The sequence below is a fragment of the Crossiella sp. SN42 genome, from assembly GCF_023897065.1.
Classification (GTDB): domain Bacteria; phylum Actinomycetota; class Actinomycetes; order Mycobacteriales; family Pseudonocardiaceae; genus Crossiella.
Genome location: NZ_JAMHIV010000010.1, coordinates 55,625 through 170,967 on the forward strand (window position 1 = coordinate 55,625; position 115,343 = coordinate 170,967).

The 115,343-nt window shown below is 71.3% G+C and carries 96 protein-coding genes (2 of these 96 running past the window's edge); 52 read left to right on the plus strand and 44 right to left on the minus strand.

Annotated features, from left to right (window positions below):
• Positions 1-610: the 5' end (the start) of an amidohydrolase family protein gene (locus tag M8C13_RS13710; RefSeq protein ID WP_252480939.1), read on the minus strand. It extends 677 nt beyond the left edge of the window; only the first 610 of its 1,287 coding nucleotides appear in the window; its start codon is at positions 608-610; its stop codon lies off the left edge, out of view.
• A gap of 73 nt (positions 611-683) precedes the next feature.
• Between M8C13_RS13710 and M8C13_RS13715 the strand changes: the two genes are divergently transcribed.
• Complete coding sequence (locus tag M8C13_RS13715) at positions 684-1,274, plus strand: TetR/AcrR family transcriptional regulator (RefSeq protein WP_252480940.1); 591 nt, start codon at positions 684-686, stop codon at positions 1,272-1,274.
• On the opposite strand, the gene M8C13_RS13720 is transcribed toward M8C13_RS13715, so the two are convergent.
• Positions 1,271-2,218 carry a DUF5937 family protein gene (locus M8C13_RS13720; RefSeq protein WP_252480941.1) on the minus strand — a complete coding sequence of 316 codons (948 nt, stop codon included), beginning with the start codon at positions 2,216-2,218 and terminating at the stop codon, positions 1,271-1,273. The genes M8C13_RS13715 and M8C13_RS13720 overlap by 4 nt on opposite strands.
• A gap of 68 nt (positions 2,219-2,286) precedes the next feature.
• On the opposite strand from M8C13_RS13720, the gene M8C13_RS13725 reads away from it, so the two are divergent.
• Positions 2,287-3,078 carry an isocitrate lyase/phosphoenolpyruvate mutase family protein gene (locus M8C13_RS13725; protein WP_252480942.1) on the plus strand — a complete coding sequence of 264 codons (792 nt, stop codon included), beginning with the start codon at positions 2,287-2,289 and terminating at the stop codon, positions 3,076-3,078.
• Here the strand turns inward: M8C13_RS13725 and M8C13_RS13730 are convergent.
• Positions 3,065-3,667, minus strand: coding sequence for a TetR/AcrR family transcriptional regulator (locus M8C13_RS13730; protein ID WP_252480943.1), 603 nt, complete (start codon positions 3,665-3,667; stop codon positions 3,065-3,067). The genes M8C13_RS13725 and M8C13_RS13730 overlap by 14 nt on opposite strands.
• A gap of 87 nt (positions 3,668-3,754) precedes the next feature.
• Between M8C13_RS13730 and M8C13_RS13735 the strand changes: the two genes are divergently transcribed.
• The 8 genes from M8C13_RS13735 (at position 3,755) to M8C13_RS13775 (ending at position 15,203) form a co-directional block, all read left to right on the plus strand.
• Positions 3,755-5,488 carry an ABC transporter ATP-binding protein gene (locus M8C13_RS13735; protein WP_252480944.1) on the plus strand — a complete coding sequence of 578 codons (1,734 nt, stop codon included), beginning with the start codon at positions 3,755-3,757 and terminating at the stop codon, positions 5,486-5,488.
• On the plus strand, positions 5,485-7,347 hold the full coding sequence (locus tag M8C13_RS13740; protein WP_374213069.1) for an ABC transporter ATP-binding protein: 1,863 nt from the start codon (positions 5,485-5,487) through the stop codon (positions 7,345-7,347). Before M8C13_RS13735 ends, M8C13_RS13740 begins: the two co-directional genes overlap by 4 nt.
• Positions 7,348-7,469: 122 nt before the next feature.
• A complete protein-coding gene (locus tag M8C13_RS44500; RefSeq protein WP_256509018.1) occupies positions 7,470-9,149 on the plus strand; it encodes a substrate-binding domain-containing protein in 1,680 nt (559 codons plus the stop codon).
• A gap of 97 nt (positions 9,150-9,246) precedes the next feature.
• A complete protein-coding gene (locus tag M8C13_RS13755; protein ID WP_252480945.1) occupies positions 9,247-10,572 on the plus strand; it encodes an ABC transporter substrate-binding protein in 1,326 nt (441 codons plus the stop codon).
• Positions 10,569-11,462, plus strand: coding sequence for a carbohydrate ABC transporter permease (locus M8C13_RS13760; protein WP_252480946.1), 894 nt, complete (start codon positions 10,569-10,571; stop codon positions 11,460-11,462). Before M8C13_RS13755 ends, M8C13_RS13760 begins: the two co-directional genes overlap by 4 nt.
• Positions 11,459-12,325 (plus strand): carbohydrate ABC transporter permease, encoded by an 867-nt coding sequence (locus M8C13_RS13765; RefSeq protein WP_252480947.1) that lies wholly within the window; start codon positions 11,459-11,461, stop codon positions 12,323-12,325. Before M8C13_RS13760 ends, M8C13_RS13765 begins: the two co-directional genes overlap by 4 nt.
• Positions 12,322-13,317, plus strand: coding sequence for a hydroxyacid dehydrogenase (locus tag M8C13_RS13770; protein WP_252480948.1), 996 nt, complete (start codon positions 12,322-12,324; stop codon positions 13,315-13,317). The genes M8C13_RS13765 and M8C13_RS13770 overlap by 4 nt, the downstream gene beginning before the upstream one ends.
• Complete coding sequence (locus M8C13_RS13775; protein ID WP_252480949.1) at positions 13,314-15,203, plus strand: DUF2264 domain-containing protein; 1,890 nt, start codon at positions 13,314-13,316, stop codon at positions 15,201-15,203. The genes M8C13_RS13770 and M8C13_RS13775 overlap by 4 nt, the downstream gene beginning before the upstream one ends.
• Positions 15,204-15,209: 6 nt before the next feature.
• Here the strand turns inward: M8C13_RS13775 and M8C13_RS13780 are convergent, their stop codons facing one another.
• The 3 genes from M8C13_RS13780 to M8C13_RS13790 all read right to left on the minus strand — a co-directional run bounded on the left by M8C13_RS13780 (position 15,210) and on the right by M8C13_RS13790 (position 18,549).
• On the minus strand, positions 15,210-15,977 hold the full coding sequence (locus M8C13_RS13780; RefSeq protein WP_252480950.1) for an amino acid ABC transporter ATP-binding protein: 768 nt from the start codon (positions 15,975-15,977) through the stop codon (positions 15,210-15,212).
• The gene (locus M8C13_RS13785) at positions 15,974-17,440 is read right to left on the minus strand and encodes an ABC transporter substrate-binding protein/permease (RefSeq protein WP_252480951.1); all 1,467 of its coding nucleotides are present in this window, start codon (positions 17,438-17,440) and stop codon (positions 15,974-15,976) included. The genes M8C13_RS13780 and M8C13_RS13785 overlap by 4 nt, the downstream gene beginning before the upstream one ends.
• Before the next feature lie 107 nt (positions 17,441-17,547).
• Positions 17,548-18,549, minus strand: a complete 1,002-nt coding sequence (locus M8C13_RS13790) for a LacI family DNA-binding transcriptional regulator (protein ID WP_252480952.1) — start codon at positions 18,547-18,549, stop codon at positions 17,548-17,550.
• 209 nt (positions 18,550-18,758) lie between these two features.
• On the opposite strand from M8C13_RS13790, the gene M8C13_RS13795 reads away from it, so the two are divergent.
• Together M8C13_RS13795 and M8C13_RS13800 are read left to right on the plus strand one after the other, a co-directional pair.
• On the plus strand, positions 18,759-20,945 hold the full coding sequence (locus tag M8C13_RS13795; protein ID WP_252480953.1) for a glycoside hydrolase family 9 protein: 2,187 nt from the start codon (positions 18,759-18,761) through the stop codon (positions 20,943-20,945).
• A 326-nt stretch (positions 20,946-21,271) separates the two neighbouring features.
• Entirely contained in the window at positions 21,272-25,114 is a 3,843-nt protein-coding gene (locus tag M8C13_RS13800) for a hypothetical protein (protein ID WP_252480954.1), read from the plus strand.
• Between the two features lie 10 nt (positions 25,115-25,124).
• On the opposite strand, the gene M8C13_RS13805 is transcribed toward M8C13_RS13800, so the two are convergent.
• Together M8C13_RS13805 and M8C13_RS13810 are read right to left on the minus strand one after the other, a co-directional pair.
• Positions 25,125-26,636 (minus strand): FAD-dependent monooxygenase, encoded by a 1,512-nt coding sequence (locus M8C13_RS13805; RefSeq protein ID WP_252480955.1) that lies wholly within the window; start codon positions 26,634-26,636, stop codon positions 25,125-25,127.
• Entirely contained in the window at positions 26,636-27,262 is a 627-nt protein-coding gene (locus M8C13_RS13810) for a TetR/AcrR family transcriptional regulator (RefSeq protein WP_252480956.1), read from the minus strand. The genes M8C13_RS13805 and M8C13_RS13810 overlap by 1 nt, the downstream gene beginning before the upstream one ends.
• Before the next feature lie 152 nt (positions 27,263-27,414).
• On the opposite strand from M8C13_RS13810, the gene M8C13_RS13815 reads away from it, so the two are divergent.
• Positions 27,415-27,930: a GNAT family N-acetyltransferase gene (locus M8C13_RS13815; RefSeq protein WP_252480957.1), complete on the plus strand. Its 516-nt coding sequence runs from the start codon at positions 27,415-27,417 to the stop codon at positions 27,928-27,930.
• Here the strand turns inward: M8C13_RS13815 and M8C13_RS13820 are convergent.
• Complete coding sequence (locus tag M8C13_RS13820) at positions 27,915-28,454, minus strand: MarR family winged helix-turn-helix transcriptional regulator (RefSeq protein WP_252480958.1); 540 nt, start codon at positions 28,452-28,454, stop codon at positions 27,915-27,917. The genes M8C13_RS13815 and M8C13_RS13820 overlap by 16 nt on opposite strands.
• Positions 28,455-28,520: 66 nt before the next feature.
• On the opposite strand from M8C13_RS13820, the gene M8C13_RS13825 reads away from it, so the two are divergent.
• Positions 28,521-29,246 (plus strand): SDR family NAD(P)-dependent oxidoreductase, encoded by a 726-nt coding sequence (locus tag M8C13_RS13825; protein WP_252480959.1) that lies wholly within the window; start codon positions 28,521-28,523, stop codon positions 29,244-29,246.
• A 74-nt stretch (positions 29,247-29,320) separates the two neighbouring features.
• Here M8C13_RS13825 and M8C13_RS13830 read toward each other — a convergent pair whose 3' ends face one another.
• Both M8C13_RS13830 and M8C13_RS13835 read right to left on the minus strand, forming a co-directional pair.
• Complete coding sequence (locus M8C13_RS13830) at positions 29,321-30,529, minus strand: S8 family peptidase (RefSeq protein ID WP_252480960.1); 1,209 nt, start codon at positions 30,527-30,529, stop codon at positions 29,321-29,323.
• Between the two features lie 173 nt (positions 30,530-30,702).
• The gene (locus tag M8C13_RS13835; RefSeq protein WP_374213070.1) at positions 30,703-31,200 is read right to left on the minus strand and encodes an Lrp/AsnC family transcriptional regulator; all 498 of its coding nucleotides are present in this window, start codon (positions 31,198-31,200) and stop codon (positions 30,703-30,705) included.
• Between the two features lie 129 nt (positions 31,201-31,329).
• Between M8C13_RS13835 and pdhA the strand changes: the two genes are divergently transcribed.
• From pdhA to paaN, 4 genes are read left to right on the plus strand one after another with little or no spacing between them, the layout of a single operon-like run.
• A complete protein-coding gene (pdhA, locus tag M8C13_RS13840; protein WP_252480961.1) occupies positions 31,330-32,430 on the plus strand; it encodes a pyruvate dehydrogenase (acetyl-transferring) E1 component subunit alpha in 1,101 nt (366 codons plus the stop codon).
• 1 nt (position 32,431) lies between these two features.
• The gene (locus M8C13_RS13845; RefSeq protein ID WP_252480962.1) at positions 32,432-33,442 is read left to right on the plus strand and encodes an alpha-ketoacid dehydrogenase subunit beta; all 1,011 of its coding nucleotides are present in this window, start codon (positions 32,432-32,434) and stop codon (positions 33,440-33,442) included.
• The gene (locus M8C13_RS13850; protein ID WP_252480963.1) at positions 33,439-34,734 is read left to right on the plus strand and encodes a dihydrolipoamide acetyltransferase family protein; all 1,296 of its coding nucleotides are present in this window, start codon (positions 33,439-33,441) and stop codon (positions 34,732-34,734) included. Before M8C13_RS13845 ends, M8C13_RS13850 begins: the two co-directional genes overlap by 4 nt.
• Positions 34,735-34,757: 23 nt before the next feature.
• Positions 34,758-36,431 (plus strand): phenylacetic acid degradation protein PaaN, encoded by a 1,674-nt coding sequence (gene paaN / locus M8C13_RS13855; protein WP_252480964.1) that lies wholly within the window; start codon positions 34,758-34,760, stop codon positions 36,429-36,431.
• Here paaN and M8C13_RS13860 read toward each other — a convergent pair.
• Together M8C13_RS13860 and M8C13_RS13865 are read right to left on the minus strand one after the other, a co-directional pair.
• Positions 36,382-37,602, minus strand: a complete 1,221-nt coding sequence (locus tag M8C13_RS13860) for an MFS transporter (RefSeq protein WP_252481083.1) — start codon at positions 37,600-37,602, stop codon at positions 36,382-36,384. The two genes, paaN and M8C13_RS13860, sit on opposite strands and share 50 nt — an antisense overlap.
• 115 nt (positions 37,603-37,717) lie before the next feature.
• Positions 37,718-37,879, minus strand: a complete 162-nt coding sequence (locus M8C13_RS13865; protein WP_252480965.1) for a hypothetical protein — start codon at positions 37,877-37,879, stop codon at positions 37,718-37,720.
• Positions 37,880-38,049: 170 nt separating this feature from the next.
• On the opposite strand from M8C13_RS13865, the gene M8C13_RS13870 reads away from it, so the two are divergent.
• The 3 genes from M8C13_RS13870 (at position 38,050) to M8C13_RS13880 (ending at position 40,293) form a co-directional block, all read left to right on the plus strand.
• Complete coding sequence (locus M8C13_RS13870) at positions 38,050-38,406, plus strand: hypothetical protein (RefSeq protein WP_252480966.1); 357 nt, start codon at positions 38,050-38,052, stop codon at positions 38,404-38,406.
• Between the two features lie 52 nt (positions 38,407-38,458).
• Positions 38,459-39,097: a GPP34 family phosphoprotein gene (locus M8C13_RS13875; protein WP_252480967.1), complete on the plus strand. Its 639-nt coding sequence runs from the start codon at positions 38,459-38,461 to the stop codon at positions 39,095-39,097.
• A 74-nt stretch (positions 39,098-39,171) separates the two neighbouring features.
• Positions 39,172-40,293 (plus strand): oxygenase MpaB family protein, encoded by a 1,122-nt coding sequence (locus M8C13_RS13880; RefSeq protein ID WP_252480968.1) that lies wholly within the window; start codon positions 39,172-39,174, stop codon positions 40,291-40,293.
• On the opposite strand, the gene M8C13_RS13885 is transcribed toward M8C13_RS13880, so the two are convergent.
• Positions 40,285-40,731 (minus strand): MarR family winged helix-turn-helix transcriptional regulator, encoded by a 447-nt coding sequence (locus M8C13_RS13885; protein WP_252480969.1) that lies wholly within the window; start codon positions 40,729-40,731, stop codon positions 40,285-40,287. The genes M8C13_RS13880 and M8C13_RS13885 overlap by 9 nt on opposite strands.
• Before the next feature lie 74 nt (positions 40,732-40,805).
• Here M8C13_RS13885 and M8C13_RS13890 point away from each other — a divergent pair, with 74 nt between their 5' ends.
• A complete protein-coding gene (locus M8C13_RS13890) occupies positions 40,806-41,174 on the plus strand; it encodes a VOC family protein (protein ID WP_252480970.1) in 369 nt (122 codons plus the stop codon).
• On the opposite strand, the gene M8C13_RS13895 is transcribed toward M8C13_RS13890, so the two are convergent.
• Both M8C13_RS13895 and M8C13_RS13900 read right to left on the minus strand, forming a co-directional pair.
• Positions 41,147-41,872 (minus strand): hypothetical protein, encoded by a 726-nt coding sequence (locus tag M8C13_RS13895; protein ID WP_252480971.1) that lies wholly within the window; start codon positions 41,870-41,872, stop codon positions 41,147-41,149. The two genes, M8C13_RS13890 and M8C13_RS13895, sit on opposite strands and share 28 nt — an antisense overlap.
• 58 nt (positions 41,873-41,930) lie before the next feature.
• Positions 41,931-42,635, minus strand: coding sequence for a FadR/GntR family transcriptional regulator (locus tag M8C13_RS13900; protein WP_252480972.1), 705 nt, complete (start codon positions 42,633-42,635; stop codon positions 41,931-41,933).
• Positions 42,636-42,808: 173 nt separating this feature from the next.
• On the opposite strand from M8C13_RS13900, the gene M8C13_RS13905 reads away from it, so the two are divergent.
• The 3 genes from M8C13_RS13905 to M8C13_RS13915 are packed head-to-tail and all read left to right on the plus strand — an operon-like array spanning position 42,809 to position 45,613.
• Positions 42,809-43,528 (plus strand): SDR family NAD(P)-dependent oxidoreductase, encoded by a 720-nt coding sequence (locus tag M8C13_RS13905; RefSeq protein WP_252480973.1) that lies wholly within the window; start codon positions 42,809-42,811, stop codon positions 43,526-43,528.
• Positions 43,529-43,538: 10 nt separating this feature from the next.
• Positions 43,539-44,687, plus strand: coding sequence for a galactonate dehydratase (gene dgoD, locus M8C13_RS13910; protein ID WP_252480974.1), 1,149 nt, complete (start codon positions 43,539-43,541; stop codon positions 44,685-44,687).
• Entirely contained in the window at positions 44,681-45,613 is a 933-nt protein-coding gene (locus tag M8C13_RS13915) for a DUF4380 domain-containing protein (protein WP_252480975.1), read from the plus strand. The genes dgoD and M8C13_RS13915 overlap by 7 nt, the downstream gene beginning before the upstream one ends.
• On the opposite strand, the gene M8C13_RS13920 is transcribed toward M8C13_RS13915, so the two are convergent.
• Positions 45,546-46,001 (minus strand): GNAT family N-acetyltransferase, encoded by a 456-nt coding sequence (locus M8C13_RS13920; RefSeq protein ID WP_252480976.1) that lies wholly within the window; start codon positions 45,999-46,001, stop codon positions 45,546-45,548. The two genes, M8C13_RS13915 and M8C13_RS13920, sit on opposite strands and share 68 nt — an antisense overlap.
• Before the next feature lie 128 nt (positions 46,002-46,129).
• On the opposite strand from M8C13_RS13920, the gene M8C13_RS13925 reads away from it, so the two are divergent.
• A complete protein-coding gene (locus tag M8C13_RS13925; protein ID WP_252480977.1) occupies positions 46,130-46,879 on the plus strand; it encodes an alpha/beta fold hydrolase in 750 nt (249 codons plus the stop codon).
• Here M8C13_RS13925 and M8C13_RS13930 read toward each other — a convergent pair.
• The 5 genes from M8C13_RS13930 to M8C13_RS13950 all read right to left on the minus strand — a co-directional run bounded on the left by M8C13_RS13930 (position 46,827) and on the right by M8C13_RS13950 (position 51,450).
• On the minus strand, positions 46,827-47,300 hold the full coding sequence (locus M8C13_RS13930; RefSeq protein WP_252480978.1) for a hypothetical protein: 474 nt from the start codon (positions 47,298-47,300) through the stop codon (positions 46,827-46,829). The genes M8C13_RS13925 and M8C13_RS13930 overlap by 53 nt on opposite strands.
• A gap of 16 nt (positions 47,301-47,316) precedes the next feature.
• On the minus strand, positions 47,317-48,162 hold the full coding sequence (locus M8C13_RS13935) for a fumarylacetoacetate hydrolase family protein (RefSeq protein WP_252480979.1): 846 nt from the start codon (positions 48,160-48,162) through the stop codon (positions 47,317-47,319).
• 2 nt (positions 48,163-48,164) lie between these two features.
• Positions 48,165-49,052: a catechol 1,2-dioxygenase gene (locus tag M8C13_RS13940; RefSeq protein ID WP_252480980.1), complete on the minus strand. Its 888-nt coding sequence runs from the start codon at positions 49,050-49,052 to the stop codon at positions 48,165-48,167.
• Complete coding sequence (locus M8C13_RS13945; protein WP_252480981.1) at positions 49,052-50,509, minus strand: aldehyde dehydrogenase; 1,458 nt, start codon at positions 50,507-50,509, stop codon at positions 49,052-49,054. Before M8C13_RS13945 ends, M8C13_RS13940 begins: the two co-directional genes overlap by 1 nt.
• A 146-nt stretch (positions 50,510-50,655) precedes the next feature.
• On the minus strand, positions 50,656-51,450 hold the full coding sequence (locus M8C13_RS13950; protein ID WP_252480982.1) for an acetoacetate decarboxylase family protein: 795 nt from the start codon (positions 51,448-51,450) through the stop codon (positions 50,656-50,658).
• A gap of 54 nt (positions 51,451-51,504) precedes the next feature.
• Between M8C13_RS13950 and M8C13_RS13955 the strand changes: the two genes are divergently transcribed.
• Together M8C13_RS13955 and M8C13_RS13960 are read left to right on the plus strand one after the other, a co-directional pair.
• Positions 51,505-51,942 (plus strand): carboxylesterase family protein, encoded by a 438-nt coding sequence (locus M8C13_RS13955; protein WP_252480983.1) that lies wholly within the window; start codon positions 51,505-51,507, stop codon positions 51,940-51,942.
• Positions 51,936-52,112 (plus strand): hypothetical protein, encoded by a 177-nt coding sequence (locus M8C13_RS13960; RefSeq protein ID WP_252480984.1) that lies wholly within the window; start codon positions 51,936-51,938, stop codon positions 52,110-52,112. The genes M8C13_RS13955 and M8C13_RS13960 overlap by 7 nt, the downstream gene beginning before the upstream one ends.
• On the opposite strand, the gene M8C13_RS13965 is transcribed toward M8C13_RS13960, so the two are convergent.
• A complete protein-coding gene (locus M8C13_RS13965; RefSeq protein ID WP_252480985.1) occupies positions 52,081-53,460 on the minus strand; it encodes an NAD(P)/FAD-dependent oxidoreductase in 1,380 nt (459 codons plus the stop codon). The two genes, M8C13_RS13960 and M8C13_RS13965, sit on opposite strands and share 32 nt — an antisense overlap.
• A gap of 151 nt (positions 53,461-53,611) precedes the next feature.
• On the opposite strand from M8C13_RS13965, the gene M8C13_RS13970 reads away from it, so the two are divergent.
• On the plus strand, positions 53,612-54,100 hold the full coding sequence (locus tag M8C13_RS13970; protein ID WP_252480986.1) for a GNAT family N-acetyltransferase: 489 nt from the start codon (positions 53,612-53,614) through the stop codon (positions 54,098-54,100).
• Here M8C13_RS13970 and M8C13_RS13975 read toward each other — a convergent pair.
• The 5 genes from M8C13_RS13975 to M8C13_RS13995 are packed head-to-tail and all read right to left on the minus strand — an operon-like array spanning position 54,092 to position 59,651.
• Positions 54,092-55,087, minus strand: coding sequence for a TerC family protein (locus tag M8C13_RS13975; protein WP_252480987.1), 996 nt, complete (start codon positions 55,085-55,087; stop codon positions 54,092-54,094). The two genes, M8C13_RS13970 and M8C13_RS13975, sit on opposite strands and share 9 nt — an antisense overlap.
• A 17-nt stretch (positions 55,088-55,104) precedes the next feature.
• Complete coding sequence (gene yjfF, locus M8C13_RS13980; RefSeq protein WP_374213071.1) at positions 55,105-56,112, minus strand: galactofuranose ABC transporter, permease protein YjfF; 1,008 nt, start codon at positions 56,110-56,112, stop codon at positions 55,105-55,107.
• The gene (locus M8C13_RS13985; protein WP_252480988.1) at positions 56,109-57,122 is read right to left on the minus strand and encodes an ABC transporter permease; all 1,014 of its coding nucleotides are present in this window, start codon (positions 57,120-57,122) and stop codon (positions 56,109-56,111) included. The genes yjfF and M8C13_RS13985 overlap by 4 nt, the downstream gene beginning before the upstream one ends.
• On the minus strand, positions 57,119-58,663 hold the full coding sequence (locus M8C13_RS13990; RefSeq protein ID WP_252480989.1) for a sugar ABC transporter ATP-binding protein: 1,545 nt from the start codon (positions 58,661-58,663) through the stop codon (positions 57,119-57,121). Before M8C13_RS13990 ends, M8C13_RS13985 begins: the two co-directional genes overlap by 4 nt.
• Before the next feature lie 28 nt (positions 58,664-58,691).
• On the minus strand, positions 58,692-59,651 hold the full coding sequence (locus M8C13_RS13995) for an ABC transporter substrate-binding protein (RefSeq protein WP_252480990.1): 960 nt from the start codon (positions 59,649-59,651) through the stop codon (positions 58,692-58,694).
• Between the two features lie 172 nt (positions 59,652-59,823).
• Here M8C13_RS13995 and M8C13_RS14000 point away from each other — a divergent pair, with 172 nt between their 5' ends.
• From M8C13_RS14000 to M8C13_RS14050, 11 genes are all read left to right on the plus strand, one after another.
• Complete coding sequence (locus tag M8C13_RS14000) at positions 59,824-61,236, plus strand: glycoside hydrolase family 43 protein (RefSeq protein WP_252480991.1); 1,413 nt, start codon at positions 59,824-59,826, stop codon at positions 61,234-61,236.
• Positions 61,237-61,252: 16 nt separating this feature from the next.
• Positions 61,253-63,736 (plus strand): alpha-L-arabinofuranosidase C-terminal domain-containing protein, encoded by a 2,484-nt coding sequence (locus tag M8C13_RS14005; protein WP_252480992.1) that lies wholly within the window; start codon positions 61,253-61,255, stop codon positions 63,734-63,736.
• Positions 63,733-64,755 carry a family 43 glycosylhydrolase gene (locus M8C13_RS14010; RefSeq protein WP_252480993.1) on the plus strand — a complete coding sequence of 341 codons (1,023 nt, stop codon included), beginning with the start codon at positions 63,733-63,735 and terminating at the stop codon, positions 64,753-64,755. The genes M8C13_RS14005 and M8C13_RS14010 overlap by 4 nt, the downstream gene beginning before the upstream one ends.
• Positions 64,756-64,869: 114 nt before the next feature.
• Positions 64,870-65,853 carry a LacI family DNA-binding transcriptional regulator gene (locus tag M8C13_RS14015; RefSeq protein WP_256509052.1) on the plus strand — a complete coding sequence of 328 codons (984 nt, stop codon included), beginning with the start codon at positions 64,870-64,872 and terminating at the stop codon, positions 65,851-65,853.
• A 522-nt stretch (positions 65,854-66,375) separates the two neighbouring features.
• The gene (araB, locus tag M8C13_RS14020) at positions 66,376-68,058 is read left to right on the plus strand and encodes a ribulokinase (RefSeq protein ID WP_252480995.1); all 1,683 of its coding nucleotides are present in this window, start codon (positions 66,376-66,378) and stop codon (positions 68,056-68,058) included.
• Entirely contained in the window at positions 68,059-68,712 is a 654-nt protein-coding gene (locus M8C13_RS14025) for an L-ribulose-5-phosphate 4-epimerase (RefSeq protein WP_252480996.1), read from the plus strand.
• A gap of 17 nt (positions 68,713-68,729) precedes the next feature.
• Positions 68,730-70,238 (plus strand): L-arabinose isomerase, encoded by a 1,509-nt coding sequence (araA, locus tag M8C13_RS14030; RefSeq protein WP_252480997.1) that lies wholly within the window; start codon positions 68,730-68,732, stop codon positions 70,236-70,238.
• Between the two features lie 16 nt (positions 70,239-70,254).
• The gene (chvE, locus tag M8C13_RS14035; RefSeq protein WP_252480998.1) at positions 70,255-71,340 is read left to right on the plus strand and encodes a multiple monosaccharide ABC transporter substrate-binding protein; all 1,086 of its coding nucleotides are present in this window, start codon (positions 70,255-70,257) and stop codon (positions 71,338-71,340) included.
• Between the two features lie 2 nt (positions 71,341-71,342).
• A complete protein-coding gene (gene mmsA / locus M8C13_RS14040; RefSeq protein WP_252480999.1) occupies positions 71,343-72,881 on the plus strand; it encodes a multiple monosaccharide ABC transporter ATP-binding protein in 1,539 nt (512 codons plus the stop codon).
• Positions 72,878-74,080 (plus strand): multiple monosaccharide ABC transporter permease, encoded by a 1,203-nt coding sequence (gene mmsB / locus M8C13_RS14045; protein WP_252481000.1) that lies wholly within the window; start codon positions 72,878-72,880, stop codon positions 74,078-74,080. Before mmsA ends, mmsB begins: the two co-directional genes overlap by 4 nt.
• Before the next feature lie 144 nt (positions 74,081-74,224).
• Positions 74,225-74,665, plus strand: coding sequence for a hypothetical protein (locus M8C13_RS14050; protein ID WP_252481001.1), 441 nt, complete (start codon positions 74,225-74,227; stop codon positions 74,663-74,665).
• Between the two features lie 6 nt (positions 74,666-74,671).
• On the opposite strand, the gene M8C13_RS14055 is transcribed toward M8C13_RS14050, so the two are convergent.
• The 5 genes from M8C13_RS14055 to M8C13_RS14075 form a co-directional block, all read right to left on the minus strand.
• Positions 74,672-75,202, minus strand: a complete 531-nt coding sequence (locus tag M8C13_RS14055) for a DUF1360 domain-containing protein (RefSeq protein ID WP_252481002.1) — start codon at positions 75,200-75,202, stop codon at positions 74,672-74,674.
• A 242-nt stretch (positions 75,203-75,444) separates the two neighbouring features.
• Positions 75,445-76,629 (minus strand): MFS transporter, encoded by a 1,185-nt coding sequence (locus M8C13_RS14060; protein WP_252481003.1) that lies wholly within the window; start codon positions 76,627-76,629, stop codon positions 75,445-75,447.
• 103 nt (positions 76,630-76,732) lie between these two features.
• Complete coding sequence (locus tag M8C13_RS14065; RefSeq protein ID WP_252481004.1) at positions 76,733-77,731, minus strand: ABC transporter substrate-binding protein; 999 nt, start codon at positions 77,729-77,731, stop codon at positions 76,733-76,735.
• The gene (locus M8C13_RS14070; protein ID WP_252481005.1) at positions 77,728-78,495 is read right to left on the minus strand and encodes an ABC transporter permease; all 768 of its coding nucleotides are present in this window, start codon (positions 78,493-78,495) and stop codon (positions 77,728-77,730) included. The genes M8C13_RS14065 and M8C13_RS14070 overlap by 4 nt, the downstream gene beginning before the upstream one ends.
• A complete protein-coding gene (locus M8C13_RS14075) occupies positions 78,488-79,282 on the minus strand; it encodes an ABC transporter ATP-binding protein (RefSeq protein ID WP_252481006.1) in 795 nt (264 codons plus the stop codon). Before M8C13_RS14075 ends, M8C13_RS14070 begins: the two co-directional genes overlap by 8 nt.
• A 416-nt stretch (positions 79,283-79,698) precedes the next feature.
• Between M8C13_RS14075 and M8C13_RS14080 the strand changes: the two genes are divergently transcribed.
• A complete protein-coding gene (locus M8C13_RS14080) occupies positions 79,699-79,983 on the plus strand; it encodes a Rieske (2Fe-2S) protein (RefSeq protein WP_252481007.1) in 285 nt (94 codons plus the stop codon).
• Between the two features lie 248 nt (positions 79,984-80,231).
• Here M8C13_RS14080 and M8C13_RS14085 read toward each other — a convergent pair whose 3' ends face one another.
• Positions 80,232-83,729, minus strand: a complete 3,498-nt coding sequence (locus M8C13_RS14085; protein ID WP_252481008.1) for a tetratricopeptide repeat protein — start codon at positions 83,727-83,729, stop codon at positions 80,232-80,234.
• A 135-nt stretch (positions 83,730-83,864) separates the two neighbouring features.
• Between M8C13_RS14085 and M8C13_RS14090 the strand changes: the two genes are divergently transcribed.
• The 4 genes from M8C13_RS14090 to M8C13_RS14105 are packed head-to-tail and all read left to right on the plus strand — an operon-like array spanning position 83,865 to position 92,783.
• Entirely contained in the window at positions 83,865-84,713 is an 849-nt protein-coding gene (locus M8C13_RS14090) for a hypothetical protein (RefSeq protein WP_252481009.1), read from the plus strand.
• A 41-nt stretch (positions 84,714-84,754) separates the two neighbouring features.
• Positions 84,755-85,165, plus strand: coding sequence for a hypothetical protein (locus M8C13_RS14095; protein ID WP_252481010.1), 411 nt, complete (start codon positions 84,755-84,757; stop codon positions 85,163-85,165).
• 35 nt (positions 85,166-85,200) lie between these two features.
• Positions 85,201-89,382: a hypothetical protein gene (locus tag M8C13_RS14100; RefSeq protein WP_252481011.1), complete on the plus strand. Its 4,182-nt coding sequence runs from the start codon at positions 85,201-85,203 to the stop codon at positions 89,380-89,382.
• Positions 89,383-89,420: 38 nt separating this feature from the next.
• Complete coding sequence (locus M8C13_RS14105; RefSeq protein WP_252481012.1) at positions 89,421-92,783, plus strand: RICIN domain-containing protein; 3,363 nt, start codon at positions 89,421-89,423, stop codon at positions 92,781-92,783.
• A 7-nt stretch (positions 92,784-92,790) separates the two neighbouring features.
• On the opposite strand, the gene M8C13_RS14110 is transcribed toward M8C13_RS14105, so the two are convergent.
• Both M8C13_RS14110 and M8C13_RS14115 read right to left on the minus strand, forming a co-directional pair.
• Positions 92,791-94,128, minus strand: coding sequence for a HAMP domain-containing sensor histidine kinase (locus tag M8C13_RS14110; protein WP_252481013.1), 1,338 nt, complete (start codon positions 94,126-94,128; stop codon positions 92,791-92,793).
• Entirely contained in the window at positions 94,125-94,790 is a 666-nt protein-coding gene (locus tag M8C13_RS14115; RefSeq protein ID WP_252481014.1) for a response regulator transcription factor, read from the minus strand. The genes M8C13_RS14110 and M8C13_RS14115 overlap by 4 nt, the downstream gene beginning before the upstream one ends.
• Positions 94,791-94,951: 161 nt before the next feature.
• On the opposite strand from M8C13_RS14115, the gene M8C13_RS14120 reads away from it, so the two are divergent.
• Positions 94,952-97,744 (plus strand): beta-L-arabinofuranosidase domain-containing protein, encoded by a 2,793-nt coding sequence (locus M8C13_RS14120; RefSeq protein WP_252481015.1) that lies wholly within the window; start codon positions 94,952-94,954, stop codon positions 97,742-97,744.
• A gap of 63 nt (positions 97,745-97,807) precedes the next feature.
• On the opposite strand, the gene M8C13_RS14125 is transcribed toward M8C13_RS14120, so the two are convergent.
• On the minus strand, positions 97,808-99,187 hold the full coding sequence (locus tag M8C13_RS14125; RefSeq protein ID WP_252481016.1) for a glycoside hydrolase family 6 protein: 1,380 nt from the start codon (positions 99,185-99,187) through the stop codon (positions 97,808-97,810).
• Between the two features lie 145 nt (positions 99,188-99,332).
• Here M8C13_RS14125 and M8C13_RS14130 point away from each other — a divergent pair, with 145 nt between their 5' ends.
• From M8C13_RS14130 to M8C13_RS14140, 3 genes are all read left to right on the plus strand, one after another.
• Positions 99,333-100,325, plus strand: coding sequence for a glycoside hydrolase family 5 protein (locus M8C13_RS14130; protein WP_252481017.1), 993 nt, complete (start codon positions 99,333-99,335; stop codon positions 100,323-100,325).
• A 123-nt stretch (positions 100,326-100,448) separates the two neighbouring features.
• Positions 100,449-102,179: a glycoside hydrolase family 6 protein gene (locus M8C13_RS14135; protein WP_252481018.1), complete on the plus strand. Its 1,731-nt coding sequence runs from the start codon at positions 100,449-100,451 to the stop codon at positions 102,177-102,179.
• Positions 102,180-102,334: 155 nt separating this feature from the next.
• Positions 102,335-102,688: a hypothetical protein gene (locus tag M8C13_RS14140; RefSeq protein WP_252481019.1), complete on the plus strand. Its 354-nt coding sequence runs from the start codon at positions 102,335-102,337 to the stop codon at positions 102,686-102,688.
• A 97-nt stretch (positions 102,689-102,785) separates the two neighbouring features.
• On the opposite strand, the gene M8C13_RS14145 is transcribed toward M8C13_RS14140, so the two are convergent.
• The 5 genes from M8C13_RS14145 to M8C13_RS14165 all read right to left on the minus strand — a co-directional run bounded on the left by M8C13_RS14145 (position 102,786) and on the right by M8C13_RS14165 (position 110,361).
• Positions 102,786-104,186: a GH1 family beta-glucosidase gene (locus M8C13_RS14145; RefSeq protein WP_252481020.1), complete on the minus strand. Its 1,401-nt coding sequence runs from the start codon at positions 104,184-104,186 to the stop codon at positions 102,786-102,788.
• Positions 104,187-104,189: 3 nt separating this feature from the next.
• Positions 104,190-105,011 (minus strand): carbohydrate ABC transporter permease, encoded by an 822-nt coding sequence (locus tag M8C13_RS14150; RefSeq protein WP_252481021.1) that lies wholly within the window; start codon positions 105,009-105,011, stop codon positions 104,190-104,192.
• Positions 105,008-105,916: a carbohydrate ABC transporter permease gene (locus M8C13_RS14155; protein WP_252481085.1), complete on the minus strand. Its 909-nt coding sequence runs from the start codon at positions 105,914-105,916 to the stop codon at positions 105,008-105,010. The genes M8C13_RS14150 and M8C13_RS14155 overlap by 4 nt, the downstream gene beginning before the upstream one ends.
• A 68-nt stretch (positions 105,917-105,984) precedes the next feature.
• The gene (locus M8C13_RS14160; protein WP_252481022.1) at positions 105,985-107,202 is read right to left on the minus strand and encodes an ABC transporter substrate-binding protein; all 1,218 of its coding nucleotides are present in this window, start codon (positions 107,200-107,202) and stop codon (positions 105,985-105,987) included.
• A 225-nt stretch (positions 107,203-107,427) separates the two neighbouring features.
• On the minus strand, positions 107,428-110,361 hold the full coding sequence (locus tag M8C13_RS14165; protein ID WP_252481023.1) for a glycoside hydrolase family 48 protein: 2,934 nt from the start codon (positions 110,359-110,361) through the stop codon (positions 107,428-107,430).
• Positions 110,362-110,555: 194 nt separating this feature from the next.
• Between M8C13_RS14165 and M8C13_RS14170 the strand changes: the two genes are divergently transcribed.
• Complete coding sequence (locus M8C13_RS14170) at positions 110,556-111,581, plus strand: LacI family DNA-binding transcriptional regulator (RefSeq protein WP_252481024.1); 1,026 nt, start codon at positions 110,556-110,558, stop codon at positions 111,579-111,581.
• A gap of 18 nt (positions 111,582-111,599) precedes the next feature.
• On the opposite strand, the gene M8C13_RS14175 is transcribed toward M8C13_RS14170, so the two are convergent.
• A complete protein-coding gene (locus M8C13_RS14175; RefSeq protein WP_252481025.1) occupies positions 111,600-112,151 on the minus strand; it encodes a hypothetical protein in 552 nt (183 codons plus the stop codon).
• A gap of 119 nt (positions 112,152-112,270) precedes the next feature.
• On the opposite strand from M8C13_RS14175, the gene M8C13_RS14180 reads away from it, so the two are divergent.
• Entirely contained in the window at positions 112,271-113,344 is a 1,074-nt protein-coding gene (locus tag M8C13_RS14180; protein ID WP_252481026.1) for a lytic polysaccharide monooxygenase, read from the plus strand.
• A gap of 58 nt (positions 113,345-113,402) precedes the next feature.
• Here the strand turns inward: M8C13_RS14180 and M8C13_RS14185 are convergent, their stop codons facing one another.
• Positions 113,403-114,413, minus strand: a complete 1,011-nt coding sequence (locus M8C13_RS14185) for a LacI family DNA-binding transcriptional regulator (protein WP_252481027.1) — start codon at positions 114,411-114,413, stop codon at positions 113,403-113,405.
• Between the two features lie 120 nt (positions 114,414-114,533).
• On the opposite strand from M8C13_RS14185, the gene M8C13_RS14190 reads away from it, so the two are divergent.
• Positions 114,534-115,343, plus strand: the 5' portion of a protein-coding gene (locus M8C13_RS14190; protein ID WP_252481028.1) for an endo-1,4-beta-xylanase. The gene runs 195 nt beyond the window's last position; the window shows 810 of its 1,005 coding nt (coding positions 1-810); the start codon lies at positions 114,534-114,536; its stop codon lies beyond the right edge, outside the window.

Sequence of the window (115,343 nt, forward strand, 5' to 3'; positions counted from 1 at the left end):
GCGTGATGGTCGGCCAGGGATCGGCGGACTCCATCGGGTCAACCACGAACTTGATGTAGTCGGAGCCCTCGGCCAGCCGGTCGTCGACGTGCTGCTCCGGCGACATGCCCGGTCGCAGCCAGGGAAAGTCCTTCGGCAGGTTCATCTGCGAGCCGTGGCCGCCGGGCACGGTGATCATGGTGCCCGCGGTCCACAGGTCCGCTGCCCTGGTGGGAGCGAAGGACTGCCGGGCCGCCTTGTAGTCACCCAGGTCGGCGCGCAGGGCGATGATGTTGAACATGTCCAGCTCGGTGGTGACACCGAACCGCGGCGAGTCCGAACGCGGGATGCCCTGGTCGTGGATGTGCGCGTCGATCAGCCCCGGCAGCAGTGTCCGGCCCCGCCCCTCCACCACCTCCAGGTCGCCAGGAGGCAGCTTTCCCCTGGTCACGGCGGTGATCCGGCCACCGGTGCAGACCACGGTCACGCCGTCGAGCACCCGCTGCCCGTCGAAGACCCTGGCCCCCCGGATCGCGAAGTCCCGCCACCCCGGGCTCGCCGCCGCCGGTGCCGCCAATGCGGCCGCGCCCACCCCCGCGACCGCGGCCTTGAGCAAGGTCCGTCTGCCCACCGTGCACATAACCCCTCCGATACAGTTGACTCGCTAACGATTCGAACGTATCAGACTCGGCTATAGTGGTGGCGTGCAGAACCTGACCGTGCCCGACGCCCGCCGGCACGCCATCGGCAACGCCCTGCTCCGGATCGTGGCCAGGGACGGGCTTGACGGCGTCAGCCTGCGCGCGGTGGCCACCGAGGCCGGGACCTCGCTGGGCATGGTGCAGCGGCAGTTCGCGGGCAAGGACGAGCTGATGCTCTTCGCGCTCAAGCAGACCGGAGCGGCCACCGCCGAGCGGATCCGGCGGATCCCGTTCCGCGCCCCGGTGCTGGGCACGCTGCGCCGCATCGCCGACGAGCTGCTGCCCCTGGACGAGCAGCGGGTCATCGAGGCCCGCGTGTACTTCGCCTTCGCCGCCAAGGCGATGACCAACCCGGGCTTCGCCGAGCTGGTCGCCGCTCAGGACCAGGAGTTCCAGGCCACCCTGCTGGCCAGCTTCCAGGCCGCCGAGGAGGCCGGGGAGATCCCGCCCGGCCGCGACCACGCCGCGCTGGCCCGGATGTTCAGCTCGGTGCTCGACGGCGTCAGCCTCGCCCTGCTCGCCAGACCCGCGGGCACCCCGCCTGATGCCGTCGTCGCGGGCCTGGACACCGCCCTCGCCCTGATCAGCGCCTAACGACCGGCCAGCAGCGCCTCGGCCAGCGCGGTGCGCGCGCTCAGCACACCCTTGCCCGCCCGGTGGCTGGCCACCAAACCCGCCCCGCGCAAGGCGTTCAGGTGCTGGGACACCGCGCCCGCGGACATCCCGGTGCGCCGGGCCAGCTCGGTGGTCGAGGTCGGCGCGGACATCTCGGTCAGCAACCGGGCCCTGGACCGGCCGAGCACCGCGCCCAGCGTCTCCGCGGTGTCAGCGGGCGTCTCCCACAGCGCGGCCACCCCGCGCGCCGGATAGGCCAGCTGCGGGGCCTCGCCCGCGGAGATGCTCAGCACCGAGGGCCAGACAAAGGCCGAGGGCACCAGCACCAGGCCGGGGCCGTCGGAGACGTTCGGGGCGCGGCAGTGGCTGTTGGCCACGGTCAGCGCCGAGCCGTCCCAGCGCACCGACTCGTGCAGGTCGTTGAGCAGCGCGCCGATGCCCTGTTCGGCCAGCAGCCGCGCGCCGCGGAAGACCTCCCGGTCCAGCAGTGCCCGGATCCGCGGCCAGTCCGCCGCCAGCGCGTGCGCCCAGTAGGCGGTGACCTCCTCGGCCAGCCTGGCCAGTCCAGCGGCCGGATCCCGGTGCAGCGCCTGGATTTCCGGGCTGGCCGGGATGCCGGAGAGGTCCAGGTGCTCGCGCACCACGGCGACCGGGGTGGCCCGCAGCGCGGCCAGTTCGGCGGCCAGGTCCGGGGTCTGCGGCGGCGGGGTGAGGAAGTCCGGGATGTAGTGCGGCGCGGCCGGAACCAGCTGCCACAGCAGCGAGTCCGGCGGCGGGGGAGCGGTCCTGGCGAGCCAGGGGGCGTGCAGCACCCGGCCCTCGCCGCCGCGCAGCACCCGCAGGCTGGCCACGACCTCCCACAGGCAGGACACGGACAGTCGCACCCTGGCCACACCCTGTGCGGCGAAACCGATCGCGACCACGACCCACCCTCGTTTTAGCTGGAGCGAAAACGATAGGCGGATGCCGGTGTGGCCGACAAGCTGGTGTGGTGAGCCGAACCCACCACGCCGCCGAGTTCCGGCGGCTGCACGAACGCCGCCCGCTGCTGCTGCCCAACGCCTGGGACCCGGCCAGCGCGCGGGTCATCGAGGCCGCGGGCGCCGCGGCCATCGCCACCACCAGCGCCGGGGTGTCCTGGGCGCACGGCCGCCCGGACGGCCAGAGCCTGGACCGGGCCGGCATGATCGAGGCCATCCGCCGCATCCTGGCCGTGGTCGCCGTGCCGGTCACCGCCGACGCCGAGGGCGGCTACGACGACCTCGCCGGCACCGTGGCCGAGCTGGCCGAGCTGGGCGTGGCCGGGGTCAACATCGAGGACTCCGCCGACGGCGCGCTGCTCGACCAGGAGGCCGCCGCCGAGCGGATCCGGTTGGCGCGCAAGGCCAACAGCGACCTGGTCGTCAACGCCCGCACCGACGTCTACCTGCTCGGCGGCAGCGGCCCGGACGCCCTCGCCGAGGCGATCGCCAGGGGTAACGCCGCCTTCGCCGCGGGCGCGGACTGCGCGTTCGTGCCCGGCGTGATCGACGAGCCGACCATCGCCGCGCTGGTGGAGGGCCTGCACGGGCCGCTGAACATCATGGCCATGCCCGGCGCGCCCGAGGTGGCCCGGCTCGGCGAACTCGGCGTGGCCAGGGTCAGCGTCGGCTCGGCGATCACCCAGGCCGCACTGGCCGCCACCGAGCGCGCGGCCAGGGAGCTGCTGGAGTCCGGCAGCTACGGCGCGCTCGCCGACGGACTGCCCTTCGGCGCGGCCAACGGCCTGTTCAGCCCGCGCTGACCGCCAGCCCGCGCAGCAGCGGCAGGTAGATCTCATCCACCATCGAGGCGATCGTCTCCGCCGGGACGGTCCCGCCGCAGACCAGCATGTCGGCCCGGAACAGGTCGATGGGCAGCCGCAGCACCCTCGGCGTCAGCTCCACCGGAGCCAGCTCGCCGCGCTCGGCCGCGTTGCGCACGATCGTGGTCATCGTCTCCGCCAGCGGCGAGCTGTTCAGCCGCTGGCGGAGTAGCTCGGTGACCTCGGGATGCCGGAAGGTCTCGCCCATCACCCCGGCGATCATCTCGCTCATCACCTCAGCCCGGCGCGCGATCAGCGTGAAGAGCTCCAGCAGGTCGGTGCGCAGCGCGCCGGTGTCGGGGGCCTCGTGCGGGGTGCGGACCGGGTTCTGCCGGTGCGAGGCGGCCAGCACCAGCTCCGCCCGGCTCGACCAGCGGCGGTAGATCACCGGTTTGCTGGTCTGCGCCCTGGCGGCGACCGCCTCGATGGTCAGCCTGCTGTAGCCGACCTCGTTCAGCTCGGCCCATGCCGCGTCCAGGATCGCCTGTTCCAGCTGCTCACCGCGGCGTCGTGACTTCGGCCCACTCACGCTGCCCCTTAAGTACGTTGCGTTTCTTAGCCGGGAAGTCTACGTTGACTTGGTAAGATACGGAACGTTTCTTCTGTGGGGTATTCGGTGCTGAACCGACTGTTACGTACCTATCTTCGGCCGTACAAGCGAGAGCTGGCGGCGGTGCTCGTGCTGCAACTCATCGGCACGATCGCCTCGCTGTACCTGCCCAGCCTGAACGCCGACATCATCGACCACGGCATCGCCACCGGCGACACCGGCTACATCCTGACCAGCGGCGGCTGGATGCTGACCGTCACCGTCGTGCAGATCCTCTGCTCGATCGGCGCGGTCTACTTCGGCGCCCGCTGCGCCATGTCCCTCGGCCGCGACCTGCGCGCGGCCGTCTTCCACCAGGTGGGCAAGTTCTCCGCACGGGAGGTCAACACTTTCGGCGCGCCGTCCCTGATCACCCGCAGCACCAACGACGTGCAGCAGGTGCAGCTGATCGTGGTGCTGGTCTGCACCATGCTGGTGGCCGCGCCGATCATGTGCGTCGGCGGCATCGTGATGGCCCTGCGCGAGGACCTCGGCCTGTCCTGGCTGCTGCTGGTGTGCGTGCCGGTGCTGGCCATCGCGATCGGCCTGATCGTGGTGCGCACGGTGCCGCTGTTCCGGGTCATGCAGGAGCGCATCGACCAGGTCAACCGGGTGCTGCGGGAACAGCTCACCGGCGTCCGGGTGGTGCGCGCCTTCGTGCGGGAACCCAGTGAGACCAAGCGGTTCGCGGTGGCCAACGCCGACCTGACCGACACCGTGCTGCGGGTGGGCCGGTTGCAGGCGCTGCTGTTCCCGGTGCTGATGCTGATCCTCAACGTCTCCAGCGTGGCGGTGCTGTGGTTCGGCGCGGCCAGGGTGGACGCGGCGCAGATGCAGATCGGCGCGCTGACCGCGTTCCTGAACTACCTCTTGCAGATCCTGATGTCGGTGATGATGGCCAGCTTCATCGCCACCATGATCCCGCGCGCCGCGGTCTGCGCCGAGCGGATCAAGGAGGTGCTGGACACCGAGCCCTCGGTGCGGCCACCGCTGACCCCGGTCCGCGACCCCGGCCGGCGCGGCGAACTGGAGTTCCGCGCGGTCGAGTTCCGCTACCCCGGAGCCGCGGAACCCGTGCTGCACAACGTCTCCTTCCACGCTCGCGCCGGGCAGACCACCGCGATCATCGGCAGCACCGGCGCCGGCAAGACCACCCTGCTCACCCTGATCCCGCGCCTGGTGGACGTGACCGAGGGCAGCGTGCTGGTGGACGGGACCGATGTGCGCGAGCTCGAACCGGACACCCTGTGGAACCGGATCGGCCTTGTCCCGCAACGGCCCTACCTGTTCACCGGCACGGTGGCCAGCAACCTGCGCTACGGCAACCCCGAGGCCACCGACGAGGAACTGTGGCAGGCCCTGGAAGTGGCCCAGGCCAAGGACTTCGTCGCCGACATGCCCGGCGGTCTGGAGGCCCCGATCGCCCAGGGGGGCACCAACGTCTCCGGCGGCCAGCGCCAGCGCCTGTCCATCGCCCGTGCCCTGGTGCGCAAACCGGAGATCTACCTCTTCGACGACTCCTTCTCCGCGCTGGACCTGACCACCGACGCCCGGCTGCGCGCCGCGCTGCGCCCGCACACCAGACAGGCCGCGGTGCTGGTGGTGGCCCAGCGGGTGTCCACCATCCTGGACGCCGACCAGATCATCGTGCTGGACAACGGATCCATCGTCGGCAGGGGCACCCACACCGAACTGCTGGCCGGCTGCCCGACCTACCGGGAGATCGTCCAGTCCCAGCTGACCCCGGAGCAGGCCGCATGAGCACCACGACCACCTCAGCCCGGCCGCCCGCGCAGGGACCGATGGGACGGCCGATGCCCGGCATGGGCCCGCCGATGGGCAAGGCCAAGACCTTCAAGCCCTCGGCCAAACGACTCTTCGGGCGGATGCGGCCGGAGCGGTTCCGGCTGTGGCTGGTGCTCGCCCTCGGCGTGATCAGCGTCGCCTTCTCCGTGGCCGGGCCGAAGATCCTGGGCCAGGCCACCGACATCATCTTCAACGGCGTGCTGGCCCGGCTGCGCGGGGATGTCAACGCGCACATCGACTTCGGCGCGCTGGCCGTGGTGCTGGCCTGGGTGCTCGGGCTGTACCTGGTGGCCTCGCTGTTCGGCTACCTGATGGGCCTGCTGCTCAACCGGGTGGTGCAGCGGGTGGTGTACCGGCTGCGCGAGGACGTCGAGGCCAAGCTGCACCGGTTGCCGTTGCGCTACTTCGACAACCAGCCGCGCGGCGAGCTGCTCTCCAGGGTCACCAACGACATCGACAACATCTCCACCACCCTGCAGCAGACGCTGAACCAGTCGCTGATCTCGCTGCTGACCGTGGTCGGCGTGCTGGTGATGATGCTGACCATCTCCCCGCTGCTGGCGGTGATCGCGCTGCTGGTCATCCCGATCTCGATGCTGATCACCACCCGGATCGGCAAGCGCTCGCAGAAGCTGTTCGTCGCGCAGTGGAAGGAAACGGGCGCGCTGAACGCGCACATCGAGGAGGCGTTCACCGGGCACCAGCTGGTGAAGGTCTTCGGCCGCCAGCGCGAGTCCGAGGCGGAGTTCGCCCGGCGCAACGAGAAGCTGTTCGGCTCGGCGCTGGGCGCGCAGTTCGTCTCCGGGCTGATCATGCCCGCGATGATGTTCCTGTCCAACCTCAGCTACGTGCTCATCGCCGTGGTCGGCGGCCTGCGCATCACCAGCGGCGCGATGACCCTCGGCGAGGTGCAGGCGTTCCTGCAGTACTCCCGCCAGTTCACCCAGCCGCTGACCCAGGTCGCCTCCATGGCCAACCTGATGCAGTCCGGCGTCGCCTCGGCCGAACGCGTCTTCGAGCTGCTCGACGCCGAGGAGCAGAGCCCCGACCCCGCCGACGCCCCGCGGCCGGCCCACCGTCAGGGCCGGGTCGTCTTCGAACGCGTCAGCTTCGCCTACCAAGTGGACCGCCCACTGATCGAGGACCTGTCCCTGGTCGCCCAGCCGGGGCAGACGGTCGCCATCGTCGGCCCCACCGGCGCGGGCAAGACCACCCTGGTCAACCTGATCATGCGCTTCTACGAGCTGGACGCCGGCCGGATCACCCTGGACGGCGTGGACATCGCCAGCCTGCGCCGGGAGGACCTGCGCGGCCAGATCGGCATGGTGCTGCAAGACACCTGGCTCTTCGGCGGCACCATCCGGGAGAACATCGCCTACGGCAGGCCGGAGGCCACCGAGGCGGAGATCCAGGCCGCGGCCAGGGCGGCGTTCGTGGACCACTTCGTGCGCACCCTGCCCGAGGGCTACGACACGGTGATCGACGAGGAGGGCGGCAACGTCAGCGCCGGCGAGAAGCAGCTGCTCACCATCGCACGGGCGTTCCTGGCAGATCCCTCGCTGCTCATCCTGGACGAGGCCACCAGCTCGGTCGACACCCGCACGGAGTCGTTGGTGCAGCACGCGATGGCCAACCTGCGGGGCGGCCGGACCAGCTTCGTGATCGCGCACCGGTTGTCCACCATCCGGGACGCGGACCTGATCCTGGTGATGGAGGCGGGCCGGATCGTGGAACAGGGCAGCCACGAGCAGCTCCTGGCCGCCCAAGGCGCGTACCACCGCCTGTACTCCGCCCAGTTCACCCCGGCCGGCTGACCGAGTGGGGCGGCCACCACCGCCCCACTCACCACCCTTGATCGACGACCGCTTGACCGACTCACCCCACCCCTGGCTATGATTCGATCAAACGATCAAACGAACATGGGCGGTAAGCCGGTATGCGAGAGCCGGGCGAGGCCAGACGCCAGCGAATCCTGGCCGCCGTGCAGGCCCGCGGCGCGGTCCGAGTCAGCGACCTGGCCGCCGAACTGGACGTCTCGGTGGTCACCGCCCGCCGCGACGTGGAAGAGCTGGCCAGACTCGGTGCCCTCCGCCGCGGCCACGGCGTCGCCCGCTCCCTGACCACCCGCGAACCAGCCCCGGCACCCGCCCTCCCCGAAGGCGGCGCGATCGCCCTGGTCGTCCCCGAGCGCCACGCCTACCTGCACGAAACCATGCACGGCGCCCGCACGGCCTTGGAGGCCGCGGGCCAACGAGTGGTCCTGCACATCGCCCCCCAGCCCCCCGGCGCGGAACACCCCATCGTGGAACGCCTGCTCACCCAGGACATCCGAGGACTGCTCATCGCCCCCCGCTGGCGCACCACCCAAGCGGAACTCACCGACGCCTGGCTCGCCGAGGTCAAGGTCCCCCTGGTGCTGATGGAGCGCAGGCCGTGGCCGGGCAGCAGGCTGCACGCACTGGACTCGGTGTGCACTGATCATTGGTACGGGATGCACCTGGCGGTGGAACACCTGGTGTCGCTGGGGCATCGGCGGATCGTGCTGGCGGCCCGGGACGACAGCCCGACGGCGCGGGCGCTGCGGGCGGCGTTCGCGGAGATCGCGTCTTATCGGGCGGAGATCGAGGACTGGACGGTGCTGCTCAGTGCGGCGGACGCCGGGCCGGGGCCGGAGGGCGGGGCTGGGGGCGCGGTGCCGGGCGGCGGGGGAGGGGCGCCGGGCGGCTGGGGAGTGGCGGGTGTTGCCGGGCCGGATGGGGTGGCTGTTTCGCAGACGTCTGTCGCGGCGGGCACGGCGGCTTGGCCGGAGACCGCCATCGATCCGGGCGCGGCAGCCGCGCCGCAGACCGTCACCGGGTCGGCCCCTCCGCATGTCGTCACCGGGCCGGGCGCGGTGGCCGCGCCGCACACCACCGCCGTGCGGGGCGCGGCGGCTTGGCCGCAGACCGGCATCGAGCCAGGCGCAGCTGCCGCGCCGCTCGCCGCCACTGATCCGGGTGCGGTTGCCGCGCCGCTCGCCGCCACTGATCCGGCTGCGGTTGCCGCGCCGCACGCCACCGCCGCGCCAGGCGCGGCTGTCCCGCCGCACGCCGCCGAGCCGAGCCCCGCCGCCCCGCCCACGACCGCCGCGCCCACGACCGCCCCGCCCGCGACCGCCCCGCCCACGACAGCCCCGTCCGTCACCACCGCGCCCCGCGCAACCGACCGCCCCTTCGCGAACCGCAGGCCAACCGCCCCCACCCGCCCGGGAGCCGTCAACACCCCCATCCCCGCCGACTCCCGCCCCACTCCACCCAGCGAGCTCGCCGCGATCCTCCGCGCCCGTGGCACCACCGCCGTCATCCTGCACGGCGACGTCGACGCCCTCATCCTCGTCCAGCAGCTCGCCGACGCCGGCCTTCGTGTCCCCCAGGACTGCTCCGTGGTCGCCTACGACGACGTCGTCGCCGCCCTGGGCAGTCCGCCGCTGACCGCCGTCGCCCCGCCCAAGGCCGAGGTGGGCCGGGTGGCCGCCGAGCTGTTGCTCACCCGGCTGGCCAGTCCCGAGCCCTGGCGGACGCGGCGGGTTGAGCTGTTGCCGGACCTCATGGTGCGGGGATCCACCCGACGTATCTGATCGTTTGAGCGTTTGTGGGAATTTTGATCGTTCTCTTGACCTGAATCGCTCAGCCGATCAGGATTCGGTGTCTCGACCACTGTCAGTGGAGGCGCCGATGCCTGCTCGCCTGAGCCGTCGTTCGTTACTTGCCGCGGCTGCCGCGCTTCCGGTGCTCGGCGCTTGCGGGCCGGACACCACTCGGAGCAGACCGGGGCCGGGCGGGCCGACCCGGATCACCTTCTGGTCCCCGCTGCGCGGCAGCCGCCAGGTGGTGGAGGCGTTCAACAAGTCGCAGAATCGGATCTTCGTGGACTTCCAGCAGGTGCCCTCCGGCGGGCAGGGCGGGTACGCCAAGCTGAGCAACGCCGCCCGTGCGGGCAACCCGCCCGATGTGGCCACCATCGAGTACCCGCAGCTGCCCGGGTTCGCCATCGACGGGGTGCTGCGCGACATCACCGACCTGGTCAGCGATCGCCTGCGCGCCAAGCTGTTGCCGCAGGCGCTCGGGCTGACCACCTTCGAGAACCGGGTGTTCTCGGTGCCGCTGGACGTCGAACCCATGGTGCTGCACTACCGCACCGACCTGTTCGCCCAGCACAACCTGACCGTGCCGCGCACCTGGGCCGAGTTCGCCGAGCTGGCCAAGGTGGCCCGCGGCCTGCCCGGTGACCGGCGGCTGGCGCTGTTCCCCACCGACGGCGGCACGCAGTTCGCCGCGTTCTCCTGGCAGGCGGGCGCCCAGTGGTTCAGCACCACCGGTGGCAGCTGGCAGGTCTCGCTCACCGACGCCCCCACCCGCCGGGTCGCCGAGTACTGGCAGCGGCTCATCGACGACCAGCTCGTCTACACCAACGCCGCGGACAGCAAGCACGCCGACGCGCAGATCGGCCAGGGCCGGTTGCTCACCCGGCTCAGCGGGGCCTGGGAGGCCGGGGCGCAGAAGAACGCGCGACCTGGACAGAAGGGTCAGTGGCGGATCGCGCCGATGCCGCAGTGGGACGACGCGGCCAAGGAGTCGGTGTCCACGCACGGCGGGTCCACCTTCGCGATCACCCAGGCAAGCGCTTTCCCGGAAGCCGCGATGGAGTTCATCGAGTGGCAGGTCTCGCACCCGGACTCCTTTCGCGCCAGGCTTTCCAGCGGCACCAGCAGCATGTACCCGGCCGCGCCCGCGCTGGTGCCGGTCGGCAGCGCCGCCTTCGACCTGCCCTACTACGGCGGCCAGGACATCTACCGCCTCTTCGACCAGGAGGCCCGCAAGATCCGCGACGGCTGGATCTGGGGACCGCGGATGACCGCCACGCTCAAGGTCATGCAGGACGGCTTCGCCCGCGCGGGCGGCGGCCAGGGCACCGTGCTGGACGCGGTGCGGGACGCGCAGAACGGCACCATGCCGGACCTGCTCGCGCTCGGCCTCTCCGCCGCCGAGGTGAGCCGGTGAAAGCGCACCGCCTGGCCTGCGTACTGCTGATGGCCCCGTTCTTCGTGCTGTTCACCGTGGTGTTCCTGATCCCGGTCGGCACCGCGGTCTGGCTGAGCTTCTTCAGCGATGACCAGCCCGGCCTCGGCTTCGGCCCGGAGTCCACCGTGTTCATCGGCCTGCGCGCCTACGCGGCCGTGCTCACCGACCCGACCTTCCTGAACAGCCTGCTCACCGTCGCGCTCTACTGCCTGATCTACATCCCGGTGCTGGTGGTCGGCGCGCTCGGCCTGGCCCTGCTGCTGGACTCCGGCGCGGCCCGGCTGCGCGCCTCGGCGCAGCTCGCGCTGTACCTGCCGCACGCGGTGCCCGGCATCATCGCCGCGATCATCTGGCTCTACCTCTACACCCCAGGCCTGAGCCCGGTGATCGATCTGCTCGGCCAGGCCGACATCACCATCGACTTCCTCGGCGTGCACACCGTGCTGCCGTCCATGGTGAACATCGCGCTGTGGAGCAACCTCGGCTACAACATGGTGATCTTCTACGCCGCGCTGCAAGCCGTGCCGCGCGAGGTGGTGGAGGCCGCCGTGGTCGACGGCGCCGGGCCGATCCGCACCGCGCTGCGGGTGAAGACCCCGCTGGTGCGCTCCTCGATCGTGATGGTCTCGATGTTCACCCTGATCTGGGCGTTGCAGCTGTTCACCGAACCGGTGCTGCTCAGCCAGTCCACGCCGATGATCAACTCGCGGTTCTCGCCGAGCATGTACATCTACGACGCGGCCTTCACCCGCAACAACTACAGCCTGGCCGCGGCGGCCTCGGTGATCCTGCTGCTGGCCACCGTCGCGCTCTCCTACGGCATCACCCGCTGGAGCAACCGCACCGCCAAGACCGGGGAGGCCGCATGAGCGCCAACGACCTGCCTGTCGCGCTGCGACCCGGGCTGCTGGGCCGGTTCGCGGTCAACACCCTGGTCGGGGTGTCCGTGCTCTACGCGCTGCTGCCGGTGCTGTGGCTGCTGCTGGCCGCCACCAAGGACCGGGACGCGCTGTTCAACAGCGATGTGCTGTCCCTGACCAACTTCTCCTTCTGGCAGAACCTGACCGAGATCTTCGCCGAGGACAACGGGCTGTTCGGCCGCTGGTACCTCAACAGCCTGCTCTACGCCGGCATCGGGGCCGCGATCAGCGCGATGGTGAGCATCGCCTGCGGCTACGCCTTCGACAAATATGTGTTCCGGCACAAGGAGAAGCTCTTCGGCCTGGTGCTGGCCGCGGTGATGGTGCCGCAGACCGTGCTGGCCCTGCCGCTGTACCTGATGGCCTCGGCCACCGGACTGGTCAACACCTTCTGGGCGGTGTTCATCCCGGTGCTGTTCAACCCCTTCGGCGTCTACCTCGGCCGGATCTTCAGCCAGGGCTACGTGCCCGGCGAGGTGCTGGAGGCCGCGCGGATCGACGGCGCCGGCGAGCTGACCATGTTCTTCCGGGTGGCCCTGCGCATGCTCGGGCCCGGGCTGGTCACCGTGTTCCTGTTCCAGCTCACCGCGATCTGGAACAACTTCTTCCTGCCCATGGTGATGCTCTCGGACCAGAAGCTCTACCCGGTCAGCCTCGGCCTCTACGCCTGGAACAGCGCGGCCACGGTTTCTCCGGAATACTACCCGCTCGTGATCATGGGTTCTCTGCTCGCGGTGCTGCCGCTCATCGTCGCGTTCATGCTGCTGCAACGCTTCTGGCGATCCGGCCTGACGGCGGGAGCGGTCAAGTGAACCGTCCGCGCGCCGCCTTCGCCATGTCGAAGGAGGCCGCCGAGGCGGTGCTGCGGCCGGAAGCGCTGGCCGCCTTCGCTCAGGTCTGCGATCCGGTTCCCGGTGTGCTGCACGAGTTCACCGGCGAGTCGCTGGCCGAGGTGGAGGTGCTGGTCACCGGCTGGGGCTGCCCGGAGCTGACCGAACAGGTGCTGGCCACCGCGCCCCGGCTGCGCGCGGTGGTGCACACCGCGGGCTCCGTGCGCGGGCACGTCACGCAGGCGGTGTGGGACAAGGGGATCGAGGTGTCCTCGGCCGCGGCGGCCAACGCGTTGCCGGTGGCCGAGTACACCGTGGCGATGATCCTGTTGAGCGGCAAGAGGGTGCTGGAGCGCGCCCGCGAGTACCGGGCCGGCATCGAGCAGCCCGGCCGGTGGCTGGACACCCCGCACTCAGTGGGCAACTACCGACGTACGGTGGGCATCCTGTCCGCCTCGCTGATCGGCCGCCGGGTGCTGGAACTGTTGCGGCCCTATGACTTCCGGCTGCTGCTGCACGATCCGTACGTCACCGACGCCGAGGCCGTGAAGCTCGGGGCCGAACCGGTCGGACTGGCCGAGCTGTTCACCCGCGCGGACGTGGTCAGCGTGCACACCCCGTTGCTGCCGGCCACCGTGGGCCTGGTCAGCCGGGAGCTGATCAACTTGATGGCGCAGGACGCCACGCTGATCAACACCGCCCGTGGCGCGGTGGTGGACCAGGACGCGCTGGCCGAGGCGGCACTGGCCGGGCGGGTCAGGGCGGTGCTGGACGTCACCGACCCGGAGCCGTTGCCCGGCACGCATCCGTTGTGGCGCAGTGAGAACGTCTTGATCAGCCCGCACCTGGCCGGATCCCAGGGCAACGAGTGGGGACGGCTGGCCGAGCACGCCGTGGCCGAGATCGCCCGCTGGAGCTCGGGCGCGGGTTTCGCCCATCCGGTACGACGCGAAAGGCTGGACCGTCTGGCATGAGACTGCCCGAGGAGGACCGGAACCTCAGTCCGCACACCGGTTTCACCCGTGACCACTGGGTGGCCGCGGCCGACGGGCTGCTCAGCGCGGCCTGGCGCTGGGCCACTCCGCGCGGGGCGCTGCTGGACCTGCCCGGCAGGCCCTCGGGCAGCGGCGTGCGCTCCGACGGCCTGGAAGGCTACGCCCGGACGTTCCTGGCCGCGGCGTTCCGGGTGGCCGGACAGGATGGCGCGGATCCGCACGGCTGGATCGGCCGCTACGCCGAGGGTCTGGCCGCCGGCACCGCCACCCCCGGCCGGGCGGATGCCGAGTCCTGGCCGGTGATCCGCGACCACGACGTGCAGGGCCAGCCCATGGTCGAGTCCGCCTCGGTGGCCCTGAGCCTGCGGCTGACCCGCCGATGGCTGTGGGACAACCTGGATCCGGCGGTGCAGGACCGGGCGGCGGACTGGCTGCACGACTCGCTGACCCACGTGCCGGCGCCCTGCAACTGGTACTTCTTCCCTTACGCCGTAGCGGGTTTCCTGGAGTCGGTGGGTCGCGCGGACGAGCACACCCGGCGGGCCCGCGAGCGGGCGCTGGAGCTGCTGGAGACCTGGTACCGCGGCCAGGGCTGGTACGCCGACGGCGACGGCCGCGCCTTCGACCACTACAACGGCTGGGCCCTGCACCTGTACCCGGTCCTGGACCAGCACCTGGCGGGGGAGGGCGAGACCGTGCACGGCGCGCGGCTGCGCGAGCACCTGGACGGCTTCTCCCTGCTGTTCGCCGGCAACGGCGCGCCGATCCACTTCGGACGGTCGCTGTCCTACCGCTTCGCTGCCGTGACCGCGGTCGGGCTCGGCGCGCTCACCGGCCACACCCCGTTGCGCCCAGGGGTGTCCCGGCGGTTGATGAGCGGTTCGCTGCGCTACTTCCTGGACCGCGGCGCGCTCACCGAGGACGGCCTGCTCAGCCTGGGCTGGCACGGCCCGCACGAGCCCACCCTCCAGCACTACTCCGGCCCGGCATCCCCTTACTGGGCCTCGAAATCCTTCCTCTGCCTGCTCGCGCCGCCGGAGCATCCACTGTGGACGGAGGTGGAGCAGCCCGCGCCCAGCGAGGGACCGGACCGGGTGGTCGCGCTACCGGGTCCCGGGCTGCTGGTGCAGAGCACGCGGGCCGATGGCCTGGTGCGGCTGCACAACCACGGCAGCGACCACGTCCGGCCGCACGAGCCCGAGTCGGCGGCGCAGGACGATCCGCACTACGGCAGGCTCGCCTACTCCACGCACACCGGCCCGACCGCGAAGACCAACGTGGCGGACAACCACTTCAGCGTGCTGGTCGGCGGGGTGCGCAGTGTCCGGCGGCGCATCCGCCCGCTGGGCGCCGGGGGAGGGGGCGACTGGGGCTGGGCGGCCTCTTGGCACCGGCCGGTGTTCCCGGCCGGGCCGCCGATGGTGCCCGGCTTGCGGGTGGAGAGCCTCACCGTGGTCCAGGGGCAGCTTGAGCTGCGGGTGCACCGGGTGGTCGGCGCGCCGCACGGGGCCGAGGTGCAGCTGACCGGGTGGGCCACCGGGGCGGGCTCCGAGGTGCGTGCCAGCCTGCGTGGACTGCATGGCTGGTCCGAGACCGAGGCGGTGCGGGCCCCGCTGGGCACGGCCTACACCCGGTTCGCCGAGGTGCCGCGGTTGGTCGGCGCGGCCGGTGGCACCACGCTGCACGTGGCGCTGGCGACGCTGAGCGGCACGCCGGAGGAGCCGCCGGTCGTCGAGGTCACGGTGGCGGGGGACCGGATCGAGCTGGTGTGGGGCGAGCAGGGTTCCCGGATCGGGATCGAGCTGGGTACGCCGGTGCTCAGCGGCGAGCCCGCGCAACCGCGATTGGCCCTTGCTGACCGGTGAGGCCGGTCAGCCGGGATCGAGGATCCGCTGGAGGAAGCGCCGGGTGCGCTCCTCCCGCGGGTCGCCGATCACCTGGGCGCTGGGACCGCGCTCCACGATCACGCCGCCGTCGAGGAAGAGGACCTGGTCGGCCACCTGCTCGGCGAAGCGGATCTCGTGCGTGACGACCACCATCGTCCAGCCGTCCGCGGCCAGGTCCTTGATCACCGCCAGCACCTCGCCGACCAGCTCCGGGTCCAGCGCCGAGGTCGGCTCGTCGAAGAGCACCACCTTCGGCTTGAGCGCCAGCGCCCGCGCGATGCCGACCCGCTGCTGCTGCCCGCCGGAGAGCTGGAACGGGTAGGCCTCCGCGCGGTCACCCAGACCCACCTGGTCCAGCAACACCTTCGCCTCGGCCTCGGCTTCCTCGCGCGGACGCCGTTGCGCGACCACCGGACCCTCGATCACGTTCTGCAGGACCGTGCGGTGCGGGAACAGGTTGTGCGCCTGGAACACCATCCCGCTCTGCGCGCGCAGCCTGCTGCCCTCCTTGCGCCCGGCCTTGCCCTTGGGCAGCTTCGCGAAGTCGACCTCCACCTCGTCGATGCGCACCACACCGCGTTCGGGGATCTCCAGGGCGTTGAGCGAGCGCAGCAGGGTGGTCTTGCCCGAGCCGGACGGTCCCAACAGGACGGTCGAGGTGCCGCGCGCGGACTCGAAGTCGATGTCGCGCAGGACCTCGTTGTCCCCGAAGGACTTCGCCAGCCCGCGCACCTGGATGCGGATGTCAGTCATGCGGCCACGTACCTGTTCAGTCGGATCTCCAGTCGTTTCTGCGCGGCGGAGAGCCCGACGCAGATCAGCCAGTAGTACAGCCCGGCGAAGGAGTACAGGGCGAGGAACTCGTTGCTCTCGGCCGCGGCGAGCTGGGACTGGCGGAACAGCTCGGTGAGCAGCACCACCGAGCCCAGCGAGGTGTCCTTGACCAGGGAGAGCAGGGTGTTGGACAGCGGCGGCACCGCGGTCCTGGCCGCCTGCGGCAGCACGATCCGGCGCAGGGTCAGGGAATAGCCGAGCCCGATGGTGGCCGCGGCCTCGAACTGTCCCTTGGGCACCGACAGGATCGCCGAGCGGATGACCTCCGCGGCGTAGCCGGCCACGTTGAGGCTGAAGGCGATCACCGCCGCGGTGAACGGCGGGAACTTCAGCCCCAGCTGCGGCAGCCCGTAGAAGACGATGAACAGCTGCAACAACAGCGGGGTGCCCCGGATGATCGAGATGAACGCCCTGGCCAGCCCGGCCAGCACCCGGTACGGCGAGATCCGGGCCAGCGCGACCAGCAGCGCGAGCACCAGCCCGATGGCGAAGCTCAACGCGGTCAACGGAATCGTCACCTTGACCAGCCCGACGAACATCGGCCACGCGGTGCTCGCCACCACGTCCCAGGTGCTGCGGTGCCCGCGTCCCTGGGAGAGGTCGGCACTGCCGCCGTCGGGCACCGAGACGTCGGCCTTGAAGTACTTCCGCGAGATGCCGCCGAGGGTGCCGTCGGCCTTGAGCGCGGCGATCGCCTGGTCCGCCTGGGCAAGCAGCGACTGCTCGTCCTTGCGGAAGGTCAGCACCTGCTCGCTGGTCTTGTCCCCGGCCTTCCCGGCGATCTCCACCGCGGTGGAGCCGGTGCTGGCCAGGTAGTCCAGCACGGCGATGTTGTCGTTGACGATCGCGTCCACCCGGCCCTGCGCCAGCAACGCCGCCGCCTGCGCGAACCCTTCCACCGCCTCGACCTTCGCGCCGGCCTCGCGGGCCACCTTGGCCCAGTTGCTGGTGCTGGACTGCGCGGTGGTGCGGCCCTTGAGGTCGGCCAGCGTGGTGATGCTGGTGTCGCCGGTGCGGCGGACGATCACCCCGTGGGAGAAGGCGTAGGTGGCCGAGAGCCCGTACTTGGCCTTGCGCTCCTCGTTGGCCGAGACCTGGTTGGCGATCAGGTCGATCCGCCGCGCGTCCAGCGCCGGGAAGATCGCGTCCCACTGGGTCTCCACGAACTCCAGCCGCCAGCCCGCCCGGTCCGCGATGGCCTTGACCACCTCGATGTCGTAGCCGGTGAGCTGCTGCGAGCGCGGATCGTGGAAGGAGAACGGCGGATAGGTCCCCTCGGTGCCCACCCGGACCACCGGCTGCGCGGTCGCCGCACTGGCCGGCACCGCCGTGACGACCAGCAACAACAGGAACAGCACCGTGCCCCTGAGCACGTGTCGCATCAGCGACTCCCTCGACTTCGGCAGGCGCCGGGAAACCTGGCACCGTGGCGGGAGACTAATGCGATCCGCGGTGCGGTGCTTGGTGATCCACTATGCGGGATGACGAGCTAGGCGGAGGCGCGGCGGACCAGCTCGGTCGGCAGGATCAGCGAGGTCGGTTCCTCGCCGTTCATCAGCCTGATCAGCATCCTGGTCATCTCCCGGCCCAGCGCCTCGATCGGCTGGCGCACCGTGGTCAGCGCCGGTTGGGTGTGCTGGGCGGTGACGACGTCGTTGAACCCCACCACCGCCACGTCCTCGGGCACCTGGCGGCCGTGCTCGCGCAACACGGTCAGCGCGCCCGCGGCCATCTCGTCCGAGGCGACGAACACCGCGTCCAGGTCCGGGTGCTCGGCCAGCAGCGCGGCCATCGCGACGGCGCCACCGGCCTCGCTGAAGTCGCCGTGCGCCAACCGGTCGGCCGGGAGCCCGGCCAGCGCGAGGGCCTCGCGGAAGCCGAGGTGGCGGGCCTGGGCGGCCTGCTGGTCGGTGCCGGCGGTGATGGTGGCGATCCTGGTGCGGCCAAGGGAGATCAGGTGTTCGGTGGCCAGCCGGGCGCCGCCGCGGTTGTCCGCGTCCACGTAGAACCGGGGGGTGTGGCCCAGCGGCTGGCCGCCGAAGACCACCGGCAGGCCGCTGTCGGTGGCCAGCCTGGCCAGCGGGTCCCGCTCGCGCAGGGCCAGCAGCAGCACGCCGTCGGCGGCGCGGGAGGCCAGCACGCGGCCGAAGCGGTCCTGGCCGCGCTGGGAGGCGGCCAGGACCAGCAGCAGTTGCAGGTCGGTCTCCTCGATCACCGCGTTGACGCCGGTGATCACCTCGGCGAAGAACTGGTTCGCGAACAGGGCGGGGTCCTCGCTGGAGATGGCCAGCACCACCGCGCCCCGCCGCCGCGCCGCCAGCGAGCGGGCCGCGGTGTTGGGCACGTAGCCGAGCTCCTCGACCGCCCGTTCGACCGCCTGCCGCGCCCGCTGGCTGACGTGCTGGGCGTTGTTCAGCACCCGGGACACCGTGCCGGTGGACACGCCCGCGCGCTGGGCCACCTCGTCAAGGGTGGGTGGCCGACCGATCATGGTCCTGAGCCTATCAAGCTGATGAGAACGGAAGCGATGACAGCAGGGTTGCACACCTTCCAACTGCGGTGACGCCGTGGCTGGACCCGGTGGGCAGGGATGGAATTGGAAGCGCTTACAGACAATGTAGCCGTTGACAGCCCGCCTCGCCAGGGCTCACCATTCGGCACTGACGCCGTGGCGTGCCCGTACCCCGAGAGGTCCCCGGCATGCCCATCACCCGCAGGCTCGCCACCGTGCTGCTGCTACCCGTGCTGCTCACCGGCCTGGCCCCGCCCGCACACGCCCAGCCCTACCAGCGTGTGCTCAACGGCGGCTTCGACCAGGGCAAGACCCCGTGGTGGAGCAGCGCGAACACACCGACCCGGATCGAGGCCGGCCGGCTCTGCGCCGACATCCCGGCGGGCACCACCAACCCGTGGGACGCCATGATCGGCCAGAACGACGTCCCGCTGGAGGCCGGGCAGCCCTACACCCTCCGCTTCACCGCCAGCGGCAAGGCGGCCATCCGGGCCAGCCTGCAACTGGCCACGCCACCGGGCACCAGCACGCTCAACGAACAGCTCACCCTGACCGAGACGCCGCGGACCTTCGAGTTCACCGGAGTGTCCACAGTGGCCAGCCGGCACGCCCAGGTCTCCTTCCAGGCCGGTGGCGCCACCGCGCCCTACACGCTGTGCCTGGACGACATCTCGCTCACCGGCGGGGTGATCCCGCCCGGCGGCGGCTGGACCTACGGCTCCGCGGTCCGGGTCAACCAGCACGGCTACCCGGCCGACGGCCGCAAACAAGCGTCCATTGTGGACAAGGCGACGCAGCCCAAGCCCTGGCAGGTCCGCGATGCCGCAGGCGCGGTGGTGGCCAGCGGCCAGACCAGGGTGCACGGCCAGGACGCGGCCTCCCGCGACCACGTGCACCTGGCCGACTTCTCCGCGCTGCGCACCCTGGGCACCGGCTACACCCTGGCGGTCGGCGACCAGGTCAGTCTGCCCTTCGACCTGCTGGCCCGGCCGTATGAGAACCTGCGCCGGGACGCGCTGCACTACTTCTTCCACAACCGCAGCGGCATCCCGATCGAGGCCGCCTACGTGGGCGCGGCGCACGCCCGGCCGGCCGGTCACCTCGACATCGCGCCGAACCGGGGCGACACCGCGGTGCCCTGCCTGCCCGGCACCTGCGACTACTCCCTGGACGTGCGCGGCGGCTGGTACGACGCGGGCGACCACGGCAAGTACGTGGTCAACGGCGCGCTGGCCGCCTGGCAGCTGCTGGACCTCTACGAACGCTCCCGATCCCGCTGGGACGCCACCGGTCTGCGGGACGGCCTGCTGCGCATTCCGGAGCAGCGCAACGGCGTGCCGGACGTGCTCGACGAGGCCCGCTGGCAACTGGAGTTCCTGCTGCGCATGCAGGTGCCGGCGGGCAAACCCCTCGCGGGCATGGCGCACCACAAGATCCACGACCTGGCCTGGACCGGGCACCCGATGCTGCCGCACCTGGACCCGCAGCCGCGCTACCTGCACCCGCCGTCCACCGCGGCCACCCTAAACCTGGCCGCGGCCGCCGCCCGCTGCGCCCGGATCTGGACCACCTGGGACAAGGCCTTCGCCCAGCGCTGCCGCACGGCTGCGGACACCGCCTGGCGGGCTGCCCGCGCCCACCCGGACCGGTTCGCGCCCAAGGAGAGCGTCGGCGGCGGTCCCTACGACGACACCGAGGTCGCCGACGAGTTCTCCTGGGCCGCGGCCGAACTGCACGCCACCACCGGCGATCCCGGCTACCTGCGGCACCTCGGCAGCGCGCTCACCCCGGCCGGGTTCTCCTGGCGGGACACCGCGGCCCTGACCGACCTGACGATCCTCCGCCACCCGCAGCGCTTCCCCGTCGACCGGGTGGCCGCCGCGCGCCAACGCGTCCGGTCGGTGGCCGATGGTTTGGTGCGGGCCCAGGGCGCGCAGGGCTACCCCAACACCGGCGAGTACGTGTGGGGCTCCACCAGCTCCACCGCCAACAACGCGGTGATCATCGCCACCGCCTTCGACCTGACCGGCGAGGCCCGCTACCGGGACGCGGTGCTGGGAGCCCTGGACTACCTGCTGGGCCGCAACGCGCTCAACCAGTCCTTCGTCACCGGCTACGGCGAGCGGGACAGCCGCAACCAGCACCACCGGCACTGGGCCAACCAGGCCGACCCCACGCTGCCCAACCCGCCGTCCGGCTCGCTGGCCGGTGGCCCCAACCCCAGCCTGGAGGACCCGGTGGCGCAACAGAACCTGCCCGGCTGCGCCCCGGCCAAGTGCTACATCGACGACATCGGCTCCTACTCCACCAACGAGGTGGCGATCAACTGGAACTCCGCCCTCGCCTGGGTGACGGCCTTCGCCGACACTCGCTGACGCCGCGGGGTTACCCAGTCAAGTTCGTGATCAACACCAGCCGGCACCTGGCCGGGCACGCCGCGCCGAAGAACCCCCAGTCATTCGGCGCGGCGCGGGCCCCCTTCCCCTTCCCCACACACGCGCCGGCCGGCCCTGCTCGGCTGCCTGGCCCGCCCGGAACTGACAGCCTCCTGCCCCTCCGGCCGGCGCGTGTTCTGTGAGTTGTCGCGACCCGGCACCGGGAGCGACAGGCTGATGTCTAATGCCTTCAGGTTGTCCGGTGTCGCGCCGACGGGGGTCGTACAACATGATCCGGACAACCCCGCTGCACGCTGGGGACTGGGATGCCACGCACCGAACAACCGCTGGGGCCGGGCGATGACGCCCTGACCAGCTTCGCCCGTGATCTTCGAGCACTGCGCGCGGCCGCGGGCGGCCCGACCTACCGGGAGCTGGCCAGACGCTCGCACTACTCGGCGACCACCCTCGCCGATGCCGCCGGTGGCAAGCGGCTGCCGAGCCTGGCCGCCACCCTCGCCTTTGTCCGGGCCTGCTCCGGTGACACCGGTGAATGGGAGACCCGCTGGCACTTCGTGGCCGCCGAGCTCGCCCAGCCGGCCAGCCCGCCGGACAAGCCCGCGGTCCAGGAGTCCGACGCGCCCTACGTCGGGCTGGCCGCCTTCCAGGCCGATGACGCGGACCGGTTCTTCGGCCGCGCCGACACCGTGCGGGAGCTGATCGCCCGCCTGGCCCAGCGGCGGTTCCTGGCCGTGTTCGGCGCCTCGGGGGCGGGCAAGTCCTCGCTGCTGCGGGCCGGGCTGATCGCCACCGTGAGCAAGGCGGAGCACCCGCCGCCGGTGCTGCTGATGACCCCCGGCAGGCAGCCGGTGGAGGAGTGCGCGGTGCAGCTGGCCGCGCTCACCGGCGAGTCCGCCGCGGTGCTGGGCGCGGAGCTCGCCGAAGGCCCCGAGCACCTGCACCTGCGGGTCCGCCAGGCCCTCGCCGACCGGCCGGAGGCCGAGCTGCTGCTGGTGGTGGACCAGTTCGAGGAGGTCTTCACCCTCTGCGCCGACCCGGCCGAACGCGAACGCTTCCTGGCCATGCTGCTCTACGCCACCGCCGCGCCGACCAGCCGGATCCGGGTGGTGCTCGGCGTGCGTACCGACTTCTACACCCACTGCGCCGCACACGCCGACCTGGTCGCCGCCATGCAGGACGGGCAGGTGCTGCTCGGGCCGATGACCACCGAGCAGCTGCGCGAGGCGATCACCCGGCCCGCCCTGGACCGCGGCTACCGGCTGGAGAACGCGCTGGTGGCCACCGTGATGGCGGAGACGGCCGGCGAGCCGGGCGTGCTGCCGCTGGTCTCGCACGCCCTGCTGGAGACCTGGCGGCGGCGCAAGGGCACCACGCTGACCTCCACCGGCTACCAGGCCGCCGGCGGGATCGCGCACGCCATCGCGCGCACCGCCGAGGGCATCTACGCCGAGTTCGACGCCGCCCAGCAGACCGTGGCCCGGCACCTGTTCCTGCGGCTGACCGCGCTCGGCGAGGGCACCGAGGACACCAAGCGCCGGGTCTACCGCCGGGAGCTGGACGAGCGCCCGGACACCGCGCACGTGGTCGACCGCCTGGTCAAAGCCAGGCTGGTCACCGCGGACCAGGACGGGCTGGAGATCAGCCACGAGGCGCTGATCCGCTGCTGGCCCCGGCTGCACGAGTGGCTGGCCGCCGACCGCGAGGGCCTGCGCGTGCACCGGCTGCTCACCGAGGCCACCGACACCTGGGAGTCACTGGACCGCGACCCGGCCGCGCTCTACCGAGGGGTCCGGCTGGCCGAGGCCAGCGCGTGGGCGGTGCACAACGAGGAGTCGATGTCCGCGCGGGAACGGGAGTTCCTGCGCACCGCCGAACAGGCGCGCGAGGACGAGGCGGCCGGGCAGCGGCGGCGGACCAGGCGGCTGCGGCAGCTGGTGGCCGCGGTGGTGGTGTTCGCGCTGCTGGCCTCGGCCACCGCGCTGCTGGCGCTGCACCAGCAGGCCATCGCCGAGCAGCAGCGCGACGACGCGACCTTCCGGCAGGTGCTGGCCGAGGCCGACCGGCTGGCCGAGAGCGATCCGACGCTCTCCGCCCAGCTCACCCTGGCCGCGCACCGGATGCGGCCGGCCGATGAGACCGTGCACACCAGGTTGCTCAGCACCAAGGGCGCGCCACTGGCCGACCTGCTGCCCGGCCACACCAACGAGGTCTACCAGACCGACTTCTCCGCCAACCAGAAGCTGCTGGCCACCACCGGCGACGACGGCAGCGTCCGGCTGTGGGACGTGCGCGATCCGGCCAACGCCAAGCCCCTCGGCGAACCACTGCGCCCCGGTGGCGGCTGGCTGAGCACGGTCACCTTCGGCCGCTCGGACACGCTGCTGGTCGCGGCGGGCAAGCAGGGCAAGATCTTCCTGTGGGACATCACCGATCCCGCCAAGCCCCAGCTGTTGCCGACCGAGCTGACCAGCGAGGACAACCAGATCAACCTGATCGCCTTCCAGCCGGGCACCCTGCGGCTGGCGGTGGCGCACGCCAACCGGGCGCTGCGGCTGTGGGACCTCGGCGACCTGGCCAGGCCGGTGGCGGTGGGCCGCGACCTGGCAGGCACCACCGGCGAGGTGTGGGCGCTGGCGTTCAGCCCGGACGGCAAGACCCTGGCCACCTCCGGTGATGACGGCCTGGTGCGGGTCTGGCAGGTCACCGGCAGCGGGTTCCGGCCGCTGCGCGACCTCAGCGGCGCCACCGAGAGCGTCTACGCGGTGGTGTTCAGCCCCGATGGCAAGACCATCGCCGCGAGCAGCCGGGACGCCACCGTGCGGATGTGGCGGACCGAGGACGGCAGCCCGCTGGGCCGCCAGCTCACCGGGCACGTCGGCCCGGTGTGGAAGCTGACCTTCAACCACAACGGCTCGATCCTGGCCACGGTCGGCGCGGACGGCGTGGCGCAGCTGTGGAACACGGTCAACGGGTCCGCGGTGACCAAGCTGGGCCCGCCGCTGTCCGGCAGCGGCAGCGGGCTGTACGGGGTCGGGTTCAGCCCGGACGGCCGCACGCTGGCCACCGGTTCGGCCGACGGCGTGGTGCGGCTGTGGAACCTGCCCTCGGCGCTGCTGCTGGGCCACCACGACCGGATCGACTCGGTCACTGTCAGCGCGGACGGCCGGCTCACCGTCACCGGCGGCAAGGACCAGAAGATCATCCTGTGGTCCGCGGTGGACGGCGCTCCGGCCCGGCTGCTGCACGAGCTGCCCGTGATCAACGAGCCGAGGGTGTGCACCGAGTGCTCGACGCAGACCCGGCTCAGCGCGGACGGCACCCTGCTCGCGGTGCTCAGCAACACCTCCCTGGTCCGGCTGTTCGACGTGCGCGACCCGGAGAAACCGGTGCTGCTGAGCAAGTTCAGCGTGGACACCCGGTTCACCGTCCCGCTCGCGCTGAGCCCGGACGGCCGCACCCTCGCGGTCAACGACAACGAGCTGGCCAGCAGGCTGTGGGACATCAGCAACCCGCGCGAGCCCCGGCGAATGGGCGAGCTGACCGGCCACACCGCCGAGGTCAGTTCGCTGACCTACCGGCCGGATGGCCGGCTGCTGGCCACCGCCAGCTACGACAAGACCGTCCGCCTGTGGGACGTCACCGACCCGGAGAACCCGGTGCTGCGCGGCATGTTCACCGCTCCCGGTCAGGTCGACCGGCTGGCCTTCAGCCCCGACGGCCGCACCCTGGCCGTGCCGCACCGGGCCGAGACCATCAGCCTCTGGCAGGTCGCCGACCCGGCCAACCCGCAGCCCCTGGGCACCCTGGCCGGTCACACCAAACCGGTCACCGGCCTGGCCTTCTCCGCCGACGGCGCGACCCTGGCCTCGGCCAGCAGCGACCGCTCGATCCGCCTGTGGCGGGTACGGGACCCGGCCCGCCCCAGCCCCATCGGCGGCCCGATCGGCACCGTGCACAACGTGGGCGTCGGCCTGCACTTCCGGCCGGACGGCCGCAGCCTGATCGTCAGCGACGGCACGAACACCGCCAGGGTGCTGAACCTGGACATCGGGCAGGCGGTGGAGCGGATCTGTTCGGCGACCGGGCAGTTGACGGAGGAGCAGTGGCAGCGGCACCTGCCCGGGGTGCCGCGGCAGAACACCTGTTGACGCGGTGTGGTCACCGGCGGGCCTCGCCGACCCAGCGGGTGAGGGCGGTGCGGAGTGCCTGGCGGGCAACGGGATCCAGCTCGTCGGCGGCCCAGGCGACGTAGCCGTCCGGGCGGATCAGCAGCGCGGCCGGCGCGTTCGGGCAGCGGGCGGTGATCACGTCCACCCGGTCTGTCCACTGTGGAATGAGCGCCGGGTCCTCCTCGCCGGTGAGGTTGAGCAGCAGGGGCCGTCCGGTCCTGGCCAGCTCGGCCAGGCGCGGGCCGCCGAGGTCCAGCTCGGGGGCGAAGTGGCCGGCGAGCGGGTGGGCGTCGCCGGTGTCGTAACGGAGGTCCGAGCCCGCGATCAGCTCGGCCAGGTGGCGCACGGTGCTCTGGTGGCCGAGCAGCTCGCCGAACAGCTCGCGCAGGGCGGTGACCTCCGCGCCGGGGGCCAGCAGCGCGGACTGGGCCTGGGACAGCAGGCTCATCCGCACCGCTGCCGGGCGGCGTTCGGACTCGTAGCTGTCCAGCAGTCCGGGCGGGGCCTGGCCGCGCAGTGCGGCGGCGAGCTTCCAGCCCAGGTTCACCGCGTCGGTCAGGCCGATGTTGAGGCCCTGCCCGCCCGCGGCGAAGACGTGCGCGGCGTCGCCGACCAGGAACACCCGGCCCTGCCGGTACCGGTCGGCGACCCGGGTGTGGCTGCCGGGGAGCCTGCGCAGCAGGGTGCCGCCGGGGGCGGGGCGCAGCGGCAGGTCCGCGCCGAGCACGCGGCGGGCGCTGGCCTCGAGCTCGGCCAGGGTCATCGGCTCTTCGGCAGGCGGCTGGTCCCATTCGGCGGTGCTCACGATCGCGGGCTGGCCGGGCAGCGGGGCGTAGGAGAAGCCGCCGTGTTCGGTGCGCACCGGCAGGAACGGCCGCACCGCGCCAAATCCGGGCACGTGCAGGACGCCGGTGGCCGCATCGACCCAGTCCGCGGGCACCTCGGCGTGGGCCGTCCGGCTGGTGGCGCGGTCCTGCGCGAGGCCGGGGAAGCCGATGCCGAGCAGCTTGCGGGTGACGCTGTGCGCGCCGTCGGCCCCCACCAGGTAGCGGGCGGTGAGCCGGTAGCCGCCCTCCGGTCCGTCCACCTCAACGGTGACGCCGTCCTCGTTTTGAGTGAGCCCGGTGATCCGGTGTCCCCAGCGGATCTCCGCGCCCAGCTCTGCCGCCCGGCCGGTCAGCGCGCCGACGATCTGCTGCTGCGGCGCGGGCAGGTTGTGGACCGGGCTGGGGGACAGGCCGCTGAGGTCGAGGGGCAGGGCGGCGAACATGAAGTAGCCGTTGTTGGGGCGCGGCGGTTCCGGGCTGCCGGTGAGCGGCTCGTGCAGCCCCCGGTGGTCCACCAGCCGGACCACCTGACCGAGCAGTCCGTTGGCCTTGGGCTCCTGGCTGGGTTCGGGCAGGCTCTCCAGCACCACCGACCGGATCCCGGCCAGGCCCAGCTCGGCGGCCAGCATCAGCCCGTTCGGGCCGCCCCCGGCGATCACCACGTCCACCGTCATCACGCATCCCCCTTGGCGGGCACGGGCAACCCGGCCCGGATGTGCTCGAACACCTCGTCCAGCACCGGGACCACCGAGCCGAGCGGGTCGGTGCGCAGCCACTGGGCCACCGCCACCGAGCTGCCCGCGCCGACCACGGCCGCGACCAGCCGCGGGTACACCTCCGCCGCCCCGAGTCCGGCCCGTTCGGCGATCGCCGCGGCCAGTTCCTCCTGGGCCAGCAGGTTCGCCCGCTGCACCTCGGCCTGCACCGCGGGCACCGCCAGCACCGCGCGCAACCCGCTCAGCCAGCGCTCATCCCGTTCCGGCTCCGGCCCGGCCACCGGCGGGGTGGCGTACTGCGCGCGCACCACCGCGGTCAGCGCGGTCCACAGCGGTTCCGCCGCCGGTCGTTCGCGCAGCTCGGCCGCGATCCGCAGGCCGCGGTCCAGCTGGCTGGCCGCGACCGCCTCGGCCTTGCCGCCGAAGTAGTTGCGGAAGGTGCGCACCGAGACATCCGCCTCCGCGGCGATGTCCTCGATGGTCACCGACTCCCAGCCGCGTGCCACGGTCAGCCGGATCGCGGCCTGGCTCAGCGCGAGCCGGGTCTGCCGCTTCTTCCGCTCGCGCAACCCCAGGTCATCCATGGCGGCCACGCTAGCAAATCTTGCCGAAAAGGCAAACTTACCTTCTCGGCAAGATCCCTACGGGAGCCGGAACTCGCTCGCGGGCCGTTCCCGCTCTCCCGTAGCGTCGGCACCGCGGCCACCCCGACCCCGCGATCTGTGAAGGAGCGCCCGTGGACCAGCTCGCCTCGCCCCTGCGGCTGACCGGCCACGGCCTGGTCCTGCGCGAGTGGGAAGACACCGACCACCAGGCCATGATCGAGGTGCTGGACAGCCCCGAGGTCGCGCGGAACACCCCGGTGCCGTTCCCCTTCGACCCGGTGGAGTACCTGGCGATGATCCGCCGCACCCGCGCCGAGGACAACCGCCTGCACCTGGCCATCACCACCGACGGCGAGACCCCGCTCGGCCTGGCCTTCCTGGCCCCGGCCCGTGCCGAGGCCGGGTACGTCATCGGCCGCGCGCACCGCGGTCAGGGCCTGGCCGTGCGCACCACCCGGCTGCTCACCGAGTTCGGCCACCACACCCTCGGCCTGCCGGAGCTGCGCCTGCGCATCCGCACCGACAACGCGCCCAGCCAAGGCGTCGCCCGCGCGGCCGGGTACCAGCTGGTGGAGGGCGAACCCGAACGCCTGGAACGCGGTGGCGAGGTGGCGTTCCTGGAGGTCTGGCGTCACCGCTCGGACTGATCCGCCAGCGTCTGCTCCAGCCGGGCCAGGATGCCGGTCAGCGTCGCGCGCTCGGCGCCGGTGAGCGAGCCGATCAGCTCCGCCTCGTGCTCAAGTAGTTGGCGCACCGTGGTTTCCACCAGCTCGTGCCCGGCCTTGGTGAGCCGGACCGCGACCGCGCGGTGTGAGGCGGAGGACGGTGACCTGGCCACCAGCCCGGCCTGCTCGGCGCGGGCCACCCGCTGGGAGACCGCGCCCGCGGTGATCAGCGTCCGGCGGGTGATCTCCTTGGTGGTCAGCTCATACGGCGGGCCCGCGCGCCGGATCACGCTGAGCAGGTCCAAAGTGGACGGATCGATGCCGAGCGCGGCCAGGGTCCGCCGCCGGTCGTCGGCCAGGATCTTGGCGATCCGCCAGACCGGCGTGATGATCTCGATGGACTCGGTGCGCACCCCCGGCAGTTCACGCTGCCAGGCCGCGGCGATGTCGGCCGCGGGCCACCGGGAGTTCGAGCCCAGCGGGTAACCCTCGGTCTCGTTGGACACGTGCACCGTCCCTTGCTACGTTCAGCGCTAAACGTTTAGAGCTAAATATAGCAGAGGGGACGTGACATGACCCGAATCGTGCTGGTCACCGGCGGTAGCACTGGACTTGGCAAGGCGGTGGCCGCCCGGTTCCGCGCCGACGGCGACACCGTGGTCATCACCGGCAGGGACGCCGACCGGCTGGCCGGGACGGCCGCCGAGCTCGACGTGCGGCCGATCGTCTGCGACGCGACGGATCCGGCTCAGGTGGCCCGGCTGGCTGAGGAGCTGGGGCCGGAGCTGGACGTGCTGGTCAACATGGCCGGTGGCAACACCGACTTCGACGAGTCCGATCCGGCGCTGTCCCCGCTGGAGCGGGTCGCGGCGGGCTGGCGGGCGAACCTGGAGGCCAACCTGCTCAGCGCGGTGCTCACCACCACCGCCGTGCTGGACAAGCTCCGCCTCGGCGGGACCATCGTCAACATCGGTTCCATCGCCGCGGAGTACGCCGGATTCTCCTACGGCGCGGCGAAAGCGGCCCTGCACGCGTGGAACGCCGGGCTCTCCGCCGAGGTCGGCCCCAAGGGGCTGACCGCCAACCTGGTCGCGCCCGGCTACATCGCCGAGACCCAGTTCTTCAAGGGCAACCTCAGCGAGCAGCGGATCGCCGAGCTGGTCAAGGCGACCCACAACGGGCGCGCCGGCCACCCCAGCGACATCGCCGAGACGACGTACTTCCTCGCCTCGGCCGGGGCGCGGCACATCACCGGGCAGACGCTGCACGTCAACGGCGGCGCGTTCACCACCCGCTGAGCCAGGCGGAGCACGACGAAGGCCGGGCGCACCGCGACTCGCGGCGCGCCCGGCCTTCAGCCGGTGCTGTTGCCCTACTTGATGAAGCTGACGTTGAGCAGCTTGTTCGGCGAACCGGTCTTGAGGTCGGTCAGCTTGTCGCTCACCGCGTTGTTCACCAGGGCGTCCCGCACCTGCTGCGGGGTCGCCTGCTGGTTGCCGGAGAGGTACAGCGCGACCGCGCCCGCGACGTGCGGGGTGGCCATGCTGGTGCCGCTCTTGGTGGAGGTGCCGGTGTCGTTGGTGTGGATCGCGGACACGGTCGCGGTGCCGGGCGCCCAGATGTCCAGGCACCGGCCCCAGTTGGACGCGACCGACTGGCCGTTCCACACCGCGCGGGCGTCGTTCTGCTGGGTGGCGCCCACGGTGATCGCCTCCGGCACGCGGGCCGGGGTGAAGCTGCACGCGTCGGCGCCGGAGTTGCCACCGGCGATCGCGAAGGTCACCCCGGCGGTGATCGCCTTCTTGACCGCGTTCTCCATGGCCGCGTTGCTGCCGGTGCCGCCGAGGCTCATGTTCGCCACGGCAGGCTTCTTGGCGTTCTTGGCCACCCAGTCGATGCCCGCGATGATCTGCGACCACTGACCGCTGCCCTGGCAGTTGAGCACGCGCACGGCCACCAGGTCGGCCTTCTTCGCCACGCCGTACTTGCTGCCGCCCACGGTGCCGGCCACGTGCGTGCCGTGCCCCTGGCAGTCGCTGGCGTCCGCGTCGTTGTCGATGAAGTCGTAGCCGCTCTTGGCGCGGCCGCCGAACTCCTGGTGGGTCAGGCGCACGCCGGTGTCGAGGATGTAGGCGGTCACGCCCGCGCCCTCGTTGGCGTAGCTGTACTTCTTGTCCAGCGGCAGCGCCTGCTGGTCGAGCCGGTCCAGGCCCCACTCCGGGTTCAGCTGCTCCCCGGCCAGGCTGACCTTGCCGTCCTGCTCCACCGTGGCCACCCGCGGGTCCGCGGCCAGCCGCTTGGCCTGCTGCTCGCTCAGCGAGACGGCGAAGCCGTTGAGGGTCTTGTCATACGTAGCGGTGACCTTGCCACCGAACCGGGAGGCCAGGTCCTGCGCGCCAACCGTGTTGTCCTTCAGCGTGACGATGAAGCTGCCGGAGACGGCGTTGGCGGTTCCCGCGTTGAGGATCTGACCTTCGGCAGGCGCGGCGAGGCCGGGCAGCGCCGAAGCGACCAGGGCGAGCAGGGAGGTGCCGGCGATCAGCCCGGCGCCCACGACGGCCCTGCGTCGATCTCGTGCCATTGATAACTCCGTTCACTCCGCCGTGTAGCCCTCACCACACGGAGTTGCGGCTGCTGTTCAGGGGGCGACTACTCGCAGCCACTAGAACTAGCTTGGTTGACCCGAACGGAGTAAGCAAGGCAACGAAAGTAGGTCGCGTTACATCACAGTTCACATTTTTAGTCACAATTTAGTCAACTCAGACCCGGGTGTGTGCCGGTGACCTCGTCGAACACCAGCCAGGTGCGGGTGGACCGGACCCCGAGCACCTCCTGGATCTTTTCCAGGACGATCTCCCGCAGGGCCTGGTTGTCGGGGGCGCGCACTAGCACGAGCACGTCGAAGTCGCCACCGACCAAGGTCAGGTGTTCCACGTACTGAATCGAGCGCAGCTGCTCGGAGACCTCGCGCCATGAGGCCTGCTCGATGGTCACCACCACCATCGCGGTGGTGCCCAGCCCGGCCCGCGCCGGATCGATCTTCGCGCCGAAGCCGGTGATCACCTTGTCGGCCACCAGGCGGTCGATCCGGGCGTAGGCGTTGGTGCGCGAGATGTGCAGCCGCTCGGCCAGGGTCCTGATCGAGATCCGGCCATCCCTGGCCAGCAGCCGCAGGATCGAGCGGTCCACCTCGTCCAGGGCGGTGGCCATCCGTCCGCCGGGTGCGCCAACGGTGCTGCTGTCGGTGGACACATTGCCGCCTTTCACGTTTCAGGTGAGCAGTTCGTCTGCCGTTTTCGGCACATCTTGAGCCAGCCACCCGGTCGGGGCAACCATTTGAGGACGCCTGTCAGACAGGGACGTCCGATCAGGAGGTTCGCCGTGACCGAAGCTCCCGCGCGCCCTGACGCGCTGCTGCCCTCCGTGACCCCGGTCCGGTTCCTCGCCGAGGACGGCAGTCCAGCCGACTATCAGGGCGGCTACCCCGAACCGCCCGTGGCCCTGCTCCGCGAGGCCTACCGGCGCATGATCATCGGCCGCCGGTTCGACACCCAGGCCACCGCCCTGACCAAACAGGGCCGCCTCGCCGTCTACCCCTCCAGCCGCGGCCAGGAGGCCTGCCAGATCGGCGCGGTGCTCGCCCTGCGCGAGACCGACTGGATCTTCCCCACCTACCGCGAGTCCATGGCCCTGGTCGCCCGCGGCCTGGACCCGGTCGAGGTGCTCACCCTGCTGCGCGGGGACTGGCACTGCGGCTACGACCCCAAGGCCACCCGCACCGCCCCCCAGTGCACCCCGCTGGCGACCCAGACCCTGCACGCCACCGGGCTGGCCTTCGCGGAGAAGCGACAGGGCCGGGACACCGTGGTGCTCGCCTTCATCGGCGACGGCGCCACCAGCGAGGGCGACTTCCACGAAGCGCTCAACTTCGCCGCGGTGTTCAACGCGCCGGTGATCTTCCTGGTGCAGAGCAACGGCTACGCCATCTCGGTGCCCTTGTCCAAGCAGAGCGCCGCGCCCGCCCTGTCCTACAAGGGCATCGGCTACGGCGTGCGCTCCGAACAGGTCGACGGCAACGACCCGGTCGCCATGCTCGCCGTGCTGCAGACCGCGGTCGAGCACGCCCGCAACGGCAACGGCCCCTTCCTGATCGAGGCGCACACCTACCGGATGGAGGCGCACACCAACGCCGACGACGCCACCCGGTACCGGCAGGACGAGGAGGTCCAGCGCTGGCTGGGCCGCGATCCGATGGCCCGGCTGGAAAAGCACCTCCGCGGCATCGGCGCACTGTCCGAAGAGGACATCCAGAACTGGACCGCCGAGGCCGAGGCCAAGGCCGCCGACCTGCGCACCCGGATGAACGCCGAACCGGCCGTGGCGCCCATGGACCTGTTCGAGCACGTCTTCGCCGAACCCACCAGCCAGCTCCGCGAGCAGCGCGACCTGCTGCGCGCCGAGCTCGACGCCGAGGAGCGCTGAGATGCCGAACCTGTCCATGGCCCAGGCGCTGAACCAGGCGTTGCGGGACGCCATCAAAGAGGACGAGCGGGTGGTGGTCTTCGGCGAGGACGTCGGCGCGCTCGGCGGCGTCTTCCGGATCACCGACGGCATCACCCGCGACCTCGGCGAGGACCGCTGCTTCGACACCCCGCTGGCCGAGGCCGGGATCGTCGGCCTGGCCGTGGGCATGGCCATGGGCGGGATGAAACCCGTGGTGGAGATGCAGTTCGACGCCTTCGCCTACCCCGCCTTCGAGCAGATCGCCTCGCACGTGGCCAAACTGCGCAACCGCACCCGCGGCGCGCTGTCCCTGCCCATGGTCATCCGGGTGCCCTACGCCGGCGGCATCGGCGGGGTGGAGCACCACTGCGACTCCAGCGAGGCCTACTACGCGCACACCCCCGGCCTGAAGGTGGTCACCCCGGCCACCGTCGCCGACGCCTACTCGCTGCTGCGCGAGGCCATCGACGACCCCGACCCGGTGGTCTTCCTGGAACCCAAGAAGCTGTACTGGGCCAAGGCCGACGTCGAGCTCACCAGGGGCGAGCCCTTCGGCCGGGCCGCGATCCGCAGGCAGGGCAAGGACGTCACGCTCATCGCCTACGGCCCGTCCACCCCGGTGGCCATGCAGGCCGCCGAGGCGGCGAAGGAGGAGGGCTGGGACGTGGAGGTCGTCGACCTGCGCAGCATCGTGCCCTTCGACGACGAGACGGTGGCCGCCTCGGTCCGCCGCACCGGCCGCTGCGTGGTGGTGCAGGAGGCCCAGGGCTTCGCCGGGGTCGGCGCGGAGATCGCGGCCAGGGTGCAGGAACGCTGCTTCCACTCGCTGCACGCGCCGGTGCTGCGGGTCAGCGGCTTCGACATCCCGTACCCGCCGCCGATGCTGGAACACGCGCACCTGCCTGGCGTGGACCGCATCCTGGACACCCTGGACCGGTTGCAGCGCGACGACACCCCGGACCTGCGCTACGTGGCCGAGGTGGTCGCGTGAGCGAGCAGGTGTTCCGCCTGCCGGACCTCGGTGAGGGACTGACCGAGGCGGAGGTGGTCAGCTGGCGGGTCGCGGTCGGCGACACGGTGACCGTGGACCAGGTCGTGGTCGAGGTGGAGACCGCCAAGGCCGCGGTGGAGGTGCCGATCCCGTTCGCCGGCACGGTGCTCACCCTGCACGGCGAGGCCGGCGCGGTGCTGGAGGTCGGCAAACCGCTGATCACCGTCGCGGCCGAGGGCGCGCACGAGACCTACCGGACCGAGGAACGCGCGGGCGCGAAGGCCCCGGCCGCGGAGAACGGCAAGGCCGCCGCGGGCTCGGGCAACGTGCTCATCGGCTACGGCACCAAGGAGGACAACGGTTCCCGCCGTCGCCGCCGTCGCCAGCCCGCCCCCTCCGTGGTCGCCGCGGTACCGGCCCCCGAGCCCCAGCTCGCGCCCCGGGTGATCAACCCCCTGGTGCGCGGGCTGGCCAAACAGCACGACATCGACCTCACCACCATCACCCCCAGCGGACCGGCCGGGATCGTGCTGCGCAAGGACGTGGAGGCCGCCATCGCCGCGGCCGCGAGCACCGCGGTGCCGCTGCCGGATGCCGGTGGGCCGGAACGGATCCCGCTGCGCGGAGTGCGCCGGGCGGTGGCGGACAAGCTCTCCCGCAGCCGCGCCGAGATCCCCGACGCCACCACCTGGGTCGACGCCGACGCCACCGCGCTGCTGGCGGCCAAGCAGGCGGTGCAGGCGGCCTGCCCGGAGCAGAAGATCAGCCTGCTGGCCCTGTTCGGCCGGATCTGCGTGGCCGGGTTGAAGCGGTTCCCGGAGCTCAACTCCTCTGTGGACGGTCAAGCTCGGGAGATCCTGCGCTGGCCGCACGTCAACCTCGGCTTCGCCGCGCAGACCGACCGCGGCCTGGTGGTTCCGGTAGTGCGCAACGCCGATCAGCTCAGCACCGCCGAGCTGGCCGCGGCCATCGCCGCGCTCACCGAACGCGCCCGCGACGGCGCGCTGGAGCCCGCCGACCTCACCGGCGGCACCTTCACCTTGAACAACTACGGGGTGTTCGGCGTGGACGGCTCCACCCCGATCATCAACCACCCCGAGGCCGCCATGCTGGGCGTCGGCCGGATCATCGACCGGCCCTGGGCGGTGGACGGTCAGCTGGTCGTCCGAAAGATCACCCAGTTGTCCTTCACCTTCGACCACCGGGTGTGCGACGGTGGAGTGGCCGGTGGCTTCCTCCGTTTTGTCGCCGACGCGGTGGAGAACCCACTGGGCCTGCTCGCCAGACTGTGATCAGCCAATTCCGAGGAGAGGGCATGTCCGCGCAGGACTTCCACGCCAAGCACGCCGAGCAGCTCGACCACGCGGTCACCGCGATCGACGCCCGCGAGTACTGGTCGCCGTTCCCGGAGACCCCCAGCAAGTCGGTCTACGGCGAGGATGCCGCGCCCGCGGGTGAGGCCGCGTTCCAGGCGCTGCTGGGCAAGGACTACCCCCTCGACCAGCCGGGCGTCATCGACCACGTGGGCACCGAGACCTCGCCGTTCGGGCTGGAGCTGGGCATCCGCTACCCGCGCTGCGAGCCCGCCGAGCTGGTCGCCGCGGCCAAGGCCGGGATCACCGCGTGGCGGGACGCCGGACCGGCCCTGCGCGCCGGGGTGGCCATGGAGGTCCTGCACCGGATCAACGCGCGCAGCTTCGAGTTCGCGCACGCCGTGCAGCACACCACCGGCCAGGCCTTCGTGATGGCCTTCCAGGCCGGTGGCCCGCACGCCCAGGACCGCGCGCTGGAGGCCATCGCCTACGCCTACGCCGAGCAGGCCAGGCAGCCGCGCAGCGCCCGCTGGGCCAAGCCGCAGCGCAAGGGCGACCCGCTGGTGATGGACAAGACCTTCACCGTGGTGCCGCGCGGGGTGTCGCTGGTCATCGCCTGCAACACCTTCCCCACCTGGAACACCTACCCCGGCCTGTTCGCCAGCCTGGTCACCGGCAACCCGGTGATCGTCAAGCCGCACCCCGGCGCGGTGCTGCCGCTGGCGCTGACCGTGACCATCGCCCGCGAGGTGCTCACCGAGGCCGGGTTCGACCCGAACCTGGTGACCCTGGCGGTGGAGGCCCCCGGCCAGCCGATCGCGGCCGAGCTGGCCACCCACCCCGACGTGCGGATCGTGGACTTCACCGGCTCCACCGAGTTCGGCGACTGGCTGGAGGGCAACGCCCGCCAGGCCGTGGTCTACACCGAGAAGGCCGGCCTGAACACCGTCGTGGTCGACTCCACCGACGACTACAAGGGCTTGCTGCGCAACCTGTCCTTCTCCCTGTCCCTCTACAGTGGACAGATGTGCACCACCCCGCAGAACATCCTGCTGCCCGGCGGGGGAGTGCGCACCGAGGACGGCACCCGCAGCCCCGAGGAGTTCGCCGCCGACCTGGGCGCCGCGCTGGACAAGCTGCTCGGCGACCCGGCCCGCGCCGCGGGCACCCTGGGCGCCATCGTCAACGAGGGCGTCAAGCAGCGCCTGGCCGAGGCGGAGAACCTGGGCGCGGTCGCGCACCCCTCCACCCCGGTCGAGGACCCCGCCTACCCGGGCGCGACCATCCGCACCCCGCTGGTGGTGCGCCTGGACGCCAAGGACGAGGAGACTTACACCAAGGAGTGGTTCGGGCCGATCTCCTTCGTGATCAGCACCGACTCCACCGAGCACGCGCTGGAGATCTTCCGCTCCTCGGTGCGGGCCAAGGGCGCGCTGACCGCCTCGGTCTACTCCACCGACGCGGCCGTGATCGACGCGGCCCGCGCGGCGGCGCTGGACGCCGGCGTGCACCTGTCGGAGAACCTGACCGGCGGCGTGTTCGTCAACCAGAGCGCGGCCTTCAGCGACTTCCACGGCACCGGCGCCAACCCGGCCGCCACCGCCGCGCTGACCGACCCGGCCTACGTCACCGGCCGCTTCCACATCGTGCAGTCCCGGCGGCACGCGCCGGCCTGACCTTCCGCAGCAGGATCGGGGTCGCCAGGATCACCACTCCGGCGACCCCGACCGCGGTCCGCGCCCCGGCGAACCCGGCCAGCACACCCCAGGCCGCGGTCAGCGCCGCCACGGTGGCGTTGCTGGAGATCGTCCACGCGGTGAGCGCCCGCGCCACCAGCCCCGTGGGGATCTCGCCGAGCCGGTAGGCCACCAGCACCGGGTTGAACACGCCCATGCAGCCCACCAGCCCGAACTGCACCACCAGCACCAGCAGAAACCCGATCACGCCCGGCGTCACGAACACCAGCCACACCGGCCAGCACACCCGCAGCACCCCGGCCACCCACAGCACGCGCTCCGGCCCGAACCGCGCCACCAGCCGGGGCGCGAGCCGCGCGCCGAGCAGTCCGCCGAGGCAGGGCACGGAGAACGCCAGCCCGTAGGCCCACAGCGAGAACCCCAGCTCCCGCACCATGAGCACCAGCATCAGCGGCGCGGTCGCCATGATCAGCCCGTTGACCAGCACCGTGTTGCCCAGCAACGACCGCAGCCCCGGATGCCGCCAGAGGTGCCGCCACCCGTCGAGCACCTCACTGGCCCTCGGCGCGCCCACCCGCTCCGGCGGCTGCTCCCGCCCACCGGCGGCCCGGATGCCCAGCGCGGAGAGCAGGTAGCTCACCGCGTCGACCACCAGCACCACCATCGGCCCGAACGCCCCGATCGCCGCGCCACCCAGCGGCGGCCCCAGCGCGGTGGCGGTCCACGAGGTCGCCTCCAGCCGCCCACTGGCCACCACCAGGTCTTCCTTCCGCAGCAAGGACTTCAGCCAGGCCCCACTGGCCGCCCGGTAGGCGATCTCGGCCGCCGCGACCACCACCGAGACCACCAGCAGCTGCGCGAAACCCAGCCACCCCAGCGCATACGCCACCGGCACGCTGAGCAGCGCCACGCACCGCAGCAGGTCCATCCCGATCATCACCGGCCGCTTGCGCCGGAACTCCACCCACGGCCCCAGCGGAATCGCCACCACCGCCCCCACGGCCATCCCCGCCGCCGCCAGCACGGACACCTCCGCCGTGCTCGCCTGCAACACGAGCATCGCGACCAGCGGAAAGGCGTTGAAGGCCAACCGGCTGCCGACCGCGCTGACCGTGTACGAAGCCCACAACCACCCGAACTCCCGCCCCAGTCGCACCCCGGGATCAAAGCGATCCGGCCGGGCCACGGCAAACAACCGGCCGTCCCGGGGCCACAACGGCCGGTTGTCTGCCCTCAGGCGGCTACCTCCGCTGGGAGCGGCGCAGTCAGTACGCGAGCACCCCGACCGAGAATCCGGCGGCCACCGCGAAAAGCGGTACGGCGAGTTCGGTAGGCAACAGTTTGCTGGCGAGCGCGAAAGTGGACACCGCGACCGCGGTCAACGCGCAAAGGGTGCTGTTCCGTTCCGCTTTCGACTTCTTGGCCATTACTAGCACGTCGCGGTGGCCGCGGCGGCGAGGCCGGGTGTCAGGGCGATCGCCGCAGCGCCCAGGGTGGTCGCGGTCAGTCGGGTGAGGGTGCGCCTTTTTGTCATGAATACCCCTGGAAAAGCTCATTGAATGACCGTGAAAAAGTCGTGTGTGAAAGAATTTCGGACATGATGGGTGGCAAATTCCTGGTGCCTGATGACGCCGAGTGGCTGGCGCAGTTCGGGGTCGAGCCAGTGGCGGTCGACGGCGAGCAGACCACCCGGGAGGTGCGGATCGCCGTCCCCGGCGGGCAGGAGGTGACGATCAGCTACGACGTCATCCTGGGATCGGTCCGGTTCGCCTGGACCGCGGCCGGATCGCCGGTGGCCGAGCTCTACCGCGAAGGCGCGTGCCACCTCGGCATCGAGTCCAGGTCAGGGGTCACCCTGGTGCGCGCCGAGTTCAGCCTGGGCTCACTGCACGGCACGCTCGTGCTCCAGGTGTACCCCGACATCCGGCTCACCGACCAGCTGCTGGTGTCCTAGCCCGCGCCAGTCCCGCGACCTGCCCGTATACCCGAGCGCCTAGGATGCGGGCGTGCACACGAACGACGCCCCTTCCGCGCTGGTCGACGACTTCGCCCTGCTCCTGCTCAACGAACAGGGTCAGTTCGCCACCAGGCGCTCGGCCGATGGCCTGTTCGCGGTCGCCCTGTTGATCGAGCTGGCGCAGCTGGAGCGCCTGGAGCTCTTCGGCGAGGACTTCCGGCTGTTCGTCACCGACAACTCCGAGACCGGGGTGGCGGCCCTGGACGAGGCGCTGGCGACGCTGGAGGAGAACCAGGGTTCGGTGCTCAAGGAGGCCATGGGGAAGCTGTCCATCGGGCAGCGGGACCGGGTGATGGGGCGGCTGGTCGCCGAGGGGGCGGTGACCGAGCACACCGAGCGGCGCAGGCTGTTCTTCACCAGCACCACCTGGCAGGTCAAGGACACCGCCCGGCGGGAGAAGATCCACGCCGACCTCAAGGCCGCGCTCTTCGGCGCCGAGGAGGTGGCCGAGCAGGACGAGGTGCTGATCTCGCTGCTGTCCGCGGCGGGGCTGGTGCAACTGGTGGCCGGGCGCAGCAAGACCGCCAAGCGGATCGCGGGCGAGGTGGCCGAGCGGTACCCGGTGGCGGCCGAGGTGCTCCAGCAGGGCGTGCAGGGCGTGCCGGAGAGCATCATCCCGAACATCTGATCACTCGACCGGTGGGTCGGTAGCGCTCGAATGGCGGCAGCGTCGGCGGGCCGGGCCGGGCGACGATCCAGGGCATGGACCAGCGGTTTGTCGAGGAACTCAAGTACCAGGGCGATCCGCCTGCCGACGCGGTGATCGCCGCGCTGGTGGCCGGGGGCGAGATCGGCCGGGTCAACTCGCTGCTGGCCGAGCTGCGCGCCAACGACGAGCCGATCCCGGAGCACCTGCCGCCGGTGGTGCGCGAGTTCCTGGTGGCCACCGACAACCCGCCACCCTGGACCGACCTGGCCAGGGTCGCCCGCGCGCAGGAGTTCTTCCTCGACGACGGCATGCACGTGGCCTCGGTGCTCTCCTTCGGCGCCATGGTCAACTGCTACGCCCAGCCCCGCCCGTCCAAGGTGCTCACCCTGACCCACCGGCTCAACCAGCCGCACCGCAGGCTGTCCGAGACCGCGCAGTTCGTGCTGAGCATGATGGCCCCGCACCCGTTCACCAGCGGCGGCTCGTTCGTGCCGGTGATCCAGAAGACCCGGCTGATCCACGCCGCGGTGCGCCACTTCATCTCGCGTTCGCCGGAATGGGACCACGAGCGCGACGGCGTGCCGATCTGCCAGCAGGACCTGCTCGGCGCGCTGCTCATCTTCTCCGTGCAGGTGATCATCGGCATGCGCCGGATCGGCATCTCGGTTACCGAGCAGGAAGCCGAGGACTACTACCACGTGTGGCGGGTCGCCGGGCACCTGCTCGGCATCCGCACCGAGGCGATGCCGGAGACCCTGGCCGAGGCGGAGCAGCTCAACGCCAGCCTGGTGGAGGCCAGCTACGGGCCGTCCGCGGAGGGCGCCGAGCTGACCGCCAACCTGCTGGCGCTGTACCGGAAACTCATGCCGGGCAAGGCTTTTGACGGCGTGGTGCCCGCGATGGTCCGCCAGGTGGTCAACCCCGAGGTCTCCGAATGGCTGGGTGTGCCCAAACAGCGCGGCTGGGGACGCCTGGTGGGCGCGGGGGTGCGAGTGATGCGGCGGCTGGAGCGGGCCGAGGACGAGAGCGAGCTGGCCAGGCGGGTGCTGGACCGGGCCGCGCGGCTGCTGCTCTCGGTGAACGTGCGGCAGCTGACCGACGGGCAGTCCACCGCGCTGACGATTCCGGAGGAGCTGCGCGAGAAGTGGACGGGGGAGCGGGGAGCCTCAGCCTGACCGGCTCGGCCGGTCCACCTGCTCGGCCAGGCGGCGCAGGTACTCGGCGAACCGCCGCCGGTCCGGCTCGGCCCAGTCCTCGGTCAGCTCGGCGAAGGCCTGCCGCTGCCAGTCCAGCGCGCCGGCCAGCAGCTCGCGGCCGGACTCGGTGAGCCTGGGCACCGTCCTTCGTCTGTCCACTTCGGACTCGACCCGTTCCAGGTAGCCCGCGGCGGTGGCGTCCCTGACCAACCGGCTGGCCCCGGAGTGGTCCAGGCCCAGCCGGTGCGCGATCTCGCCGACGCTCGGCTCCACGCCGCTGGCCTCCGCGCTGTGCACGGCCTCCAGGGTGTGCACGTGCTGCACCCGGCGTTGCTCGCCCGCGGCCAGCCCGGCCCAGCGCCGGGACCAGAACCGCACCAGCCGGAACAACGCCGGACCGCCGTCAGAGAGCGCCATACCGCGCAGCTTGACACAGATGCGTGCGAAACGCACCCTTATTGCGTGCGAAACGCATACATCTGGAGGGCGATGTGACCGTCACGCTCAACCACCTGATCATCCCGGCCGCCGACCGCTGGGCCGGAGCACGCTTCCTGGCCCGGCTCATCGGCGGCGAACCCGTTGCGGCAGGCCCGTTCGCGGCACTGCGGGTCAACGCCGAACTGACCTTGGACTTCGCCGACGACCAGCCACTGGCCGCCGGGCACTACGCGTTCCTGGTCGACGAGGCCCGGTTCGACGCGCTGCTGGCCGTGCTCGCCGCCGATCCGGACCTGGTCTACGGCTCCGGCCCGGAACACGGCTGGGACCGGCGCACCAACACCCTGGGCGGCGGGCGAGGGGTCTACGTGCGCGATCCCGACGGCCATGCCTACGAGTTCTTCACCGCGGCGCCCTGACTCAGGACAGCATGCCGGGCGTTGCCGGTCAGGTTGACCCCGATCTGGAACTTCTCGATCAGGTTGCCCTGCACCAGCGTGTTCGAGGCGTGCGTCTCGAACACGGTGCGCGGCGCCCGCTCCCAGGACGCGCCGTGGAACCTGTTGTGCCGCACGGTGAGCGAGGTGCAGGTGGCGTTGATGAAGGAGTGGTCGTCCTCGGGCGCGCCGGTGCGGTTGCTCGCTTCGGTCCACCGGCAGTCGTGCACCGAGACGCTGCCGGAGCCGGCCTCGCCGGGGAAGTACAGCGAGACCCGGGAGTCGGAGCGGTGGATGGTCAAGTGCCGCACGGTGATCCGGCCGAACCGCGGAGTGTAGGCGTAGGTGGAGATCGAGCTCACCAGCACCGGGGTCTTGCCCTCCGGCCCGGCCAGCACCGGCACCCGGTTGTTCTCGCTGTTGTGGTCGATGGCGAAGTCGGTGAAGCACACCAGGTCCGGCTCGGCCGGGCCCTTGGCGAAACCCAGCACCGACCCGTAGAGGAAGGGCTGGTCGCCGACCATGGCCGCGACCTTGAGCACCGAGGCCGGTCCGTCGCCGCGCACGATCAGGTTGCGGCAGGGCGGGATTCGCAGGATCGGGGCCTGCATCCAGACCCCGGGCACGGGCGCGGCCAGGCCGGTGAGCGCGGCGCGGCGGGACGGGAGCCACTGGGTCATGCCGCGAGTCTGCCCGCGCCACAGCCGGATCCGGCTGACTTCGCTCCCTAACGGGCAGTCAATCGCGAGGTCGCTTGACGCGGTCCAGATCCGCGCTCGCCTTGTCCACCAGCGCGCGCATGGCCGCCTCGGCCGCTGCCGGGTCACCGGCGCGCACCGCCTCGTAGACCGCGCGGTGGCTGGGCACCGGGTCGTCGGCCGGGTCCGCGCCGTGCACCAGGCGGTCCCGCGCGGCCAGGCCGATCGCGATCACCCGCTCGATCTGCACCAGGAAGTTGTTGTGCGTGGCCGACCACAGCGCCCGGTGGAAGGCCAGGTCGGCGGCCACCATCTCCTCGGTGTCCGCGCCCGCGGCGGCCATCCGCTCCAGCGCGGCGGCCAGCGCCTCCACCTCGATGCCGTTGGCCCGCCGCGCGGCCATCGCCGCGGCCGCCGGTTCCACCACCGCCCGCACCTCGGTCAGCTCGTCGAACAGGCCGGTGGCCGCGGTGGCCGAGGTCTGCCAGCGCATCACGTCCGCGTCCAGCGTGTTCCACGAGCTGCGCGGCTGCACGAAGGTCCCGCGCTTCTGCCGCGCGTCGATCATCCCCTTGGCGGTGAGCACCTTCAGCGCCTCACGCAGCGCGGTCAGGCTCACGTCCAGCTCGGCGCGCAACGCGGGCAGGTCCAGGGTCTGGCCCTCGGCCAGCTCGTGGGACAGGATGCGGCCGGCCAGCACCTCGACGGTGTGGCCGTGCACGCCGCGCGGACGGTGCGTGGTCATGTCCGCACAGTAGCCACTCCGTCCGGCAGCTGGCCGAGTCCTCGTAAATTACTAATAATCTTGACAGGGATGGGGCCGATTGCGAGCCTGTGACCCGGCCACCCGGCCTGGCTGGTGACCCGCGGTCCGGACAACCGCGTGTCCCAGTCCAGGCGCTGAACTAGGAGGTTGGCATGTCGGGACGGTCACGGTGCGCGGTGGTCACCGGAGCGGCGGCCGGTATCGGCGCCGCGACCGCCCGGCGGCTGGCCGAGGACGGTTACCAGGTCATCGCGGTCGACCTGATGGCGTCCACAAAGGACAACGGCACCCACCCGTTGGTCGGCGATGTGGCCGCGGACGAGACCTGGCGGCAGGTGGTGGCTCTTGCTGGTGAGCTGGCCGGTGGGGTGGATGCCCTGGTGTGCAACGCCTTCACCGTCACGGTGCGGCCGCTGCACGAGCAGACCAGAGCCGAGTGGACCCGGCAGCTGGAAGTCAACCTCACCGGCGCCTACCTGGCCGCACACGCCTGCCTGCCCTCGCTGCGGGAACGGCGGGGCGCGGCGGTGCTGGTGTCCTCGGTGCACGCGCACTTCGGCCTGCCCGGCCACCCCGCCTACGCGGCCAGCAAGGGCGGGCTGGTGTCGCTGGCCCGGCAGCTGGCCGTGGAGTACGCGCCGGAGGTGCGGGTGAACGCGGTACTGCCGGGGCCGGTGCTCACCGCGGCCTGGGACCGGGTCAGCCAGCCGGACCGGGAACGCAGCGCCAGGGCCACCCCGGCCCGGCGGCTGGGGGATCCGGCGGAGGTGGCGCAGGCGATCGCGTTCCTGCTCTCCCCGGCGGCCTCGTTCGTCACCGGGACCGAGCTGGTGGTCGACGGCGGCTGGTCAGCGGCCAAGGACTCGTCATGAGGGGGAACCTGTGAAGATCACCGGGATCGAGACCTTCCTGGTCGCGCCGCGCTGGCTGTTCCTCAAGGTCAGCACCGACGAGGGCATCACCGGCTGGGGTGAGCCGGTGGTGGAGGGCAGGGCGGAGACGGTGCGCGCGGCCGTGCACGAGCTGTCCGAACTCGTGCTCGGGCAGGACCCGCTGCGCATCGAGGACCACTGGCAGGTGTTGCGGCGCAGCGGTTTCTACCGCGGCGGTCCGGTGCTCTCCAGTGCGCTGTCCGGTTTCGACCAGGCGCTGTGGGACATCGCGGGCAAGGTGCGCGGCTGCCCGGTGCACGAGCTGCTCGGCGGGCCGGTGCGGGACCGGGTGCGGGTGTACTCCTGGGTCGGCGGTGACCGGCCGCACGACATCGGCGCGGCGGTGGCCCGGCAGGTCGAGGCCGGGTACACCGCGGTGAAGATGAACGTGGCCGGTCCGCTCACCGCGATCGACACCCCGGCGCAGGCCGCCGCGGCGCTGGAGCGGGCCAGGGAAGCGCGGGAAGTCCTTGGCCCGCACGGTGATCTGGCCATCGACTTCCACGGCAGGGCCAGCCCGGCGATGGCCAGGCGGCTGGTGCGGATGCTGGAGGAGGTGCAGCCGATGTTCGTGGAGGAGCCGGTGCTGCCGGAGCTCCAGGGCGGTGCGCTGGCCTCGGTGGTGCAGGCCAGCACGGTGCCGGTGGCGGTGGGGGAGCGGCTGTACTCGCGCTGGGAGGTCAAGCCCGCGCTGGAGGCCGGAGTCGCGGTGCTGCAACCGGATCCCTCGCACGCCGGCGGTATCTCCGAGCTGCGGCGGATCGGCTCGCTGGCCGAGATCTACGGGGCCAGCATCGCCCCGCACTGCCCGCTCGGCCCGATCGCGCTGGCCGCCAGCCTGCAGATCGCCTTCGCCACCCCCAACTTCCTCATCCAGGAACAGAGCCTGCGCCTGCACTACAACACCGGCGGCGAACTCCTGGACTACCTGCTGGACACCAGCGTGTTCGACTTCGTGGCCGGTTACGCCGCCCGGCCGCTCGGCCCCGGCCTCGGCGTCGAGATCGACGAGCCCGCGGTCCGCCGCGCCGCCGAGACCGGCCACAGCTGGCGCAACCCGGTGTGGCGGCACGAGGACGGCAGCCTGGCCGAATGGTGACCGACCCGATCTGGCTGGACAACGGCGTGCTGCGGCTGGGTTTCCTGCCGGTGCTCGGCGGCCGCCTGCTGTCGCTGCGGCACGAGGGCGTGGAAGTGCTGTGGCGTAACCCCCGCCTGCTCGACGACCAGCTGCGCCCGGTCGGCGGGCACCGTTTCGCACCCAACTCCGGCGAGCTGGGCGACTGGGTCAACTACGGCGGCGACAAGACCTGGCCCGCCCCGCAGGGCTGGTCCGGCGCGCACGAATGGCCCGGCCCGCCCGACCCGGTACTGGACTCCGGCCCCTACACCGCCACCACCGGCCCGGACCGGATCACCCTGACCAGCGGCGACGACCCGCGCACCGGCCTGCGCCTGACCCGCCGGTTCACCTTGCGCGGCAACGGATACCGGCTCGACCTCACCGCCGCCAACACCGGTGGCAGCCCGGTTCGCTGGGCGCTGTGGAACGTCACCCAGCTCCCGGGCGGCTCCGTCCACATCGGACTCGCCGACCGGCCCGAGCCCCGGGTCATCGACCTGGTCCCGGCCGCGCACCGGGTCGAGCACGACGTCCTGGGCGACCGCGCGGTGGTGCCGCGTCAGCACACCGTGGGCAAGCTCGGCTTCCCCAGCAGCGCGGGCTGGGTCACCCACGTCGGGCCGCGCCGCCTGCTCACCCAGCGGTTCACCGTGGACCGCGCTGCCGAGTACCCGGACGGCGGCTCACCGCTGGAGGTGTGGCTGGAGTCGCCGCTGCCGCAACCGATCGCCGCGCTGGGCAACCTCAACCCGCCCGATGAGATCGTGGAGTGCGAGGTCCTCGGCCCGCTCACCACCCTGGCCCCCGGCGCGCGCACCACGCTGACCATCGAGGTCACCGTGACCCGGCCAGCCGGAAGCACACCATCCCGTCCCGCTCGTCCCAGGACTCGACCTCGGTGAACCCCAGTCGCCGGTACAGCCCGATCGCCCCGGTCCGCCACCGCCACACCGACAGCCGCACCCCGGTCCCGGCGGCGGCCACCGCGGCCTCGGTCAGCCGTCGCGCCACCCCGCGTCCCCGCCAGGCCGGATCCACCCAGAGCCGCTTCAGCTCGGCGTCCGGGGTGAGCACCACACAGCCCACCGGCTCCTCCGCGACGGCCAGCAGGACCAGGTCCGCGGCGAAGGCGGTGGCCGGGTCGAGGATCTCGCGGCGGTAGCGCTCGGGCAGGGCGGAGGCGTCCGGGACCGGGCTGCCCTTCTCCGCCTCGGTGGCCAGGTGGTAGCCGGTCAGCAGGCGGACCAGGGCCGGGAGCTGCGCCGGGTCGGCGGGGACCACGGTGATCATGCGGCCATTCCACTCCGGCCGACGCACCGCTGCTCGGTGCTGTGACCCAGCCCACAGCGTGTTGCCGATGAGTTCGGTGTCCGGCGCTCGTCCATGCTGGTGAAGGCGTCAACCAAGGAGAGCAGACCATGACCACCACCGGCTACGCCCCGCTGTCCGACCTGGCCGTCTACTACGAGGTGCACGGCGAGGGCCACCCGCTGGTGCTGCTGCACGGCGGGGCGCTGACCATCGACCTGTCCTTCGGCCCGCTGCTGGGCGCGCTGGCCGAAGAACGCCAGGTGATCGCGATCGAGCTGCAGGGCCACGGTCACACCGCCGACCGCGACCGGCCCGGCACCATCGCCGGGTTCGCCGCCGACGTGGTGGGCGTGCTGGACCACCTGGGCGTCGAGCAGGCGGACCTGTTCGGTTTCAGCCTGGGCGGCCTGGTCGCGGTGCAGGTCGCGCTGGACCACCCCGCGCGGGCCGGCCGGGTGGTCGCGGCGGCCACCCACTTCCACCCGGACGGGTACAAGCCGGAGATCACCGACCCGGCCCAGACCTCGGACCTGCTGCCCACCGAAGCCGACTTCGCCGCGATGGTGCAGGCCTACCGCGCGGTCGCGCCGGACCCGGACCACTTCGACAAGTTCATGGCCAACCTCCAGGTCACCGTGCACGGCTGGACCGGGTGGACGCCCGGGCAGCTGGGCACGATCACCGCGGAGACGCTGCTCATCGTGGGGGACAAGGACTTCATCAAGCTCTCGCACGCGGTGGAGTTCCACGACCACCTGCGGCAGGCACACCTGGCGGTGCTGCCGCAGACCACGCACATGGACGTCATCCGCCGGACGGACCTGCTGCTGCCGATGATCGACCGGTTCCTGGGCTGAGCGGGGCCGGCCGCACGCCGAACTTCTCGCTCATGAAGCGCCAGAACAGCGGCACGGTCTCCGCGGGCCGGCAGTGGATCCGGTCGTCGTGGCCGGTGTAGGAGAGGTGCTCGATGAGGACGCCGTTCGCGCCCGGCGCGGTGCGGACGGCGACGACCTGGACCGGGGCGGTCTCCGGCACCGGGCGGGGCGTGACCAGCAGGTCGTACATCGAGGTGAGCCCGGCCAGTTGGGCCGCGCCGCCGCGGGCCAGGATGCTGTCCACCAGGTCGGCCATGTGCCGGAAACCCCGTTCCCTGGCGGCGTACTCGTGGAAGTGCCCGGCGATGTGGTTCCAGCGGACCTCGCGGAACGGGGTTGCCCAGCCGTGCAGCTGCGGCCCTCGGGTGAGGTGGGACCAGCCGTACAAGCGGGTGTGCATGGCACCAGTGTGCCAGCTACCGCTTGGGTGGCCGGATGCCGCGGAACTCCCAGTCCCCGCCCAGCGCGGTGGAGCGGACCTCCTCCGACTCGGTCGGCTGCGCGCCCACATCCGCCCGGACCGGCTCCGGCCCGGTGACGATCCGGTTGCGCAGCAAGCCAAGTCCCTCCACCTCGACCTCCACCACATCGCCTGGCTGGACCGGGCGGGAGTTGGCCGGGGTGCCGGTGAGCAGCACGTCGCCGGGCACCAGGGTGATGGTGCGGGCGAGGTCGGCGACCAGGTAGTGCATGTCCCAGCGCATCTCGTCGGTGTTGCCGTCCTGCACGACCGCGCCGTTGACCAGGGTGCGGATGCCCTTGCCGCGGAAGTCCCAGTCCGGCACCACGCCGGGGCCGAGCGGGGCGAGGGTGTCGGATCCCTTGACCCGCAACATGGATCCGGCGTTGGTGTCCCGGAAGTCGTGCAGGCCGTAGTCGTTGGCCACGGTGTAACCGGCGATGTGCGCGGCGGCCTCGGCCGGCGCGATGTTGCGGCAGGTGCGGCCGATCACCACCGCGATCTCGCCCTCGTAGTTGAGGAACCGGCAGCCCTGCGGGCGGACCACGTCGCCGCCGTGGGCGTTGAGCGCGGAGACCGGTTTGTGGAAGTAGGTCGGCGCGGGCGGCAGCGTGGCGCCGAACTCCTCGACCCGGCTGCGGTAGTTCAGGTGCACCGCGATGATCTTGCTGGGCGGCACGGGGGACAGGTGGGTGGCCTGGTCCACGTGCACGGTGCGGCCGTCGCGGCAGACCAGCCGGTCGCCCACCCGGTGCACCTCGGTGACCACGCCGTCGAGCAGGATGCGCCGGAACTCCACCACGGTCAGGCCCCCTCGCCGGTCCAGCCGGTGGCCGGACGGTCGAACCAGATGTGCGCCTGCCCGGTGCCGATGGCGTTCTCGTAGGCGGAGAACAACCGGCCCGGCGCCTTCCACCGGCGTTCGCCGAGCGCGCCGGCGAGCATCAGGTAGTGCGCGAAACCCGCCTCCGGCTTGAACTTCCGGAACTCCGGCATGGTGTCCAGCACCCTGGCGTGGTCGCCCGCGCCGAACCAGTCGATGCGTTCGAGGTCGGCCTTGGCCGCCTCCGGGGTGAAGATGTGCTCGATTCCGGAGGCCTCGTGCGCGCGCAGTTCGCGCAGTGGCCAGAAGGTGTGCGAGAGCGCGCCGGAGGCCAGCAGCAGCACCTTGCGGTCGGTGGCGGCGATGCCGTCGGCCAGCGCCCGGCCCAGCCGCAGGTTGTCCTCCTCGTCGGCGGTCTGGCAGACGCCGATGGAGATCCAGCGCTTGCCGGGCACGCCGAGGTAGTGCCACAGGTTGACCGTGGCGTAGAGGATCGGCAGGTGATGGTCGGCGATCGGGGTGATCCAGGTGCCCCTGGCCTGGCCGTGCGCGGCGATCGCGTGCGCCAGTTCGGGGTCGCCGGGGAAGTCGTAGGGAATCCGGCACATGCCGCGGGGCAGTTCCTCGGAGGTGAACAGCCCGGCGCGGTGGTCCTGCGCGGTGACCACGAACTCCACCGTGGTCGCCCAGTGCGAGTCGAGCACCACCACGGTGTCGTAGTCCAGGGTGTCGAACACCTCGGCGCGCAGCCGCTGGAGCCCGGCCACGAGTGTGGTGTCCTTGCCGTTGTTGAGCTCTCGCCGGACCCGCTCCTCGAGCATGATCGTCGGCACGTGCGAGAGCAGGCCCGCGCCCACCACCTCACCCACTACTTCCCCCAGCCCTTCGGCGCGAACACGGTGTTCTTCACATCGCAGAAGAAGTCGAAGCTCCAGTCGCCGCCCTCACGCCCGATGCCGGACTCCCGGCTGCCGCCGAAGGGCGCGCGCAGGTCGCGGACGAAGAAGCAGTTCACCCACACCGTCCCGGCGACCAGGTCGTGGGTGACCCGCTCGGCCCGTTCGGGGTCGCCGGTGACCACGGCGGCGGCCAGGCCGAAGCGGGTGTTGTTGGCCAGGGCCACCGCCTCGGCCTCGGTGCGGAAGCGTTGCAGGGTCAGCGCCGGGCCGAAGACCTCCTCGGTGAGGATCTCGCTGCCCGGGGCCGCGCCGGTGAGCAGGGTGGGCCGGTAGTACAGGCCGCCGAGGTCGGTGTTGGGGCCGCCGCCGAGCAGCGCGGTCGCCCCTTCGGCCAGTGCGCGCTGGACAAAGCCGTCGATCCGGTCGAACTGGCGCTGGTGGATCTGCGGGCCGAGGTCGGTGTCCGGCAGCCGCGGATCGCCTTGGCGAAGCCGGTTCGCCTTGGCCAGGAAGCGGTGCAGGAACTCCTCGTGGATCTCCTCGGCGACCAGCAGCCGGACCGCGGACAGGCAGACCTGGCCCGCGTTGTCGTACTGCCCGACCGCCAGTTCCACGGCCAGGTCCAGGTCGGCGTCGGCGAAGACCAGCAGCGGTGACTTGCCGCCCAGTTCCAGGGAGAGCGGGGTCAGTCGCGCGGCGGCGTTGGCGGCGATGGTCTTCGCGGTGGGCACCGAGCCGGTGAAGCTGATCCGCCGCACGCCGGGATGCCGGGTCAGCGCTTCGCCCGCTTCCGCGCCCAGGCCCTGGACCAGGTTGAACACGCCGTCGGGCAGGCCGGCGTCCGCGGTGATGCCGGCCAGCAGCGAGGCGGTCAGCGGGGACCACTCGGCGGGTTTGTGCACCACGGTGTTCCCGGCGGCCAGCGCGGGCGCGATCTTCCAGGTGGCCAGCATCAGCGGCGCGTTCCACGGGGTGATCAGCGCGCACACCCCGGCCGGGTCCCAGCTGATCCGGTTGCGGTGGCCCCTGGTGTCCAGGTCGGGGCGGTGCAGGCCGTCGATCAGCCAGTCGGCGAAGAACCGGAAGTTGTGCGCGGCCCTGGGAATCACGCTGGTGCGGTGCGAGCGCAGGAGTGCGCCGTTGTCCAGGGTCTCGGCGGTGGCCAGCTCGTCCAGGCGGGCCTCGATGCCGTCGGCGATGGCGTGCAGCAGCCGGGCGCGTTCCACCGGCGCGGTCTTCGACCAGGCCGGGAACGCCTGCTGGGCGGCGTTGACCGCCGCGTCGACCTCGGCCGCGCCGCCGCGGGCGAACTCGCCGAGCGGGCTGCCGTCGATGGGGGAGTGGTCGGCGAAGGTCGTCGCCGAGGCGAGTCTGCGGCCGCCGATCCAGTGTCCCGGGTCCACCGCGAGCCCGGCCTGCTGTGGCATTTCGCTGCCTCCCGGAACATCGTTTGGGTCCAAACGGTACGGAGTGTGGCTGGATGGGTCAAGGGCGGAGTGGGCCGGTGCGCTGCGGCATCCGGCCGGGGTGGCCAGAAGGTCCTAAGTGGACAGTGCGGTGACCGCGATGTGGATCAGCCTGCCGTGACCCGCTCGGCCAGCACCGCGCCGCCGTCCCAGGTCACGCCGACCTGGCAGAAGTAGGCGCCCAGCGGCTCCGTCACGGTGAGGTCGGCCAGCTCCTCGGTGGGGGAGTCGAACAGGCGCAGCTCCGCGGTGCCGCGCCAGGGCTGCCCGGTCTGCACCGAGGCCGCGCCGGAGGAGATGAGCTGGGCCAGCGCGTCCGGGCCGCCGCGTTCGATGCCGGGCAGCCAGCGGTGGTGCGCCATCGGGTGGGCGTTGACAAAACCGTTGCGCGCGGCGGGTTCCACCAGCTCCACCACCGCCTCGGCCAGTCGCCGGTCCGCTGCCGCCAGGGTCGCGCCGAAGCGGGCTCCCGGCTCGATGCGCGGGGCCGGGCCGTAGGGGTGCGGGCGGGTCTGGTGGATGCTGCCCAGCTTCTTCGGATAGCCCTGGTGCAGGCCGCGGGCGAGAGCGAAGTCCTTGTCCACCCAGATGTAGACGCACCGCGAGTAGACCCGGCCCTCGAACTCGCAGCGCACCACCACAAAACACTCCTTGTACTGGCTGCGCACCGGGTCCAGCAGCTCGGCCCGACCGTCCGAACAGGACTGCCAGTCGGCCCAGATCACCGCCACCGCACCGGGATCCTCCGGCGCGGGCCGCAGCGGCGGCGGAAGCAGGGCGGCCACCTTGGCCGGGTCGGTGCGGTACTCCACGGTGAGCAGGTCACCGGAGTAGTGCCACGGGGGCGGCGGCACCAGCGCGGCCCGGCCGCTGGGGGTGCGCGGGTAGAGGAAGCCCTGCATGCCCCAGTTATAACGTTTGGGACCAAACGACACAACGGCTGGCAGAATGCGGCCATGACCACGGTGTCGACCACTGCCGGCGCCGTGCGCGGCGTCCTGACCAGCGGCGTCCGCGCTCACCTCGGCATCCCGTACGCCGCCCCGCCGGTCGGCGACCTGCGCTGGGCCGCCCCCGCGCCGGTGATCCCGTGGACCGGCGTCCGCCCGGCCGTCGCACCCGGCCTGGCCGCGCTCCAGGACCCCGCGCCGAGTCGCCTGGTGCCCAAGGCGGTGCCCGGCTTCGGCGAGGACTGCCTCACCGTCAACGTCTGGGCGCCAGCGGACGCCGAGGGCCTGCCGGTGCTGGTGTGGCTGCACGGCGGCCTGTTCCAGCTCGGCTCGGCCTCGGCCGCCTGCTACTCCGGCGCGCACCTGGCCCGCCGCGGCCTGGTCGTGGTCGGGGTGAACTACCGCCTCGGCGCGCTCGGCTACCTGCGGACGGCCGGGTGCTGACCACGGCTCCCGGCGCGGCCGCGATCACCGGTGGCCTGCCCGAGCTGGAGCTGATGATCGGCTACACCCTTGGCGAGCGGCAGGCCATGGCCTTCGATCTGCCCGGCGAGCTGGTGCGGCTGGTTCCGCCCGCGGTGATCAGTCCAGCACGCGACGCTCCTGGTCGGTGAACGGTGGTGCGGGCAGGCCGGGGCGCCTGGGGCTGAACAGCGCGCTCAGCAGGAACCGTGGCCGCAGGGCGTGGGTGACCGGGGCGGCGAGACCGAAGATGTCGATCTGCGTCATCGCCACGGTCCGGCTGTGCATGCCCTTGGCGTTGATCCAGTCCTGCACGCGGTAGGCGAGGCGGGCGGCTGGTCCTGGTCGCGGACCGACGGTCTGGGGGTAGCGGAGGTCCTGGCCGGTGGCCATCCGCCAGGCGCTGTCGGAGGTACGGGCGATGGCCCGCTGGACCGCCGCGGTGCCCGGTCCCGGCAGGCCGTCCCGGATGGCGAGGGCGGCCAGGGCCGCCACGGACATCCCGTGGCCGTAGATCGGGTTGAAGGTGGCGTGGGCGTCCCCGAGGACGAGCAACCCGCCGGGCGCCGGGCGAAGCCGCTCGAAGTGGCGGCGGCGGTTGGCGTGGGCGCGGAAGCCGAAGGCCGGTCCGACCGGTTCGGCGGCGGCGATCAGCTCGGCCAGCACCGGATCGGGCAGGCTCGCCGCGAACGCGTGGAAGCCCTCGTCATCGAGGCCGGGGTGGTCACCGGTGGCACCGGCCACGGTGATCGTCCACAGGCCGTCCTCGATCGGGATCAGGGTCCCGCCACGCCGGACACCGGGATCACGCGCCGGACTGGTCTGCACGTTGACGCCGGGAAAGGTCGACCCGGCCGCGGCCGGCGCCCGGTAGATCCTGGTGGCGTAGAAGATGCCGGGATCGACCACGGACTCCGGCACCGCCGGCACGCCGAGCTCGGCCAGCCAGTCGAGGATGCCGGAACCGCGACCGGTGGCGTCGATGACCAGGTCGGCCGCTACCGCGCTCAGTTCGCCGGTGGACCGGGTGCGCAGGCGAGCTCCGGTGATCGCGCTGTGGTCACCGGTCAAGCCGACCACGTCGGTGTTCTCCAGCAGCCTGACGTGCTCGTGCTCCCGCAGCCGTGCCCGCAGCGTCGTTTCCAGCAGGGCCCGGCTACAGCCGAGGATGAACTGGGTGCCGGGAAACCGGGGGAACCAGCCGCCCTGCGGGGCCATGGTGAGGTACCGGCCGGGTATGTCGATCAGCTGGGCCCCGGCCGCCAGCAGGCTCGCGGTGGTGCCCGGCGCCAGTGCGTCGATGGCGCGGGCGCCGCCGGAGACCAGCACGTGCGTGTGGCGGGCGTGCGGGGCGCCTTTGCGGTGGGCGCTGCCCTCGGTGAACCGGTCGCGGTCGACCACGGTGACCCGGTCGGCGTGCCCGGCCACGGCGAAGGCGGCCAGCGTTCCGGCCAGGCCGCCACCCAGGATGAGGGCGTGGTCCAGGCGGGGCATCGGCATGGGCGACCTTTCCGAGCGCTCGGCGAACGACAGGCGGTCGTGCCTGTCCACTGTGCCAGCTGCGAGCTCCGCGAGCCGTCGCGGAAAAGCTGCCGTGGTCCGCGCCAGCCGACCACAGTGGACGGTCCGGGCCGCGCGATACAGTGCCCTGATGCCGGAACTGCACCGCCTCCGTGCCGATCACGAGGCCGCCGTGCTCGCCTTCGAGCTGGCCAACCGCGCCTACTTCGCCGCCTCCGTGCCCGACCGCGGTGACGACTACTTCGCCCACTTCGCCGAACGCCACCAGGCCCTGCTCGCCGAACAGGAGGCCGGGATCTGCCGCTTCCACCTGCTGGTGGCCGAGGACGGTGAGGTGCTCGGCCGGGTCAACCTGCTCGACCTGGCCGACGGCTCGGCCGAGCTGGGGTTCCGGATCGCGGAGAAGGCGGCGGGCCGTGGCCTGGCCACCAGCGCGGTGCATCAAATCTGCGCGCTGGCGGCCACGGACTACGGGCTGACCTCCCTGTGGGCACGGGCGGCCGTGCGCAACGCCGGGTCGCGGGCCGTGCTCACCAAGGCGGGGTTCGCCGTCACCGGTGAGGTGGTGCTCAGCGGCCAGCCCGGGTTGCGGTTCGAGCGGGCGCTGGGCTCAGTCTGAGTCCTCCCGGTGGGCGCGCAGGGAACCGGCGTGCGCCTTGGCGGTGGGGTCGCGGCGGGTCTTGAGCAGGCTGGCCACGGTGACCACGACCAGCACGCCGATGATCACGGTGAGGCTGACCGCGGTGGAGATCTCCGGCACCCGCTCGTCGATGTCCACGTGCGCCCAGTGCAGCATCAGCTTCACGCCGATGAAGGCCAGGATCAGCGCCAGACCGGTGGACAGGTAGACCAGGCGGTCCAGCAGGCCCTTGACCAGGAAGTACAGCGCGCGCAGGCCGAGCAGGGCGAAGGCGTTGGCGGTGAAGACGATGTAGGGCTGCTCGGTGACGCCGAAGACCGCGGGGATGGAGTCCAGCGCGAAGAGCAGGTCCACGCTGCCGATGGCCAGCAGCACCACGAACAGCGGGGTGGCCAGCCGTTTGCCGTCTACCTTGGTGAACAGCTTGCCGCCGACGTAGGTGTCGGTGGTGGGGAACAGGCGGCGCGCGGTGCGCACCATGATGTTGTTCTCCACGTCCGGGTCCTCGTTGCGGTGCCGGAACAGCTGCACCGCGGTGAAGACCAGCAGCAGGCCGAAGAGCAGGAACATGAAGGAGAACAGCGACAGCAGCGTGGCGCCCAGCGCGATGAAGATCGCGCGCATGACCAGCGCGAGCACGATGCCGAAGGTGAGCACCTTGTGCTGGTGCTCCTCGGGCACCGCGAAGGTGGTCATGATGATCACGAAGACGAACAGGTTGTCGACCGAGAGGCTCTTCTCCACGATGTAGCCTGCGAAGTACTCGGTGCCGAACTGCCCGCCGTACTGCCAGGCGAACCAGACGCCGAAGCCGATCGCGACCAGGACGTAGATCACCGACCAGGTGGTCGCCTCGCCGAAACCGACCTTGTGCGGGCGCACCGCGGCCAGGATGAGGTCGACCGCGAGCAGGGCGATGACCAAACCGATGGTCACCGACCAGGTGAGAAGACTGATCTCGAGCATGTCCGTAGTCAACCTGGTCACCGTGCCGCGACGGCGGACCGACCCGCCGGTGTGACCGAATCGGCTGGCCGCCGGGCGCCCGGCAGCACCCGCTGCACCACCACGAAGGCGAGCAGCAGCAGCCCGATCACGATCTTGGTCCACCAGGAGCTGAGCGTGCCCTGGAAGGAGATCAGGGTCTGGATCACACCCAGCACCAGCACCCCGGCCAGCGAGCCGGCCAGGTAGCCCGCGCCACCGGTGAGCACCGTGCCGCCGATCACCACCGCCGCGATCGCGTCCAGCTCCATGCCCACCGCGTGCAGGCTGTAGCCGGAGAGCATGTACACGCTCAGCAGCAGCCCGCCGAGCGCGGAGCAGAACCCACTGATCACGTACACGCCGACCTTGACCCGCCCCGCCGGCAGGCCCATCAGCCGCGCGGAGGCCTCGCTGCCGCCGACGGCGTAGACGGTGCGGCCGAAGCGGGTCAGGTGCAGCACGTAGGCCGCCACCGCCGCGGTCAGCAGCGCGATCAGCACGCCGTAGGTGATGTTGAGCCCGCCGAGGTCGAGGGTGGCGGTGGCCACCGCGCGGAACGCCGGGTCCTTGATCGGGATGGACTCCACGCTGATCACGAAGCACAGGCCGCGGGCCAGGAACATGCCGGCCAGGGTGACGATGAACGGCTGGATGTCGAAGTGGTGGATCACCAGCCCCATCAGCAGGCCCAGCACCGAGCCGATGGCCAGCACCGCGGCCACCACCACCGGCACCGGCCAGCCCGCCCGCAGCCCGGTCGCGGTGACCATGGTGGACAGCGCCACCACCGAGCCGACCGAGAGGTCGATGCCGCCGGTGAGGATGACGAAGGTCAGCCCGACCGCGAGCACCACCAGGAAGGCGTTGTCCACCAACAGGTTCAGCAGCACCTGACCGCTGGCGAAGCCCGGGTAGGCCACCGCGCCCACGCCGAAGACCAGTGCGAACAGGGCGTAGGTGACCAGCACCGGCCGGAACCGGGCTGGCAGGAAGGTCTTGGTCACGGCGTGGCCGCCTTCGTCGTCTCGGCACGGGCGGGGGCCAGGCGGCGCAGCAGCGCGCGGGCCTTCGGCGCCTGGGCCAGGCACACGCAGATCACCACGATCGCCTTGAGCACCAGGGTGACCTCCGGGGCGACGCCGACCGTGTGGATGGTCGTGGTCAGGGTCTGGATGATCAGCGCGCCGAGCACGGTCCCGGCCACCGAGTAGCGGCCCCCGGCCAGCGAGGTGCCGCCGATGACCACGGCCAGGATCGCGTCCATCTCGATCCACAGCCCGGCGTTGTTGGCATCCGCCGCGCTCACGTTGGAGCTGATCATCAGCCCGGCCACGCCCGCGCACAGCGCGGCGAAGACGTAGCAGGTCCAGATGATCCGGCGGGAGCGCACCCCGGCCAGCCTGCTCGCCTCCGGGTTCACCCCGACCGACTCGATCAGCAGGCCCAGCGCGGTCCGCCTGGTCAGCACCGCGATCGCGGCCACCGCGGCGCCGCTGATCAGGATCGACACCGGCAGCACCAGGTGACCGGCGCCGACCGCCCGGTAGAAGCTGTTGTCCACGGTGACGATCTGCCCCTCGGTGAGCAGCATGGCCAGGCCCCGGCCCGCGGTCATCAGCACCAGCGTGGCGATGATCGGCTGGATGCCCAGCGCGGCCACCAGGAACCCGTTCCACAGGCCCAGCACCAGGCACAGGCCCAGCGCCAGCGCGATCGCGGTGAACGCGGTGCCCGCTCCGCCGGGATCGGCCGAGCCGGCCAGGTGCGTGCAGGCCACCGCGCCCGCGATGGCGGCCACCGCGCCGACGGAGAGGTCCACGCCGCGGGTGGCGATGACCAGGGTCATGCCCAGCGCGACCAGCAGGGTGGGCGCGCCGTTCTTGAGGACGTCGACCAGGCTGCCGTAGAGGTGCCCGTCCTGGAAGCGCAGCGCGAAGAACGTGGGCGCCAGCACCAGGTTGAGCGCCAGCAGCGCGCCCAGGGCCAGCAGCGGCCACCACAGCCGGGACTTCACGAGACCGCCCTCTCCGGCGCCGTTCCGCTGGCGATCAGCTCGACCACCTCGTCCACGCTCGTGCTCGCGCCGTCCAGCTCGGCGACCTTGTGCCGGTCGCGCAGCACCACCACCCGGTCGGCGATCCGGACCACCTCTTCCAGTTCCGCGGAGATGAACAGCACCGCCATGCCGTCTGCGGCCAGGTCGGTGACCAGCTGCTGGATCTGCGCCTTGGCGCCGATGTCGATGCCGCGGGTCGGCTCGTCCAGGATCAGCAGCCGGGGCTTGGTCACCAGCCAGCGGGCCAGCAGCACCTTCTGCTGGTTGCCGCCGGAGAGCGAGCCCACCGGCGCCTCCGGGTTGGCCGGGCGGATGTCCAGTGCGGCAAGGTATTTCGCCACCAGCTCGTCCTGCGTGCGGCGGGGCAGCGGCCGGGCCCAGCCGCGGGCGGCCTGGCTGGCCAGCACCAGGTTCTCCCGCACGCTGAGGTCGGCGACCAGCCCCTCGCCCTTGCGGTCCTCCGAGCAGAAGCCGATCCCGGCCGCGATCGCACCGCGCGGCCCGCGTGCCCGCAGCGGCTTGCCGTCGACCAGCAGCCTGCCGGAGTCGGCGCGGTCGGCCCCGGCCAGCAGCCTGGCCAGCTCGGTGCGCCCGGAGCCGAGCAGCCCGGCCAGCCCGACGATCTCCCCGGCCCTGACCTCCAGGTCGAACGGCGCGATCGCGCCCCGGCGGCCCAGGCCCTCGGCGCGCAGCAGCACCGGCGCGGCCGGGCGTTCCTGGTGCGCGGCCCGCTCGATCTCGGCGAGGGTGCCCAGCTCACGGCCGAGCATCGCGGCCACCAGCGACCGCCGGTCCAGCTCGGCGGTGCAGTACTCGCCGACCAGGCAACCGTTGCGCAGCACGGTCATCCGGTCGGCGATGGCGTAGACCTGGTCCAGGAAGTGCGAGACGAACAGGATCGCCACGCCCTCGGCGCGGAGCACCCGGATGATCCGGAACAGCTCCGCCACCTCCTCGGCGTCCAGGCTGGAGGTCGGCTCGTCCAGCACCAGCACCCGGCAGTCCACCGCGATCGCCCTGGTGATCGCGACCAGCTGGCGCACCGCGATCGGGTGCACGTGCAGCGCGGAGGCCGGGTCGATGTCCAGCCCGATCCGCGCCAGCAGCCCGGCGGCCTTGGCGCGCATGGCCTTGCCGTCGATCCGGCCGAACCTGCGCGGTTCCCGGCCGAGCAGGATGTTCTCCGCCACGGTGAGGTTGGGGCACAGGTTCACCTCCTGGTACACCGTGCTGATCCCGGCCTGCTGGGCCTGCCCCGGCGAGGAGAACTCGACCACCTCGCCGTGCAGGCGCACCACGCCGGCATCCGCGGTGTGCACCCCGGTGAGGGTCTTGATCAGGGTGGACTTGCCCGCGCCGTTCTCGCCCATCAGCGCGTGCACCTCGCCGGGGAAGAGCCGGAAGTCGACCTCCTGCAGCGCCTTGACCCCCGGGAAGGACAGGGAGATCCCGCGCATGTCGACGACCGGCTCGGTGGCGGGTGTCGGGGACTCGGTCATGGATCGGCCTTCGTCGTCCGGCTCCTGGTCAGTACTGGCGGGTCGGCAGCGCGGCCTTGGCCTGCTCGCTGGTGAAGGTGCCCTCCTCGGTGACCACCCTGGCCGGCACCTGCTCGCCCGCCAGCACCTTCTTGGTCAGCTCCATCAGCTGCTTGCCCAGCAACGGGTTGCACTCCACGATGAAGTTGATCTCACCGTTGGCCAGCGCCTGCATGCCGTCCCGGACCGCGTCCACGGTGATGATCCGGATGTCCTTGCCAGGGGTCTTGCCCGCGGCCTTGATCGCCTCGATCGCGCCCAGGCCCATGTCGTCGTTGTGCGCGTACACCACGTCGATCTTGGGGGTGGACTTCAGGAAGGCCTCCATCACCTGCTTGCCGCCGGAGCGGGTGAAGTCACCGGTCTGCGAGGCCACGATCTTGACGTCCGGCCGGGCGGCGATCTTCTCCTCGAAGCCCTTCTTGCGGTCGATGGCCGGCGCCGCGCCGGTGGTGCCCTGGAGCTCGACCACGTTCACCGGGCCCGGGGAGTTGGCCAGCAGCCAGTCGGCGGCCTTGCGGCCCTCCTCGACGAAGTCCGAGCCGAGGAAGGTGCGGTAGAGCGAGGTGTCCTCGGAGTCGATCGCCCGGTCGGTCAGGATCACCGGGATGTTGGCCCGCTTGGCCTCCAGCAGCACGGTGTCCCAGCCGGTCTCCACCACCGGGCTGAAGGCGATCACGCTGACCTTCTGCTGGATGTAGGAGCGGATCGCCTTGATCTGGTTCTCCTGCTTCTGCTGCGCGTCGGAGAACTTCAACTCGATGCCAGCGGCCTTGGCCGCCTCCTGGATCGACTTGGTGTTGGCGGTGCGCCAACCGCTTTCGGCGCCCACCTGGGCGAAGCCCATGGTGATCGCACCACCCGGGCCGGCGGGTGGCTGGCCACCGCCACAGGCGGCGAGTGCGCTCAACAGGACCACGCTGGCGGCGGTCGTGATCTTCTTCAGCACGGATTCCTCCGATGGAGCGGTTGGTGGGCCACAAGAGTGAGCGTTCACAACTTCCTCGTCAAGCCGCCGGTAACGGGAATGTCGCGGCGTTGACACCTCTTCGAGCCCTGGTTATGTTAGCGCTCACTTTTGTGACCCGGAGCACCTTCCCCTTCGAGACGGAAGCACGGTCATGCCGGTAACCCCTGCTCGCTCCCGCCCCCTGCTCACCACCCTGGCGCTCACCCTCGCGCTGGCCGCCGCGGCGCCCGCCGCGCAGGCCGTGCCGACGGACCTGGCGGTCCCGGCCGCGAACGCCGCTTTCCCGCTCGCCGGGCAACCGGCGGCCACCGACCCCGCGTTCGCCGTGGCCCCCGCTGCCGGCCACGGCGACGCGGCCCTGACCGCCGCGGCCGACGCGCTGACCGTCTGGGACGCCCACGACCTGCGCGGCAACATCACTCTGCCGACCGAGTCCGGCGGCGCTGCCGTGTCCTGGCACTCCAACCGCCGCAACGTGATCACCGAGACCGGTGAGCTGACCCGCCCGCCGCACGGCGCGGCCCCGGCCACCGCCACCCTCACCGCCACCGTCCGCCTCGGCGGGCGCCAGGTGAAGCGCCGCTTCGAGGTCACCGCCCGCCCGCTGCCGGCCAAGGCGGCCTACGAGGGCTACCTGTTCGGCTACTTCACCGGCGAGGGCACCGCCACCGGCGAGCAGGTCTACCTCGCGGCCAGCCGCGGCAACGACGCGCTGCGCTGGGACGAGCTCAACCGCGGCAAGCCGGTGCTGACCTCCGGCAAGGGCGACAAGGGCGTGCGGGACCCGTTCATCATCCGCTCGCCGGAGGGCGACAAGTTCTACCTGATCGCCACCGACCTCCGGATCCACGGCAACGGCAACTGGGACCTCGCGCAGCGCCACGGCAGCAAGCACATCGAGGTCTGGGAGTCCACCGACCTGGTGCGCTGGTCCGCGCAGCGGCACGTGCGCGTCTCACCGGACACCGCGGGCAACACCTGGGCCCCCGAGGCCTACTACGACACCTCCATCGGCGCGTACGTGGTGTTCTGGGCGTCCAAGATCTACGCCGCGAACGACCCGCAGCACACCGGCAACACGCACAACCGGATGCTCTACGCCACCACCCGCGACTTCCGCACCTTCAGCCAGCCCAAGGTGTGGGTGGACCCCGGCTACTCGGTGATCGACTCCACCATGATCAAGGACGGCAACACCTACTACCGCTTCACCAAGGACGAGCGGAACAACTCCTCCAGCACCCCGTGCAGCAAGTTCATCCTGGCGGAGAAGTCGGCGAACCTGCGCGCCACCAAGTACGACTTCCTCGCCGACTGCATCGGCAAGGGCGCGATCAGCCAGGGCGAGGGGCCCACGGTGTTCAAGTCCAACACCGAGCGCAAGTGGTACCTGTTCATCGACGAGTTCGGCGGACGCGGCTACATCCCGTTCGAGACAACGGATCTCGCCTCCGGCCGCTGGACCCCCTCGGCGAGCCACGCGCTGCCGCGCAGTCCTCGCCACGGCACCGTGCTGCCGATCACCAAGGCCGAGCTCGACCGCGTCCGCGCGGCCTTCCCCTGACCCCGCAGGAGATCGCGTGTCCCGCTTGTCGCTCTGCGCCGCGCTCGCGGCGAGTCTGCTGGTGGCCCTGCCCGGTGCGGGCACGGCCGCCGAGACCGGCTACACCCTGACCGTCGACCCGGCGGGCAAGGGCGCCGCCATCGACGACTCCATGTACGGCGTCTTCTTCGAGGACATCAATCGCGCCGCCGACGGCGGCCTGTACGCCGAACTGGTGCAGAACCGTTCCTTCGAGTACGACCGCGCCGACAACGCCGCCTACACCGGCCTGACCGCCTGGTCGCCCACCGGTGGCGTGGCCGAGGTGGCCGACGACGCCGGGCGGCTCAACGAGCGCAACCGCCGCTACCTCAAGCTCCGCCTCCCCGGCGGGGTGGTGAACTCCGGCTACAACACCGGCATCGCGGTGCGCGAGGGCCAGTCCTACGACTTCTCGGTCTGGGCGCGCACCGACGCCGCCGCCGGGACCCCGCTGTCGGTCGCGCTGACCGACCCGGCGGGCAAGGACCTGGCCGCCCCGCTGCGGATCCAGGTCCGCGGCGACGGCTGGGTCAAGCACACCGGCAGCTTCCGCGCCCGCGCCACCAGCACCACGGCCCGGCTGCGGGTCAGCGGCGGGGGAACGGGCACGCTGCGGCTGGACATGGTGTCGCTGCTGCCCAGGGACACCTACAAGGGCCACGGCCTGCGCCGCGACCTGGCCGAGAAGATCGCCGCGCTCAAGCCGGGCTTCGTCCGCTTCCCGGGCGGCTGCCTGGTCAACACCGGCAGCCACTACGGCTACGAGGCGCCGAACTACGAGCGCCGCCGGTCCTACCAGTGGAAGGACACCATCGGCCCGGTCGAGCAGCGGGCCACCAACTGGAACTTCTGGGGCTACAACCAGTCCTACGGCCTCGGCTACTTCGAGTACTTCCAGTTCGCCGAGGACATCGGCGCGATGCCGCTGCCGGTGGTGCCCGCGCTGGTCACCGGCTGCGGCCAGAACCAGGCCACCAAGGACCCGGAGCTGCTGCGGCGGCACATCCAGGACACCCTGGACCTGATCGAGTTCGCCAACGGCCCGGCCACCTCCACCTGGGGCGCCAAGCGCGCCGAGATGGGCCACCCGGCGCCGTTCCGGCTCACCCACCTCGCGGTGGGCAACGAGGAGAACCTGCCGGAGGAGTACTTCGCCCACTTCACCGAGTTCCGCAAGGCCATCGCGGCCAAGCACCCGGAGATCACCGTGGTCGGCAACTCCGGCCCGGACGACACCGGCGCCACCTTCGACCGGCTCTGGCAGCTCAACCGCCAGGCCGGGGTGGCGATGGTGGACGAGCACTACTACAACAGCCCCAGCTGGTTCCTGGAGAACAACCAGCGCTACGACAGCTACGACCGCAAGGGGCCCAAGGTCTTCCTCGGCGAGTACGCCTCGCAGGACAACCGGTGGCGCAACTCCCTGGCCGAGGCCGCGTTCATGACCGGCCTGGAGCGCAACGCCGACGTGGTCAAGCTCGCCTCCTACGCGCCGTTGCTGGCCAACGAGGACGCGGTGCAGTGGCGGCCGGACATGATCTGGTTCAACAACCACGCCTCCTGGGGCTCGGCCAGCTACGAGACGCAGAAGCTGTTCATGACCAACGTGGGCGACCACGTGGTGCCCAGCGCCGCCTCTGCCACACCGTCCACAATGGAGCCGATCACCGGCGCGATCGGCCTGTCCACCTGGGCCACCGCGGCCAGCTACGACGACGTGCGGGTGACCGCCGCCGACGGCCGGACCCTGTTCACCGAGGACTTCTCCGGCACCGACGCCCGCTGGAGCAAGGTCGCCGGGCGCGGCAGCTGGGCGGTCCGCGACGGCGCCTACGTCCAGTCCGACGCCGCCTCGGAGAACACCCTGGTGACCGCGGGCGATCCGGCCTGGCGGGACTACACGCTGAACCTCAAGGCCACCAAGCAGTCCGGCAAGGAAGGGTTCCTGGTCGCCTTCGGCGTCAAGGACACCGGCAACCTCTACTGGTGGAACCTCGGCGGCTGGGACAACACCCGCTCCGCGGTGGAGAAGACCGAGTCCGGCGGCAAGAGCACGCTGCTGGAGAAGGACACCAGGATCGAGACCGGCCGGACCTACGACCTGCGGGTGGAGGTCCGCGGCAGGCGCGTCACGCTGTTCCTGGATGGTCAGCGGTGGGGCGAGTTCACCGACGACCGCAAGGCGGAGCCGTTCCGCCAGGTGGTCACCAGGGACCTCGCCACCGGGGAACTGATCGTCAAGGTGGTCAACGCCCAGGAGGACGCGGCGCGGGTGCGGCTGGACCTGGGGCGCGACACCCAGGTCCAGCCCATCGCGCAGGCCACCACCTTGCAGGGCCGCCCCGAGGACCTCAACACCCAGGCCGGGCAGCCGATCCGGCCACGCACCTCGCAGGTGCGAGTGTCCAACTCCTTCACCCACACCTTCCCGCCACACTCGATCACCTTCCTGCGCATCAAGGATCGGAGCCGCCCGTGACCGCCTTCGACCGACGTTCCCTGCTGCGGGCAGGCGGTGTGCTCGCCGCCGCGAGCGCCCTCCCGCTGGCCGCCGCCGCACCGGCCAGTCAACCGCTGATCCGCCAGCGGGCCGACCCGTTCATCACCCCACCGGTCGGCGGCCGGTACTACTTCACCGGCTCGGTGCCCGAGTACGACCGGATCATCATCCGTGGTGCGTCCACAGTGGAGGGTCTGGGCGCGGCGGCGGAGACGGTGATCTGGCGGCGGCCTGCCTCGGGCCGGATGGGCGGGCACATCTGGGCGCCGGAACTGCACCGGATCGGCGGGAAGTGGTACGTCTACTTCGCCGCGGGCGACTCCGACGAGCCCTTCCGCATCCGCACCTACGTGCTGGAGTCCGTCGCCGCCGACCCGCGCGCGGCCGGCTGGGTGCTGCGCGGCCAGATGCAGACCGCCTGGGACACCTTCACCCTGGACGCGACCACCTTCGCCCACCGCGGCAAGCGGTACTTCCTGTGGGCGCAGGGCGAACCCGGCATCGCCACCAACAGCAACCTCTACATCGCCGAGATGGCCTCGCCGCTGGCATTGCGCGGCACGCCGGTGCGCATCTCGGTGCCGACGGAGTCCTGGGAGACCCAGGGCTTCAAGGTCAACGAGGGCCCAGCGGTGCTCATCCGCAACGGCCGGGTGTTCGTGACCTTCTCGGCCAGCGCCACCGACGCCCGCTACTGCATGGGCCTGCTCACCGCCAACGCGGGCGCGAACCTGCTCGACCCGCGCTCCTGGACGAAGTCGGCCGGGCCGGTGTTCACCAGCAACGCGGGCACCAGCCAGTACGGGCCGGGGCACAACTCGTTCACCACGGTCGGCGGCGCGGACGTGCTGGTCTACCACGCCAGGGACTACCGGGACATCACCGGCGACCCGCTGTTCGACCCCAACCGGCACACCAGGGTGAAGCGGCTGCGCTGGAAGGCCGACGGCAGCCCGGACTTCGGCGTGCCCAACGGCGGTGCGAGCCCGCTCGGCTAGTGGACAATGGGGTGTGTCAGCCCGGGATCCGATGAGTGTTATCGCTAACATCGGACGCCGAAGGTCGAGGATCGGAGATCGTCTGTGGACAGCAGGGCCACCCGTGACCCCGCGATGACCGATGTCGCCCGGCTCGCCGGGGTCTCGCACCAGACGGTGTCGCGGGTGCTCAACGACCACCCCAACGTGCGTGAGCAGACCAGGCTGCGGGTGCGCGCCGCGATCAAGGAGCTGGGCTACCGGCCCAACCGGGCGGCGCGCGCCCTGGTCACCGGGAAGTCGCAGCTCATCGGCGTGGTCACGCAGAACTCGACGCTCTACGGCCCGGCCTCGCTGCTGTCCGCCTTCGAGGAGGCGGCGGGCGAGGCCGGGTTCGCGGTCAGCGTCGGCCGGGTCCGGGTGCTGGACCGGGAGTCCATCGCCGCGGCGGTGGAACGGCACCGCGACCAGCGGGTGGCCGGCATCGTGGTCATCGCGCCCACCGCCTCGGCCAGCGACGCCCTCGCCGACATCCCGGCAGGCGTCCCCCTGGTCACCGTGGACGGCGACCCGGACCGCCCCACCCCCCTGGTCACTGTGGACCAGGCGGCAGGAGCCTTCGCCGCGACCAAACACCTGCTCGACGTGGGCCACAAGACGGTCTGGCACGTCTCCGGTCCCGCCGACTGGTTCGACGCCGCGGGCCGGGTGCGCGGCTGGCAGCGGGCACTGGACCTGGCGGGCGCGGAGGTGCCGCCGGTGCTGCCCGCGGACTGGAGCGCCGCGGCCGGGTACCAGGCCGGTCAGATGCTGGCCAGAATGCCCGAGGTGACGGCGGTGTTCGCGGCCAACGACCACCTGGCGCTGGGCGTGCTGCGCGCGATGAGCGAGCGGGGCAGGCGGGTGCCGTGGGAGGTCAGCGTGGTCGGCTTCGACGACGTGCCGGAGGCGGCGTACTTCATCCCGCCGCTGACCACGGTGCGACCGGATTTCGCGGCGGTGGCGCGGGAGACGCTGGGGCTGTTGCTGACCCAGGTGAGCGAAGGGGAGACGGCGGAGCCGTGCCGGACGATCGCGCCTGATCTGGTGGTGCGGGAGAGTGTCGCGCCGCCCGCTTGAGTCGCGTCGGACCTGGTGGTGCGGGAGAGCGTCGCGTCGCCGCTTGAGTCGTGGCTGGGTGGGTGCGTGCGGCGCGTGGGCCGGGGAGTCGCGGGCTGGGTGGTCGCGGAGCTGGGCTCGCGGTTGGGTGATAGCTGGGGCTGAGCCTGGTCCGGTGCGGGCCGGTGGCGGGACCGCCGTCGCGGCTGGCTGACGCCGCCCGGCCGGGCGGCGCGGGCCTGCTGTCCGCCTGCTTCGCGTGGCTGGGTCCCGCCGTGTGGCTGCCCGCTCGCTTCGCGCGCCTGCCGCCCGCGAGCCCGCCTGCTTCGCGCGGTCGGGTCCGCCCACGGGCCAGCTCGCCCGCTTCGCACGGTTAGCCCCCGCCGGATGGCTGGCTGCCGTGCCCCGCCCGGTGCTCGCGGCCGCTCTCGTCCCGCCCGCGCCATCGGCGGCTTCGTGCTGCCATGCGCACGTTCACCACAAGCTCGCAAAGCCCGTACTCCCAGGCTTGACGGCTCAAATGTTAGCGATAACAATCGCCGTGTGACTGAGCTGCCAACCGATCCCGGCGCGTGTGTCGTGGGCGTCGACTTCGGCACGTTGTCCGGGCGGGCCGTGGTGGTGCGGGTGCGGGACGGGGCCGAGCTCGGTTCCGCCGTGCACGAGTACCGGCACGGCGTGCTGGATGACGTGCTGCCGCGCACCGGGCGGGCACTGCCGCCGGACTGGGCGTTGCAGGTGCCCGCCGACTACGTCGAGGTGTTGCGGACCGCGGTGCCCGAGGCGGTGCGAGTGTCCGGTGTGGACAGTGACCGGATCATCGGCATCGGGACCGACTTCACCGCGTGCACCATGGTTCCGGTCACCGCCGACGGCACGCCGCTGTGCGAGCTGCCGGAGTTCGCCGAGGAGCCGCACGCCTACGTGAAGCTGTGGCGGCACCACGCGGCCCAGCCGCAGGCCGACCGGATCAACGAACTTGCCCGGCAGCGCGGGGAGAGCTGGTTGCCGCGCTACGGCGGGCTGATCTCCTCGGAGTGGGAGTTCGCCAAGGGGCTTGAGCTGCTGGAGGGCGCTCCCGCCGTCTACGCGGCCACGGCGCACTGGGTGGAGGCCGCGGACTGGATCGTCTGGCAGCTCACCGGGAGCTACACGCGCAACGCGTGCACCGCCGGGTACAAGGGAATCCACCAGGACGGGGCCTACCCGGACCGGGAGTTCCTGGCGGCGCTGAACCCCGGCTTCGCCGGGTTCGTCGAGGACAAGCTGGCGCATCCGCTCTCCGCGCTTGGTGATCGGGCCGGTGGGCTCAGCGAGCAGGCGGCGGCGTGGACCGGGTTGCGGCAGGGGATCGCGGTCTCCGTGGGCAACGTGGACGCGCACGTCACCGCGCCCGCGGCGCAGGCCGTCGAGCCCGGGCAGATGGTGGCGATCATGGGCACCTCCACCTGTCACGTGATGAACGGTTCGGTGCTGCGCTCGGTGCCCGGCATGTGCGGGGTGGTCGACGGCGGGATCGTGCCGGGGCTGTGGGGCTACGAGGCCGGGCAGAGCGGGGTGGGCGACATCTTCGCCTGGTTCACCCGCACCCACGTGCCGCCGGAGTACCACGAGCGGGCCAGGGACCGCGGCATCTCCGTGCACGAGTTGCTGACCGAGCTGGCCGCGGCGCAGGCCGTCGGCGAGCACGGGCTGATCGCGCTGGACTGGCACAGCGGCAACCGGTCCGTGCTGGTCGACCACGAGCTCTCCGGCGTGGTGGTCGGGCAGACCCTGGCCACCCGGCCCGAGGACGTCTACCGGGCGCTGCTGGAGGCCACCGCCTTCGGCACCAAGACCATCATCGACACCTTCGCCGAGGCCGGGGTGCCGGTCACCGAGCTGGTGATCGCGGGTGGGTTGCTGCGCAACGAGCTGCTGATGCGGATCTACGCCGATGTGACCGGGCTGCCGCTGTCGGTCATCGGCTCGGCCCAGGGACCGGCGCTCGGCTCGGCGCTGCACGCCGCGGTGGCGGCCGGCGCGTACCCGGACATCAGGGCGGCCGCGGCGGCCATGGGGTCGGTGCGCCGGGGCGTCTACCAGCCGGACCCGGCCAATGTCGAGGTCTACCAACAGTTGTACCGCGAGTACCGGGACCTGCACGACTACTTCGGCCGCGGCGCCAACGAGGTCATGCACCGGTTGCGCGCCCACCGCCGCGCCGCGCTGGAGAGGAAGGGCTAGATGTCGGTCACCGCCGAACTGCGCCGCACCGTCGCCGAGCTGCACCGTGAGTTGACCCGCTACGAGCTGGTCGCCTGGACCGCGGGCAACATCTCCGCGCGGGTGCCCGGCCACGACCTGATGGTGATCAAACCGTCCGGGGTCTCCTACGACGAGCTGACCCCGGACGCCATGGTCGTCACCGACCTGCGCGGCAACCTGGTGGAGGGCGAGCTGGCCCCGTCCTCGGACACCGCCGCGCACGCCTACGTCTACCGGCACCTGCCCGAGATCGGCGGGGTGGTGCACACCCACTCGCCGTACGCCACCGCATGGGCCGCCCGCGGGGAGCCGATCCCGTGCGTGCTCACCATGATCGCCGATGAGTTCGGCGGCGAGATCCCGGTCGGGCCGTTCGCGCTCATCGGCGACGACTCGATCGGGCGCGGCATCGTGGACACCTTGCGCGCCAGCCGGTCTCCCGCGGTGCTCATGCGCAACCACGGCCCGTTCACCGTGGGCGCGGACGCCCGCGCGGCGGTCAAGGCCGCGGTGCTGCTGGAGGACGTGGCCCGCACCGTGCACTTCGCCAGGCAGCTCGGCGCGCCGGAATCCATTGCCCAGCAGGACATCGACAGCCTGTACGAGCGCTACCAGAACGTATACGGGCAGTGAGCCCGCGAGGAGTGAACATGCCGGTCGCGGCCAAGCCCCAGGTCTGGTTCCTCACGGGCAGCCAGCACCTCTACGGGCCGGAGACGCTGGCGCAGGTCGCCGCGCAGTCCCAGTGGATCCAGCGGATGCTCACCGAGTCCGGCAGGCTCTCGGTGGAGGTCATCTGGCGCCCGGTGCTCACCGACGCCGGGGCGATCCGGGCGGTGCTGCACGAGGCCAACGGCGATCCGTCCTGTGTCGGGGTGATCGCCTGGATGCACACCTTCTCCCCGGCCAAGATGTGGATCTCCGGCCTGGACCTGCTGCGCAAACCGTTGCTGCACCTGCACACCCAGCTCAACGAGGCGCTGCCATGGGCGAGCATCGACATGGACTTCATGAACCTCAACCAGGCCGCGCACGGTGACCGCGAGTTCGGCTTCGCCCAGACCAGGATCGGGCTGGCCCGCAAGACCGTGGCGGGCCACGTGCGCGAGCCGCACGTGATCGAGCGGATCGACGGCTGGGCCCGCGCCGCGACCGGGGCGCAGCACCTGCGCAACCTGCGGCTGGCGCGCTTCGGCGACAACATGCGCGATGTCGCGGTGACCGAGGGCGACAAGGTCGAGGCGGAGCTGAAGCTGGGCGTCTCGGTGAACACCTACGGCGTCAACGACCTGGTCGAGCTGGTGGCCGAGGCGACCGAGGCCGAGGTGGACCTGCTGGTCGCCGAGTACGCCGAGACCTACCGGCTGGCGCCGGAGCTGGGGCGGGACGGGGCGCGGCACGAGTCGCTGCGCTACGCCGCCCGGATCGAGTGCGGGCTGCGCCGGTTCCTGGTGGAGGGCGGCTTCGGCGCGTTCACCACCAACTTCGAGGACCTCGGCGGGCTGCGCCAGCTGCCGGGCCTGGCCGTGCAGCGGCTGATGGCCGACGGCTACGGCTTCGGCGGCGAGGGCGACTGGAAGACCTCGGCGCTGCTGGCCGCGGTGAAGGCGATGGGCGAGGGCACCGGGCGCGGCACCTCGTTCATGGAGGACTACACCTACCACTTCGGGCCGGGCGAGCCGAAGATCCTGGGCGCGCACATGCTGGAGGTGTGCCCGAGCATCGCCGCCCAGCAGCCCTCCTGTGAGATCCACCCGCTGGGCATCGGCGGCCGGGAGGACCCGGTGCGGCTGGTCTTCGACGCCGAGCCCGGACCCGGGGTGGTCATCGGCCTGGCCGACCTCGGCGACCGGTTCCGGTTGACCGCCAACGAGATCCAGGTGGTCCCGCCGGACGAGCCGCTGCCGAACCTACCGGTGGCGCGCGCGGTGTGGCGGCCCGCGCCCTCGCTGTCGACCTCCGCGGAGTGCTGGCTCACCGCGGGCGGGCCGCACCACACCGTGCTCACCCAGGCCGTCGGCGCCGAGCCGCTGCGCGACCTGGCGCGCATCCTCGACGTCGAGCTGGCGCTCATCGACGAGCGCACCACCACCGATGAGTTCACCGACCGGCTGCGCTGGAACCAGGCCTACCACCGGCTCGCGCAGGGCCTGCGCTGAGAATCAGGGAGAAACAATGAGGTTTCCACGATCCGCGGCCCTGGTCGCGTTGCTGGCCACGCTCACCGCCTGCGGCTCCTCGGTCAAGACCGTCGACCAGCAGGGCGGCTCCGGCGAGGGCGCGCTGGTCGGCGTGACCATGCCGACCAAGTCCTCCGAGCGCTGGATCCACGACGGCGACAACATCCGCAAAGCCCTGGAGCAGCAGGGATTCCGGGTCGACCTGCAGTACGCGGAGAACGACATCCCGACCCAGGCCAACCAGCTGGAGAACCAGATCACCAAGGGCGCCAAGGCGTTGATCGTGGCCTCCATCGACGGCACCGCGCTCAGCTCGCAGCTGCAACAGGCCGCGGACGCCAAGATCCCGGTCATCGCCTACGACCGGCTGATCCGCAACAGCCCCGCGGTGGACTACTACGCCACCTTCGACAACTTCCGGGTCGGCGTGGAACAGGCCAACTCGCTGGTGGCCGGGCTGAAGGCGCGCGGCGCGGGACCGTACAACGTGGAGCTGTTCGGCGGCTCGCCGGATGACAACAACGCCACGTTCTTCTTCAACGGCGCCATGTCCGTGCTCCAGCCGCTGATCGACGCGGGCACCGTGGTGGTGCGCAGCGGCCAGCGCGACTTCGGCACGGTGGCCATCCTGCGCTGGGACCCGGCCACCGCGCAGCGCCGGATGGAGGACATCCTCACCAAGACCTACGCCGGGTCCAGAGTGGACGGTGTGCTCTCGCCGTACGACGGGCTGTCCATCGGCATCCTGTCCGCGCTGAAGAGCAACGGCTACGGCAAGGCGGACCGGCCCTACCCGGTGGTCACCGGGCAGGACGCCGAGGTGGCCTCGGTGAAGTCGATCATCGCGGGGGAGCAGTACTCCACCGTGCAGAAGGACACCAGGGAGCTGGCCAAGGTGGCCGCGAACATGGCGGGCGCGGTGCTGCAGGGCCGCAAGCCCGAGGTGAACAACGAGAAGGACTACCACAACGGCGTCAAGGTGGTGCCCTCCTTCCTGCTCCAGCCGGTCGCGGTGGACAAGGACAACTACCGCAAGGTGCTGGTGGAGTCCGGCTACTACACCGAGGGCCAGCTGAAGTAACGATGACCGAGCACATCCTGCGGATGCGGGGCATCACCAAGACCTTCGGCCCGGTCACCGCGCTGGACGGCGTGACGCTGTCGGTGCGGCGCGGGGAGATCCACGCGATCTGCGGGGAGAACGGCGCGGGCAAGTCCACGCTGATGAAGGTGCTCTCCGGGGTGTACCCGCACGGCTCCTACGCCGGTGAGATCGACTTCGACGGCGCGCCCTGCGCCTTCGCCGGGATCGCCGAGAGCGAGGCGCGCGGCATCGTCATCGTGCACCAGGAGCTGGCGCTCTGCCCCGAGCTGTCCATCGCGGAGAACCTGTTCCTGGGCAACGAGATCGCCACCCGCGGCTGGATCGACTGGAACCGGGTCAACCACGACGCGGCCGCGCTGCTGGCCAGGGTGGGCCTGCGGGAGAACCCGGTGACGCCGGTGCGCGAGATCGGCATCGGCAAGCAGCAGCTGGTGGAGATCGCCAAGGCGCTGGCCAAGGACGTGCGGCTGCTCATCCTGGACGAGCCCACCGCGGCGCTCAACGACGAGGACTCCGCGCACCTGCTGGACCTGCTGCGCGAGCTGCGCGGGCAGGGCGTCACCTCGGTGATCATCTCGCACAAGCTCAACGAGATCACCGCGATCGCCGACTCGATCACCATCATCCGCGACGGCCGCACCGTGCAGACCATGGACGTGCACGCCGAGGAGGTGAGTGAGGACCGGATCATCGCGGGCATGGTCGGCCGCGACCTGACCCACCGGTTCCCGCCGCGCACCCCGCGGATCGGCGCGGAGGTGCTGCGGATCGAGGACTGGACCGTGCACGACCCGGCCCGGCCGGAACGGGCCGTGCTCAAGGACGTCTCGCTGTCGGTGCGGCGCGGGGAGATCGTCGGGCTGGCCGGGCTGATGGGCGCGGGACGCACCGAGCTGGCCATGAGCGTGTTCGGCCGCTCCTGGGGCACCGGCTTCGCCGGCCGGATCTTCAAGGACGGCAAGGAGATCGCGCCGCGCTCGGTGCGCGCGGCCATCCGGCACGGCATCGCCTACGTCAGCGAGGACCGCAAACGTTACGGCCTCAACCTGATCGAGGACATCCGGCGCAACATCTCCGCGGCCGGGCTGGGCAAGCTGTCCCGGCGCGGCTGGGTGCGGGAGGGCGAGGAGTTCGGCGTGGCCAAGGGATACCTGCGCGAGCTGGGTATCCGGGCGCCCGGCGTGCTCACCCCGGCTGGCGCGCTCAGCGGCGGCAACCAGCAGAAGGTGGTGCTGGCCAAGTGGATGTTCACCGAGCCGGACGTGCTGATCCTGGACGAGCCCACCCGCGGCATCGACGTCGGCGCGAAGTACGAGATCTACGGCATCGTCAACCAGCTCGCCGAGCGCGGCGCCGGCGTGCTGGTCATCTCCTCGGAGCTGCCGGAGCTGCTCGGTCTGTGCGACCGGGTGTACGCGCTGGCCGAAGGCCGGATCACCGGTGAGGTGAGCAGGGCGGAAGCCACTCAGGAACGCCTCATGCGGCACATGACCCAGGGACAGGAGCGGAACCGTTGAGCACCAAGGCAGAACTCGCGCCACGCCGCCGGTTCCGGATCAACCCCAGGCAAAGCGGCATCTACGTGGCCTTCGCGCTGATCGTGCTGCTGTTCACCGCGCTGACCGGCGGCACCCTGCTGGAGCCGCAGAACATCTCCAACATCATCGTGCAGAACTCCTACGTGCTCATCCTCGCCGTGGGCATGATCCTGGTGATCATCGCCGGGCACATCGACCTGTCCGCGGGCTCGGTGGTCGCGCTGACCGGGGCGCTGTGCGCGGTGCTGACCGTGCAGCTGGGCCTGCCCTGGCCGCTGGCGGTGCTGGTCACGCTGGTGGCGGGTGGGGTGATCGGGGCCTGGCACGGCTACTGGATCGCCTACTTCGGCATCCCGGCCTTCATCGTCACCCTCGGCGGCATGCTGGTCTTCCGCGCGCTCACCCTGAGCGTGCTGGGCAACCAGGGCATCGGCCCGTTCCCGGAGCCGATCCGCACGCTGTCCAACGGTTTCCTGGACGGCTACCTGGGCAACATCGGCCTCGGCCCGCTCGGCGGCGCGGACCTGCTGAGCCTGCTGATCGGCCTGGCCGTGGTGGCCGGCATCGCGCTGACCCAGTGGCGAGCCCGGCGCGGGCGCGCGGGGTACGGCCAGGAGATCGACCCGATGCCGGTGTTCGTGGCCAAGATCGCCGCGGCCGGGCTGCTGGTGCTCGCGGTGGTGGTGCAGCTGGCCCGCTTCCGCAACCTGCCCTGGGTGCTGGTGCTGCTGGCCGCGCTGGTGTGGGGCTACTCGGTGCTGGCCGGTCGTTCGGTGTTCGGGCGACGGATCTACGCCATCGGCGGCAACCTGCAGGCGGCCACCCTGTCCGGGGTCAACGTCCGCGCGGTCACCTTCTGGGTGTTCGTGAACATGGGTGTGCTGGCCGCGCTGGCCGGGGTGGTCTTCGCGGGCAGGCTCAACCAGGCCGGTCCCACCGCGGGCGCCTCCTTCGAGCTGGACGCGATCGCGGCGGCCTTCATCGGCGGCGCGGCGGTGCAGGGCGGGGTCGGCAAGGTGGTCGGCGCGGTCACCGGCGGCCTGATCATGGCGGTGATCAACAACGGCATGTCCCTGATCGGCGCGCCCAGCGAACGGGTGATGCTGGTCAAGGGCCTGGTGCTGCTGGCGGCGGTGGCCTACGACGTGTTCACCAAACGGCGCGCCGGCGCGCGCTGACCCGGGGTGCGGCCGCCCATCGATGCCATGGCGACGATGGGCGGCCGGTTGCTGCCAGTGGTGTGTCACGCCGGCACCGGATGAGGTCGACTTGTGCCACGCGTTCCTGCGCAGGCTGCATGAGACTCGACCGAGGAGAAGCGGATGGACCACTCCATTGGGCAGGCACAGCGGCGTCGGCCGAGCCGCGTGCCGTTCGTCACGGCGGTGACCTTCGCGCTCCTGCTCGGCCTGGTCGCGCTGCTGGCCGCTTCGGGCTTGTTCGGCCTGGGAGATACCCGGGCAAGCACCGTTGGCCTCGTGCTGAGGATCGGGCTCGCCATCGACGGCGGGTGCTGCCTGGTCGGTGCGGGGTTGCTGCTGATGTCGCGGTCGGCGGGATGGGTCCTGACCGCGGTGGGCGGCGGTCTCGCCCTTGCCCTGCCCATGCTGGTCTTCCCGGCCGCGGTGGCGGCTCCGGCGGAGCTGGCCGCCGGCATCCGGCAGGCCGGCGGGGTGCCGGTGCTGCTGGTGATGATCCTGTTCGGCCTGGTGACGATGGTGCAGAGCCTGCGCCGTGGCACTCGTGAGGCCATCCAGCGGTGAGCCGGTTCAGTCCTCGGTGGCCTGGTCCGCCGCGGTCCACGCGTACTGCAGGTAGTCCGACACGCTGAGCACGGCCAGCACCGAGGACCCCAGCCGCGCCGCCCTCGGCGCGAACAGGTAGGTGGCGACCGCACCGCCCGCGATCCACATGCCGATGCAGAACGGGCAGGTCAGCAGTTCGCCGATGGCCCTGCGCAGCCCGCGGCCGCGTGGCTGCTCCGAGACCTCCGCATTGGTCTCGGCCTCCGCGCAGGTGGTGAACGGCGCCCGCAGGAAGCCGGTCACCTTCTCCTTGCTGATGATCCGGGACGCCTTGTGGGTGGCGATGCCCAGCAGCACCAGGTCACCCGGCGGGATGCGCTCAGGCACCCGCCCGGAGCGGTGCGCCGCCACCGCCACCGCGGCCGCACCGCTCAGGAAGGTTGCCGTGAGGACCAGCCGGCCGCCCAGCGGAGTGGCCTTCTCCGGGGCGTCCTCGGTGCGGAGCGGCGTGACCTTGCCGGTGATCGCCTGCGGTGTGTGCTCACCCATCGTCATCCGCCGTCCCGATCAATCGACTCGCCATGCCGCCAGGTTGCCCCCGCATCGAACAGGCAAACTGGGTTCCTCCGCGTTTCCCCGGACCGTGGCGGCCTCCTCGAGACCGGCGCCGTCCTGGGGAGTCGCTCGGATGGAGGCGGACCTGGGGAGTACGCCGAAGTGGGCGAGTCCGAGCGGGTGGCGCGAACAAGGGATGTCTCGTGACCAATTCGGTGGCCGATGGCCGGCCCACCCCGCCGTCAGTCGCGTGCCGGCACCGGGGCCGCGGTGCGCAGGTTGGGCAGGAAGGTCATGGCGACCGCCGCGCAGGCGATGAAGGCCGCGCACACGAGCAGTCCGATGCCGAACCCGGCGGTGATCGCCAACGCGCCCAGCGTCAACGGGGCGAAGGCGGACACACCGCGCCCGACGTTGAAGCAGAACCCGGCACCGGTCGTGCGCACCCTGGTCGGGAACAGCTCACCCAGGTAGGCGCCGAAGACGCCGGCGAAGGCAGCGAAGAAGGCGAACATCGGGCCCAGCCACAGCAATGCCGTGCGGTCGGCGGCGACCACGTAGAGCGGCAGGGTCAGTGCCACTCCGGCGAGGGAGAGGACCAGCGCGTACTTGTGGCCGATCCGGTCGGCGATCAGCCCGAAGACGTTGTAGCCGACGAACATGCCGAGGTTCAGCACAATCATGAACAGGGCCACGGTTGCCGCCGGGATGCCCTTGACGGTCTGCAGGTACGTCGGCAGCCACGTGGACGCGCCCCACCAGCCGAACATCGCGAGCCCGGCCACGGTGGCGCCCAGCAGCGTGCGCCTGCGCAGCGCCGGGGAGAAGATCTCGCTCACCCGCACCGGTGTGCTCTGCTGCCGCGCCCATTCGGTGGACTCGCGGAAGAACACGCCGACGATCACCAGCGGGATCACCACACCCACTCCGGCCACGAAGAACAGCAGCCGCCAGTCCGGTAGCAGCGCACCGGAGAGCACCGCGGCGACCACTCCGCCGATGGGGAACGAGCTGAGCACGAACGCGGCCGCGCGGCCGCGTTGCCCGGCGGGCCAGGTCTCCACCACGTAGGTCGACACGACTCCCCAGACGCCGCCGAGGCCCAGGCCCGCCAGGAAGCGCAGCACCAGGAACATCGTGAATCCAGGCACGATCGCCAGTGCCGCGGTGCAGACCCCGAACACCGCCAGCGAGACCATCAACGCCCGCTTGCGGCCGTAGTTGTCGGCGAGCCAGCCGACGGCCACGCTGCTCAACCCGATACCGAGCAGCGTGGCCGTGGCCAGCAGGCCGCCCTGGGTCGCGGTGAGCCCGAACTCGGCCCGGATGGCGGGCAGCGCGAACGACAGCAGCAAGATCTCCACCGCGTCGAACATGTACGCCACGAACGAACCTGTGAGCACCACCCACTTGGTGGAAGCACTCATGCGAACCGGGTCCATTCTGTGATGATGCTCGTTCGTTCAGGGCTCACCGGGGCTCGGCTGCCGTTTGCCGCAATCGGCGGAGCAATGTCCGCGAATTCACGACTCACCGGGGAAGGTAGTCGTTGGTGTAGGTCTTGCCGAGGTCGATCTTCGCCTCCGCGACACCGGTGTTGAACTTGCTGAGCACCGTGTAGGCGGTCTGGGCGCCGTCGGAGTGGATGACCCCGTCCTTGCTGAAGGACTCCTTCATCCGCTCGATCGCGGCGATGTACACCTCACGGTTGCCGACGGTGTACTCCGGTGGCATGCGGTCGGCGATCTCGGCGGCCGAGTGCTGGTCGATCCACTTCAGGGTCCGCACGATCGCGCTCGCGAGCTTCCGGGCGGTACCAGTGTTCGCGGCCAGCCACTCACTCGTGGAGTAGAGGACGGAGGCCGCGTAGTTGTCCACACCGAACTCGGCCTTGAGCCCGTCGACGGTGTGCGTGTCGGCGAGGATCCGCGGGTTTCCGGCGCGCTGGCGCAGCAGGGAGATCGACGGCTCCACCATCACCGCGGCGTCGACCTTGCCCTGTTCCACGGCGGCCACCGCGCCGGCGTCCCCGCCGATCGCGGCCACGCCGGCCGCATCAGCTGCCAGGCCGTGCCGGACGAGCAGGTACTTGAGGAAGAAGTCAGTCGACGAGCCGGGCGAGGTCACACCGACGGTGGCGCCGCGCAGGTCGGTGATCGAGGTGATCAGCCTGCTGCTCTTCGGTGACACGACGAGCGCGAGCGAGGGCAGCCGCAGCATGCCGGCGAACGCCGTGGCGGCGCGGTTCTTCGCCTGCATCTGGATCGTGTGGTCGTAGTACCCGCTCACCACGTGCACACTGCCGCCCTGCAACGCCTGCAGTGCTTTCGAGCCGCTCTGCATGTCCTCCAGCTTCACCTGCAAGCCCTCCTCGCGGTAGTGGCCGAGGCGGTCCGCGAGTGTCGTGGGCAGGTACACCAGCAGCGGCTGGCCACCCACGCCGACGGTCACCTCGGTCCTGTCGTCCACTGTGGACACACAGCCGGCGAGTGTCAGCACCGCCAGCAGGACGGTGAGAAGCCGTTTCACGGTGCCTCCGGTTTCCAGCGCAACAGATTGCGTTCGAGCAGGCCGACCGCGAAGTCGACGAGGAGCACAACGGTGGCCAGCACGACCATGCCCGCGAAGACGCCGGTGGTGTCGAACGTTCCCTCGGCCTGGGAGATGAGGTAGCCGATGCCCGCCGAGCTGCCCAGGTACTCGCCGACCACCGCGCCGACGATGGCGAAACCGACGCTGACGTGCAGGCTGGCGAAGATCCACCCGAGCGCGCTGGGCAACAGCACGTGCCAGGCCAGCTGGCTCTCCGTCGCGCCGAGCATCCGGGCGTTGTCCACCAGGACCTGCTCCACCTCGCGCACGCCCTGGTAGGTGTTGAAGAAGACGAGGAAGAACACCAGCGTCACGCCGAAGGCGACCTTCGACCACACGCCCAGCCCGAACCAGAGCAGGAAGATCGGCGCGAGCACCACCCGCGGCACCGCGTTGAGGACCTTGATGAACGGGTCGAACACAGCACCCAGGAACCTGAAGCGAGCCAGCGCGAACCCGGCCACCAGCCCGCCCGCGGTGCCGATCACCAGCGCCAGCGCGGCCTCGGTGAGGGTGATCCCGAGGTGTGCCCAGATCGACCCGCTCGTGAACCACTCGACGATCCGGCCTGCGACGTCGCTCGGCTTGCTGAAGAAGAACTCGTCGGCGCCGCCGAACTCCCAGCCCAGTACGACGACGGCGCCGAGTGCGAGCTGCGCGGCGAGGACGGTTCCCTTCGCCGTGACTGTCTTCTCAGCCATGGCTTTTCAGCACCTCCTCCCGCAGGTCGGCCCAGATCGCGCGGTAGATCTCGGTGAACCGCGGCGAGGTGCGGATCTCCAGCAGGTCGCGCGGGCGCGGCAGGTCGACCGGATAGCGGCCGAGCACCCGGCTTCCCGGGCCGGCCGAGAGCACCAGCACCTCGTCCGACAGCGACACCGCCTCATCCAGGTCGTGGGTGACGAACAGGACGGTGTTGCCGCGCTCACTCCACAGCGCGAGCAGCTCGTTCTCCATGATCTGGCGGGTCTGCACGTCCAGCGCGCCGAACGGTTCGTCCATCAACAGGATGTCCGGATCGGTGATCCACATCTGGGCCACCGCGGCCCGTTTGCGCATGCCGCCGGAGAGCTCGTGCGGGTAGGCGTGTTCGAAACCGCTCAGCCCGACCCGGGCAATCCACTCCCGCGCGCGGTCGGTGCGCTCCTGCTTGCCGACGCCTCGCAGGCGGAGCCCGAACCCGACGTTGTCCAGCACCGTTCTCCACGGCAGCAGGGCATCCTGCTGGAAGAGGTAACCCGCCGCCCGGTTGAGCCCTCGCAGTGGCACCCCGTCGACGAGGACTTCGCCGGAGGTGGGCGCGCGCAGTCCGGCGACGCAGTTGAGCACGGTGGACTTGCCGCAACCGGTGGGCCCGACCACCGACACGAACCGTCCTCGCGGGACCGCGAAGCTCACGTTCTCCAGTGCCGTGGTGGTGCTGGGAAAGGAGACGCTCACCGAGGCCAGCTCGATCGCGCTGGGCGCGGCCTGCACATCAGGTCTCATTTGTCCCGTATTCGATGCTCAGGTCAGACGAAGACTGCGCGCCAAACGTAACAGGGGCCGAATGCGCGCTATCGTCCATACAAGACAGTTCCGCGTTCTTCGGAAAACGCTCCTCAGGTTGCCAGGACGGCACCTGGGTTGCCTTACGTTTCGAACAAGCATCGTGGTGAGCCGACCGCGTACTTGTGTGCTCTGACCCGAACACCCACCACCACGGAGGATCAATCGTGAATGGCGACAACTCACTCAGCAGACGAGCGGCGCTGTGTGGAGTCATGGCTGCCGTCGTCGTGCCCAGTGGACTCGTGGCGGCGTGCGGCTCAGCTGGCTCGTCGGGCTCTGGTGCCACGCCGACGCAGGGCCAGTCGACGCCGACCGGATCGACTGACCCCGCCGGTACGGGTGGCAAGGCTCTCGTGGCGCTCGCGGACGTGCCGGAGAGCGGCGGCGTGGTCGTGGACGGCCCAGACGGCAAGAAGATCGTCGTCGCGCGCGTCTCGGCGACCGAGGTGAAGGCTTATGACGCGTCCTGCACCCACAAGGGGGCGAAGGTCGGGGTGCCGTCCGGCGGCATCATCACGTGCCCGGCGCACGGCAGCCAGTTCGCGGTCTCGGACGGCGCGGTGAAGAAGGGGCCCGCCACGGCGAGCCTGCGCGCGGTCGAGGTGAAGGTCGACGGCGGGCAGGTGGTGTTGGCCTGACGACTCGCGCCCGGGTCGGCGCCGTCCCGCGGGTGGCAAGAGGACGGCGCGCGGATCCTTCCTCTCGCACGGCTCGCATCAGCGCCTCCTGGCATGGATGAACTGTTCTTCTGAGCAGAATCCAAGTCCCATTCAGCAGAACCAAAGTCACCCTGCCTGGCATGCTCCAGCATGGAAGACGACGGTGTGTCCGGCGCTCTGCCGGCTCAGCCACGACGATCGTGATCCTGCTTTCCGCTTTGCTCGTACTACTGTCTCCCGCGGCGGCGGGCGCCGCGGCGCCGGTCGAATGCCGGGAGCTGCGCCACGGCCCACAGGGTCGTGGCCTCTTCCGGTGCGAAGCCGCACTTCTTGGCGAGCTCGCGGGCGCGGGCGTGGTGCTCGGCGGCCAGTTCGGGCTCGCCGAGCTGCGCGTAGCAGGCTCCCAGGCCTTGCAGCGCGCGGACCTGGTGCAGCGCGTCGCCGATCTTGGTGGTGAGGGCGAGGGCCTGCCGGTGGTGGTCGACCGCGGCGGCCGGGTCGCCGAGGGCTTGCAGGGCGAAGCCGAGGCAGAACAGGTCCGAGCCGGTGGTGTAGAGGTCGCCTGCCGCGCGGGAGAGCGCCAGTGACTCCGCGAGCCGCTGCCTGCCCTCCTCGGCCCGGCCGAGGCGGACCAGCGCGATGCCCATGCCGTTGAGCCCGTTCCACTCCAGCGAGTCGACGCCGCCCGCCGCCCTGGCGATCTCCACCGCGGCCTGGTGGTGTTCGAGCGCGCGCTGGTAGTCGCCCATCCAGTGGTGGACGAAGCCGGCGCCCATGTGCGCGTTGGCGCGCAGATAGGCATCGCCCAGCTCGCGACCGGCCTCCAGCACCGCCTTGAACTCGGCTAGTGCCTGCTCGTGCTCCGCCAGCCGCCAGTGGCCGAGGCCGAGGCCGATGAGCGCCTCCGCCTCGGTCCGCGGGTTGCCCACCGACCTGGCGTGCTCCAGCGCCCGCCGGCAGTGGGTCACCGACTCGGCGAAACGGTTGAGGTGCCAGCAGGTCAGGCCAAGGCACACCGAGGCGGTCGCGGTCAGCTCCGCATCGCCGAGGTCCATGATGACCTGTCCGAGGCTGAGCGCGATGTCGAAGTGCCCGAAGGCGTCCAGCATCCGCAGCACCCCTCTGGCCAGCCCTGGCAGACCCGGCAGCCAGCCCCGGTGGGCGGCGTGGGTGGTGGCGGCGACCAGGTTGGCCACCTCGGGCAGCAGCGCGGGGTCGAGGAAGTGCCCGACCCGGTCCTGGTAGTGCGCGAGCAGCCTGCGCAGCGCCGCGTCGGTGTCACCGGCGTGTTCGGCGGCGTAGCGGCGGACCAGGTCGTGCATGCGGTAGCGGCCGGGCAGGTGCTCCTGGACCAGGTGCACCGCGGCCAGTTCGCGGAACAGGGCGCGGGCGGCGGGTTCGGTGACCTCGGCCAGCACCGCGGCGGCCGGCAGGCCGAGATCGGGGCCCGGGGCCAGGGCGAGCAGTCCGGCCAGTGCCACCGCGCCGGGGGAGAGGACCTGGTAGGTGGTGGCGAAGACGGCGCGCAGGCTGGTGGTCAGCTCGCCGGAGTCCAGGGCGTCCAGGCGGTCCTCGCGCAGCTCCTCGGCCACTGCGGACAGCGGGAACCCGGGGTGGGTGGCGGCGCGGGCGGCCACGATGCCCAGGGCCAGCGGCAGCCGGGCGCAGCGGGCCAGCAGATCGGCCACCGCCTGGGGTTCGGCGGCCACCCGGTCGGCGCCCAGGTAGCGGGCGAGCAGGTGCTCGGCGTCGGGCTCGGTGAGGGCGTCCATGGGCAGGGTGCGCACGCCGTGGGTGGCCAGCAGGCCGTCCAAGCGGTGGCGGCTGGTGATCACCACCGTGCAGGCGGGGCTGCCGGGCAGCAGCGGGCGGACGTGGTCGGCGTCGCGGGCGTTGTCCAGCACGATGAGCAGGCGGCGCCCGGCGACCAGGCTGCGATAGAGGGCGGCCTGGGCGTGTTCGTCCACCGGGACGGCGGCGGCGGGCACACCGAGGGCGTCCAGGAAGCCGCGCAGGGCCACCGCGGGCGGCATCGGCGGTGCGGTGGGGTCGAAGCCGCGCAGGTTGACGTGCAGCTGGCCGTCGGGGAAGGCGGCCAGGTTCGCGTGCGCCCAGTGCAGCACGAGCGCGGTCTTGCCGACGCCGCCGATCCCGCCGACCGCGGACACCGCGACCGTGCTGCCCGGGGTCAGCACCTGGTCCAGGTGAGCGAGCTCGGTGTCCCGGCCGGTGAACAGGCTGGGCGGGGCGGGCAACTGCGCGGGGGTGGCGCTCGGCTCCGGCTGGTCACCGGGCAGGTCGAGCCGCTCGGCGAGCTCGGCCACCGGCCGGTCGGGGAAGCGGGCGGCCCGTTCCCCGGCCAGCACCAGCGCCAGCGGCAGTCCACCGCACCGCTCGATCAGCTGCTCCACGGCCAGGGGGTCGGCGCGCAGGCGGTGTTCGCCGAGGCCCTGCCGCAGCAGCCCCAGCGCCTCGGCCGGGGACAGCCCGCCGAGGGTGATCCGGTGCGCGCCCGTGGTGGCGCTCAGGCCGGGCAGCGGGGTGCGCGAGGTGAGCACGACCAGGCAGCCGGGGATCGGCGCCAGCGGCCGGACCTGGTCGGCGTCCCTGGCGTTGTCCAGCAACAGGAACACCTGCCGCCCGGCCAGCACGGTGCGCAGCAGGGCGGCGCGTTCCGGCAGCGTGCCGGGAATGTCCGCCGGCGGCACGGACAGCGCGCGCAGCAACACCGCCAGCGCCGAGGACGGGGACATCGGTTCGCTCCCGGCGTGACCGTTGAGGTCCAGGAACAGTTGCCCGTCGGGGAAGTGCTCGGCGATCCGGTGTCCCCAGTGCACGGCCAGCGCCGTCTTGCCCGCGCCGCCCGGGCCCTCGATCACGACCAGCGCGCCCGCCCGCTGATCCCCTTGGCGCAGCAGGACGTCGAGCTCGGCGAGCTCCGCGGCGCGCCCGGTGAAGTGCCGGATGCCGGCGGGCAGCTGACGGGGGATGAGGGCGCGCACGGGCGGGGTCTCGGTCAGCAGCGACAGGTGCAGGCCGCGCAACGCCGGTCCTGGCTCCACGCCGAGCTCCTCGGCCAGCCGCTCCCGGCAGGCCGCGTACCCGGCCAGCGCCTCGGCCCGGCGACCGGCCGCGGCCAGCGCCCTGATCAGCAGCAGCCACAACGACTCCCGCAGCGGGTGCGCGCCGAGCAAGCTCCGCAACCGCTCCGGCAGACCGGCGAAGCGCCCTTCGGCCAGATCCACCTCGGCCAGCCGTTCCTCGGCCGCCAGCCGCCGATCGGCCAGCACCAGCCTGCTCTCCGGCGCGAGCACGTGCGGCTCACCGCGCCACTGCTCCAGCGCCCTGGCCAGCGACTCCCGCGCACGCACCGGTTCCTGTCGCGCCGCCTGCTCGACGAGCCGGGTGAACCGGGCCGCGTCCACCGCCTCGGCAGGCAGGTCCAGCCGGTAGCCGTGCCGGTCGGTGGAGATCACGTCCCGGCCGAGCGCCCGGCGCAACCGCATCACATACGTCTGCAGCGCGCCCTTCGCGCTGGCCGGCAGCTCCGCGCCCCGCCACATGTCCGCCACCAGCGAATCGGCCGGGACCGTGCGGCCGACCTCCAGCGCCAGCGCCGCGAGCATCGCCTGCTGCCGGTCGCCGCGCAGCGCCACCTCCCGGCCGTCCACGCGCACCACGAACGGCCCGAGCAACGCGATCTCAACCCGTGGAACCAGTGCCAACTCCGCTCCCAGGATGAGTGTTCGGCGCAGTCTAGCCGCGCGGACCACCGGTGACACCACGCGGACAGTGCCGTGACAGTGCGGGCGGGCAGGGTCAGCGCCGCTGTCGACGAGTGATCACTGGGGGACTTCGCGGTGCTGAGACGCTTGCTGGCTGGGATGGCGGTGTTCGCCGTCGTGGGGTTCGCCGTGGTCGTGGTCCTGACCCGCCCGGAGGGTCGTGGCCAGGAGCCGGTGCGGTTTCTGGATGACCGCGCCGCGGTGGCCCAGGCCCAGCAGCTGCTCATCCGCGAATGCATGCGCGAGCTCGGGTTCGAGTACCGGGTCAGCGCGCCGTCGACGGCACCGCCCAGGCGGGATTTTCCTTACGCGCTGGACGATCCCGCCTGGGCTGCTGAACACGGCTACGGCCAGGCCCCGGAGGCGCAGGGCGAGAACCCCAACCAGAGCTACTACGCGGGCCAGCCACGGGGGCGGGCCGAGGCGGCGCTCAAGGCCCTCCACGGTGACCGGCCTCGCGCGCTGAGCGTGCGCGCGCCGGACGGCGCGCTGGTCACCCGCGGCGACAACGGCTGTCAGGCCAAGTCGGAGGGCAAGCTCTACGGGGACCTGGCGACCTGGTTCACCGCCGAGACCGTGGTGCGGGAGCTGCCATCGCTGCGGCGCGCCAGGGTACTGGCCGATCCCAGGTTCACCGAGGCGGCCATCCCGTGGGCGGACTGCATGCGCGCCGAGGGCCACCGGTACGCCACACCGGCTGAGGCCCGTGCCGCGCTGCCGCTGCCCGCGGGGGCTGAGCGCAAGCTCGCCGTGGCCGAAGCCGGTTGCGCCGTGCGCACGGGACTCGCCGCCGCCGCGGCTGCCCTCGACCTGGAGCACGGCGACCGGCTGAACCGGGAGTTCCAGTCCGAAGTGGACACCGAACGGAGACTGCGTGCGAACGCGGTGCCGCGCGCCCGCGCGGTGCTGGCCGCCGCTCGCTGACCCAACACAACACCCGATCCGGAAACGAAAGAAGGAACACCATGAGAATTCACAACTTCCGCTCCCGGCTGGCCGCCATCGTCGCGGCGGTCGCGATCCTGCCCGCGGCGGCCCAGAGCGCGCACGCGGGCGAACTGGAGGCGGCCCCCGCGGAACCGGACGGCCGGGTCTTGATCTGGAACGGCTACAACTACACCGACTACTGCAACGCCTTCGACGGTAGCCCCGACAGTCTGGGGTTCTGCCACGACACCACGTCCTCGGTGTGCAACCGCGGCTGGGAGGGCGGGCTCGACGACGTGTGGCTCTACCAGCACACCGGCTACCAGGGTGCCAAGCGGGGCCTCTACAACGCGCGGTGCATCAACGACCTGCGGAACTTCAAGTTCGACGCCTCGAACGTCTCGATGGACAACCAGATCAGCTCCATCAAGTGGACCAACCTGGCCTGATCGGCCGTCCGAGGAGCTGGGGAGAGAGGAAGCAGTTGAGACGTCGAAGATGGCAGGCGCCGGTCGTGGTGCTGGCGGCGGTGGCGGCCACGGTCCCGGTGGGACTCCTGCCGCGCACCGCGGCGGCGGCACCAGCCGGGCCGGCCCAGGCCGCGGTGGCCGAGGAACGCAGGGCCGAGCTGCTCGGCCGGGACTGGCGTGCCTCGCAGGACCGCGCGGTGACCACCACCGGTGACGAGCACGGGCTGCACCTGCTGGTGGCCGAGGAGAACAACGGCTACCGCTGGCGCACCGCGGCCAGCCTGCGCGAGCCGGGGCTGGAGGCCGACCAGTGGATCGGCAACGCCTGTGTGACCGCTTCGGGCGACCGGGCCGTGGTGGCCTACGCGCCGAGGGCGTTCACCAACCGGGCCGAGCTGTTCGACCGGGGCGCGTTCACCGCCGTGGTCGACCTGCGCACCGGCGCGGTCACCAGGCTGCGCGCGCGGTCCAGCCTCGCCTACTTCAGCCCGTCCTGCGGCGCGGGTGAGCAGGCGGTGCTGACCCAGGCCGGGGACGAGGACCTCGGGCGTACCCGCCTGCTCAGGGTGGACGCGGCCAAGGCCGCGGTGCTGGCGCCCATCGAGGTGCCCGGCCAGCTGACCGCCGCGGTGCCCACCGAGCAGGGCATCGTGGCCGCGGACAGCGGCGCGGTGGTGCGGGTCGATGAGAAGGGGCACCGGCACTTCCTCGCCGCCGCCTCGGGGGTGCCGTTCAAGCTCGCCGCGGACGCCGGTGGGGGCGTGGTGTACCTGGAGCGCGTCGGCCAGGACCAGGTGGCGGCGCGGCGGGTCGACCAGGCCCGGCGCAGTGTGACCACGGTCGAGTCCGGCGGGCTGACCGCGCTGGATGTGACCTCCGGCCGGGGCGGGCAGGTCTTCGTCACCGGCGCGGCCAAGGCCAAGTCGGTCCAGGGGGTCCAGGTGCTCGCCGTGCCCGCCGGCGCCCAGCCGTCCACCAGGGGCGGTCTCGCGGTGACCTCGGTGAAGGGCGAGACCGCCGATCCGAGGGCGCGGGTGCCCGGCGCGGCGCCGCAGGCGGTGATCCTGTCCGCGACCTCTTTGCGCACCGGCAAGGCCATCGAGTTCCGCGCCCAGCCCGAGCGCGTGTCCCCGCCGGAGCAGCCCGGCGCCGCCTCGCCCGCCGCGACGGCCGCCGGTGATCCGCACGACCCGGCCGACACCGCGGACCGGTTCTGTTCGGTGGCCCGCAACGATCCCCGCAACCAGGCCATGCAGCCCCGGCCCCGGCAGGTGGAGTGGGCGGTGAACCAGGCGGTGCGCGGCGCGCTCATGGTGCAGCGGCCCGGGAACTGGAAGAACCTCGGCATGCCCGCCTACCAGCCGCAGGCGATGTTCCCGCCGATCCAGCTCATCGACGGCACGCACGTGCCCGCACAGGTGATGCTGGGCATCGCCGCCCAGGAGTCCAACCTGTGGCAGGCGGGCCGGTACGCGGTGCCAGGGGTCACCGCCAACCCGCTGATCGGCAACTACTACGGCATCGACTACTACAACGGCGATCCGGCCGACGACTGGACGATCGAGTTCAGCAAGGCCGACTGCGGCTACGGCGTCACCCAGGTGACCGACGGCATGCGCCTGGCGGGCCGGACCAAACCGGGCGAGGTGGCGCTGCCCTACCAGACCCAGCGCGCGGTGGCCCTGGACTTCGCGGCCAACATCGCCGCCGGGCTGCGCATCCTGCAGGCCAAGTGGAACCAGGTGGCCTCGGCCGGGCTGAAGGTGAACAACGGGGACTCCGCGAAGCTGGAGAACTGGTTCTTCGCCGTGTGGGCCTACAACTCCGGCTTCTACCCGAACAAGGGCGACGGCTCGCCGTGGGGCCTTGGCTGGCTGAACAACCCGGCCAACCCGAAGTACCCGGCCAACCGCGCGCCGTTCCTGGAGTACACCTACGAGGACGCGAAGAACCCGCAACGCTGGCCGTACCCGGAGAAGGTGCTGGGCTGGGCCGGTCATCCGGTCGAGATCATCGACACCCCCGGCAATCTGGTGGCCGGGTTCCGGCCCGCGTGGTGGAACGGCGATGCGAGCACCGGACCGGCGAACCGGCGTGCGGTCAAACCACCGGTCAACCAGTTCTGCGACCCGAGCAACCAGTGCCACCCCGAGCGGCCGAGGGTCACCCCGAACGCGCCGGAGGTCGTCGGTGAGCCGGCAGGCCCCTGCTACCACCAGAACGGCGCCGGGCAGTACGACCTGAAGTGCTGGTACCACCAGTCGAACACGTGGAAGGCCGACTGCGCCTACAGCTGTGGCAACGAGCTGCTGCGGTTCGACCCCGGCCACGCCTACCAGGAGGACGTGGCCAGCTACCCGCCGACCTGCGACCTGCGCGGCCTGCCGCAGGGCGCGCTCATCGTCGACGACGTGCCCGACGGCACCCCGTCGGTGCGCCCGGACTGCGGCCGCCCGTGGACCAACGCGGGCACCTTCACCCTGTCCTATCAGAACGACGCGAGCGGACGGCAGCCCGGCAAGATCGACACCCACCAGATCGGCGGCGGCTTCGGCGGCCACTTCTGGTTCACCCACGCCCGCACCGCTGGCATGGAGGGCGGCAAGCTCGACACCAGGGCGACCTGGCGGCTGGGGCAGCCCCGCACCGGTCCGATGAAGATCATGGTCGCGCTGCCGGACCACGGCGCGCACACCAACCTGGCCCAGTACCAGATCAAGGGCGCCGATGGTCCGCGGACCCGGCTGATGCCGCAACTGGGCGAGGGCAACCGCTGGGTGTCCCTTGGCATCTATCAGTTCAACGGCACGCACCCGGAGGTGACGCTGTCCTCGGTGACCGAGGACGGGGACGGGGTGCGCGACATCGCCTTCGACGCGGTGGCCTTCGTGCCGATCAACGGGACCTACCGCGAGGAGTCCGTCGAGGCGGTGGCCATCTTCGACGAGAACCAGAACATCGACACCACGTTCCCCGGCTCGGCCCTCGGCGGGATCATCAAGGACCGGCAGACCCTGTTCGACTGGGCCTTCGACACCTCCTCGGCGATCCACCGGCTGCCCCGGTGCACGAGCACTCCGCACTCCGGGTGCGTGCCGCAGAACCTGGGCACCTTCGCCGAGACGTGGCGGGACGAGGTGCTCGCCGCGGGCACGGATCCGGTCAACCACCCGCCGGGCCGCAGCATCGCGGGCTGGATCGGCTTCGCCAACACCAACCTGGACCGGCCGACCGACAACCGGCGGCCCGCGCACTTCGACAACGACAACCGCTACAAGCTCAAGAGCAAGACCGTGGTGTCCTTCGTCGCCGACGACACCGGGAAGATCGTGCCGGGCAGCGAGTCGGTGCGGTATGAGAACCGCAGCGGCATCACGCACCTGCCGAAGTTCCTGCTGAACCTGGTGACCGACCTCAACCGCGCCTACGGCACGGCCGTGCCGGACCTGCGGTACAGCATGCCGGACCTGCTGGTGCACGACGGGGTGTGGCGCACGGTCGACCCACTGGCCACCGGCGGCATGCCGGGCAGGGCGTTCCACCACATCGGCATCGCGCCAAGACTGGTGGACCTCGACCCGGCGGCGGGCAACGGCAGTGAGTGCGTGCAGACCCTGGGCACCGCGGGCGGCATGATCGCCTACCGGCCGATGCTCAGCCAGTCCGGGCCGACCACCGCCATGCGCAACTGGATGTCCACTGTGGACACCAACGTCCGGGTGCCCGACCCGGTCAAGGAACTGGTCCGCCAGAGCTACAGCACCTTCTTCGCCAACGAGGGCGTGGCCGGCCTGGGGTCCAGCCCGTTCACCCAGGCGGCGCCGATCTGGCAGGAGCTCAGTTTCCTCGCCTGTGCGGACGGGGTGATCAGGAAGGCCAAGCCGGAGGTGCCGGTGCTGACCGCGAGCTTCATGCCGGATCAGTACCTCTACCACAACGGCCTGGCCATCGACCGCGACGGCAACCGGGTCAACGGGGCCGCCCCGGTGCTCAAGGGGGACTTCCAGAGCTTCAGCTCGCTGCCCAGCGACATCAGCGACAACGCCTACCGGGCGTGCGGCGCGGCGAAACCCGAACGTACCGGCAATCCGTGGCAGATCAGCGCGGATCCGGATCCTGGGATCAATCCTTCGCGTGCGTTCTTCTGCCGCACCCACGGCATTCCCGCCGATCCGGCGCACTCCAGCAACCACTAGGGACATCGATGAGCAGAAGACGGATGAGGTGCGCCGCCGTGGTGCTGGCGCTCCTCGGCTCCTTCACCACGACCACGGTGGCCACCGCGGCCACCGAAGCACAGACCAAGGACGGGGTTTTCGGGCGGGGCTGGCAGAGCTCCGGCGACCGGCTGTGGACGACCACCGGTGACGCCGACGGTTTCCACCTGCTGGTCGCCGACGCGGCGAAGGGTTACGGCTGGCGGACCGCGGCCACGCTGTCCCGGCCTGGCATGGACACCGACCGGTGGATCGGCAACGCCTGCCTGACCGCATCGGGCAGGCACGCGGTGGTGGTGTACGCGCCGCGCGCCTTCGCCGCCGACGAGCAGCTCTTCGCCAGGGGCGGGTACACCGCGGTGGTCGACCTGGACACCGGGCAGGTCCGCGACCTGCCGGTGCGCACCACCCTGGCCTACTTCAACCCCGGCTGCGGCGCGGCTGACACGGTGGCGCTGACCCAGGCCGGCGAGCAGGACCTGGGCAAGACCAGGGTGCTCACCATCGAGGCCGCCACCGGGAAGGAGCGCGGCCGGGTCGAGATCCCTGGGCAGGCGACCTCCGCCGTGCCGGCCGGCGACTCCCTGGTGATCGCCAGCGCCGGGCAGCTGGAGCGGGTCGAGCCGAACGGGGTGCGCAGGCGGATCGCGCCCACCAAGGGGGTGGCCCACCGGTTGCTCCCCGACGCCCAGGGCGGGGTGGTCTTCACCGACCTGGACGGCACGACCAGCCGGGTGCGGCGGTTCGCGGGCAAGGACACGACCACACTGGCCACCGGCACAGTCGGCGACGTCGGCACCACGGCAGGCGCCGGGGGCCGGGTGTTCATCCACGGTGGGGCCAAGGTGGCAGGCGCGTTGCCGCCGTCGGTCACCTCGGTGACCACGCCCGCGCAGGCCCAGCTGTCCACACTGGGGCGGACCGCGGTCACCGGGCTGAGCGCGGTGGCCGGTCAGCCCTCGCGGATCCAGCTCGACGTGACCGGCACCGGCAGCCAGAAGTCGATAAAGTCTATTGTGGACAGACAGGTGGTCGAGGGACGGGCGAAGGCGAAGCCCGCCAACGGTTCTGCTCCGGCGGCACCGGCCGCGCAGTCCTCATCGATCGATGACGGTGCGGTGTGCTCGGTGCTGCGCAACGACCCCCACCTCCAGGTGTACCAGCCCTCGCCCCGGCAGGTGGAATGGGCGGTGGACTACGCGGTGGTGGGTGAGCTGAAGGTGCTGCGCCCACCGGACTGGAAGGGCAACGGCCTCGGCGCGTACCGGCCGCAGGACTTCTTCCCGCTGCCCGCGCTGCGCAACGGCGGCCGGGTCCCGGCCCAGGTGATGCTCGGGGTGCTCGGCCAGGAGTCCAACCTGTGGCAGGCGAAGCGGCACGTGCTGCCCGGCCAGACCGGCAACCCGCTGGTCGGCAACTACTACGGCGTGGACTACTACAACGAGTCCGAGGCCGACGACTGGACGATCCGGTGGGACAAGGCCGACTGCGGCTACGGGGTCGGCCAGGTCACCGACGGCATGCGGCAGCCGGGCAAACCGCATCCGAACAAGCCGAACGACAAGCCCCGCTCGCTCAACCACCAGGTCGCGATCGCGACCGACTACGCGGCCAACGTCGCCGCCTCGCTGCAGATCCTGGTGGGCAAGTGGAACGAGCTGCAAGCTGCCGGGGTCACGGTGAACAACAACGATCCAGCCAAGCCAGAGAACTGGTTCTACGCGCTGTGGGCCTACAACTCCGGCTACCACGTGCCCGGTGAGGCAGGCGCGAACGGCGCCTACGGGCTCGGCTGGGGCAACAACCCGGTCAACCCCAAGTACCCGCCGGACCGCCGGCCCTTCGGCAAGAGCCCTTCGGACTTCGCCAAACCGCAGCAGTGGCCCTACCCGGAGAAGGTGCTCGGGTTCGCCTCCAACCCACCGTCGGGCTACGAGGCGCCCGGCATGGAGGTGCCGTTCTTCCGCGCGGCGTGGTGGGGTGGCGGGGAGTTGGCGCCGCTCTACCGGGATCTGGCGAAGCCGCCGGTCCGGCAGTTCTGCGACTCCTCCAACGACTGCTTCCCCGACCGGCCGTGGGTGCCGCCCACCGCGCCGGAGGTGGTCGGCGAGCCCGCCGGGCCGTGCCACCACGTCAACGCCGGCGGCCAGCGCGATCTCAAGTGCTGGTACCACAAGTCGGCCACCTGGAAGGACAACTGCGCGGCGACCTGCGGGAACGAGTTCCTGCGTTTCGAGGGCGACGAGCACCGGGCCGAGGAACCCGTGCGGCGGGACTCCGCGACCAAACCGGTGACCACGATCAGCTACCCGCCGAGGTGCGTCACCACGGGGTTGCCGGTGGACGCGCTGGTGATCGACAACCTGCCGAACGACGTGCCGCCGGTGAGCGTGCCGGACTGCTACCGGCCGCCCAACGCGGGATCCTTCGAGCTGGACTTCGCCAGGGACCAGCACGGCGCGCAGCCGGGCAAGATCGATCTGCACCAGGTCGGCGGCGGGTTCGGCGCGCACTTCTGGACCAGCGAGGCCAAGGTCTCCCCCAGGGACGACTCGTTGCGGATCACCGGCACCTGGGCGCTCAACCGGCGGATCGACGGGGTGGCCAAGGTCTACGCGCACATCCCGGACCACCTGGCCGTCGCCGAGGTGAAGTACGAGATCGAGACCGCCTTGGGCACGGACGTCCGCACGGTGAGACAGGCCGACGCCGAGGGAAGCGCGCCAGGACCCAACGGCGGGGTGGTCCAGGTGCGCGGCGGCAACCGGTGGGTGCGGCTGGGCTTCTTCCAGTTCAGCAACATGCCGAAGGTCCGGTTGAGCAACATCAACGCGCGCAGCTCACCCGGCGGGGTCGCCTTCGACGCCATCGCCGTCGTCCCGGGCGCGGTGGACGACCGGCCGGATGACGTGGTGGCCGCGATCGTCAACGGGCACAGTGAGAAGTGCATGGTGGTGGACAACAACTCGACCGCCGAGCGCGCCGTGGTCGAGCAGCGCGGCTGCGTGAACACCTTCACCGACCACTGGACGGTGCGGTACGACCACTACGGCGCGGGCCCCGGCGGCAACCCGCACAACTATCGCCTGATCAACCGCTCCAGTGGCAAGTGCCTCGCGGTGCCGAAGGACAAGAAGGAGGAGCTGAACACGGTCGCCGTGCAGGTGGACTGCGCCAATGCCGACTACGTCACCACCTGGGGCTACGGCATCGCCGCCGGCTCGGTGCAGTACCTGCTGTCGCCGACCGGGGTGTCGAACCGGGTGCTGGTGGTCGCCGGTGACTCGCTCAACGACGACGCGTCGGCGGTTCTCGGCCCGCTGAGTGAGACCGGCCCCGTTCCGGTGTCGTCGATCTGGAACGCCAAACCGGTCGTCTGAGGTGGGCTCAGCCCTGTGCGCCACTCCTCGGCACGGCCGGGGAGGTGGCGCGCAGGGTGATCCACACGGCCAGGCCGCCGGAGGGGGCCGCTGCCAGGCGCACAGTGCCGGCGGCGTCGGCGACGAGTTGCTTGACGATGGCCAGACCCAGGCCGGAGCCGCCCCGGCCGGTCAGGCCCTGGCCGCGCCAGAAGCGGTCGAAGGCCCTGGCCTGTTCCGGTTCGGACAGGCCGGGGCCCTCGTCCAGGACCACCAGGGTCACCCGGTCGGCCTCGGTGGTGGCGCGGACGGTGACCGTGCCGCCGTCGGGGGAGACCTCGATGGCGTTGGAGAGCACGTTGTCCAGCACCTGTTCCAGGTGGCCGGGCGCGGCCAGCGCGTGCGTCTCCGCCTCGGGGAGGTCGGCGAGCAGGCGCAGGCCGCGTTCGGCGGCCACCGGGGACCAGATCTCGAACCGGTCCCTGACCAGCTCGCCCACCGCGACCGGTTCCGGCGCGGCCACCTGGCCCTCCGCCTTGGCCAGTGCGAGCAGTCCGTTGACCAGCCTGCTCATCCGCACCACCTCGGCGGTGGCGGTGTCCACGTCCTCGCGGGTGAGCTCGTCGGTGACCTCCTCGCCGATGTTGTCCAGGGACAGCCGCAGCGCGGTCAGCGGGGTGCGGAGCTGGTGGGAGGCGTCGGCGACGAAGGCGCGCTGGGCGTCGACCAGGGTGCCCAGGCGCTGGGCGCCGGAGTTGAGGGTGCGGGCCAGGGCGCGGGTTTCCGGGGGGCCGGTCTCGGCGGAGCGGGCGGTGAGGTCGCCGTCGCTGAAGCGGGCGGCCATCGCGGTCAGCTCGCGCAGCGGGCGGGTCAGCCTGCGGGCGAAGAGCACCCCGACCGCGGCGGCCACGATGAGCACGCCGACGGCCAGTGCGGCGCGGAAGCCCCAGATCTGCCACAGCCGCCGGTTGAGCGGCTCCTCCGGGTAGCTGAAGCGCACCGCGCCCACCACCGTCCCATCAGGACGGTGGGCGGGCACGGTGAGCACCAGGGCGTCCGCGTCGAACACGGGGGAGTGGGTCCAGCGGGTGGTGCCCGCGCCGCGGGCCTCCGGCGAGTCGGCGGGCAGCAGCTCGATCCGGCCGGGGGTCTGCTGCTGGTAGGCGCGCACCAGCCGGTCCAGTGCCTGCCGGGAGGGCTCGTCCTGGCCGGTGAGCAGCAGGGCCACGGTGTCGGCCTCGCGGCGGACGGTCTGCTCCAGGTCCTCCTCCAGCTGGGTGGTCAGGGTGAAGGCGACCGGGACGGTGAAGGCGGCGATGGCCACCGCGACCAGCATCACGTAGCTGGCCACCAGCTGGCGGATCATGGGGTGACCACCAGCCGGAAGCCGACGCCGCGCACGGTCTCGATGGTGAAGGCGCCGGGGAACTTCCGGCGCAGCGAGCCGATGTGCACGTCCAGGGTCTTGGTGGGGCCGAACCAGTTGGCGTCCCACACCGCTTCCATGATCTGTTCCCTGGTGAACACCGCGCCCGGCTCCTCGGTGAGAAAGGCCAGCAGGTCGAACTCCTTCGGTGTCAGCAACACCTCGGCCTCGTCCATAAAGGACCGTCGTCCTCGGCGGTCGAGGCTGAGCCGTCCGTAACTGTCCGGTCGCGCCTGCGCCGGTTGTTCGGCCGGGCGGACCCGGCGCAGCACGGCGCGCATCCGGGCGATCACCTCGCGCACCCCGAAGGGTTTGGTGACGTAGTCGTCCGCGCCGATCTCCAGGCCGACCACCCGGTCCACCTCGTCGCTGCGCGCGCTGATCACGATGATCGGCACGTCGCCGCGGGCCCGCAGCTCCCGGCAGACGTCCAGCCCGTCGGTGTCCGGCAGGCCGAGGTCGAGCAGCACCAGCTCCGCCTCGGCCGCGGCCAGCGCGTCCGCGCCGGTGCGCACCCACTCGACCTCGAAGCCGTAGCGGCGCAGGCCGCGGCGCAGCGACTCGGCGATCGGTTCGTCGTCCTCAACCAGCAGCACTCGCACGCGCGCATCGTCGCACGTCGCGCGCGCGAACGCGGATTGGTGCCCGGCGCGGCGCAGGGCCGGAATTCGACGGGAATTCGACCACGAATTCGACATTCATTGTCCGCGATATGTGATTTCCCTTAATCTCCAATGCATTCCCCCTTTGAGTGGAGTGGCTCATGAGTCCCGTTGACCGCCGGTCATTCCTGCGTGCCTCCGCACTGGCCGCCGCGAGCCCGGTGCTGCTGCCCTCGGGCGCGGCTGCCGCGCCTGCCGCGCCCGCGCCGCCCGCCGCGTGGCGGGTGCGGCCGTTCGCGCTCAAGGACGTCGCGCTGGGGGAGGGGATCTTCGCGGCCAAGCGGCGGCTGGTGCTCGACTACGGCCGCGGCTACGACCTCGACCGGCTGCTCCAGGTCTTCCGCGCCAACGCCGGGCTGGACACCCGCGGCGCGGTGGCCCCCGGCGGCTGGGAGGGCCTGGACGGGGAGGCCAACGGCAACCTGCGCGGGCACTACACCGGGCACTTCCTCAGCATGCTCAGCCAGGCCTACGGCAGCACCGGCGAGGCGGTCTACGCGGACAAGATCGACCAGGCGCTCGGCGCGCTGACCGAGGTGCGCGCGGCGCTGCGGCGGGATCCGGCGGTGCTCAGCGTGCCGGGCCGGTTCGGCCGGGCCATGGAGAACGTCCGCGGCTCGCACCAGTACCTCGACCTCCCGGCCACCGTGCTCGGCGGTGCGGCCGCGATCACGCTCTCGGTCTGGGTGCGGCTGACCCACCAGACCAACTGGGCCAGGGTGTTCGACTTCGGCAACGGCACCGACCGCTACCTCTACCTGGCCGCGCGCAACGCCGACGGGGTGCCGCGCTTGGCCATCACGACTACTGGCGCGAGCGGTGAGCAGGCGGTCAACGGCACCGCGCCACTGCCGCTGAACCAGTGGAGCCACCTGGCCGTGACCATCGGCGGCGGCACCGCGACCTTGTACGTCAACGGGATCGCGGTGGGCAGGAACACCGGCCTGACCCTCAACCCCGCGGTGCTCGGTCCGCTGCGGAACAACTGGCTCGGCCGGTCGCAGTACCCGGATCCGGTGCTGGCAGCGGCTTTTGACGAGGTCAACATCTACTCCCGGGTGCTCACCGCGGCCGAGATCGGGCGCCTGCACCAGGTTCGGGCCGCCGAGTCACCGGCGGGTGCGGGTGATCTGGCCTCCTACGGCTTCGAGGAGACCGAGGGCGGGGTCTTCGCCGACGCCTCCGGGCGGGCGCGGCACGCCACCCTCCGACGCACCTGGGGCGGGCCCAGCCACCCCGGATTCCTCGCCGCCTACCCGGAAACGCAGTTCATCACGCTGGAGTCGATGACCCGGGGCGACTACTCCGTGGTGTGGGCGCCCTACTACACCGCGCACAAGATCATGCAAGGTCTGCTCGACGCGCACCGGGAGACCGGCGACCGCCGCGCGCTGGACCTGGCCGCGGGCATGGCCGACTGGATGCACTCCCGGCTGTCCAAGCTGCCGGCCGGCACCCTGCAACGGATGTGGGGCATCTTCTCCAGCGGCGAGTTCGGCGGCCTGGTGGAGTCGATCGTCGACCTGCACGCGATCACCGGCCGGGCCGAGCACCTGGCGCTGGCCAAGCTGTTCGACCTGAACCGCCTGATCGACTCCTGCGCGGCCGGCACCGACATCCTGGACGGGCTGCACGCCAACCAGCACATCCCGATCCTCACCGGGCTGCTCCGGCTGCACGACAGCACCGGGGAAGCGCGCTACCTGGCCGCGGCGAAGAACTTCTGGGGCATGGTGGTGCCGACGCGGATGTACAGCATCGGCGGCACCAGCACCGCGGAGTTCTGGCGCGCGCCCGGCGTGATCGCGGGCACGCTCAGCGGCAGCACCGCCGAGACCTGCTGCGCCTACAACCTGCTCAAGCTCAGCCGGATGCTGTTCTGCCACCAGCAGGACCCGCGTTACATGGACTACTACGAGCGCGCGCTCTACAACCAGGTGCTCGGGTCCAAACAGGACAGAGCGGACGCGGAAAAGCCGTTGGTGACCTACTTCATCGGCCTGCTGCCCGGCCAGGTCCGCGACTACACGCCGAAGGCGGGCACCACCTGCTGCGAGGGCACCGGGCTGGAAAGCGCCACCAAGTACCAGGACACGGTGTACCTCGCCAACGCCGAGAACACCGCCCTGTACGTCAACCTCTACAGCGCGTCCACGCTCACCTGGGCGGCCAAGGGCATCACCGTCACCCAGCGCACCGGCTACCCGGCCGAGCAGGGCTCGACGCTCACCATCAGCGGCAGCGGGAAGTTCGACCTGCGGCTGCGGGTGCCGGCCTGGGCCACGGACGGGTTCCGGGTCACGGTGAACAACCGGGCGGTGCGGCAGAACCCGGTGCCCGGCACGTACTTCTCGGTGTCCCGATCCTGGACCCACGGCGACACCGTCCGGATCGAGATCCCGTTCCGGCTGCGGGTCGAGCAGGCCCTTGATGACCCTTCGGTGCAGACCCTGTTCTACGGACCGGTCAACCTGGTGGCCAGGGACGCCCGGCAGAGCTGGCTGCGGTTCGGCCTCTACCGCAACTGCGGCCTCTCCGGCGACCTGCTGCCCAGCCTCACCCCGGTGCCGGGCAAGGCATTGCACTTCCGGCTGGACGGGGTGGAGCTCGCGCCGTTCTTCGAGGGCACCGAGGATCCGACGCACGTGTACTTCCAGCGCGCCGAACCGGAAGTGGTCTTCGGCGGCACCGGCTCCGGCATCGCCAACCCGGCCCGGCCCGACGGGCGCACGCTGCTGGACGAGATCTGGGCGGCCGCGCCCTTCGCGGACAAGGGAAAACTGGTCCAGCACGTGCGCGCGACCGCGGCGAGCTGGCGCGCCGCCGGGCTGCTCACCGCGGCCGCGGCGGCGAAGGTGGTGGACACGGCCGCGGCGGCCACCTACGCGAGGTAGTGCGGCCCTGACCGGGAGGGGTGGTGGCCGGCCGCGAGCGGCCACCACCCCGACCCCCTCTTCTCAGGCAGGCACTGCGGGATGGGCGTTGCGGACCAGCATGGTGAACTGGTCGTGGAACCAGTGCCCGGCCAGCGGTGAGTCCGGCAGGGCCCCGGTCTTGTGGCCGCCCGCGTTCGGCGGCACGAACTCCGGGTCGCACATGGGGTCCGGCTTCTTGCCCTCCGGATTCTGGATGTCCTTGCTCGCGCCGTCGGACTCACCCGGCGGCTTGATCCAGACCAGTGCGTCCAGGTGCGGCTGGCCCTGGGGCTTCGCCTGCGGGGGCAGGCCCAGGCCGGTGGCGCTGACGTTGCACCACAGGCCGCGGTGCGCTCGTCTGTCTACTTTGGACTCGGTGACGTAGGTGTCCAGGTCGGTGCTGGTGCTGGGGCCGCTCGGGCGGTTCGGGCCGCCCCAGCCGTTGCGGCCGGTGTCCACCAGCATGCCGATGCCCTCGGGCCAGCCCTGGGCGCGGAAGGCGGCGTGCAGGGCGGCGGTGAAGTCGGCCTCGTCGAAGTTCGGGTTCCACTCGAAGTACTTCGCCGAGCGCACCGGCGCCCCGCCGACGGGCAGGCTTGGATCGGGCAGGTGCGGTTCGGCCAACGGGGTGTAGTTCGACACGTTGGTCACGAATCCGTCCACACTGGACAGTCCGGCGGCGGTGCCCCGGATGGTGTCGGTGTAGAGCGCCACGGTGTCGCGCAGGTTGGTGTCCCAGCCGAGCCAGCCGGAGTGCGCGATGTCCAGGTAGTTGTAGACGTTGGGGATCGCGTGCAGCTTGTTCACCGCGTAGCGGACCGCGTCCACGTAGATGCCGCTGGCCTTGGCCTGCGCGCACTCCGGGTCGGCCTGGTTGGTGGCCAGGTTGGGCAGGCCGTCCGGCTCGATCACCGCGACGATCCGGATGCCCGCGTACTTCGGGTTGCGGAAGGTGCGGGCGATGACGTCGATGTACTCGCGCTGGTAGCGGGCCAGTCCGGCCGCGGACAGTGGCAGCTCGCCGCTGGAGGCCAGCGCGGCGCAGTCCCGGCCGGGCAGGTCGTAGATGACGAACGTGGCGGTGATCGGCCTGCCCGGCTTCTTCTGCGCCAGCGCGGCGTCCAGGTGGCCCTTGAGGCTGCGCCGGCCGCCGTTGGGCTTGCCGCCGTGGATGGCCGCGATCCGGTCCAGCCACACCGCGGTCGGATAGGTCTTGACGGTGGCCATCTTGGCCCTGAGCGCGGGGTCGGCGGTCTTGGCGATCGAGGTGTCCACCAGTGCCGCGTAGTCCGGGTTGCGGTAGCTGGTGGCGCCCGCGAACGGGTTGTCGGCGTGCGGCCAGGCCGGGGTGGCCTCAGCCGCGACCGCGACCGGGGCGGTCACGGCCAGGGCCGCGACCAGTGCCAAGGCTAGTTTTCGCAACGGGATGCTCCAGGAGTGGCAGGGGTGTGGTTATTCTGGGAGCGCTTCCAGTTCCAGCCGACTGTAACGGCGTCTGCCGCCGGATGTGAATGCCGGGTAACGAGAATCCGGGGCGGCAGACCCGATCGGACTAGTGAGGTGGATCATGCGATTAACGAAATCCCTGGTGGGCACGGTCTTGTTGAGCCTGCTCGCCTGCCTGTTCCTGACCGGGCCCGCGCACGCGGCCACCGGCTTCACCGTGCGCGAGGGCAGGCTGCACGACGCCAACGGCACGGAGTTCGTGCTGCGCGGGGTGAACCACGCGCACACCTGGTACCCGCAGCGGTTCAACTCGCTCGCGCACATTTCCGCGCTCGGCGCCAACTCGGCGCGGGTGGTGCTCAGCAGCGGCGACCGCTGGACCCGCAACGACACCGCCGACGTGACCAAGGTGGTCGCGGAGTGCAAGCGGCAGAAGCTGGTGTGCGTGCTGGAGGTGCACGACACCACCGGCTACGGCGAACAGGCCGGCGCGGTCACCCTGGACCGGGCCGCGGACTACTGGCTGAGCATCCGGGAGGCGCTGCGCGGCCAGGAAGCCTTCGTCATCATCAACATCGGCAACGAGCCGCACGGCAACAACGGCTACCAGCGCTGGAGCGCGGACACCCGGGGCGCGATCGCCAAGCTGCGCGGGGCCGGACTGCGGCACACGATCATGGTGGACGCGCCGAACTGGGGCCAGGACTGGTCGTTCACCATGCGGGACGGCGCGGGCGCGGTCTTCGCCGCGGACCCGTTGCGCAACACCGTGTTCAGCGTGCACATGTACGGGGTGTACAACACCGCGGCCAAGGTCTCGGACTACCTCGGCCGCTTCCTGGCCGCCCGGCTGCCGATCGTGGTGGGCGAGTTCGGCCACTTCCACTCCGACGGCGACCCGGACGAGAACGCGATCCTCGCCTACAGCCAGGCCAACCGGATCGGCTACCTGGGCTGGTCCTGGAGCGGCAACAGCGCTGACGTGGGCTATCTGGACATGGCAACCAACTTCGACCCGGCCCAGCTGACCAGCTGGGGACAGCGGATCTTCCACGGCCCCAACGGGATCAAGCAGACCGCGAAACGGGCCACGGTGTTCGGCAGGGCGGCCTGACCGCCGTGGGAGCCGCCAGGACGAATGTCTGTACACACGTTGGCACCCGGGTTAGTATCCGAAACTGGGAGCGCTCCCAGAAAGCCCCCCTGTGATCGCTCAGCGACGAGCGGAGGAACCGCAATGAGGTTCAAATCCCTGTTGACGAACTTACGAACGGGCCGCGGTCTACGCGGCTCGGCCGCGGGTCTGGCGGCGGTGCTGACCGCCACGACCTTCGGCACGGTGCTCGCCGCCCCCTCGGCCAGCGCCGCGCCCGCCTGCAAGGTCGACTACAGCGTGAACGACTGGGGCAGTGGCTTCACCGCCCGAGTCAAGATCAACAATCTCGGTGACGCGATCCCCAGCTGGACGCTGGGCTTCGCCTTCCCCGGCAACCAGCGGCTGTCCCAGGGCTGGAGTGCCAACTGGTCCCAGGCCACCGACAGCCCCAACGTGACCGCGACCGGCAACGGATCCCTGGGCACCGGGGCCTCGGTGGAGATCGGCTTCAACGCCACCTACTCCGGCAGTAACCAGGCCCCGGCCAGCTTCACGCTCAACGGCAACGCCTGCACCGGCGAGCCGACCGAGCCGCCGCCGGGCGGGAGCAAGGAGAACAACCCCTACACCGGCGCCGACGTGTACGTGAACCCGGACTGGGCGGCCAAGGTGCGCGCCGAGCCCGGTGGCAGCCGCATCGCGAACCAGCCGACCGGTGTCTGGATGGACCGCATCGCGGCGATCAACGGCACCCCCGGCGCCAGGGGGCTGGTCAGCCACCTCGACGAAGCGGTACGGCAGGACGCGGCGAACGGCGCGCGGCCCCTTGCGGTCCAGCTGGTGATCTACAACCTGCCGGGCCGGGACTGTGCGGCGCTGGCCTCCAACGGTGAGCTCAAACCGGACGAGATCGGCCGCTACCGCAGCGAGTACATCGACCCCATCGCCGCGATCCTGGCCAGGCGTGCCTACGCCGGCCTGCGCATCGTGACGGTGATCGAAATCGACTCCCTGCCGAACCTGGTCACCAACGTCAGCCCCCGGCCGACCGCCACGCCGCAGTGCGACACGATGAAGGCCAACGGCAACTACGTCAATGGCGTGGGCTACGCGCTGAACAAGCTCGGCGACATCCCGAACGTGCACAACTACGTCGACGCCGGGCATCACGGCTGGATCGGCTGGGACGACAACTTCGACGCGACCGTGCAGCTGATGTGCCAGGCGGCCAACGCCTCCGGGGCCACCCCGGCCGACGTGAGCGGCTTCATCGCCAACACGGCCAACTACAGCGCGCTGTCCGAGCCGTTCTTCAAAGCCGACACCGTGGTCGGCGGCAGGCCGGTGCGCGAAACCACGAAGTGGGTCGACTGGAACCGCTACGTCGACGAGGTGACCTTCGCACAGGCCTTCCGGGCCAGGGCCGCCGCGCAGTGCTTCGGCCCGAACATCGGCATGCTCATCGACACCGCGCGCAACGGCTGGGGCGGCCCCAACCGCCCGACCGCGGCGAGCACCTCCACCGACCCGAACACCTTCGTCAACCAGTCCCGCGTCGACCGGCGCATCCACCTCGGCAACTGGTGCAACCAGTCCGGGGCCGGCCTCGGCGAGCGGCCGAAGGCCAACCCCGGTCCCGCCGGGATCGACGCCTACGTCTGGATGAAGCCGCCGGGTGAGTCCGACGGCTCCAGCAAGTACATCCAGAACAACGAGGGCAAGGGCTTCGACCGGATGTGCGACCCGACCTACCCCGGCAACATCCGTAACGGCAACAACATGTCCGGTGCACTCGGCAACGCGCCGCTGTCGGGGCACTGGTTCTCCGCGCAACTGCAGGAGCTCATGCGCAACGCCTACCCGGCGCTGTGACCGCCTCCAGGTGAATCCGGAATGCCGTCCCCGCAGTGTCGCGGGGGCGGCATTCCGCCGTTCCAGGCCTGCTCGTGGCCTGAAGCTGCCAATGGATGGTTGCTCGCCGGGTGGCTTGCGCTACGGTCCGGGCACGTCTCCCTTCGGAGGGAAGCATGAGCTACCACGAACGACTGGCCGAACTGGTCGCCAAGCGGGCGGCGCCGCACCTGGAGCCGGGCGAGCAGATCCAGACGGGATTCATCGCGCTGACCGGTTCGTGGATCTTCACCGTGCCGGCGGCGACGGTCGTGGCCACCGATCGCGCGATCCTGGTCGTGGGCCGCGACGGCGTCCAGCGCCTGCCCCGCGACGTCCGCTTCGGCGAGCCGACCGGGATGTACCACCAGATCGAGCTTGACCGTACGTACAAGGTGCACCGGCAGTACTACCCGGAGCTCACCGCCGCCGACCGGGCACTGAGCGAAATGCGGAACCGCGGCAACCTGCCGGAGAGCGAACAGCCCTGACCCCGGCTCACTCGCACGACAACCGCCAGCCCACCGGCGTCCCCTGCACCCGCTGGTGACGTCGATGGGCTGGCGGTCGGTCAGTTGCCTGGAGCGATCACGCCTGCTCGGCGGTCAGCCCGTTCTGCCTGATCACCTGCGAGTAGTAGTGCGCGCTGCGCTTCGGCGTGCGGACCTGGGTCTGGTAGTCCACGTGCACCAGGCCGAACCGCTTGGCATAGCCCTCGGCCCACTCGAAGTTGTCCAGCAGCGACCAGCTGAAGTACCCGCGCAGGTCGGCCCCGGCCTGGATGGCCTCGTGCGCCGCGCGCAGGTGACCGTCCAGATAGGACACCCGGTCGGTGTCCTCGATCTGGCCGTCGCCGTTGGGCTTGTCCGGCCAGGCCGAGCCGTTCTCGGTGATGTAGAGCGGCAGCGGCGGGTACTCGGTGTGCAGCCGGGTGAGCACCTCGGTGAGCCCGGAGGCCTGGATCTCCCAGTTCATGTCCGTGCGCGGCAGGCCCCTGCTGGGGAAGCGCACGTGTTCGGCGCCGATCCAGGTGGTGGGGCCGTCGGCGGGCTCGGTGGACGCGCCGGAGACGTGCAGGCTGCTGTAGTAGTTGACGCCCAGCAGGTCCAGCGGCGCGCCGATCAGGTCCAGGTCGCCGTCCTGGATGTGGCTGGACAACCCGAAGGGCTCCAGGTCGGCGAGCACGTCCTCGGGGTACTCCCCGCGCAGCACCGGGTCGAGGAAGATCCGGTTCTGCAGGCCGTCGACCCTGCGGACCGCCTCCAGGTCGGCTTCGGAAGCGGGGTCGGCGGGGTGCACCGGGTACAGGTTGAGCGTGATCCCGGCCTTGGCCTCGGGCGCGGCCTCCCTGATCGCTTGCACGCCGAGGCCGTGCGCCAGGTGCAGGTGGTGCACGGCGGCCACGGTGGCGTGCGGGTCGGTGCGGCCGGGGGCGTGCCTGCCCGAGGCGTAGCCGACGAAGGAGGAGCAGTAGGGCTCGTTGAGCGTGGTCCAGAACGGCACCCGGTCGCCGAGCGCGCCGACCACGGTCTGGGCGTACTCGCCGAAGCGGTAGGCGGTGTCCCGGTTCGCCCAGCCGCCGCGCTCCTCCAGCGCCTGCGGCAGGTCCCAGTGGTAGAGGGTGATCCACGGGGTGATCTGCCTGGCCAGCAGCTCGTCCACCAGGCGCTGGTAGAAGTCCAGGCCCGCCGGGTTGACCGGGCCGCCGTCCGGCCGGATCCGCGGCCAGGCCGTGGAGAACCGGTAGGCGCGCAGGCCGAGGTCGGCCATCAGCGCGACGTCCTCGCGCATCCGTCGGTAGTGGTCGGTGGCCGGTTCGCCGGTGTCGCCGTTGTGCACCTTGCCGGGGGTACGGCAGAAGGCGTCCCAGATCGAGTCGGTTCGACCGTCCACAGTGGTCGATCCTTCGATCTGGAAGGCCGCGGTGGCCGCGCCCCACAGGAATCCCGGTGGGAACGCCAGCTCGACGGCGTGGTCAGATACGTGCACTCGTCATCCCTTCACGGCGCCCTGCATGATGCCGGCGACGATCTGTCGGCCGAGCAGGACGAAGATCAGCAGGACCGGGACCGTCGCCATGGTCGTGCCGGCCAGCACCAGCGAGTAGTCGATGTAGAAGCCGCTCTGGAGCTTCTCCAGGGCCACCTGGATGGTGGGGTTGCCCGCGTCGAGGGCGACCAACGGCCACAGGAAGTCGTTCCAGGAGGTCATGAAGGTGAACATGCCGAGGAAGGCCGCCGCCGGGCGGACCGCGGGCAGGCACACGTGCCAGAAGGTGCGGATCAGGCTGCACCCGTCCATCCGGGCGGCCTCGATCAGCTCGAAGGGCACCGCCTCCAGGATGTACTGGCGCATCCAGAACACCCCGAGCGCGGTGACCAGGTTCGGCACGATCACCGCCTCCAGGCTGTTGGCCCAGCCGAACTCGGCCATCAGCATGTACAGCGGCACGATGCCCAGCTGGGTGGGCACCGCCAGGGTGGCCACCACCGCGACGAAGAGCACCCCCCGGCCGCGGAAGCGCAGCTTGGCGAAGGCGAAACCGGCCAGGGTGGACAGCAGCACGGTGGACACCGTCACCGTGCCCGCCACGATCATGCTGTTGGCCAGGGCCTTCCAGAACGGCACCGAGTCGAACACCTTGGCCGCGTTGGCGAAGAAGTTGCCGCCGGGCAGCAGCGGCGGCACCCGGTCGCTGACCGTGGCGCTGTCCCTGCTGGCCACCACGAACGACCAGTAGAACGGGAAGGCCGAGCCGAGCACGAAGGCCAGCAACAGCCCGTACACGGTGGCATTGGGCTTGCCCACGCTCATCGCCCCACCCCCGCCAGCCGCCGGGTCAGCAGGAAGTTGATGCCGGCGAAGACGATGATCACCAGGAACAGCACCCAGGCGATCGCCGAGGCGTAGCCGAAGTTCTGGTTCTCGAAGGCGGACTGGTACAGGTAGAGGGTGATGGTCTGGAACTGGTTTTCCGAGCCGCCGTTGTTGGAGCCCGGCCTGGTGTCGAACAGCTTGGGCTCGGTGAAGATCTGCAGGCCGCCGATGGTCGAGGTGATCACCACGAAGATCAGCGTCGGGCGCAGCAGCGGCAGGGTGATGCTGAAGAACCGGCGCACCGCACCGGCCCCATCGACCACCGCGGCCTCGTAGACGTCCTTGGGGATGGCCTGCATCGCGGCCAGCACGATCAGCGCGTTGTAGCCGGTCCACCGCCAGTTCACCATGAACGCGATGGCCAGGTGACTGGCGAAGCGGTTGGCCTGCCAGTCGATCCGGTCCAGGCCGAACCATTCCAGCAGGTTGTTGACCAGGCCGAAGTCGCGGCCGAACAGGTTGGCGAAGATGATGCCGATGGCCACCAGGCTGGCCGCGTAGGGCAGCAGCACGCCGACCCGCCAGCCGGTGGCCGGGCGGACCCTGGTGTTGAGCAGCGCGGCCAGCAGCACCGCGATCACCAGCTGCGGTCCGCTGGAGAGCAGGAAGATGCTGATCGTGTTGGTCAGCGTGGTCCAGAACTGCTCGTCGGCCAGCAGGTTGGTGAAGTTGTCCAGCCCGATGAACGTCGGCTCCGCGCCGCCCAGCTCCCAGTCGAACAGCGCCACATAGGCGGTGTAGAGCAACGGGAACAGGCCGGTGAGGCCGAAGATCAGGAAGAACGGCGCGATGTAGAGGTAGGGCGAGAACCGGAGGTCCCACTCGCCGAGCCGATCGCGAATGGGACGCCGTGACCGCGGCGGAACGGGAGCACCGCGGTCACGGCGGGTCTGCGGGTGGAGGTCCAGACTCACTTGGCCAGCTTCTTCGCACCGTCGACGAGTTGCTGCCAGCCCTCCGCCGAGGATCCGCCCTGCTCGACCTTCTGCAGCGCGGCGACGCCGACGACGTCCTGGAGCTCACCGTCGGCGGGACCCTTGTACTGGGCCTTGGTCACCTTGCGGGCCTGCGCGGCGTACAGCGCGCCCGCCTTGACGTCGAAGTACTTGTTGTGGCTGTTCAACAGCTGCTCGCTGCTGAGCGCCTCGACCTGGCTGGGGAAGGGGCCCTTGGCGGCGAAGGCCTTCAGCTGCTGCGCGGGCGCGGACAGCCAGGCGGCCAGCTCCGCGGCCTCCTTCGGGTGCTTGCTCTGCTTGGGCACGGTCAGGTACGAGCCGCCCCAGTTGCCGCCGCCTTCGGGGAAGGCGTCGGTGACCGCCCACTTGCCCTGGTTCTCCGGGCCCGCGTGCTGTTCGACCACGCCGAGCATCCAGGACGGGCAGGTCTTGGTGGCGAAGGAGCCGGTGCGGAAGGCGCTGTTCCACTCCGGGCCGAACGCGGTCAGCTTGGCCGACTGGCCCTTGGCCACCGCGGCGGTCAGCTTGTCCCAGTTGGCCTTGATGGCCGTGTTGGACTCGATGATCAGCTTGTCCTCGGTGTTGTAGTAACCCTGGGGCAGCTGGTTCTGCATGGCGTTGAAGATCTGCGCGGCCGAGTCGAACCAGGCCTTGCCCTTGACCTTGTCCGCGAACTTCTCGCCCGCGGCGAAGAAGCTGTCCCAGGTGGCGAACAGCGGCTTGACCCCCTCGGGGTCGCTGGGCAGCCCGGCCTCGGCGAAGAGGTCCTTGCGATAGCACATGGCCAGCGGGCCGATGTCGGTGCCGTAGCCGATCAGGCGGCCGTCCTTGGTGGTGACCGCCTCGGACTTCCAGGGCAGCCAGCGGTCCGGGGTCACCTCGGCCGGGCCGATCTCGCGCAGGTTGGCGAACTTGTCCGCGCGTTCCATCACCTTGGCGCGGTGGCCCTCCTCCACCGCCTCCACGTCGGCCAGGCCGGAACCGGCGCCCAGCTTGGTGTAGAGGTTCTGGTGGTGGGGCGCGGCCTGCCCGGTCTTGCGGTGGGTGATGCGGATGTTCGGGTGCGCCGCCTCGTACTCCTTGAGCAGGTCCTCGTACCCGAACTCGGTGAAGGTGGCGATGGTGAGCTCCAGCTTGCCGTCCGAGCCGGCGCCGGAACCGCACGCGGTCACCGCGGCAACTGCCGAGACCGCGAGCCCGAGTGCGAGTGAGCGAGGTAAGAGATGGCGCACGTCAACCCTTTCGCCGTTCTGGACCGTGCTGGGAGCGCTCCCAGAAATCGACTTGAGTGTTGCCCCGAGGTGTTCGGGGTGTCAAGGGGATCAAGGAAAAAGACTGTCGAAGGGTTGCCAGATCGGGCGCGAACTGGAATCGCTCCCAGTCCGCGCCCGTCTGACTCAGCCGCCGAAGAGCTCGCTGTGCGCTGCGAAGGCGGTGGCGATCTCCGCCTGTGACCAGAACCGGTGCACGGTCAGGGTCGGCGCCGGCCCGCCGTCCAGGTAGGCCTGGACCTTGGGCCAGTCGGGGTCGTTCTTGTAGAAGGAGCGGATGGACAGGAAGGTGGAGTTGGCGTCGATGCGGTCGCCGTTGGCCATCGTGCCGGTCCAGCCCGGCGGGATGTACAGGCCGTCGCCGTTGGCGGTGGTGAGCTTGTCGTCGAAGCGGCTGTAGTCGGCGCGGGTCTCCGGGATGGCGATGCCCTTGCCGTCCTGGTGCGCCAGCAGCGCGTCGAGCAGGCGCTCACCGGTGGTGCGGGCGGCGGTGTTGCCCGAGGCCGCCGCGTAGTAGAGCAGCGTCTTGGACAGCGCGGCCGCCACGCCGACGTCCTGGCTGTGGTTGAGCACCTTGACCGTCAGGCCGGCGTTGCCGGTGGGCGTGCCGGTCCAGTCGTCGGGCTTGCCGGTCCACTCCAGGTCCGAGGGCACCTTGAAGGTGCCGTTGCCCGCGGTGGTGTTGGCGATGGCCCAGGGCACCCACTTGTCCAGGATCGCCTTGGCGCGGGCGTCCTTGGTCACGTGGTAGAGCTGGGCGATGCGTTCCACGCCCCAGACCTGGAAGCCGAACCACCGGTTGCTCGGCGGGTCGTGCCACACCGGCTGGAAGTCATACGCCATGCCGTGGAACTTCGCCGACCCGGCAGGCGGCGGCTGGTAGGAGCCGCCCCAGCTGTTGCTGGCGCCACCGGCGATGCCGCCGTTGGAGGCCTGCAACCACTGCAGGAACTCCAGCTGCCGGTCGTAGCTGGTGTCCCAGTCCTGCTGCCCGGTGGCCGACTTCGGCTTCAGCGCCGGGTCGTTGGCCAGCGCCCAGGCGGCCAGTGGGTTCTGGTAGCCCTGGTGCGGTGCGCTGGAGCCGATCCGCCAGGCCCACCCGGCCGAGGTGTCGGTCGCGCCGCCCCAGGAGTAGTACCAGCCCATCAGGTAGTGCGCGCTGTTCTTGCCGGTGCCTGCCGGACAGCTGGCCGGACCGACGCAGTTGCCGATCTTCTTGAAGTACTTGTCGAACATGGCGTAGCGCAGGTAGTCGCCCATCTTGGCCGCCTTGGCCAGGATCGGCGCCACCTCCGCGCCCTTGCCCTGCGCCTCGGCCCAGGTCTTGGCCCAGTAGGCCACCTGCACCGCGCGCGCGTCGGCATCCGGCGCGTTGGTGTAGCGCCACTGCTTGGAGTAGCTGGCGTCCTTGGTGAACAGGTCCAGGAACCCGTTGCGGCCGCCGTGCTTGAACGTGTCGCAGGAGGGGTGGGTCACGGTCTCCCAGACCGACTCCTGCTCACCGCGCTGGAAGGTGTTGACGTAGGCCGGCGCGTTGTTGGTGCCGTCCCCGCAGTGCCCGTAGCCGTAGGTGTTGTCGACGTCCAGCAGCCAGTGCATGCCGTAGATGTCGTTGTTGCCGTAGGCCGAGCGCAGCTCAGCGGCCAGCGGGTCCTGCCCGACCGCGACGCCGGGGTCCAGCTGCGAGGGGTAGCCCCTGGGGTGCGGGTGCTCCGGGGCGTAGGTGGCCGGTTTGGCCGGGTTGTAGAAGGAGTTGGTCGGCTGGTCCTTGCTGCCGGGGATGATGAACTTCTCCATCGACTCCCAGGCCTTGGCCAGCGGCGCCCAGTCCTTGGTCACCCGGCCGTAGCTGGCCTCCAGCCACAGGTAGTAGCTGAAGGCCTCCGAGGTGGTCTGGTGCCCGTGGTCGGGCGCCTCCACCACCAGGGTCTCCACCGAGTGGTAGGGCACCAGCAGCTCGCCGAACCGGCGGAAGTAGCCAGCCGCCGGATCCTTGATCTTGTTGTACTGGGCCAGGAAGGCCGCCGCGTAGCTGGAGGTGTCCTTGGCCAGTTCCTTCGCGGTGATGGTGGCCGCGGTGTGGCCCGCCGCGGACACGGTGAACCTGGCCTCGCCCAGCGTGCCGCCGTTGTCGGCCGCGGCGATGGTGAGCTGCTGCGCGGTGTTCCAGTTCTGCGGGGTGAACCGCAGGGTGGCCGGGGTCGCGGTCAGGTCCGCGCTGCCGGTGCGGGTCACCGTCGCCGTGACCTCACCGGCAGGCGCGGAGGCCAGCTTGACCCCGACCTTGACCGAGTCGCCCTGGCGCACGCTGACCGCGCCGGGGGTGGCCAGCACCGCGGGCGCGCCGAGCACCCGCACCGCGACCGGGTTGGACACGGTGGTGGCGCCCTTGTCGTCGGTGGCGCGGGCGGTCACCGAGTACTCACCGGCGGTGGCGCCGGTCCAGTTGACCCGCCACGGCGCCGCGGTGGCGGTGCCGACGGGGGTGGTGCCGGCGAAGAACTCGACCTTGCTGACCGTGCCGTCGGTGTCGGCGGCGTCGGCGGCCAGCGCGATGCTGGCCGGCGCGGTGAAGGTGCTGCCGTCGGCCGGGCTGGTCAGCGCGACCGAGGGGGCCCGGTTCGCACCGGTGCAGCGGACGCCGTTGACCGCGAAGTCGGTCGGCGGCCGGTTCGCCGCGCCCTTGTCGGCGTTGAAGTTGACCTGGGTGCTGCCGCCTGCGGGCAGGACCCGGCTCCAGGCCGGGTTGGCCACGGTGACCGCGGCGCCCTGCTGGGTGAACACGCCGTTCCAGCCGTTGCTGACCTTCTGGCCGTCGGGGAAGGTCCAGGTCAGCTTCCAGCCGTCCAGGGCCTCGCCCTCGTTGCGGATGGTCGCGGCGGCGCTGAAGCCGGTGCTCCACTCGTTGGTCACCTGGTACACCACGGTGCAGGCCACCGAGGGGGCGGCCGCGGCGGGCAGCGCGCCCAGCGGGAGCGTCACCGCCCCGGCCAGCGCGGTGGCGAGTGCGGCGGGCAGTGGCCCGGCTCGCCATCGCCGGGATAGCGCACGGGATCTCATGCAGGGTCCTCCTCCGGACACGCAGGGGTGAGGGCGGTGGATTCTGGGAGCGCTCCCAGAGCGGGACTGTAACCGCGCCGAAACCCGCTGTGAACCCTCGGCCGCGCACGGGGGTGGACCATCGGCGACATTGCACCCGTTCGGTCCCGCCTTGGCCGCCGGGCGGGCTAAGCTGATCATCGGAGGTGGTGGGTGTGACCCGAGGTGCCACGCGGCCGACGCTGGAAGACGTCGCCGCCTACGCCGGTGTGTCCCGGTCGACCGCCTCCCGGGCGCTCAACGAGGACGCCTACGTCAGCTCGCGGGCCAGGGAGAAGGTGCTCGACGCCGCGCGCGAACTGGGCTACTCGCCCAACCTGGCGGCGCGCTCGCTGGTCACCCGCCGTACCAACGCGATCGCGCTGGTGCTCTCCGAGCCGGAGACCAAGGTCCTGGAGGACCCGTACTTCGCCGAGATCGTCCGCGGCGCGTTCCGGCAGCTGTCCTCGGTGGGCAGCCAGATGCTGATGATGCTGGTGGACAGCCGCGAGGACGTGCCGGGCACGGTGCGCTTCCTGGAGGGCGGGCACGTCGACGGCGCGCTGGTCTTCGCCGCGCACCGGGGTGATCCGCTGCCGACCGCGCTGCGGCTGCTCCGGCTGCCGATGGTCTTCGGCGGCGGCAGTCCCGGCGGCGCCATCCGCGGCCTGCACATGGTCGACTTCGACAACGTGGGCGGCGCGAAGCTGGCGGTGGAACATCTGCTGTCGTTGGGGCGCAAGCGGATCGGCACCATCACCGGACCGCTGGACCAGCGTTCGGCGGTGGACCGGCTGGCCGGCTGGCGGACCACCGTGGGCCTGGGCGACCGCGCCACGGCCCGGCTGTGCGAGGAAGGCGACTTCACCACCGAGAGCGGCGAGCGGGCGATGGCCAGGCTGCTGGCGCGCAACCCGAAACTGGACGCGGTCTTCGCCGCCAACGACCCCATGGCCGCCGGCGCCCTACGCGCGCTGCACGCCGCCGGACGGCGGGTGCCCGAGGACGTGGCCGTGGTCGGCTTCGACGACCACCGGGGGCTGGCCGAGGCGACCAACCCGCCGCTGACCACGGTGCACCAGGACCCGCGCGAGCAGGTCCGGCAGATGGTGCTCACCCTGCAGCGGCTGATCGAGGGGGAGAACCCGCCGCCGCGCAGGCAGGTGCTGCCGGTCAGCCTGGTGCGCCGGGCCTCGGCTTAGCAAGCCCCGGCACGGCGGTCAGTGCTCGTGCGCGGGCGGCTGGGCGAAGACGCAGTTGTCCACATCGGCCGGGATCTGGCGGACCTTGTCGTCGGCGTAGGCGCAGCGCAGGTAGTACAGGCCCAGCTGGTAGACGCCGAGGAAGCCCGAGGTGACCGCGAAACCGTTGCCGAAGGCCAGGGTCGGGCCGTCGCCGATGGTGCCCTTGGCCATCGCATCCCGCCAGGTGCGCTGGAACTCGATCTGCTTGCCAGGGGCGAACAACAGCAGTCCGACCTTGGGGTAGGAGGGCGGCACCGCGCAGGTGGACCACTCCGCGATGTAGGGCTCGTACAGCTCGCGCAGCTCGGCGCCGACCAGCCTGCCCAGCTCCTCGGGCGTGCCCGCCCTGGCGTCGGTGCAGCCGGAGGTCTTCTCGCTGACCAGGTCCACCAGTGCGCCCATCGTGGTGACCGGCGGGCCGAGTGCGCCCGCGCCGCGATCGGCAAGGGGCACAACGGGTTCCGCCGCGCAACCGGTGAGCAGGGCGAGGGTGAGTGCGACGGCCGCGGCGATTCTGGGCACGGTCATGACGCCTCCTATCTGGGAGCGTTCCCAGTACCGTAGCCAAACCTTTGTGTGGTTGACAAGGAGATGTGGTACCCGGAGTCTGGAAGCGCTCCCAGATTCCCTGCCCTGAGGAAATGACCATGACACTGCGAAGCAGGCTCGCGGCGTTGGCGGCAGTGGTCGTCGCGCTGTGTTCGATGGTCCTCGTCCTACTGGATCAACGCCCGGCTCAGGCGCACGGCGCCATGATGCAGCCGGGCAGCCGGACTTTCTTCTGCTGGAAGGACGGCCTCAGCTCCACCGGTGAGATCAAGCCGAAGAACCCGGCCTGCGCCGCGGCGGTGGCGCAGAGCGGCACCAACCCGCTGTACAACTGGTTCAGCGTGCTGCGCTCCGACGGCGAGGGCCGCACCCGCGGCTTCGTGCCGGACGGGCAGCTGTGTAGTGGCGGCAACAGCACCTTCTCCGGCTGGAACCTGGCCAGGAACGACTGGCCGCTCACCCACCTGACCGCCGGTGCGAACATGCGCTGGTCCTACAACGCCTGGGCTGCCCACCCCGGCTGGTTCTACCTCTACGTCACCAAGGACGGCTGGAACCCGAACCGGCCACTGACCTGGAACGACATCGAGGAGCAGCCGTTCCTCACCGTCGACCACCCGCCGCTGACCGGTTCGGTCGGCACGGTCGAGGGCCACTACGGCTGGAACGGCAAGCTGCCGGAGGGCAAGAGCGGCAAGCACATCATCTACTCGGTGTGGAAGCGCTCGGACAGCAAGGAAACCTTCTACGGCTGCTCCGACGTGGTCTTCGACGGCGGCAACGGCGAGGTCACCGGCATCGGCGGCGAACCGGGCCCCGGCCCGACCGGCACCACCAGCCCGACCAGCACCACCGCGGTCCCGCCAGGGGCCTGCACCGCCGAGTACGCGGTCACCAACAGCTGGGCCGGTGGCGCCCAGGTGACGGTGACCGTGCGCAACCCCGGCAGCACGCCGGTGCGGGGCTGGACCGTGCGCTGGACCGCCCAGGCGGGTCAGCGGATATCCAGCCTGTGGGACGCCACGCACTCGGTCACCGACTCCGCGGTGACGGTGAAGAACGCGTCCTGGAACGCGAGTGTGCCCGCGGGCGGGCAGGCGGCGTTCTCGTTCAACGTGGAGTCGACCGGTGACCACAAACCGGCGAGTCCACTCACCTGCGCCAGTCCCTGATGGCGCCCCCGCGGCGCGGGTCCCTTACCTCCACCCGGGACCCGCGCCGCGGCTTGGGTCAGTTCGCGGGCGGCGCGGTGCTGCGGCGGACGATCAGCGTGGTGGCCAGCTCGACCCTGCGGTGCTCCGGTTCGGTGCCGCGGGCCAGTGCCACCGCCAGCCGGGTGGCCGCGGCGGCCATGTCCTGCAACGGCTGGCGGACCGTGGTCAGCGGCGGGCCGACCCACTGCGCCACCGGCAGGTCGTCGAAGCCGACCACGCTCAGGTCCTCCGGGATGCGCAGGCCCGCGGTGCGCGCGGCCTCGTAGACGCCCAGCGCCTGCAGGTCGCTGCCGGCGAAGACCGCGGTGGGCCGCTGGGGCAGCTTGAGCAGCGCCTCGAACTGCGCGCGGCCGGACTCGACGTGGAAGTCGCCGTAGCGCACCAGTTCCGGATCCACCACCAGCCCGGCGGTCTCCAGCGCGGCGCGGTAGCCGTCCACCCTGGCCCGGCTGCACAGCACCCGCTCCGGGCCGCCGATCACCGCGATGCGCTGGTGCCCCAACTCGATCAGGTGCCGGGTGGCGGTCAGGCCGCCGTTCCAGTTGGTCGCGCCGATCGAGGGGGTGTGCACGCCCGGCTCGCCGATCGGGTCCACCACCACGACCGGGATGTCCCTGGCCCGCAGCTTGGCCAGCTGGGCGGCGCTGAGGTCGGAGAACACCGCGACCACGGCAAGCGGCTTGCGGGTGATCACGCCGTCCACCCAGCGCTGGCCGGGGGTCAGCCTGCCCTGGGACTCCGAGAGCACCAGCGCCAGACCCTGCTCGGCGGCCACCTGCTCGGCGCCGCGGATGATCTCCAGCGCCCAGGCGCTCTCCAGCTCGTGGAACATCAGCTCCACCAGGGTCGAGCGGCGGGACCGCTCATCGCCCCTGCGCTGGTAGCCGTGCTGCCGGATGATCGCCTCCACCCGCTCGCGGGTCTCCGCCGCGACATCGGGTCTGCCGTTCATCACCTTCGAAACTGTCGGGATCGAGACGCCTGCCTCGGCGGCGATGTCCGCGATGGTGACCTTGCCCGGTGCCATGGCCGGAGTCTACGACAGCCCGGTTGCCCCAACGGGGCTATTGCCGGGGCGACACGAACCCGCCTAGCTTCGAAAGTGTCGGTTTTCACTTAGAAAGTATCGACAAGCCCTGGAGCGACAATGAAGTTGCGCAGACAACTGCTGGTGCTGGGCCTGCTGGCGGCCGGAGTGGGCGCGGGCGCGCTACCCGCCTCGGCCGCGGGCCCCCTGCACGGCATCACCAACCGCTGGGTCGGCAGCGCGGTGGCCGCGGGACCGTTGGCCAACGAACAGGACTACCGCGGGACCCTGACCCGCGAGTTCGACAGCGTGACGCCGGAGAACGAGATGAAGTGGGCGGTCACCGAGCCCAACCGCGGCCAGTACAACTGGGGCGGCGCGGACGCGATCGTCAACTACGCCCAGCAGAACGGCAAGACCGTGCGCGGGCACACCCTGGTCTGGCACAGCCAGTACCCGAACTGGCTGGACAACCTCTCCGCCAACGACCTGCGGGCCGCGGTGGAGCAGCGGATCCGCACCACGATGAGCAGGTACAAGGGCAAGATCCGGGCCTGGGACGTGGTCAACGAGGTGTTCGAGGAGGACGGCAGGCGCCGCAACTCGATCTTCCAGACCAAGCTGGGCGACAACTGGATCGCCGAGGCCTTCCGGCTGGCCCGCCAGATCGACCCCTCGGCCAAGCTCTACATCAACGACTACAACACCGAGGGCAACAGCGCCAAGGCCAACGCGATGTACGCGCTGGTGCGCCAGCTCAAGCAGCAGGGCGTGCCGATCGACGGGGTGGGCATCCAGGCGCATCTGGCCACCCAGTACGGCTTCCCCGGCGGCTACCAGGACAACCTGCGGCGGCTGGCCGCGCTCGGCCTCGATGTGGCCATCACCGAGGCCGACGTGCGCATCCAGCTGCCCAGCGACAGCGGCAAG

What these genes read in the sequence shown, in the direction of transcription:
- M8C13_RS13830 (WP_252480960.1), bottom strand. Translation starts at nt 30,529, where the DNA reads ATGGCACGAGATCGACGCAGGGCCGTCGTGGGCGCCGGGCTGATCGCC.
- M8C13_RS14185 (WP_252481027.1), bottom strand. Translation starts at nt 114,413, where the DNA reads ATGGCACCGGGCAAGGTCACCATCGCGGACATCGCCGCCGAGGCAGGC.
- M8C13_RS13795 (WP_252480953.1), top strand. Translation starts at nt 18,759, where the DNA reads ATGCCCATCACCCGCAGGCTCGCCACCGTGCTGCTGCTACCCGTGCTG.
- M8C13_RS14050 (WP_252481001.1), top strand. Translation starts at nt 74,225, where the DNA reads ATGGACCACTCCATTGGGCAGGCACAGCGGCGTCGGCCGAGCCGCGTG.
- M8C13_RS13885 (WP_252480969.1), bottom strand. Translation starts at nt 40,731, where the DNA reads ATGGCGCTCTCTGACGGCGGTCCGGCGTTGTTCCGGCTGGTGCGGTTC.
- M8C13_RS14015 (WP_256509052.1), top strand. Translation starts at nt 64,870, where the DNA reads ATGACCGATGTCGCCCGGCTCGCCGGGGTCTCGCACCAGACGGTGTCG.
- M8C13_RS13865 (WP_252480965.1), bottom strand. Translation starts at nt 37,879, where the DNA reads ATGGCCAAGAAGTCGAAAGCGGAACGGAACAGCACCCTTTGCGCGTTG.
- M8C13_RS14095 (WP_252481010.1), top strand. Translation starts at nt 84,755, where the DNA reads ATGAGAATTCACAACTTCCGCTCCCGGCTGGCCGCCATCGTCGCGGCG.
- M8C13_RS13950 (WP_252480982.1), bottom strand. Translation starts at nt 51,450, where the DNA reads ATGCAGGGCTTCCTCTACCCGCGCACCCCCAGCGGCCGGGCCGCGCTG.
- chvE (WP_252480998.1), top strand. Translation starts at nt 70,255, where the DNA reads ATGAGGTTTCCACGATCCGCGGCCCTGGTCGCGTTGCTGGCCACGCTC.
- M8C13_RS13920 (WP_252480976.1), bottom strand. Translation starts at nt 46,001, where the DNA reads ATGATCACCGTGGTCCCCGCCGACCCGGCGCAGCTCCCGGCCCTGGTC.
- M8C13_RS13895 (WP_252480971.1), bottom strand. Translation starts at nt 41,872, where the DNA reads ATGACCCAGTGGCTCCCGTCCCGCCGCGCCGCGCTCACCGGCCTGGCC.
- mmsA (WP_252480999.1), top strand. Translation starts at nt 71,343, where the DNA reads ATGACCGAGCACATCCTGCGGATGCGGGGCATCACCAAGACCTTCGGC.
- M8C13_RS44500 (WP_256509018.1), top strand. Translation starts at nt 7,470, where the DNA reads ATGCGAGAGCCGGGCGAGGCCAGACGCCAGCGAATCCTGGCCGCCGTG.
- M8C13_RS13740 (WP_374213069.1), top strand. Translation starts at nt 5,485, where the DNA reads ATGAGCACCACGACCACCTCAGCCCGGCCGCCCGCGCAGGGACCGATG.
- M8C13_RS14180 (WP_252481026.1), top strand. Translation starts at nt 112,271, where the DNA reads ATGACACTGCGAAGCAGGCTCGCGGCGTTGGCGGCAGTGGTCGTCGCG.
- M8C13_RS13880 (WP_252480968.1), top strand. Translation starts at nt 39,172, where the DNA reads ATGGACCAGCGGTTTGTCGAGGAACTCAAGTACCAGGGCGATCCGCCT.
- M8C13_RS13955 (WP_252480983.1), top strand. Translation starts at nt 51,505, where the DNA reads ATGACCACGGTGTCGACCACTGCCGGCGCCGTGCGCGGCGTCCTGACC.
- M8C13_RS14165 (WP_252481023.1), bottom strand. Translation starts at nt 110,361, where the DNA reads ATGAGATCCCGTGCGCTATCCCGGCGATGGCGAGCCGGGCCACTGCCC.
- M8C13_RS13810 (WP_252480956.1), bottom strand. Translation starts at nt 27,262, where the DNA reads ATGGATGACCTGGGGTTGCGCGAGCGGAAGAAGCGGCAGACCCGGCTC.
- paaN (WP_252480964.1), top strand. Translation starts at nt 34,758, where the DNA reads ATGTCCGCGCAGGACTTCCACGCCAAGCACGCCGAGCAGCTCGACCAC.
- M8C13_RS13905 (WP_252480973.1), top strand. Translation starts at nt 42,809, where the DNA reads ATGTCGGGACGGTCACGGTGCGCGGTGGTCACCGGAGCGGCGGCCGGT.
- M8C13_RS13825 (WP_252480959.1), top strand. Translation starts at nt 28,521, where the DNA reads ATGACCCGAATCGTGCTGGTCACCGGCGGTAGCACTGGACTTGGCAAG.
- M8C13_RS13900 (WP_252480972.1), bottom strand. Translation starts at nt 42,635, where the DNA reads ATGACCACGCACCGTCCGCGCGGCGTGCACGGCCACACCGTCGAGGTG.
- M8C13_RS13775 (WP_252480949.1), top strand. Translation starts at nt 13,314, where the DNA reads ATGAGACTGCCCGAGGAGGACCGGAACCTCAGTCCGCACACCGGTTTC.
- M8C13_RS13930 (WP_252480978.1), bottom strand. Translation starts at nt 47,300, where the DNA reads ATGCACACCCGCTTGTACGGCTGGTCCCACCTCACCCGAGGGCCGCAG.
- M8C13_RS14000 (WP_252480991.1), top strand. Translation starts at nt 59,824, where the DNA reads ATGCCGGTAACCCCTGCTCGCTCCCGCCCCCTGCTCACCACCCTGGCG.
- M8C13_RS14130 (WP_252481017.1), top strand. Translation starts at nt 99,333, where the DNA reads ATGCGATTAACGAAATCCCTGGTGGGCACGGTCTTGTTGAGCCTGCTC.
- M8C13_RS14120 (WP_252481015.1), top strand. Translation starts at nt 94,952, where the DNA reads ATGAGTCCCGTTGACCGCCGGTCATTCCTGCGTGCCTCCGCACTGGCC.
- M8C13_RS14140 (WP_252481019.1), top strand. Translation starts at nt 102,335, where the DNA reads ATGAGCTACCACGAACGACTGGCCGAACTGGTCGCCAAGCGGGCGGCG.
- M8C13_RS13975 (WP_252480987.1), bottom strand. Translation starts at nt 55,087, where the DNA reads ATGCTCGAGATCAGTCTTCTCACCTGGTCGGTGACCATCGGTTTGGTC.
- M8C13_RS14075 (WP_252481006.1), bottom strand. Translation starts at nt 79,282, where the DNA reads ATGAGACCTGATGTGCAGGCCGCGCCCAGCGCGATCGAGCTGGCCTCG.
- M8C13_RS13765 (WP_252480947.1), top strand. Translation starts at nt 11,459, where the DNA reads ATGAGCGCCAACGACCTGCCTGTCGCGCTGCGACCCGGGCTGCTGGGC.
- M8C13_RS13870 (WP_252480966.1), top strand. Translation starts at nt 38,050, where the DNA reads ATGATGGGTGGCAAATTCCTGGTGCCTGATGACGCCGAGTGGCTGGCG.
- M8C13_RS13945 (WP_252480981.1), bottom strand. Translation starts at nt 50,509, where the DNA reads ATGCCACAGCAGGCCGGGCTCGCGGTGGACCCGGGACACTGGATCGGC.
- M8C13_RS13785 (WP_252480951.1), bottom strand. Translation starts at nt 17,440, where the DNA reads ATGCGACACGTGCTCAGGGGCACGGTGCTGTTCCTGTTGTTGCTGGTC.
- M8C13_RS13780 (WP_252480950.1), bottom strand. Translation starts at nt 15,977, where the DNA reads ATGACTGACATCCGCATCCAGGTGCGCGGGCTGGCGAAGTCCTTCGGG.
- M8C13_RS13845 (WP_252480962.1), top strand. Translation starts at nt 32,432, where the DNA reads ATGCCGAACCTGTCCATGGCCCAGGCGCTGAACCAGGCGTTGCGGGAC.
- M8C13_RS13915 (WP_252480975.1), top strand. Translation starts at nt 44,681, where the DNA reads ATGGTGACCGACCCGATCTGGCTGGACAACGGCGTGCTGCGGCTGGGT.
- M8C13_RS13755 (WP_252480945.1), top strand. Translation starts at nt 9,247, where the DNA reads ATGCCTGCTCGCCTGAGCCGTCGTTCGTTACTTGCCGCGGCTGCCGCG.
- M8C13_RS14175 (WP_252481025.1), bottom strand. Translation starts at nt 112,151, where the DNA reads ATGACCGTGCCCAGAATCGCCGCGGCCGTCGCACTCACCCTCGCCCTG.
- M8C13_RS14135 (WP_252481018.1), top strand. Translation starts at nt 100,449, where the DNA reads ATGAGGTTCAAATCCCTGTTGACGAACTTACGAACGGGCCGCGGTCTA.
- M8C13_RS13790 (WP_252480952.1), bottom strand. Translation starts at nt 18,549, where the DNA reads ATGATCGGTCGGCCACCCACCCTTGACGAGGTGGCCCAGCGCGCGGGC.
- M8C13_RS14110 (WP_252481013.1), bottom strand. Translation starts at nt 94,128, where the DNA reads ATGATCCGCCAGCTGGTGGCCAGCTACGTGATGCTGGTCGCGGTGGCC.
- M8C13_RS13800 (WP_252480954.1), top strand. Translation starts at nt 21,272, where the DNA reads ATGCCACGCACCGAACAACCGCTGGGGCCGGGCGATGACGCCCTGACC.
- M8C13_RS14070 (WP_252481005.1), bottom strand. Translation starts at nt 78,495, where the DNA reads ATGGCTGAGAAGACAGTCACGGCGAAGGGAACCGTCCTCGCCGCGCAG.
- M8C13_RS13965 (WP_252480985.1), bottom strand. Translation starts at nt 53,460, where the DNA reads ATGCCGATGCCCCGCCTGGACCACGCCCTCATCCTGGGTGGCGGCCTG.
- araA (WP_252480997.1), top strand. Translation starts at nt 68,730, where the DNA reads ATGCCGGTCGCGGCCAAGCCCCAGGTCTGGTTCCTCACGGGCAGCCAG.
- M8C13_RS14150 (WP_252481021.1), bottom strand. Translation starts at nt 105,011, where the DNA reads ATGAGCGTGGGCAAGCCCAATGCCACCGTGTACGGGCTGTTGCTGGCC.
- M8C13_RS14060 (WP_252481003.1), bottom strand. Translation starts at nt 76,629, where the DNA reads ATGAGTGCTTCCACCAAGTGGGTGGTGCTCACAGGTTCGTTCGTGGCG.
- M8C13_RS13805 (WP_252480955.1), bottom strand. Translation starts at nt 26,636, where the DNA reads ATGACGGTGGACGTGGTGATCGCCGGGGGCGGCCCGAACGGGCTGATG.
- M8C13_RS13925 (WP_252480977.1), top strand. Translation starts at nt 46,130, where the DNA reads ATGACCACCACCGGCTACGCCCCGCTGTCCGACCTGGCCGTCTACTAC.
- M8C13_RS14025 (WP_252480996.1), top strand. Translation starts at nt 68,059, where the DNA reads ATGTCGGTCACCGCCGAACTGCGCCGCACCGTCGCCGAGCTGCACCGT.
- M8C13_RS14055 (WP_252481002.1), bottom strand. Translation starts at nt 75,202, where the DNA reads ATGACGATGGGTGAGCACACACCGCAGGCGATCACCGGCAAGGTCACG.
- M8C13_RS13990 (WP_252480989.1), bottom strand. Translation starts at nt 58,663, where the DNA reads ATGACCGAGTCCCCGACACCCGCCACCGAGCCGGTCGTCGACATGCGC.
- M8C13_RS13970 (WP_252480986.1), top strand. Translation starts at nt 53,612, where the DNA reads ATGCCGGAACTGCACCGCCTCCGTGCCGATCACGAGGCCGCCGTGCTC.